The sequence below is a fragment of the Blautia sp. HCP3S3_B11 genome (genome assembly GCF_052064435.1).
Lineage (GTDB): Bacteria > Bacillota > Clostridia > Lachnospirales > Lachnospiraceae > Blautia_A.
On sequence record NZ_JBQHVP010000015.1, the window covers coordinates 1 to 115,343 of the forward strand.

A 115,343-nucleotide genomic window follows, 5' to 3' on the forward strand; every position below is an offset into this window, starting at 1 on the left:
TTTATTCAACCGTTCTTAAAAATGTAAAGAATTTTCGAGAATCGTATGTGTTTCACTGTTTAGTTATCAAGGTTGTCTGTCTTTCGACAGCCTGTTTACTTTATCACATCTCTTTTTCTTTGTCAAGAACTTTTTTCAAGTTTTTTCAAAGTTTTTCGAACTCTTCCGGATTTCGGAACTGTTCTTCTGAACTGTGATTGTCGGCTCTGTTCAAGCGACTTGATTACTTTAACATATTCATTTTAAGTTGTCAAGCACTTTTTTAATTTCTTTTTTTCTTTCAGAAATTATCTTAAATTGTCTCTTTTCAAAAAACAATTATTTCTGACAGCTCAACTAATATAACACCGAAAGCAGCCCCTGTCAACAGTTAATTTCATAATTTGACAAACTTTTTTATTTTCCCCTTTCCATTTATCTTATCTACCCACCTATTCCTTTTTCACCTATAAGAAAGTCAATCTATTAATGAGCAGCTTCCCACCGCCACTTTTCCACTACCAATAACCAGCCAAGCCCGCCAGGAATGATCTGACGGGCTTGGCGTACCTTAACTTTCACTTAATATACTTTTTAACTTCATACAACGACCCCAATATTTTCTCCGCCAACACTCTCATCTCCTCCGTCGGCTCCTTCAGATCTGGCACCATAATCGGATGCATCCCCGCCGCATGCGCCGCTCTGATTCCATTATAAGAATCCTCAATCACATAACAATTTTCAGCTTTAGAACCAAGTCTTCTACACGCCTCCAGAAAAATATCCGGCTCCGGTTTACTACGTTTCACCATATCTCCACCAATAATCTGATCAAAATATACAAGCAGCCCGCCCTCAGAAATCTGTCTGCGCACCGTCGCCTCCTGCGTTGAACTGGCAAGTCCAACCTTAAATCCATTCTCCTTAAGATACTTTAAAAGCTCCTCAACCCCCGGCTTCTTAGCCAGTCTGCCACCAGAAGCATGGCTAAAAAACACTTCTGCCATCTCCGCTTTATACTCATCATAAGAAAAATCCTGACCATAATGCTTCAGAAAAATCTCCTTGCTTACAACACTATTCGTACCCAGACACTCATGGCATGCTGCCTCAACATTCTCAATTCCATGACGTTCCGCTACCTCTTTCCACGAACGAAGCACAAGTGTTTCAGAGTCAAAAATCACTCCATCCATATCAAATATTACTGTATCAATTTTGCCCGTCATAACTCCTGACCCTTTCTCAATCATTCTTTCGCGCCTTGAAACTCCCTATATTCAAAACATGGAACTTTACGACACATTGGATAATGATTTATTTTCTCATAATATAACTGATCGCATCACGAATCTGCGACACATAAACCAGATTAATTCCATCTATCTTAGCAACCGAAGATTTACATACTTCCGGAAGCATCACTGTCTCAAACCCCAGTTTCTTAGCTTCCTGCACACGCTGCCCTGCCATACTGACAGCACGAATCTCTCCACTCAGACCAATTTCGCCAAATACCATCACATTATCCGGAATCACAATATCCTTTGCACTCGAAACGATTGCAAGGCAGATTCCCAGATCGATCGCCGGTTCTGTCATCTTCATTCCACCCGCAATATTTACATAAGCATCCGACGAAGCCAGATGAATTCCAACCTTTTTTTCAAGCACTGCCATAAGAAGATTCACTCTGTTAAAATCGGTTCCCACCGCAGTTCTTCGCGGAATTCCAAAATTACTCTGGCAAACAAGTGCCTGAATCTCCACTAAAATTGGACGAGTTCCTTCCATTGAACATGCCACAACAGAGCCTGAAGCATCCTCCGGTCTGCCATTCAACAAAAATTCTGATGGATTCTTCACTTCTTCCAGCCCTGTATTGCACATCTCAAACACACCAATTTCATTGGTAGAGCCAAAACGATTCTTAACAGCACGCAGAATACGATAAGAGGCATGACGATCCCCCTCGAAATACAACACGGTATCTACCATGTGTTCCAAAACTCTCGGTCCTGCCACGTTTCCCTCTTTCGTCACATGTCCAACAATAAAAATGGAGACACCCATTCCTTTCGCGATCTGCATCAGAATATTGGTAGATTCCCGCACCTGAGAAACACTTCCCGGCGCTGAACTTACATCTTCATGAAACATCGTCTGAATCGAGTCGATTACCACTACATCCGGTTTCTTACGCTCAATCACCTCACGGATTACTTCCAGGTTTGTCTCGCATAAAAGCTGCATTTTATCATTAAACTGTCCGATTCTGTTCGCCCTGAGTTTAATCTGTCTCAGAGATTCCTCCCCGGAAATATAGAGAACAGAAATCTGCTTTTCTGCAAGATTTCTGCATACCTGTAAAAGCAGTGTTGATTTACCAATTCCAGGATCTCCTCCCACTAAAACAAGGGAGCCGGGGACGATACCGCCGCCCAGCACCCTGTCAAGTTCACCAATCTGAGTTGTCTGCCGTTCATCTTCTGACAGGCTGATGTCTTTAAGGATCACCGGTTCCTGCCTTTTTTCTGATGATTTCGTTATGCCAGAAGATGAGGATTTCTTAGTGGAAACTGTCTCCTCCACAAAAGTATTCCATGCCTTACAGCCCGGACACTGCCCCATCCATTTCGCAGATTCATATCCGCATTCCTGACAAAAATATACAGTCTTTTTATTTTTTAGCATTTTACAATTTTTACTTCTACTCTTGCAGCATTTCCAAGTTCTACACTAAAGGAAAGTTTACCGCCAAGGTTTGTCTTCATCTTGCCAGTGCTTGCCTGCTCGATAAATACCTCATACTCTGTGTCCGGTTCCATCTCTACTGTGATCTGTGCATCTTCCGGTCCTTCTACATGGAAGTCCATCTGCGCTTCTCTCTGTGTAAGGTTAAACACTGCTGTTCCCGGAACTGATTCGTAAACGAACATTCCGTTTCTCTCGAGCTTGGTAATCTCCTTAAAAGTTTTTACTTTATACATATCGCCCTGATGCTGGTAATCTGATAATTTAGACTTCTGTGCAAGCTCATAATCACCAAAGCTGATTGCTCCATTCTCTTCTGTGCGGATTAATTCTTTTACTACTGCCATTTCCCTATGTCCTCCTAAGACTCTTTTGTTTGCCGTCCCCGCCGTTTTATTCACCGGCATTGATACAGTTTTCATCATCACTGTACCTTTCCCGACATTTTATGTGGTTATTATATAATAAATTCACCTTTTTGACCAGTGGCTCACTGGTTTTTTTATACTAATTTCACAATTCACAAGTATCGTACTATTTGGATTCTCACAGTTCCTTCACTTCAAACATAATCTCATTCTTATAAAGTTTCACCTGTACATGGTCTCCATGTTTAACTTTGCCTTCCAGAATCTCATTTGCAAGTGCATCCTCGATTCTGCTCTGGATTGCGCGGCGAAGTGGACGGGCACCGTATTTGTTGTCAGAACCTTTATCTGCAATAAAATCTTTCACTGCATTTGTTACAGAAAGCTGAATATCCATCTGCTCTGCGCATCGTTTCTCCAATGCCTTAAGAAGCAGAGTTACGATCTTACGGATATCTTCTTTATTTAATACATGGAATACCATGATATCATCAATTCGGTTGAGGAATTCTGGTTTGAAGATACGGCGTACTTCTTCCATTACACCGCCTTTCATCCGTTCATAGTCCTTCTTCTCATCATTATTTGACATGAATCCCAGACGTTTCGGCTCCATGATTGCCTGCGCACCTGCATTAGATGTCATGATAATAATCGTCTGTTTAAAGTCTACCTTTCTACCCTGTGCATCTGTGATATGACCATCATCCAATACCTGAAGAAGAATGTTAAATACATCCGGATGAGCTTTCTCAATTTCATCAAAAAGCAGTACACTATATGGATTTCTGCGGACTTTCTCGCTGAGCTGTCCACCCTCTTCATAGCCTACATATCCCGGAGGAGATCCAATCAGTTTGGAGACGCTGTGTTTCTCCATATATTCAGACATGTCAACCCTGATCATTGCCTGCTCACTGCCAAATACTGCCTCTGCAAGAGCTTTGGAAAGCTCTGTCTTACCAACACCTGTCGGTCCAAGAAAAAGGAATGAACCAATCGGACGGTTCGGATCTTTAAGTCCTACTCTTCCTCGCTTCACTGCCTGTGCAACAGCTTTTACTGCTTCATCTTGTCCAATCACTCGTTTATGAAGCTCTTTTTCAAGACGTGCAAGACGTTTGGTTTCTCCTTCTGTCAGACGCTGAAGCGGTATTTTCGTCCAGTCGGAAATAGTTTCTGCGACAGCAGCTTCATTTACGACCAGTTTTTTTCTCTTATTTCTGCGCTCTGTCTTAATACGGATTTTCTCCATCTCGGCTTCTACTTCGTTCTGGCGGATCTGCGCTTTTCTGGCACGTTCAATATCTGCCGTCTTAACTGCCTGCTCTTTTTCCTCGCGAAGCTCGTTAAGTTCCATTTCATATGCTTCCAGTTCTGGTGCTGACTGATAACCTGCAAGCTGGACCTTGGATGCTGACTCATCAATGATATCGATAGCCTTATCCGGAAGGAAACGGTCATTGATATATCTCTGAGACATTTTCACTGCTGCCTCAAGGGCCTCTTCTTCGATCTTCACTCCATGGTGTTTCTCATAATATGGGCGAAGTCCCTTAAGAATCTCTATTGTCTCTTCTGCAGATGGTTCTTCCACTGTTACCGGCTGAAATCTTCGTTCCAGTGCCGCATCTTTCTCAATATGTTTGCGGTATTCTTCAAGAGTCGTTGCTCCGATAAGCTGAATCTCACCTCTGGACAGAGATGGTTTCAGAATATTTGATGCATCCAGCGCACCCTCAGCTCCTCCAGCCCCGATAATGGTATGGATTTCATCAATAAACAGAAGAATCCCCTGATGTTCCTTCACTTCCTGAATCACATTCTTGATACGTTCCTCAAATTCACCTCTGTACTTGCTTCCCGCAACCATACCGGAAAGATCCAGAACAACAAGACGTTTATCTTTCACTGTATCAGGAACCATTCCCATGACAATACGCTGAGCAAGCCCTTCAACGATAGCTGTTTTACCAACTCCCGGCTCACCAACCAGACATGGATTGTTCTTAGTTCTTCTGCTCAGAATCTGGATAAGTCTGGTAATCTCTTTATCACGTCCTACTACTGGGTCAAGCTTTCCTTCTGCGGCAAGCTGTGTCAGATCGCGGCTGTATTGATCCAGAGTAGGGGTGCTTGTCATCTTTTTATTTCTTGCATTCTTTGCATACTGAAATTCCTCTGCAATCGTATCATTATCAAATCCCATCGCTGTCAGAATCGCAGCAAAAAGTTTCTGGATATTTACTCCCATTGTAAACAACAGTCTGGTAGCTACGCAGTCTGTCTCTTTCAGAAGTGCAAGCAACAGATGCTCTGTTCCGCAGACGCATTCCATGCTCTCTGCATCTTCCTGCGCCTGCTCAATGATTCTCTTTGATCTCGGGCTATACTGTGGATCCTTTTCTTCTACAACAGTATCTCCCTGTGCCGGAGCAATCAGTTGGCTGATCAGCTCCATAAGCTTTTCTTCTTCTACATTAAATTCCTGCAGTACTTTTCCCGCAGTACCCTCCGGTTCCTTTAAAAGACCTGCCAGAAGATGTTCTGTTCCGATATACCCGTGTCCACAAGACTTCGCTGTCGTCTTTGCCAGTTTAAGGGCATTCTCTGCCTGTCTGGTAAATTGTCTCTCCATGTCGTCTCCTATCTGTCTTTATTATAGTCATCAAAAATTTCGTCAATAAGCTGATGTACTTCCTCTCTGGTCACACTCTTACAGCATCCTTTCGCAAGAGCCACCATGAGATTCTGTTTCAGTTCTTCTAACGCTTTACGTTTATTTACATCAATGGAAATCACTGCACCACGTCTGCGGTCGATAGTTACAAATCCCTCCTGCCTTAACAGTGAATATGCCTTATTTACTGTGTGCATATTAATTCCTACTGTATCTGCAAGCTGCCTTACAGATGGTAAAGCATCACCTTCCTGCAGCCTTGACGTAGCAATTCCCATGATAATCTGATTAGTCAGCTGGATGTAAATGGCTTCATCACTGCTGAAATCTATTTCAATCATCATATGGTTTTTTCTCCTTTTTGTGTTACACATATCCTAGCACAAACCAACATTTTTTGCAATCATAAAAGGTGTACATCATGTATTCTATTTCACATGATATACACCTCTTTATATTTTGCCTTACTGTTTTCTAAATTTCTTCAGATACTCTGTCCAGATTATTTCAGTCCAATAATCTTGTTCAACTGTTCTTTATTCAGAATAAGGTTGAATCCTAATGGATTAACTGCATAAGCCATTGCCTTGTCAATCATCAGTTCCGGAAGTTTTGCAAATGGTACTTTTGCAATACGGAGTTTCTGACCTTTGGTAAATTTCTCGAGTTCCATGACATCAGTAAATACCGGCTGAAGAATGTCACCTTTTTTATTCTTCAGATATGGAATGTTGATCTTCTTCGGATCTTCCGGATCTACATTCATGGCAACCAGATATTCTGATTTTTTAAGGTTCACGATCAGCTCTTCCTCAAGTTCGCGGATATTTCCATGCTGGTCTTTCTCTACCGGGCGGCGAAGTTCCTGTACAAAATAAATACCGGAAAGTTCAAGTGTCGGATTGAGAAGTGGTCTCTTGGCCGGCTCAATTTTGCTCATATCAGCCTGTTTTGCAATATCAGGAAGATCAATCTCAATCTTATCTTCACCGTCTACCCATACAACAGTGTTAACACCAATGGCATAAAAAGTACCATATAATCTTGGATAATCTTTCTTGGAAAATCTCATTCCCATAAGAAGAATCTTATCTTCAATCATCTTTTTGCCGAATTCCTTGATTCCCTCTTCTGTGGAAAAAATCCATGCCTGGTCATTATAAGTCTCTTCGTCACATTTCACATATGGCAGTTTGGTAGCCTGTGAGTATGCAACAAATACTGTCTCTCTGTTCTGTAATTCCTTGATTGCTTCTTCTTTGCTGATTCCCATTATTTTATCCTCTCTGTCTCATTTCTTTTATGATCTTTTTCATTTCCTTATCAACACGATAAGACTCTGTGATCTTCTGTAGTGATTTCTTATATGTAAATTCATCCAGTTTGTGACCGTCCTGCAAGTATGTCAGCATCTCATCCGGAAATGCCGCAAAATATACAGATATTGCCCACGCCACTGCCATCTTTGCATAATATCCCTGCTGAGTGATACTCTCCAGACGTCTGATACTCTCTTTCAAATATTCACGCTTCACAAAATGTCCCAGAAGCATGACTGCCGCAAATCTTGCTTCGTATTCTTTATTCGAAGTAAAATACGTTTCAATAAAATCCCAGTATTCTGTCTGGTATTTATCTGCATCTTTTAATGTACTGCAAAAGCAATCGCATACTGCCCAGTTATTAATGTCCGGCACAAATTTTGCCACATATGTTAAGCGTTCTTTGCATTCCATCTTTGCATAAGCACTCACCAATCCGCGAAGCATCGTTTCTTCATACCACTGGTCATCCGCCTGTTCAAACCATTCCTGCCAGTCCATACCAGAAAGCTGCTTTGCAAATTTTCGCAACACCGGAAGTCTGATTCCCATAACATTATCCACACCCGGCAGAAGATTGCTGTGAAAATCCCGATAACCGGTATCTTCATTCTCCTGCAGAAACTGGCGCACCATATGTGTCGTCACCTGAATCTCTTTCTGACTTTTCCTGTTCATAATATTTCTCCCATTACTGTGCATATGCTGAACAGTAACTTTCTCCTTGCTGTTTCTGCTACGTTACAATTCATCTCAATCTGTAACTTTGCTTTACAGCACTTTTCTATTTTATAACAGATTGCATGAAAAGTAAAGGAAATCGCTCGTATTATTTATGCAAAATAATTTATGTGGATTCTATCGTTCTTTCAAAAAATATTACATCGAGATCATTTTGGACAGAAGAAGTATCTGCCAACCATAAAACAGGAGACAAGAATGGGACTTTTATCCCAGCCTTGTCTCCTGTTTATTTTTAAACATCAATATTTTTTATGCTTCATCAATTGCTTTTCCAATATCATGGCGCATATATTTATTTGCGAATGTAATCCACTCTGTAGCTTCATATGCATTCTTTCTTGCTTCTTTTAAATCTTTGCCTGTCGCAGTAATTCCCAGAACACGGCCACCATTAGTAACAATCTGACCGTCTTTCAGTTTGGTTCCTGCGTGGAAGCAGTAATATCCGTCTTTGCCTTTGAAATTTTCAAAGCCGTACATTGGGATACCTTTTTCATATTTCACAGGATATCCATCACTTGCAAGTACTACGCACACTGCTGCATTATCCTCGAACTGAAGGTCTACCTGGTCCAGTGTTCCATTTACGCAAGCTTCCATTACTTCAATGATATCATTCTTCATACGTGGCAGGACTACCTGTGCTTCCGGATCTCCGAAGCGTGCATTATATTCCAATACCTTCGGGCCATCTGCGGTAAGCATAAGACCAAAGAAAATGATTCCCTTAAATGGGCGCCCTTCTGCAGCCATTGCATCTACTGTCGGCTGATATACATATTTCCTGCAGAATTCATCTACTTCTTCTGTATAGAACGGACTTGGGGAGAAAGTTCCCATTCCGCCAGTATTCAATCCCTGATCACCGTCCTGAGCACGTTTGTGATCCTGTGCGGATGTCATTGTACGGATAGTTTTTCCATCTACAAATGATAACACAGAGACTTCACGTCCTGTCATAAATTCTTCAATGACCATAGTATTTCCGGCATTTCCGAATTTCTTATCTTCCATGATCTCTTTTACGCCGTCTTCTGCCTCTTTCAAATCCTTGCAGATCAGCACTCCCTTGCCGAGTGCAAGACCATCTGCTTTCAGAACAATTGGAAATCTGGCTTCCGTGCGGAGATATTCCAGTGCTTTCTCAGGATCATCAAAATTCTCATATGCTGCTGTCGGGATATTATATTTCTTCATTAAATCTTTCGAGAAAGCTTTAGATCCCTCAAGGATCGCAGCGTTCTTTCTTGGTCCGAATACTTTCAGACCGCGGGCCTCAAATACATCTACGACACCACCGACCAGCGGATCATCCATGCCAATGATCGTAAGATCGATTTCTTTTTCCTGTGCAAAATCAGCAAGTTTCTCAAATTCCATTGCACCGATATCTACACATTCTGCAAGCTCTGCGATTCCTGCATTTCCAGGTGCACAATAAATTTTATCTACTTTCGGGCTTTTTGAAACACTCCATGCAATCGCATGTTCTCTGCCGCCGCTGCCTACAATTAAGACTTTCATTTTATCTTGCCGCTCCTTTTTGTATCTACTCTTCCGTATCGTATTCTTCTATTTCCACTCTTCCATCCACAACCTTCACCTTGCCATTGGCAATGAGATTGATTGCCTTAGGAAGAATTTTCCACTCTGCTTTCTCCATGACACGTCTCTGGAGAACTTCCGGAGTGTCATCAGATTTAATCTTCACTGCTTTCTGAAGAATAATCGGACCGGTATCTGTGCCAGTATCAACGAAATGTACCGTAGCGCCTGTAACACGAACCCCTCTTGCTAACGCTTTCTCATGCACATGAAGTCCGTAATAACCAACTCCGCAGAAAGACGGAATCAGTGACGGATGGATATTAATGATCTTATTTGGATATGCTTCCACGATCATCGGCGGGATTGCTACGAGGAATCCCGCCAGAACGATAAGCTCTACGCCACTCTCTTTCAGCTTTTCCAGAAGTGCTTTGTGAAATTCTTCTCTGCTTTCATACTGTTTCGGAGAAATACATACGGCTTCTATGTTATGGTTCTTCGCTCTCTCCAGCGCATAAGCATTTGGGTTGTTGCTGATGACCAGAGATACTTCTGCATTTGTGATCTTTCCACTGTCAATGGCATCCAGGATGGCCTGCAGATTTGTGCCGCCTCCTGAAACCAGTACACCGACTTTTAACATAAAGCCACTCCTTTTTCACCTGCTTCGATACGTCCGACTACATATGGAGTATCGCCTGCTGCTTTGATTGCTTCCATTGTTTTATCAACATCTGCTGCATCTACGGCAAGAACCATTCCGAGTCCCATGTTGTAGGTGTTGTACATCATCTGTTCTTCAATGTTACCTTTCTCTGCAAGGAGTTTGAAGATCGGAAGCACCGGATAGCTGTTCTTCTCTACTACTGCACGTGTACCATCTTTGAGCATACGCGGAATGTTTTCATAGAAACCGCCACCTGTGATATGGCTGCATGCATGTACGCGGACACCTGCATTTTTGATGCTCTTTAATGCTTTTACATAGATTCTTGTCGGGGCAAGAAGAGCTTCACCAAGTGTTGTTCCAAGTTCATCATAGTAAGTATCAAGGGATTCTTTTGTCATATCAAATACTTTACGGACAAGTGAGAAACCGTTGCTGTGAACGCCAGTGGAAGCCATACCGATCAGGACATCTCCGGCTTTTAAATCTTCTCCTGTGATCATATCTTTCTTATCGCAGACACCTACTGCAAAACCAGCCAGGTCGTATTCATCTTCCGGCATTAATCCCGGATGTTCTGCTGTCTCACCACCGATGAGAGCTGCATCAGACTGCACACATCCTTCAGCCACACCGCCTACAATAGCTGCGATTTTCTCCGGATAGTTCTTTCCACATGCAATATAGTCAAGGAAGAATAATGGTTCTCCGCCTGCACATGCGATATCATTGACACACATGGCAACTGCATCAATTCCGATGGTATCATGTTTGTCCATGACCATCGCAAGTTTTACCTTTGTTCCACATCCGTCTGTACCGGATAAGAGTACCGGCTCTTCCATTTCTTTGATCTTAGCAAGGGAAAATGCTCCGGAAAATCCACCCAGACCTCCGAGCACTTCTTCGCGCATGGTTCTCTTTACATGTTCTTTCATCAGCTCTACTGATTTATATCCTGCTTCAATATCTACTCCAGCGGTCTTGTAATCCATAATTATCCTCCGTCTTCTACTCTCAATTTCAGATTATTTTCTATTACCGTTCACTTCGTGTGTAGTAATTATTTTTTAGTAATTTTTGCATCCGACTTCCTGTAATCTGGCGTCTTTTGCTTCTACCTGTTCTTTTAATTCCTGGCTGTAAGCTTTTAACTTTGCAAGAAGTTCTGCATCTGAAGTTGCAAGGATCTTAGCTGCCAGAAGTCCTGCGTTTACACCGCCGTTGATAGCTACTGTTGCAACCGGGATTCCTGATGGCATCTGTACGATGGAATAAAGGGAATCTCTTCCTCCAAGGGAAGTTGTGTGCATAGGAATTCCGATAACCGGCATCGGGAAGATTGCCGCGCACATTCCTGGCAGATGTGCTGCCATTCCGGCACCTGCGATAATTACTTTAAAGCCTTTTTCTTCTGCTGTTTTTGCGTATTCAAAAAAGACATCCGGTTCCCTGTGTGCGGAAATGATCTTCATCTCATAATCAATTCCCAGTTTCTCCAGAATGTCTGCTGCTTTGCTCATGATCGGCATATCTGAGTCGCTGCCCATCACAATTCCTACTTTTGCCATGATTATTCTCCTTTTCTTCTCAAGTATCCTCTGACAGATATGGTTATACCCGTCGGAGACTCACATTTTATTCTTATTGATAAAAAAAGTACGGTTAGAAAAGATTTTTTCAAAACCCTCTCTAACCGTAGATTCTACTAAGATTCCCTTTTTCTGTCAATAATATTGGAGCAAAGAAATATTTTGATGAACTAATAATTTTTTTATTGACTATTATTCATCCCCAAACGGTTCATTGAGTGCTTCTGTTCCCGGCAGTACAAACCTTCCGTCTTCGATGATTGCTGTCATTTCACCCTCATCATCAATAGTTCGGATACTTCCCAGTTCATCATACGGGATCGTGATATCTGTGTGGCATCCATAATAAGCAAGGCTGACATCATCTTTTCTCATCTCAGAAATCTCATTGTCTCTTGCAATGATTTCTTTTCCATCAGGATTATAAACCGGAGTATCCTCTTCCCAGCTGTAGCAGGTATCTCCTACCGCAAAATGCGGTCCCATCTTCTCTGCGATAAGAATCGGAAGTTTATCCGCGATGTCATATTTGTGTGCGGCCACATAAGCTGTCGTATTCGTTCCGATTGCAAATTCTCCCATTGCAATCTTCGGATGATGGAACAGGATGTTATCCTCGATATATTTGCGGTTCTCTTCCTCTGTCTCAAAATTGGAGCAGCTGTAATCAATAACCTGTCCGCAGTCAAATACCAGTTTCAAATCTCTGAACTGCAATCCATTCAGATACACCTTGGAAACATGCAGCATTCCACCGGTTCCTGCAAGCACAGGAGAAGTGAACACTTCACCTAACGGAATATTCACATCCGCCACGCAGTTTTCGAAATTTGTCTGTGTCTTCGGATCTGTCAAGGTATGAAGATGAATGAGCAGATCTGTCTCATTCTCTCCCTTTCCCTTGATTTCTACCCATTCACAGGTGTCAAGAGTGTCAATGATCGTCTGCTGGATCTTCTGATATTTTTTGTAATCCAGTGTATTGATTTTCACGATCTCACGGAAAATCTCAGGGAAATTTTCTCCGATTTCAGGCACCGGATATGCAATAATCGTAAAACTTCTCTCATCACCTTTGATATAGCGGTTTGTGATCTGGCTGGATTCATTATCCAGTTCCAGCTGCAGTTTCTGCTGTGTCTCTGTGAAAGTCCAGCTCTCCGGTTTGCTTACCGGTGAAAATGGAATTTCACCAAATGTCTCGATTACCGCCGGTCCACCATGTACCGCTGCCAGTTCCGCATATTCATCATAGGATGTCTGCATTGCGCGAAGTTTGCGTTTCACGAAATCAGAATCCATAAATAACGCACAGTCCTGTCTGTGGTCGTAATCAAACTGCGGGTTCGCAACTCCACCTGTAAATCCACTTCTGAACTGGTTACGTCTGTTTACTGCATGAAGCGCATGACGATAGATCACTGCTTTAAGTCCCATCTCTTCAAACTGACAGATAGCAGCTTTTACCATACGCTCAAACCCCAGATGATAGCGGATATTAACGGTCTTTTTCCTGGTAATATCTTTTCTTCCTGTAATAAAACCGATACGGTATCCTTCTGTATAGGTACGTGCCATATCATCAATTTCTTTCTGAGAAAGGGAATTCATAAACTCTGCTGTTTTCAGCTCATTCTCTGAAACATACTCACCTGGCTGATACAGATAGCTTAAATCATTCAGATCAGATTCCATGATTAATTTCACTATGAAGTTATTTTCAGGATCAATCGCTTCTCTGATACGCTCTTCTACCATATCCTGGCAATAATCATTTACATAAGAGACAAGAATCTCCTTCACCTGTTTCTCAGTAGGAATTTCCTCCTGCGCAAATGCGGAATAGATTTCCAGAAACAGTTCCAGTATAACCGTAAGATCCCATGCTTTCTTTTCAAAAGCATAGGCAATCCCACCATGAAGTTCTGTATACAGGAATGTAAATACCTTTCCGTATTCTCCCAGCATCTTCTGTGCATAGGCTGGATTTCCATAAGAATTCTCATAGTTCTGCGGCAGGATATCCTGGTATAATTCATGATTCTGCACTTTCAGTTCTACAAAGTTTTTTCCCTGCGTTCCATTATCCATTACAGTGATGATCTGCTGTAAAAACGCAGCTTCTTTTACAAAGAAATCACGATATGGCTCTTCCACGATTGTTTCCTGCGGTATCTGGGCAATTCTTTCTTTTGCCAGTTCATATCGTTCCATAACCCATTCGTCCAAATTATTCCCCTCCTTTTTGTCTTTCAGCCTGAAATTCCCATCAGGAAAATTCCAAGCCAGCTAATCATTATTATTCCATTTGCAATAGACCCAATCATGCTTGTGCGATGTGTCCTGTTTTCTTCCGAGAAACTCTTAAGCCCCATTGTGAATCCATATATGGACAGCAACATCGCACAAAGACTGACACCGCCTACAATGTATCCAAATTTTCCCTTCAAAAAAAAGGACAGCAAAACTGCAATCACAAATAAAAGCAGGGAAGCTGCCGCCAGACAGGTCGACAACTTACCCTTCTGCGCTTCCTTTTTCTTTGTAAATGCATATCTATATCTTTTTGCCATAAATCTTTCTCCTCAGGTGATCGCAGATAAAAAAAAGCAGATATCCCAGCGCTGCCCCCGCTGTATTAAGTATCATGTCATCTACATCGAAACATCCGACTTTGGTAATAAGCTGGATTACTTCCACTGTAACACTAAGTCCAAATCCTGCCAGTATAATCAGCCATCCGCTTCTCATTCTCTCCAAAATAACCGGCAGTATAAATCCAAAGGGCAGAAAGCCTATCACATTTCCAAAAAGATTTGTAAAGACCGCCAGAAATCCCAGCTGTTTTCTATACACCAAAAAACGTCGTATTTCAACAAACGGAATCAGATTATACCTGTATTCCCGTTCTTCCATTGCTACTCTTCCATATCCTTCTGAAAAGAAAAGGAAATAAATCAGTGCCAGAACATACAGGATAAACAGAACCGTTCCCAGTGTCCGTATGATATGCTTTGTTTCTTTCTTCAATGTTTTCTCCTGTTTCTGACTGAAAAACCACATAGTGCAATTTCCCGGTCTGATACAGACAGTTCGAAAAATTTCCCCATGTGGTTTATGCGGTCTTTTATATCAATATATCTGATTTCTTTTTCAGCAGTCTTGCACCGCTTACGATCATCATAATCCCCGTTACGATTCCTGTTGTCAGTACAATGATTCCGACTGCCAGACTGCATGCTCCTGTGGAAGACATGGTTTTATATATTTTTTCGTTCATAGTCATCCTCACCTTCATGTCAGGCCTGTATATCGCAGACCAAAGCACATTTATTCATTTATTTTGCACCGTACTGCTCATAATATGCATCAATCGCAGCTTTAAGAGTATCGTCAATGATTACTTTTCCTTTGTACTCTTTGTTGTAAAGATGTTCAATTACTTCCTGCATGGTAACAATCGCATTTGTCTCAAAGCCATAGAGGTCATGCACTTCATCAAGTGCGCACTTCACGCCGCCTTTTCCAACTTCCATACGGTCAAGAGAAACCATCAGACCAACGATTTCTACATTTGCCGCACCTTTTACCTTTGGTACTGTTTCTTCCATAGATTTACCGGATGTGGTTACATCCTCGATCATAACTACACGATCGCCATCTTTTAATTTACTTCCAAGGAAACTTCCCTTGTCTGCACCATGGTCTTTCTCTTCCTTGCGGTCTGAGCAATAACGAATTTCTTTTCCGTATAATTCGCTGAATGCGATAGCTGTTACAACACTTAACGGAATTCCCTTGTATGCCGGTCCGAAAAGTACGTCAAAATCATCGCCATATTTGTCGTGAATCGCATGTGCATAGTATTCGCCAAGTTTCTTTAACTGAGAACCTGTTACATATCCACCTGCATTCATGAAAAATGGAGACTTTCTTCCACTTTTAAGAGTAAATTCTCCAAATTTCAGTACTTCACTGTCTACCATAAATTCAATAAATTCCTGTTTATACTGTTCCATCTTATGTTCTGCCTCCTGTATTTATTGCAATTAATCTACTAATACCAAGGTTTTAAGTCCAAAATCAATTCGTATCTGCGCGATAAAGTTTTTTGAACTTAATAGTATTTTTATTTTACAATACCAACCATATCTTTGACAGAATCAAATCCATTCTTCTTCATATATGCTTCGATTCCGTCAATAACCTCCATCGTCACTGCAGGATTATGGAAATTCGCTGTACCAACAGATACCGCGCTTGCTCCTGCAAGAATAAATTCGATAGCATCCTCTGCGCAGGAAATTCCGCCCATACCGATGATTGGAATGTTTACTGCCTGGGCTACCTGATATACCATGCGGACTGCGATTGGCTTCACGATTGGTCCGGAAACACCGCCTGTCTTGTTTGCAAGTGCAAATGTTTTTCTGTTGATATCGATTTTCATACCTGTCAGAGTATTGATCAGGGATACCGCATCTGCTCCACCGGCTTCTGCTCCCTTTGCAATCTCTGTGATATCTGTAACATTCGGTGTCAGTTTCATGATCACCGGCTGTTTTGCAATCCTTTTAATCTGGGCTGTGAGTTCTTCTACATGATGTGCGTCCTGTCCAAATGCAAGGAAACCTGCATTTACGTTCGGACAAGAAATATTAATCTCCATCATATCGATTGGCTGGTCTGCCAGACGTTCTACCACTGCCAGATATTCTTCCGGTGCATGACCACATACATTGACAATGATCTTTGTATCATACTGCTTCAGAAACGGAATGTCTCTCTCACAAAAAAGGTCAATGCCAGGGTTCTGCAGACCGATAGCATTCATCATACCACCGTAAACTTCTGCTACACGCGGAGTAGGATTTCCTGCCCATGGAACATTGGCCACACCTTTGGTTGTTACTGCTCCGAGTTTATTAATATCTACATAATCAGCAAATTCTGCTCCTGAACCAAAAGTTCCGGATGCCACTGTTACCGGATTTTTCCACTCTATGCCGGCAATATTTACACTCATATCCATCAGATTTCCACCTCCGTAGAAAGAAATACCGGGCCATCCTTACAGATTCTCTTGTTATGCACATTGCTGTGTGCATCCTTCTCTTTGGACTTGCACACACAGGCAAGGCAGGCACCAATCCCGCATGCCATACGTTCTTCCAGAGAAATATAGCATTCAATTTCATTTTCTTCTGCGTACTGTTTGATCGCACGGAGCATCGGAGTAGGACCGCACGCATAGATAATATCTGCATTTAGACCATTTTCTCTGATAGCATCCATGACATTGCCTTTTGTTCCTACACTGCCATCCTCTGTAGCAATATAGAGTGTTCCTGCTGCCTCAAACTCTTCCCTGAGGAAAGTATGACAGTCGCGGTATCCTGCAACGATCTGTTTCTTCTCACATTTCATCTGCTTTGCCAGCTCCAGAATCGGAGGAACACCAATTCCACCGCCCATAAGGAATACATTCTTTCCCTGTGCTTTCTCTACCGGAAAACCATTTCCAAGCGGTCCGAGAACCGGAATCGTATCTCCGGCTTTCAGTTTTGAAAATCCGTCTGTGCCGGTTCCCGGTCCGGTTACTCTGTAAACAAGATGAAGTCTTTTATTTTCTTTATCAATCTCGCAAAGGCTGATCGGTCTCGGGAGAATTTTAGATTTGTCATTTGTATAAAGTGATACAAACTGACCTGGTTTCGCATCCACTGCGATCTTATCGGTCTGAATCCACATACTGTAAATACCTGCACCGATGCTCTCCTGGCTTACAATGGTACAGATTTCTCTTGTTTTCTCGCTCATTCTGCGCCTCCTAGCGGTTATTTAAAGCACTGCTGATGTCTTCAATCATATCTTTTACTGCCTGACGGGATGCATCTGCATAGTTTAATTCACCAAAGGAAGCATATTTCTCCTGTTTGTAAGCTGCGATAATTCCACGGGAAGAGTTAACGATCGCACCAAGTCCATCTTCATTGAAGAAGTGTACAAGATCTGCACCTTTGCCACCCTGTGCCCCATAGCCAGGTACCAGGATAAATGTTTTCGGCATGATCTTACGGAGTGTTTTTCCCATTTCAGGATAAGTTGCACCTACTACAGCACCTACATAGCTGTAGCCATTTCCCATATGTTCTTCGCCCCACTGGGCAACTTTCTCACCAACCCACTCATAAAGCGGACGGCCGTCAATGATTCTGTCCTGGAATTCTCCACTGGACGGATTGGATGTTTTTACAAGTACAAAGATACCTTTGTTCTCTTCTTTGCATACGTCGATAAATGGTTTCACACCGTCTGATCCAAGATATGGGTTTACAGTTGCGAAATCTTCGTCAAATCCTGCGATTTTGTTGCTTCCCACCTGAACTTTTCCAAGATGTCCTACTGCATATGCAGCGGATGTAGATCCAATATCACCACGTTTGATGTCGCCGATAATCACCAGACCTTTTTCCTTGCAGTAATCAACTGTTCTTTTGTATGCCATTAATCCAGGAATACCAAACTGCTCATACATGGCGATCTGTGGTTTTACAGCCGGAATCAGATCACTGACTGCGTCCACGATTCCTTTATTATACTGCCAGATTGCCTCTGCTGCGCCTTCTAATGTCTCACCCAGTTCAGAAAATGCTTTCTGCTGTATGTGCTGTGGAATATAGTTAAGCATTGGATCCAGTCCTACAACGATAGGAGCGTTTGTTTTCTGGATTTTTTCAATAAGTTTGTTGATCATGAGTCTTTCCTCCTGAATATTTATCTCTTGATTTTATGACGTCAGGATCAAAAAGTCTTTTGACCCTGATATCATTTTATACGTTCTGATACACAACTTTTCCATCGCAGATAGTGTAAAGAATCTTTCCTTTTACTTTCCATCCGTCAAATGGAGTGTTGCGTCCTTTGGAAGCAAATTCATTTTTATCTATTTTGTATTCATGGCCGATGTCTGCGATGACAATATCTGCAGGATGGCCTTTCTGGATGGTTCCCCTGTCACTTCCGAGAATCTGCGCCGGATTCCAGCTCATTTTCTCGATCAGCTGTGAAATTGTAAGAATACCGGTTTCTACCAGTGCGGTATAGGATAATGCAAAGCTTGTCTCAATTCCTACGATACCGAAAGCTGCATTTCGGATTGAGCCGGTCTTCTCAGGTACCGCATGTGGTGCATGGTCTGTACTGATTACTTTAAAAGAACCATCTTTCAGCCCCCTGATCAGTGCATCTACATCTTTTTTTGTGCGAAGAGGAGGGTTCATTTTGTAATTTGGATCGTCACATTTGATATCATCTGAAGTAAGAATAAAGTGATGTGGGCAAACCTCTGCTGTGATATTATCCAGACCTTCTTCCTTTACAATTTCCATCATTTTGGCAACGCCTTCTGTGGAGCAGTGACAGAGATGAAGCTTTGCACCTGTCTCTCTTGCCAGAAGAATGTCTCTTGCTGCGATCACATCCTCTACTGCATTGCAGATACCTGGTAATCCCAGTCTCTTTGCATTCTCATCATCATTCATGCAGCCATCTCCACGCAGGTCAATGTCCTCACAGTGTGCAAAAATCGGAACATTCAATTCCTTAGCTACTTCCATCGCTTCTTTGCAGAGTCTGGTATTCATAACTGACTTTCCATCCTCAGACAGCGCAGGAATTCCTGCTTTTACCATTCCTTCAATATCGGAAAGCTGTTCGCCTTCCTCTCCCTGTGTAATAGCCCCTGCCTGAAGCACATGAATGTCGGAAAGCTGTTCTGCTTTATTGTGTACATAATTTACACGGTCCGGATTATCAATAACCGGCGTTGTGTTTGGCATGGCAACAACAGTTGTCACTCCACCTCTCGCAGCAGCGCGGGAACCTGTCTCTATATCCTCCTTCTGTGTCTGTCCAGGATCTCTGAAATGAACATGAAGATCAATCAGACCTGGCATTACCAGACATCCTTTCGCGTCAATCACTCTGTCACTTTTATCCTTTACTGAAAGTTTCTCACCAATTTCAGTGATCACTCCGTCTTCCAGATAAACATCGCCTTTTTTATCAGTATCGGTGGCCGCATCTACGATACGCCCTCCCCGAATCAGAATACCCATACAATTCTCTCCCTTCGTTGTGGTCCAGTGTACAGACAAGTTGATTTCTTGAACAATCTTACGTCTAAATTTCTTATTTCTGCGTTGTCGTCGGTCGCCGTATCCACCGCTACACCTCTCTCCTCCGCCTTGAAATAAGAAAATTTATCCTGCAAGATTGTTTCAAGAATCAACTTGTCGGCACACTAGAGCGTGTTCACTGCCAGGTACTTTAGATACTTTCTATCATCTATGTTGATTACAAGGCAGTAACTTTCTGATATACATAATACACGAAACCGCTTATTTTATAAAGTCTTTTTTTGCTTCTATGCGGTCTTTTTTGCTTGACATTTCAAAATGCGGGAGATATAATCAATTCATATCTGGATTATTTAATGTATAGTCACTGGTTTTTAGAGATTATATACTGGTATATAATCTGTAAAATCTGGTGATTTTTTTATTGCCAGAAGCTATATAATTTTTTTATTTTTTATGGAGGTAACAACATGAACAAGGGAACTGTAAAATGGTTCAACGCAGAAAAAGGTTACGGATTTATCACTGGTGAAGACGGTGCAGACGTATTTGTACATTTCTCCGCTATCAATGGTGAAGGATTCAAATCCCTTGAAGAAGGCCAGGCTGTAACATACGACTTAACAGAAGGTGCTCGTGGAATGCAGGCTGCAAACGTTACAAAATTATAATTCATAATTTTCGATAACGTAAGAGGATTGAATTCCGCACTTTTAAATACGGATTAAACCTCAAAAAATCCCCGGATGATCCGGGGATTTTTTTTGCTTTTTTAATTATAAAAACTTGATCTTATTCAGCGTCTGTGCTGTCTGTAGAAGCAGAATCTGTACTTTCTGTCTCTGCGTCATCTGTGGATGCAGTACCGTCTGTTGATTCTTTATTATCAGCGGTTTCTTCTGCGTCTGTTTCTTCTGTATCTGTGGCAGTATCATCTGCAACTGTGTCTTCGCTGTCTGTGTCTTCAGAAGCAGTTGTATTTTCAGTATCAGCATCTGTGCTGTCTGCATCATCCGTTGTATCTGTTGTCATATTTGAAATGTAATTGTCAAGTGCAGTAGTATCCATTACTGTATTCTGAACCACATTCTCTTTGGCTCCTGTTACTTTGACATATGCAGAATATCCAATCCATGCAACGATCACAACACAAATAAATGCCCAGGCAAACATTTCCAGTCCAAAAAGCATTTTTTCTTTCTTGTCTGCTTTGCTATGCTGTCCTTTTCTGGCCTTATAAGCATCGACTTTCTTCTGGCTCATGATATATCTCCTTTGCATCTAATATTTCGTATTTTCTGATTATAGCACACTTTATTGCAAAAGAAAATAGGCAATCTATTATACAGCAACGATCACTCCGCCGTCATTTGCATACATCGAACTTACGCCTGCTGTGTCAAGAACTACGATCTTCGCAAGTTTCATTCTTTCCTCAAAAGCTTCTTTGAGGACCTGTGCTCTTGCAGGACAGTTGCAATGACTGATTGCCAACACTTTTTCAGCACTGTCCGGAGTTTTTGCAATCACCTGTTCCACCATTTTGATCATGGCACGGTTCATTCCTCTTGCCTGATCCAGCTGACAGATATTTCCATCATCTGTAGATCCCATAACCGGTTTGATCTTTAATGCACTTGCCACTAAAGCTTTCACCTTGCTGAGGCGTCCATTCTTTCTCAATGTATCAAGGTTCTCAAGTACAAAGAATGTATGCTGTCCTTCAATATAGTGTTCTACTGTTGATACCACCTCTTCAAAGCTCATTCCCGCTTCTTCACATTCCTGGATTTTCATTCCGATCAGGCTCTGTCCGATGGATGCGGAACGTGAATTAAATATATGGATTTTTTTATCCGGATGATCCTCCAGAAGAAGATTTCTGCCAAGCAATGCACTGTTATAAGATCCACTCAATTCAGAAGATAAAGTTACTGCATAAATATGCTCTGCCTCACAATCATACGCCCTCATATATCTCTCCGGTGACGGGCAGGCTGACTTCGGGCATTCCGGGCAGTCAGCCACTTTCTTAAGAAAAGCCGCCTGGTCAAACGCCTCATCATCTATGATCTGCTCAGCTCCCACCATCAAAGTCAGAGGGACTGATTCAAAATGTTCATCATCTTTCCATTCATCCAAAAGTTCTCCACAACTATCTATGACAATCTTATATCTCAATTATATCGTCCTCTTTTCCATTATATGTAGTATTCAATACCAGATATATATTATCATACTGATTTACATTTGAAAAGACTTTTTCATAAAAACGCTGTTCTTTTTTTCAAAAGTGATTTATAATAAAAAAACGCTCCATGCAAATTACAGGGAACGCTGTTGAATCCACGAAATAAGTATTATAAAAAATGTGTTGTAGAAAGAGGTGTTGTATGCTCGCTTTAAGAATTATTGATATAAAAGATTTTATGAATAAGCTCCTGATTGGTGAAGTATTTGATCATTTTTCCTTTATTGAATCATCTATTACAACTTTCAATACTTTCACTATCGACGGCAAACTTCAGCACGATTTCTTTGATACAGATACAAAATCTGCTCTTCTGGAAAAATCTGCCGAATATTCTCTGTGGCATGATGTAAAACCATTCTGTTTCTCTGTTATACGCGGCAAACGCACACCATTGAATTTCAAAATCGTATTTGAGCTTTCTCACGAACAGGTGCAGTCTTTGTTAAGAAATGAAAGTCTCCCTTCAGACATTCCCGTCCGCAATTTCTACCTGAATATCCAGTATAAAAATCAGGCACTTTTATGTACAACAGGTGTTTCCTACACTTCCTTCAGCCTGGACAAACGTCTGGAACATCTCTGGGATGATTCTCTGGTCACTTTTTTCTCCAGTCATCATATTTCCTGTGAGAAATTATAAGCGGCCTTATTATTTGTTATCTGTTCCTGCTTTAGCAGAACAATACAGATAATACACCAGAATATCTATAAACTCACTGTTAGTCGGTTTATCTGACATTGTACATCCTGCGATTTCCTGCAATGTATCTTTATGGTTCATCCAGCACAAATTTACCAATGTCCTGATATTATGTTCTACATTAGAAGGTGTTGATTTATATTTTCTCGCAATGATCGGATAAATATCTTTCGTCACCTTAACCGGACGTTCATGTATTCCCTGTGCCATCTCCACAGCATCTGCAACATAATAATATCCCTTATACTTTGACGTTGCGCCTAATTTTCTAATAATTCCATACACTTCAGCCATACTTCGTTCCTCCTAACAATCTCCATAGCCTGTATGATCACAGGTCTGGCATCTCTTTTATTTACACACATTTTTTCATAACGTAAATGGAAGATACAGTAATTGTCATTCGGATTTTCCGTTACCCAGTTACCATATACAAAGCATACGGCAACCGTTATACTTCTTATGGATTCGACATGTTATTAAAATATCAGCAATTTAATCATAAAAATTTATAAGACATTTGTCAATACCAATCGTCAAAAAAGTACTATATTTTGTTTTTTATTTAGGCAATCGGATATTCGCAATCCGCTTCCGCTACGTGGCTCTACACCGAATAACTGCTTCGCAGTTTATCAGGAGGGTCTTGTACCCCTCCTGATACAAGCAAGTCCCCACCCACTGCTTGTTGTTCGTTATGGGCGCTTAACTCACTATCTGACGGATTATTTTGTTATCATCAGCAGGATTTCATTGCTTCTCTGAACAAATTTTGTCATTTCCTCAGGTGAGAGCTGTTTATGGCTCATCATTGCAAGGTCGTACAGCTGCTCGCAGATTACAGACGCTTTATCAGATTCCTTATTCTCTGCCAGATATTTAACCAACGGATGATTTGCATTCAGAACCAGTATTTCCTGTCCGCCAAACATATTCGGATCCATTCCGTACATATTGTACATTTTCATCATATCCTGCATACGGCGGCTTTCTTCGGAAAGAGTCATCATTGCAGATACATTTTCATTCTTCAGATTCTCTACATGTACTTCCAGTTTATCCTTGTGAAGATTCTTACGGAAAAGTTCTGTCAGTGCTTTTACAGTTTCTTCGTCTGCTGTGCCTTCACCCTTCATTTCATCTGTAAGGTCAGCGTCGATTCTCTTGAACTGTACATCCTGATGTTTCTGTTCCAGACTGGAGATAAATGCGCTGTCGATGTTATGTTTCAGGATAACAGCATCCTTTCCTGCCTCTTTGAACATATTAATATACTGGCTCTGCTGAACCTCATCAGTTACATAGAAGATTACGGTCTTCTCAGGCTCTTTCTCCTGTGCATCTTTATTTTCTTCAGATGCAGTATCTTCTTTCTTCTCTTCTGTCTGATTTTCTGGTTCTTCTGTTTCTTTCTTGTTCTCTTCAATGCAATCTTTCAGTGTCAGATATTTGCCTTCAAGATTCTTAAAGAGTACATAATCTCCCATTTTCTCTGCAAATTTAGTATCTTTGATGCAGCCATATTTAATGAATGGGCTGATGTCATCCCAGTATTTTTCATAGGATTCACGGTCTGTTTTGCACATTCCTGTCAGTTTATCTGCTACCTTCTTGGAAATATACTCGGAAATCTTCTGTACAAATCCATCATTCTGCAGTGCACTTCTGGATACGTTCAGCGGCAGATCCGGGCAGTCAATTACACCTTTCAGCAGAAGAAGGAATTCCGGAATTACCTCTTTGATATTATCTGCGATAAATACCTGGTTGTTATACAGTTTGATTGTTCCTTCGATAGAATCATACTCTGTATTAATCTTCGGGAAGTACAGGATACCTTTTAAGTTAAACGGATAATCCATATTCAGATGAATCCAGAATAACGGCTCTTTGTAATCCATAAATACTTTACGGTAGAATTCCTTATAATCATCATCTGTACATTCATTCGGATGTTTCATCCAGAGAGGATTGATATCACTGATGGAAACCGGACGTTTATTGATCTTTACTTTATCCTTTGCAGGGGAAACTTCAACAACTTCCTTCTCACCATTCTCGTTTTCTTTCTCTTCTGTCTTAGCTTCTTCATGAATATGTTCAATAACTACATCGTCATCTCTTAATTCAGCTTCATCGATCGTCTCATATTCCTGCGGTGCGTTTGCCTTGGAAAGATAAATGTGAACCGGCATAAAGGAACAATATTTCTCCAGAATCTCACGCATACGATATTCGTTTGCAAATTCCAGACAATCTTCATTCAGGAATAATGTAATCTCTGTACCGATTGTATTCTTGTTGCCTTCCTGAATATCATACTCTGTACCACCATCACAGGACCAATGTACAGGCTGTGCACCTTCTGTATAAGAAAGTGTATCGATGTGTACTTCATCTGCTACCATAAATGCAGAATAGAAACCAAGTCCGAAATGACCGATCATCTGGTCATCTGTTGTTTTATCTTTGTATTTCTCAAGGAACTGGGTTGCACCTGAAAAAGCAATCTGAGTAATATATTTCTCAACTTCTTCAGCAGTCATACCGATACCATTATCGATAAATTTCAGCGTCTTTTCATCAGGGTTAACAATTACCTGAATTTCCGGTTTATATCCTTCCGGGAAATTATATTCTCCCATTACTTCCAGTTTTTTCAGTTTTGTAATCGCATCACATCCGTTGGATACCAGCTCTCTTACAAAAATATCATGATCGGAATATAACCATTTCTTAATAATCGGGAAAATATTTTCACTGTTGATTGATAAACTTCCATGTTTTACAGCCATGCTGTCCACACTCCTTTTTTTGTATTTACTGCAACTTTTTATCTGTAGTTGCTTCTCTGAGAGATATAGTAATACCATTTAATCCAAAAGTCAAGAAAAAATTAGCACTCATTCAAAATGAGTGCTAACAGTTTGTTTTATATTTAATTTTTCCTCTTTTTATAAACCACAACACCTGCGATACATCCTGCCGCAATCACCAGAATGATCACAAACGGCGCGATATTCGTTGTATCACCTGTCTTTACAGCAGATTTTGCAGTTGCTCCGTTTGGCTGTGGAGTTGGAGTTGCCGTTACTGTCTGTGCCTGAGTAATATTGAAGTTTACCTGTTTGGTATCCTGCTCTCCTGTATTTTCCCACTCTTTTCCGTTATACATCTGGCGGTCAAATACAACAGTCAGTGTATAAGTCCCTGCTTTTGTAATTCCAAATGCTGCCGTATACGGTGCACTGCTCCAGCTGTTTGTGTTGATTACTTTCCAGTTATATGGTACATAGCGGACATCTCCCTTTCCAGGACTCTCGTTATCCATACCTGCACCAACTGCAGTGAAAGTAATCTTGGACTGCGTTGTATATCCCTCAGAACTGATTCCTGTGATCTTATTATCTGCCGGATCTGCAATCTTCGCTTTGCGAACAGTCTTAACTGTAAATTTGACATTTACCTTTGCACTGACGTTCTGATCAGTATTAACGGCGATAGCTTCTGTATAAGAACCAGCCTTCAAACCTTCTTTTGGACGAATCTTAAATGTCGCGCTCTCACCCGGTGCAAGTTCTGTAGCAGAAAATTTACCAATTTTAAAGTTCTTAGCTGAAGGCGTATTTAAAGTAACATTTGTATTTCCTTCATTTGTCACAGTAACTTTCTGTGCTTTCGGTGCTTCGCCGTATCCGGCTTTTGTATTTCCAAAATCCAGTTCTGTCGGATCAACAGATAATTTGTAAATTTTTTCCACTTCAGAAACAGCAATCGAAGCATTTACTGTTGACAGCACTTCTTCCAGTCCATCAGCGTTTGTCTGCATAATCTGGATACTGTCCATATAGTCTCCGGCTGTCAGTCCTGTTACCGGAGTTACTGCAAATTCAGCGGTATCTCCCGGATTCAGTTCTGATGCAGAAAGTTCTCCGATATTAAAATATTCTCCCACCGGCTGTACCAGTGAAACTGTTGTATTTCCTGTATTTGTAAGTGTAACTGTTGTTGAATCAGGAGTATCATACCCCTCTTTCAAATCATCATAATTAACAGAGGCCGGATCTGCCTGAATCTCTGTAATCTGCTGTTGTGCTTCTTTTACTGAAATTTCAGCAGTCACCTGTGCGGTTACTTCTGAATCTTCATTGCTTCCAAATATCAGAGTATCGCTATAATCTCCCTTAGTCAGCCCTGTCTTTGGCTGTACCATGAACATAATGGATTCCCCTTTGGCAAGCTGTGTTCCTGATACAGCTTCACTTCCATCCTCATTCAGTACATTAAAGTATTCTGACTGTGGTATTCTCAGTGTAACAGCACTGTCGCCTGTGTTTGTTACTGTTACAGACAAAGTCTCATTTGCCTGTGTATAATTTTCCTCAACATCACTGAAATTCAATGTCCCGGTATTTATATCCAAAGACTGTGCTTCAAGAGATGCGTCTGTATTATCATCTGATGCCGGCGCTTCTGTATCATCTGATGTCTTTGAATCATCCGGTGTTTCAGCCGGTTCTGTGGTGTCAGCCGGTTCTTCTTTTGGATCTTCTACTGGTTTCAAATCCTCGTCATCTGCGTCAGATGATTCATCCTCAATCGTAATCTTTGCTTCAAAGGATACCTCTGTTCCCTCTTCTGTCTCATAAGTGATCACGTCATCGTAATCTCCGGCTTCCAGTTCTTCTCTTGGCTGTACCCATACGTTCACAGATTCGCCTGCCGCCAGTGGTTCTGTAATATCAGCAACCATAAAATGTTCCGGGCTGATTTCCTGGAAATTTAAGGTTTCACTTCCTATATTTGTGATCTGCACATACTGTGCCTCAACATCTTTGAGATTACTCTGCGCTGTTCCAAAATCACAAACCGGATCTTCACTGTCTTCTACAGATGCAACAGCCTCATAAGCTTCTTTGCTGTCTTTTCCCGCAGTGTCTTCTGCGTTTTCATCTGTTTTGTCAGTCTGCACATTTCCATTTTCATCTACCTGAAGCTGTTCTTCTGTATAGATTTTCATCTGAGAATCATCAGTTCCCTCTGTGCTGCCTGTCTCGTTATATGTCTGATCAGACGCATTTTCCCGTGAACCATCCGTCTGCTGTGCACTCTCATTATCGTAGTCAGTCTGTGTTTCATCCAACTGGCCTTCTGTTTCCTGCACTTCATCATTCTGTGAATTTTCTACATTCTGATTCGCATCTGTCTGTGTTTCATCAGTAGTCTGATTCTCAGAATCCTGATTGTTCTCTGTTTCATCTGTAGTCTCCGCCAGCTGTGCTTCCTCCGTTTCATCCGGATTCTGCTCTGCAAGGGCTTTCGCCTCGTCCTCTGTAGCCGCTACTTCTAATGTTTTGGCTGTCAGCGTTCCTGTTAGACCACTTCCGTCTATCGGTGTGATATCAAGTTCCAGTTTATATCCCAGATCCTCCTGAGTAATCGTATACGTTTTCTCAGTCCCTATCTGTGTTAATTCCTTCTCTCCTGTCTGTCTTGACCAGGAAAAAGTAAAATCTTCATCTGTCACTCCCTCCGGTGTGACCTTTGAGTAATCCGCGCTCACAGTTACCCCTACTGCTGCAAGCCCTTTAACCTTAAGCTTGCCACCAAGCTCTCCTGACGGAGCTGCCGCAAAAACCATGGATGGAATCAATGAAATAACCATCATCACAGTCATCACGATTGCAAGAAATCTCCTTCTCTCCATCTGTAGTCCTCCTTTTCATTTATAATAGAATTGTGATTTCATTACTGTTCATTGCATCTCCTCAATATATTTCGCAGGATATTTACAATGAGTGGCAATGACATTTTCTTCATTCTCTGCATAAAGCCATTATAACACTGTATTTTAAGAAAATGTAATCTGTATTTTTCTTCCTATAATATCAAAAAGAGCCACTGTAAACTTCATTACAGCAGCTCTAAATTACATTTTACACCTATGGGTACTTATCCTGCACCATTTACCAACAATAATTAACGTTCATACCATCATTTCCAAGACAGATACTGTTGTTTTATCCCTCTACGATCAGATATTTTCCATCTGACAGTGCAAAAACTTCGCTTGCTTCTTCCAACTCTTCATCTGACATTCCATCCACATCAGCTCCGACCTCTTCCAGATACTCTCTGACCTCTTCGATAGAATCTACTACCTGTGCCATGCAGTCCTCAAGAAAAGCTTCTGCTGCCTCATAAGATTCTGCCACCGGCTGTGGAAAAAGCTGCTCCTGATTTTCCAGAAAAGTATTGATACATTCTTCTGTAAACATTTTAAATTACCTCCTCAATTTCTCCCTTTGCCAAAATCAGCTTCTCAAGGATCGGTTCAACCCGTTCTGTCACATAGGACACTGCTGCCCGTACCCCCTCCTTAGAATGAGCCATGGCAAAGCCATATTTTACTGCCTTAAGCATCTCTATATCATTATATTCGTCTCCGAATGTCAGACATTCTTCCGGCGAAATATGATATCTCTTCTGATATTCTATAATTCCCTTTGCCTTATTAGTACCAAAAGGGATAAAATCAATCCATTCATTTCCCGACGTAACAACCACACAGTCTTTTCCAAATCTTCCGGTCCAGTATTTTACGGACTCTTCGGTAAGACCACCCGGCTCAAATACAGCCAGCTTCATAATCGGATCTGTCATTTCATCCAGACTTTTTACAAATCTGCACTCATTTTTTACTTCATATAACATATGATCATGGAATTTCTTTGTCTTCGGCATCAGATAATGGTAATCCTTTGCTGAACAGGTAAACTCTGCATCTTTCTTTTCCATGATTGCAGAAATGATCTCATTTGCAAGTTCCTTGTCAAAAGAATCCTGATACAGTACTTCCCCATGATCTACTGCCAAAGCACCATTTTCGGAAATATAAGAAATCTCTGACGCAACAGGTGCAAACAGTTTTCTCATATTCGGGTACTGTCTGCCACTGGCTGCAACAAATATAATTCCCATTTCCTGTAACTGTCTGATCAGTGGAAATATCTCTTCCGGCAAAGATTGTGCTTTATTTAAGAGCAAAGTTCCATCCAGGTCACTGGCAACTAACTTAATCATTTCCATGTTCCTCGCAAATCTTTACTAAGTCAGTCGGTGCTTCGGCAACTATATCTGCGCCATTTTCGTTGAGTTCCTCACGGTCACGGAATCCCCATAATGCACCAACTGTGAACATTCCTGCTGCTTTTCCTGTTTTCATATCTGTGCTGGTATCTCCTACATACATGCACTCTTCTGGTTTTACACCAAATTTCTCAGCAACCATCAGAGGACCGTCCGGAGCAGGTTTTCTGCGGATTGCATCACTCTGTCCGACCACCATGTCAAACTCTTCTCCGAAAAGCTGCGCGATAACTTTTACAGCTGCCGGATGCGGTTTGTTGGAGCAGACTGCCAACTTCATTCCATGTTTCTTCAGCTCTTTCAATGTCTCTGGCATTCCCTTATAAGGAACTACTTTATACATCGGATCTGCTGCAAACATTTCTCTGTAAAGTCTCTCTCCTTCCTCATAATGAGTAAGCTCCGGGTCCCCGGCATCTTTAAGTGCACGGCGGATCAGCATGCTTGCACCTTCTCCGCTGTAATATCTGAAATTATCCACTGGAAGTGTCTTTAAACCAAATTTTTCCATGATAACGTTTGTGACATATGCCATGGATTCCAGTGTATCAGCTAACGTTCCATCCAAATCAAATATACATGCCTTAATCATCTTTTGTCATCCTCTCAAGTCAATTCCTGATTTCTTCATTTCATAAAATAATCTGGCGGCCGGAAGCCCTACCACATTATTGTAGTCTCCATTAATTCCTTTTACATATATTCCGAAAAGCCCCTGAATTCCGTAGCTTCCCGCTTTATCCATAGGCTCTCCTGTCGCAACATATTCTCTGATTTCTCCATCTGAAACCGGATAAAATGTCACATCCGTACTCTCATAAAAGGTATGTTCCTGCCATTGTCCATTCTTTTTCTCCAATACAGAAACACCAGTGTATACCTGATGGGTGTTCCCCTGCAGTTTCTTCAGGGTATTTACTGCATCTTCCTGATCGTGTGGTTTTCCAAGAATCATATTCTGAAACACTACCACTGTATCAGAACCGATAATTACAGTTTCCTCTTCGGCATCCTCTACTGTCGCTTTAACAGAAACCGCCTTATCTCTTGCCAGCTGCGCAACTGCCTCTTTCGGGTCATCAGAAGTCCTATTCTCGTCTCCTGATGCAGGTATCACTTCAAATTTCACGCCTGCTCTCTCCAGCAGTTCTCTTCGTCTGGGTGAAGCAGATGCTAAGATAATTCTTCTCATATATAAACCTCTTCTGTTGCTGTTCGAACGCTTTTATTCTGTGAAGTGTTTTTATCAGCGCCCTCTTCTTTCGTGTCATAGTATACCTTGTATCTTTTTGCTATGCAACTGCTTTCAGAAAAAGTTTTGCTTTTCTTTTTATGCAAAACGTATTAAAATATGAATAACCTATCACTAATCTGTTTCATATTCGCAGAAATAGGAGAATATCAGAAAGGAGTTTATGATTATCATGGCTAAAATTAATAAATACTGGGGATTTGTTGCAGTCGGCGCTCTTACCGCAGCTGCTGCCGGTGTCGTTGCCGCTATTATCGCAAAGAAAGGATCCTGCAAAGAGGATTTTGAAGATGACTTTGATGATTTTGATCTGACAGACGAAGAAGAGAAAACTGAGGAAAAAGCTGACGAAGAAGCTGAAACTGCAGAAGATTTCCAGTCCTGGGAACATACAGGTGAGCAGGCAGAGAATGACAGTGCAGAAGACAAAGCTGACGAAGTAGCAGCTGAATCTGATTCAGAAAATTCAGAAGAAGCTCCTGAAGCAGCCACAGAAGTTGAAATCAAAGATGCTGACGAAGAGGAAGAAGATGCCGACGATCCAAAAGACTTCGAAGAAGCTATTGAGGCAGCAGCTGAATCTGAGGAATGAATCAACTTGTCGGCACACTAGCAGATATTTTTAATCATATGGAAATTTATATCACCAAAGCATTACAGCGTAATTATACTATATGTTGCAAACAGCCAGACGAATAATCGCCTGGCTGTTTCTTTATCTTTTATTACATTATGCTTTCGGCAGTTTAAATGAGCTCTTAAGAGATACGATACGGTTAAATACAGGTGCTCCCTCCTTAGAGTCATGGATATCTGCGCAGAAGAATCCTGTTCTTACGAACTGGAAGCTGTCATAGCCTTTTGCTTTCATCAGTGCAGGCTCTACATAAGCAGTAACTTTAGTCAGAGAATTCGGATTTACGTTCAGTGAACCGTCTTCCTTGTTGTATACACCTTTTTCCTCATCTACGATATTCTCATAGAGACGAACTTCTGCTTTGCCAGCCTGGCTTGCTTCTACCCAGTGAATTGTTCCTTTTACTTTTCTGCCATCCGGTGCGTTTCCACCCTTTGTTGCCGGATCATAAGTACAATGTACTACGCGTACTGTACCATCTTCGTCTGCTTCGTATCCTGTACATGTTACAAAATATGCATTCATAAGACGAACCTCTGTGCCAGGGAACATTCTCTTATATTTCTTAGGCGGATCTACCATGAAATCCTCTCTCTCAATATAAAGTTCTCTGCCAAATGGCATCTTACGTGTTCCAAGTTCTTCGTTCTCCATATTATTCGGAGCTTCCAGATACTCAATTTCACCTTCCGGATAGTTATCGATCACAAGTTTGATCGGATCAATGATTGCCATCAGACGCGGACGTTTCAGTTTCAGGTCCTCGCGGATACAGTACTCAAGCATTGCGTAATCAACAGAGCTGTTTGCCTTGGATACACCACAAAGTTCAACAAACATCTTGATAGATTCCGGTGTGAAGCCACGACGGCGCAGTGCTGCGATGGAAACCAGACGCGGATCATCCCATCCGTCTACGATTCCTTCTTCTACAAGTTTCTTGATATAACGTTTACCTGTGACAACATTTGTCAGGTAAAGTTTTGCAAATTCAATCTGTTTCGGAGGCTGCGGATATTCCAGTTCTTTTACAACCCAGTCATACAGTGGTCTGTGGTCCTCGAATTCCAGTGTACAGATGGAATGTGTGATTCCCTCGATTGCATCTTCGATCGGATGAGCGAAGTCATACATCGGATAGATGCACCATTTATCGCCTGTTCTGTGGTGTGTCATATGAGCAACACGATAAATAACCGGGTCACGCATATTCATGTTCGGAGATGCCATATCAATCTTAGCGCGGAGTACTTTCTCTCCGTCTGCATATTTACCCTCTTTCATCTCCTCGAAAAGCTGAAGATTCTCTTCAACAGTTCTATTTCTGTATGGGCTTTCTTTACCTGGCTCTGTAAGTGTTCCGCGGTATTCACGAATCTGATCTGCTGTCAGGTCGCATACGTATGCTTTTCCTTTCTGGATCAGCTTTACAGCAGCTTCATACATCTGGTCAAAATAGTCAGATGCAAAGAAAAGTCTGTCTTCCCAGTCAGCACCCAGCCATTTGATATCAGCTTTAATAGAATCTACAAATTCGCTTTTCTCTTTTGTCGGGTTTGTATCATCAAAGCGCATGTTGAATTTGCCGTTATACTCCTGAGCAAGGCCATAGTTTAAAAGAATAGATTTCGCATGACCGATATGAAGATATCCATTCGGTTCTGGCGGGAAACGTGTATGCACGGTGTCATAAACACCCTCTGCTAAATCTTTATCAATAATATTCTCAATAAAATTCTTGGAAACTGTTTCGTTCTCCATCTTTTTCCCTCCTGTTTTTCGTATTTTATACATATTTCATGTCACTGCATCATCTGCCCGTACCCACAAAACCAGTATATCCGTTATTTTCAGTTATAGTATAAGTACATTTTATTAACTATATTGATTTTCCTTCTATTAAGCACAAACGAATGAATTTATATTATCATTGGAAATTCCATCTGTCAACTGTTTCCACAATGGTGGCAAGCCTTATTTTATGCACTGTTGAGGCTGATAGTGGCGTGTGAACAGTAACGACTGCATTTATCTGGAATCTGCTACTTTTTTTGTATATTGCACTTTCATCTTGCATATGCTATAATGCCGGTAGGCAGAAAGAAATTACAAGTCCACGTGGACAAAAAGAATAAAGCCCCCGGTATTCCCAGTACCGAGGGCTTCTTCTTGTTTTTTAGTGTAGACAAGAAACTGCCAGGTTAGCGTTGTCCTACTTATTGCCGTCTATCCATTTATGATGTAGTGGCAAGCTACACCAGCCATCAAGGAGACAATAAAAGAAATTACAACATCCACGTAGATCATCTCCTCCCGTTGCCGGGTATCGGTTGGACAACACTGTAGTATATCATATCTCTTATATCTTTAGAAGTACAAAGAGTTCTTAAACGTTCATAAAATAATATTGAGTTTATTCGTGCATAAGAACTTGCAGAGGATAATGATTGTTCTTTCAGTCAATATATTAATCTGGTGTTAAGAGACTATATCAAGAATCCAGATCATACAAAATCATATGTATTTTGAAGATGTCTCATTGCAAACAACTCATCTCTAACATAACACAAAAAGCCCATAAACCCTCTTTATTTTGATAGCTTATGAGCTTCTATTTTTATTTTCAAGCATTAAAAAAAGCTGATGACGGGAATTGAACCCGTGACCCCTTCCTTACCAAGGAAGTGCTCTACCTCTGAGCCACATCAGCATCGTGTCAGATTTACCGCTCACATTTGGATATGTTACCAGAACTTAACCGTATTGTCAATCCCTATTTTTTAACTTTTTTATTTTTATAAAAATTACCTTCGGTTAAAATTCTGTATTTTTTTATTTACGGAGCTGTTCCAGTTGTTCTTTTATTTTGGTGCGGATTCTGCGGAGTGCGTTGTCTATGGATTTTGGTGTTTTTCCCATAAGTTCGGCAATCTCTCCGTAGCCGTTTCCTGCCAGATAGTATTCCAGTACCTGATTCTCCATCGGGCTTAATGTGGTGGTGATCTCTTGTTCCAGATTCTCAACGTTTTCCTGGTCGATGATGATCGATTCCGGATTTTCTACCCAGGTATCACCAAGATGTTCTTCGTTCTCTCCGTCCTGCTCACTGAGAGAGACATATGAGTTAAGCGGCTGATGTTTCTGCCTGTTAGAACTCTGGATTGCATTGTAAATCTGTCTGTCCACGCATATGCTCGCAAAAGTCTGAAATGTGGCATCTTTGTCCGGCTGGTAGTCGCGGACTGCCTTAAACAGTCCGATCATACCTTCCTGTATCAGATCATCATTCTCCCCGCCTATCAGAAACATAGTCCTTGCTTTCTTGCGGACCATGTTCTTGTATTTTTCCATAAGATAGTCGAGAATCTCTGACTCTCCGTTTTTAAAGCGAAAGATTAATTCTTCATCCTTGATTCCGTCATACTGTTTCATCAATTTAAACCTTCCGTTTTCCATAAATGTTGCTATTAACTGAAACAATTCTATTCTGCTGCACAACCAATACGCCATTTACACCAAAACAGATTAACCACATAACTCTCTAATAACTAATGTAAATATGGCACTTATTTCTTCTGCATTCTCTGACGTACGATCTCATAGCCGAGTACACCTGCTGCTACTGATGCATTCAGGGAATCAATATCCCCCTTCATCGGAATAGATGCTACAAAATCACATTTCTCGCGAATTAGTCTGCTTACTCCCTCACCTTCGTTACCGATCACAACTCCGATCGGACCTGTAAGATTCAGGTTATACATAGTTTCTCCGCCCATATCTGCGCATACAAACCACATTCCCTGCTCTTTCAGCTCATCAATGGTATGTCCCAGATTTGTCACTTTTGCAACAGGTGTATAGTTTAATGCACCTGCTGAAGTCTTGGCAACTGTAGAGGTCAGTCCTACTGCACGTCTCTTCGGAATGATCACGCCATGTGCTCCTGCCAGGTTTGCAGTACGAATAATTGCACCGAGATTATGAGGATCTTCAATATTATCCAGAATAAAGATAAATGGATCTTCCCCTTTTTCCTTTGCTTTTACAAGGATATCTTCTACGCTTGCATATTCATAAGCAGCTACCTGGGCGATCACGCCCTGATGTGCACCTGTCTCACTTAACTGATCCAGACGCTCTTTTGCCACATAATTGATAATCGTATCTTTTTTTCTTGCCTCTCTGGCAATAGTGCGGACTGGTCCATCCTGGCATCCATCCAGGATAAACAGCTTATCTACACATTTACCGGAACGAAAAGCTTCCAGGACTGCATTGCGTCCTTCTATCTGTTCACTCATATCTGATCCTCTCCGATTCCTGCACGAACCAGTTCTATGATTCTGCCGAAATCATCTTTTAAATATAAATATCCCATCAGAGCTTCAAATCCGGTTGCTCTGCGGTAATCTGCCATTGTTGCGTGCTTTGCCATTGTCGGGGAGTGCGCATTTCTGCCTCTTTTATAAACACTGTGCTCCTCTTGCGTAAGCATTGGTTCGATCACTTCCATCATAGAAGACTGTGTGCCTGCTTTAACCAGACTGCTTGCCTTTCTGTGCAGCTGATTTACCGGACAGTTTCCTTTTTTCACAAGAACCGTGCGGATCACCAATTCGTAAACACCGTCTCCGATATAAGCTAAAGTCAAGGGTGAGTAAGACCTCATATCATTATCTTTCAGATGAAATGCCTGATGAAGCATCCCTTTCAAACCGATAATGTCCATTCCACTACTCAAATCGCCTTTGCTTTCAGAATCTTTTTCAATAGCAACAGCTTTTATCTCATCAACTTTTGCCTCATCTGCTTCGTTTTCATTGACAGCAATATCACGCTTATCAAACTCATTTATTTCTGCCATACCGTTTAAGCTCGTTTCCATTTTACTCCCTCACGGGTATCTTTAAGGATAATTCCCTTAGCCAGAAGTTCATCTCTGATCTCATCTGCTCTCGCAAAGTTCTTTGCTTTTCTTGCTTCCTGGCGTTCTGCGATCAGATCTTCAATTTCTTTATCAAGAATTTCTTCTTTCTTCTCTGCTTTCAGACCAAGTACATCGCATAATTTTACCATTGTATCAAGCAGTGCTCCGGCGAATTCTGAGGAGCTTTCCTCGGATACATTTGTGTTGGCAAATTTAACCAGTTCAAAGATTGCAGCCAGTGCGTCCGCAGTGTTGAAGTCATCATCCATTGCTTCTTCGAATTTCTTAACAAACTCCTGAGACTGTGCAAGGAGTTCTTTCTCTGCATCTGTCGCAGCCTCTGTCTGTGCTGCTGCTTTTCTGTCTTTTAAGTTTGCAGCTGCATCTGTGATACGCTCTAACGCATTCTTTGCAGCTTCCATCAGATCTGCGCTGAAGTTCAGCGGGCTTCTGTAATGTGCATTCAGCATGAAGAAACGAAGTACCTGAAGATCATACTGCTCGCTGATCTCACGTACAGTACGGAAGTTTCCAAGAGACTTGGACATTTTTCTGTTATCAATGTTTAAGAATGCATTGTGCATCCAGTATTTTGCAAAAATCTTATCGTTGCAGCATTCACTCTGTGCAATTTCATTTTCATGATGTGGGAAGATCAGGTCCTCACCGCCTGCATGAATATCAATCTCATCTCCGAGATATTTCTTTGCCATAACAGAGCATTCAATATGCCAGCCAGGACGTCCGTCACACCATGGGGATGGCCAGGATGGCTCTCCCTCTTTTTTCGGTTTCCAGAGAACGAAATCTAGCGGATCTTCTTTCTGGTCTTCTCCTGATACCTGCAGAGAGCGGAAACCAGACTGCAGATCATCCAGATTTTTGTGAGAAAGTTTTCCGTATTCTTTGAATTTCTTAACTCTGAAATAAACAGTACCGTCTACTGCCGGATATGCATATCCTTTATCAACCAGAGTCTGGATCATGCTGATCATTCCATCGATTTCCTGTGTTGCCTGTGGATTTGTAGTAGCAGGTTTTACATTCATGCCATCCATATCTTTCCTGCACTCAGCAATATAACGTTCAGAAATCTCCTGAGCACTTACGCCTTCCTCGATTGCTTTCTTGATGATCTTATCATCTACGTCTGTAAAGTTAGAAACATAGTTTACTTCATATCCCTTGTACTCCATGTAACGGCGTACAGTATCGAAGATGATCATTGGACGGGCATTTCCGATATGGATCAGGTTGTAAACAGTCGGACCGCAGACATACATGCGAACCTTTCCCTCTTCAAGAGGTACAAATTCTTCTTTTCTGCGTGTCAGTGTATTAAAAAGTTTCATTCTCTATTCCTCCAGTTTTCCCTATGTTTTATCATTCTATAGAGTTTTTGTTACTGTTCACTCCGTAACACGCTTCGCGAAATAGTGGTGTGTGTACAGTAACGATTTTTTATAAAATCTTATAACAATTACTTTACTTCATTAAGAAGACAAATTGCCTGAGATGCAATTCCTTCTTCTCTTCCTGTAAATCCCAGCTTTTCTTCTGTAGTAGCCTTAATATTCAGCTGAGACTCATCAATTCCCATTGCTTTCGCCATATTTGCCCTCATCTGTGAAATATGAGGTGCCATTTTCGGTTTCTGCGCAATGATCGTTGCATCTATATTTCCAATCTCATAATGATATTCTTTCAATAGCTTCGTTACGTGTTCCAGCAGCAAAATACTGGAAATTCCTTTATATGCAGGATCTGTATCCGGAAAATGTTTTCCGATGTCACCCAGCGCAGCTGCTCCTAAAAGTGCATCCATCACCGCATGGATCAGCACATCGGCATCTGAATGTCCCAGAAGACCTTTCTCCCAGTCAATCTTTACTCCTCCAAGGATCAAATCTCTGTTTTCGGTTAGTCTGTGTACATCATATCCCATTCCAACGCGCATAATCATTCTCCTTTGATTTCCAGCATTTTGCTGAGTCTTAATAAGCTTAATCGTCTTCTTGTATAAGGTGCAAGTCTGAGACTTGGTAAAACAGCTGCTTCATCAAGTCCGATATCATAAACCGTCTTTGCACATCCAGCCTTTTCCAGCATGTGGAACATATCCTGTTCGCTCGGAAGCTCATCTATAATCTCCGCGATTCCACCCAGACAATTCTCCAGATGCTCCGGTGAAATGGATTTCAGAAGTTCCGGTTCATTTTCTTTCTTTATCTCTTCCAGAAATCCTTTACTTCCAAAGGTTTCTTCCAGAAGTTTCTCGTCTTCATTCTCATACAGTTTTGCGTGACATCGTCCCTGCGTAATAGCTGTGGCAATGCGCTTGTACTCCTCCAGTACAAGAAGTGTTGCTACAGAGACTTTCTCCCCATGAAGTGCATTCAGCGGGCCATTGATCACTTCCATATCCCACAGATGTGTCACCTGGTGCTCTGCACAGGATGCCGGTCTTGAATTCCCGATCATCTGCATCGCAAGCCCGGAAAGGATCAATGCATACATCAGCTGTTCACATTCATCTTCCTCGCCCTCTGCAATATCCTGTATGGAAGATCTGACCGTCTTTAAGGCTTTTTCTTCCAGTCTTACAGTTTCCCGGCAAAAATATTCTCCGGTAACCAGATTTGCGATTTTCCAGTCTGCAAGACAGATATATTTTCCCATCAGATCCGAAATTCCCGCATCTGTAAGACGCCGGGGAGCTTTTGAAAAAATATCTGTATCTGCATATACACAGATAGGCGCAATCAACGGCACTGTTTTCTTTATGCCGTCCAGGGTCATGGCAGCCACTGTTGTTACAAATCCATCTCCACTTGCTGCGGTAGGCACTGAAATGAAAGGTACTTTGTATTTGTGTGCAACATAGCGGCTGATATCATGAATCGTTCCTGCCCCTACTGCGAGGATCAGGTCAATATCTTCCTCCATGTTGTTCTCCACAATTCTTATCGCTTTCCGGTCAGCCAAAAGCCCCTCTGCGTCCAGAACTAATACCTGGCATCTGTCATAGATATCCTCCATGATTTCTTCTGTTGCCGCATAGGTATTGGTGTCGCAGATAACCAGCGGAGATATATATTCTTTCAGCATCCCCTCTGACATCTCTTCTTCAAGCTTCTCTACTGCTCCGGCTTCTATCAAAATCTCTTTCACTGCAATCTGGTGTTCCCTGCCGCAGCTGCAAGGTCGGGCAAAATCGTCCGCATCAACTCGCATTTAAATTCTTCCTCCTGACTTTATACAATTGTTTGTTTCAATCCACAGTCGGTAATTTCACAGAATATGACATACAATCACATAGATGACTGTGGCTTGTCACGTGTCAGTGGGGGATACCGATTCCTCTCTGCCCGCCACTGCTGTTAAGTTTCATCGTACATGACATAGTTCTATGGTATTATACATGATTTTCCAGTAAAAATCAATCATTCGCCGCACACAATGCCCTTAAAGATTCAGGTAATTGTAAACGATCTTTGAAATATTCTGGATATTTGTTACTGCTGTACCTTCCGGGCAGTTTTCGGACATGATACACAATATGTATGTTGTCTTTTCTCCGTAAATGATCGCAATATCGTGCTGGTTCTGATCTGTCTCTCCGGTTTTATTTGCTGATTTTATTCCGTCAGGAAGTCCTTCCGGGATTTTCCAGGTGTTTTCCTGATTCGACAGAAGATTAAGCATTTCCTCTGATGCTTCTTTGCTGACGCACTCTCCCTTGAAAATGCTCTCAAGCAGAGCTCCGCAGTCTTTTACAGAAGTCATATTTCTACCGCCAAGACTTTCCTGCGCGGAGGCTGCCGGGTGGAGTGTATGCTGTACACTTGTTTCTGTATATCCCTCTTTTTCCAGATATTTATTGATGTCCTCTGCACCTTTTTTGAAATCAAGTGCATCTGTCTGAAGTTTCACCAGTTCATTACAGGATTCGTTGTCGCTGACAGTGATCATATTCCACAACAGATCATTTAATTTCACATCTACGGTTTTCATATCCGTTGTATTTAATTTCTTCGCCTCATCCGTTCTTACCTGTTCCATATCCTGGTAAGTCTTTGCCATGACAAATGGCTTGATCAGGCTTGCAGAATATAACGGCGTATCGTTAATCAGAAACTCTTTATCCTCGTTGAGATCTTTGACATATACACTCCATGTTCCCTGATATCCTGACAGCAGATTTTCAAGCTGTGGTTTGAGGTTATCGATTCCCAGATCATCCAGATTTATGACTTTACCTGTGTCATCCACTATGAATCCGTCTGTTGTCACTGTATTCTCCTGTACCAAAGCTCCGTTCGCACCGCCGAAATAATAGCTTCCGTCGAAATTCATTTCATAGCAATCCATCTCAAGCGAATGGATTCCCGGCTCTGTTACCATTCTGCCATTTTCATCAAAGTAATAGTAGCCATTTAACGTGATTCCGTCTATTGCCAGATTATCTATATATCTCACCTGGGGGGTTGCCGATAATCGTCCAAGATTATTTACAAAATAGAAACCATCAAATTTCTCTGTTTCCTGCGTTGTCTGTGTATCAGTTGTCTCCTCAGAGGCTGTATTTCTAAATACTGTAACACTCTTCAAATGTTCCATATGCGGACTGCAGGCTTTAAATTTTCCGTCTGCATCATGGTAATAATATCCGTCAAATACCGTTCCATCAATTTCATAGTCCTGAAAATAATGAATCTCTGCCTGATTGCTTTTCGCTCCATTTACATCCAGACAGTAAAATCCGTCACTCTTCATGATATACTTATTACTTCCATCACCTATCGGCTGAATCTGTGCCTGTTCCGTAACAGAAGACATACTTTGCTGTGCAGCCAAAACAGTGCCAGGCAAAGTCGTTGTCATTACAACAGCCCCTGCCAGAGTTCCTGCCAGGATAAAAGTTTTCGTCGTTCGTTTGTTTTTTTTCATGTAAAACTCCTTTTACGGTTGCTTTCCATATCTTTTCGTAACTGTTCACTGCCATCGTCAGATAACAGCTGACAGAATTGTTACATCTCTTTCTTATAGTAAGCAAAGTATATATTGTTTTTTTCAGGATAGCAACATTTTTGTCTTTTTTCCAGTAACACCCTATGCCAGCATAGTTACTGTTTACTTCATTCTCAGTAATACCGTATGTCTCGGGATATTCTGGTTATATGCCTTGTCTGCTTAATGGAGATCATATTCTGACTCTGGTCAGGTTTTTTATTTATCCATACAAACCCTGTTCCAGAATTCTCCAAGCTGCTGTTCCACCGTATTCAGAGTACAGTTTCTGCGGTCAGCCCATTCTGCCGGGAAAAGATTACGATAGTTATGTTCAGCAAAGCGCTCATCCAGCAAAAGTATGATTCCTGTATCCTCCTGAGTTCTTATCACACGTCCTGCTGACTGCAGCACTTTATTCATTCCGGGATATCTGTATGCATAATCAAATCCATCTGCACCTTTTTTATCATAATACTGCCTGAGTATTTCCCGTTCTGTCCCAATCTGGGGCAAACCTGTTCCTACTATAACCGCCCCGATCAGTTTCTCCCCCATCAGATCAATACCTTCCGAAAAAATACCACCCATCACACAAAATCCAACCAGTGTCCCTTCTGATGTAGAAAATTCTTCGATAAATTCCTCTTTTTCCTGTTCATGCATCCCTGATCTCTGAGAGATGCATCGTACCCAGTCCACTGAAAACTCATTCTCATACACCTCCAACACATCTTCCATAAATTTATAAGAAGGAAAAAATACCATATAGTTTCCTTTTTTCGCCCATACTGTTCTTGCAATATATGACGCAATTTTATGATATTCTTCATAACCTCTTCTGGTATAGCGGCTGCTCACATCTCGTCCCGTAAGAATACATCGTTTTTCCTGCTTAAAAGGTGATGGCACATAAATGCCATAATCATCTTTTCTGGTGCTTAAAAGTGTACGGTAATAGTCCATAGGAAGAAGCGTCGCCGAAAAGAAAACCGCGCTCTTCCCCTTTTCCAGACATCTTCCGATACTCGCCGCAGGATTTACGCAGAAAAGCCGCAGTATTACTTTTCCCTGCGTTCCGATTTCTGTATAAATCACATAATTCTCATCCAACAGCTCATCTATATTCAGAAAATCTCTGACACAAAAATAAAAATCCAGGAGCTGTTCCGGAAGCTCTTTTCCGTGAAGTTCTTCCAGAAGCTTGTCCATCTCTCCCATCACCTGTAGCATACTCAGAGAAATCGGTCCGGGATTCTGTAAAATTTCATAATCTCCACAGTCTTTCTCCAACGCCAGCAACTGACGATTTACTTTTTTCAGCGCACGTACAAGTCCCTTACTGTAATCCGCGGCCAGCTTCTTTGCTTCCAGAACATCTGCTCTGTCCACAAAAGCACTGTACATTTCTCTGCCTCTGTCCACCAGATTATGGGCTTCATCAATCAGAAAAATATATCCTCCCGAGGTACCTTCGCCAAAAAATCTCTTCAGATACACATTTGGATCAAATACATAATTATAATCGCAGATTACCGCATCCACCCATATTGCGAGATCAAGACATAGTTCAAACGGACATACCTGCCATTTCTTTGCATATTCAAGAATCCTCTCTCTGTCATAGCAGTCCTGTGTCGTCCACAATTCATAGACTGCATCATTAATTCTGTCCAGATGTCCTCTCGCCCAGAGACAATTCTCCGGATTGCATTCTGTTTTGTCACAGAAACATAGTTTTTCCTTCGCAGTGATAGTGATCACTTTAAACTTCAATCCATGTTCCTTTAATATTAAAAACGCTTCTTCTGCCACTGTTCTGGTGATCGTCTTTGCTGTCAGGTAGAAAATGTTTTCTCCCAGTCCGGCACCGACTGCTCTTACCGCCGGAAAAATCGTGGACATGGTTTTCCCTACCCCCGTAGGCGCCTGTATAAAAATCTGCCGTTCTGCTGATATCGTATGATACACACTGGATACGATCTTTCGCTGACCTTCTCTGTATTCAAACGGAAACTCCAGCCCTTCCATGGATTCATTCCGCTCTTTTTTCCATGCCAGCTGATACGAAATCCATTTATGATATCTGTCCAGAAGTTCCTGATACCAGTCTTTAAGTTCCTCCAAAGTAAATTCTTCTCTGAAATACTTGAGTTCCTCTGTATCCAGATTTCCGTATGTCATCTGAACACCGATTTTCTCTAATTGCTGTTCTCTGGCATAGATCCAGGCATAGCACATGGCCTGGGCACGATGTACTTCCACTGGTTTCTCAAGCTGGCTGACATCTGCATAGACACCTTTGATCTCGTCAATGAAATATTGCTCATCCTCTGTGAATATCCCGTCAGCTCTGCCTTCTACCGCAATACTTACATCATCATATTCCGTCGTATATTTAAGCGAAACTTCTGCCCTGTAATGACTTCCCATCTGGCTTTGTATCTTCCTGTGAAGTCTGCTGCCTTTCAGCATCGCTTCTTTATCCGCAGAGCCTCTGCGGTTATCGAGGTCACCGCTTCTTAATATAAATTCCACCAGATTTCTGACCGAAATACGAACCACCGGCTTATCCATGTCTGCCCCCTATATCTTAAGAGTTACTGTTCACTCCATTCTTAATAATCTCTAAAATCTATTTTCATTCACCATTCAACTTATCGATTCATCAAATGCACGATCTTTTAAAGATAATACACGATTATAGCACATCTTCTCAACACATGAAACGAAAAAGCCGCCAGAAATCTTTATACAGATTCCTGACGGCCTGTTATTTTCTTTATCTTTTATCTATCTTAATCTTCCGATGTACTGACAAGCTGATTCCTGAAATAATCTTATTGATACATGAACCTTAGCTCCACGATTCTATATAATAGAAATTACATCTGAGTAAGTACAAAGATATCATAGATTGCTTTTACAGCAGTTTCAAAATCTCTGTTCTCCACACCGATAATGATATTCAGTTCACTGGAACCCTGGTCGATCATCTTCACATTTACATTTGCATGGGCAAGTGCTGAGAAGATTCTTCCTGCTGTACCTCTGGTGGATTTCATACCACGTCCTACAACAGCGATCAGTGCAAGGTCAGATTCCATTTCTACGAAATCCGGCTGTACTGCACGATGAATTCCGGCAATTACCTGCTGTTCCTTTTCTTCGAATTCATCCTGATGTACATATACAGTCATTGTATCGATTCCTGATGGAACATGCTCAAAGCTGATTCCCTGATCTTCGAATACCTGAAGTACCTTACGTCCGAAACCAACCTCACTGTTCATCATGGATTTCTCAATATTGATAGAACAGAATCCCTTCTTACCTGCAATACCTGTAATTGTAAATTTCGGCTTCTTGCATGTACTCTCAACAATAAAAGTACCCTTGTCTTCCGGTCTGTTTGTGTTTTTGATATTGATTGGAATTCCCTCTTTACGAACCGGGAAGATCGCATCTTCATGAAGAACAGTTGCACCCATATAAGAAAGCTCTCTGAGTTCTCTGTAGGTAATGCTCTCGATCACTTCCGGATTTTTAACAATACGTGGGTCTGTTACCAAGAAACCGGAAACATCTGTCCAGTTTTCATAAAGGTCTGCCTTGATAGCCTTTGCCACAAGAGAACCGGTCACATCAGAACCTCCTCTGGAGAAAGTTTTAACTTTTCCATCTTCACCAGCGCCATAAAATCCAGGGATAACGGCACGTTCACATTTTGCCAGCTTTTTGGACAGAAGTCTGTCTGTCTTCTCGGCGTCCAGATTTCCGTTCTTATCAAAACGGATCACATCTGCTGCATCAACAAATTCATAACCCAGATATGCTGCCATCACCTTACCATTGAGAAATTCTCCTCTTGATGCTGCATAATCTGTGCCTGCCTGTGCCTTGAAATCAGCTTCGATCTGAACAAATTCGTCTTCCAGAGAAAGATCAAGGTTCAGTCCGCGGATGATCTCATAATATCTTCCCTTGATTTCCTGCAGGATCGGTATGAAATCTTCCCCTTCAACTGCAGTATTATAACATTTATAAAGTAAATCTGTAACCTTTGTATCTCCGTCAAATCTCTTTCCGGGAGCGGACGGAACCACATAACGTCTGCTCTCATCACTTCTGATGATCTCCCCTACTTTCTGAAACTGTTCTGCATTTGCCAGAGAACTTCCTCCGAATTTAACAATTTTCTTCATTTTTCCTGCTCCTCATATGTCACTAAATATTTTCAGACCGATCTCCCATCAGTCTTTGTCACTCTACCAACATAAAGTCTGTTTAATATTGTATTGAATAAACGCCAATTTTGCAAGCCTTTCTTACAGAAATATCCGAAAATGGTTATTTTCCACAATCTGCCGAAGATTCCTGCTGTTTTTTTACAAATTCTGTCACATTATAAACACGAAGGATATCTCCATCCACCCGAAAATGAATATCCTTCTCTCCAAAAGGCATTCCGTAAGACCGTTCCGGATCATTCTGATAAGCAGGACGGGGATCATCTGCAAGAACTGCGATCAGAGCCTCTCTGCTTTCCCCTGGTATTCTTTCCAGAAGCTCCTGGGGAAATTCTACATTCAGATGATGATCTTTGGAATATTCGGTAAAACTTCCTGTTGCTTCCGGATGGCAGTCTGCATAAGGAATATACGGTTTAATATCGAAAATCGGTGTTCCATTCATCAGATCTGCACCTTCTATATAGAGTACAGGGCTGTCCGGCTCATCCAGAGCTGCTTTTTCAAGCTTCACGCAGGATAATCCTATGGAATTGGGACGAAAGGGAGATCTTGTGGCAAAAACTCCTTTTCTCACATTTCCCCCAAGTCTGGGCGGGCGGACAGTCGGTGACCACTTTGTCCTCTTTGCCTCCGAAAACTCCCAGATCAGCCAGATATGACTAAACTCCTCCAGGCCACGGCAGGCATCCACATTACGATATTCCGGCTCGAATACTATTCTCGCTTTAAGCGCCCCTACACGTCCACTCTGCCTGGGAATACCGAATTTGGTCGGGAAATCATTTTCTATATGTGCGATTGGAACCATTGTATTATTCTCCTTTTTACCTTTTGATAAAACAATAGCCCGGAAAAATAACTCTCCGGGCTATTATTGTTATTTCTTCTGTGCAAAATATTCTTTCGTAAGTGTAATGGCAGTTCCTGAAAGCAGAAATACACCAATTAAGTTGGGGATTGACATGAGACCGTTGAATGTCTCAGCAATGCTCCAGAGAAGCCCCAGATCTACAGTTGCGCCAAGGATTGCTACTAATGAATATGCGATCATAAATGGGCGGATAACTTTTGCAGAGAATAAGAATTCAATGCAGCGTGCTCCGTAAAGTCCCCATCCGATAATCGTTGAGAATGCAAAGCAGCACATGGCAACTGCCGTAAAGATGGAAACCCAGCCTCCGTATGTAGAAGTAAATCCGGAAATTGTAAGTTCTGCACCTGCCGCTGCACCGTAATTTACCGGCACGCCGCTTACAAGGATTACAAGTGCTGTCAGAGTACAGATCACGATCGTATCTGCAAATACCTCAAAAATACCAAACATACCCTGTTTTACAGGCTTGCTTGTATCCGCACAGGCATGAGCGATAGAGCCTGTACCAAGTCCGGCTTCATTGGAGAAAATACCTCTGGAAACACCCTTTTTCATACTGAGGAAAAAGCTTCCGATCACACCGCCTGTCACTGCTGACGGATTAAAGGCTCCATAAACAATATCACGGAAAACTGCCGGAACTCTTCCGATATTTAAGATTACAACACCCAATGCAAGTACAATATAAAACAATGCCATAAACGGCACCAGCTTCTCGGAAACACTTCCGATTCGCTTGATACCGCCCAGCAGTACCATACCAACCAGCAGCGTGATCACAATTCCAAGAATCAGATTCAGTCTGCCTATGGAAGACTCTGAGATCACATTGAAGTTAATAAGAGCTGTATCAATTGCTGTTGTAATGGTATTTACCTGAGTAGCATTACCTGTTCCAAATACAGTCAGTACACCGAATGCAGAATAAAGAACTGCAAGAAATCTCCAATTCTTTCCCAATCCGTTCTTAATATAATACATAGGTCCGCCTACATAATCTCCATGTCTGTTTCTCTCACGGAAATGAACTGCCAGGGTAACCTCTGTAAATTTCGTGCACATTCCAAGGAGCGCGGAAACCCACATCCAGAATACAGCTCCCGGACCACCGATAGCAATAGCTCCGGCAACACCGGCGATATTTCCAGTACCTACTGTACCTGCCAGTGCAGTACAGACTGCCTGGAAAGGTGTCATGGAACCGTCAGAGGCCTCTTTTTTCTTAAAAATTCTTCCTAGTGTGGTTTTAAGCGCATACGGGAATTTGCGGATCTGGACAAAACCAGTCCGCAGGCTCAGATAAAGCCCTACGCCGATAATACAGATCATAGCCGGGACACCCCAGATAAAATTATTTACGACGTTATTGATGGATTCAATTGTCTGAAGCATGTTAAACAAACCTTTCTTTCGTGTAATAGTAGTATTTTAGCACTTTTTTCGCCGTATGTACAGAAAAAATTCTATTAAGATAAAGCATTAAAGCACAATAAGTTAACAGCGCAAACAGATACGATCAGCCGCTCCACTGCTTGCCATACCCATATCACTACTTCACAGTTTGAGCAAAAGTCAAAATAACGTATAAATTTGTCATAATTTCAGTAGCATTTCCCCACCCAAACCTCTATTATTGTAGATAGAAAATCAAGGAAAACACCTGTGTATTTTCCAACAGTACTTAAACGCTTCAGTTATTACTTTAACATTTTTCAATCTAAGGAGGATATGACAAAATGATTCAGAAATATACTTACGGAACCCCGTTTGAAACCGATGCCATCGTAACTTCCATCCCGGCTTCTGAGGGAACTCCTGCATACGGAACTATCTCCACAGAGAACAGCTTCTCTTTTACTTATGACATGGATGACAACGATGTTGTCTATGGTCTGGGCGAATCAAACCGCGGAATCAACAAACGTGGATATGTTTATGAAAGCAACTGTTCCGACCAGCCAAACCATACAGAAGATAAAATCTCCCTCTATGGAGCACACAACTTCATCGTAATCTCCGGAAAGCAGACTTTCGGTCTCTTCGTTGATTATCCCGGAAAACTGAAGTTTGATATCGGTTACACACTCTCTTCCCAGTTAAAGATCACCTGCGAGGATGCAGACCTTTATCTGTATGTGATCGAGGGCGAAACTCCTTACGATATTGTAAAACAGTTCCGTAAAATCATCGGAAGAAGCTATATTCCGCCTAAATTCGCTTTTGGTTTCGGTCAGAGCCGCTGGGGATATACAACTGCTGACGACTTCAGAAAAGCAGCTGACGGATATCGTGAAAACAATATTCCGATTGATATGGTATACATGGATATCGATTACATGGAAGACTACAAAGATTTCACAGTCAATCAGGAAAACTTCCCTGACTTCGAAGCCTATGTCAATGAAATGAAAGAAAAAGGCATCCACCTTGTTCCAATCATCGATGCAGGTGTCAAGGTAGAGGCTGGCTATGATGTTTATGAAGAAGGCGTTGAGAAGAACTACTTCTGCAAACGTGAAGACGGCAGTGATTTCGTTTCCGCTGTATGGCCGGGCTGGACTCATTTCCCGGATGTCCTGAACGCAGATGCCAGAGCATGGTTCGGACAGAAATATGAACGTCTCATTTCCAAAGGAATCGACGGTTTCTGGAATGACATGAACGAGCCTGCAATGTTCTGCACACCGGAAGGCGTTGCTGAATTAAAAGAATACATCAAAGATAACTTCATGGACAAGGAAGAAGCACCTGGATTCGTTCTCAGTGCAAAGGTAGAAGGACTTGCAAATAATCCGGAAGATTACAAACGCTTCTATCACAATGTAAACGGTCAGAAAATCCGCCACGACAAAGTACATAACCTGTTTGGCTATAACATGACCCGTGCAGCAGGTGAAGCCTTTGAAAAAATCGCACCTGGCAAACGTTTCCTGATGTTCTCACGTTCCTCCTATGTGGGAATGCACAGATACGGCGGAATCTGGATGGGAGACAATAAATCCTGGTGGTCACACATCCTTCTGAACTTAAAGATGCTTCCATCCCTGAATATGTGCGGTTTCCTTTACACAGGTGCAGATCTGGGCGGATTCGGCGCAGATACCACACGTGACCTGGTACTTCGCTGGCTGGCACTGGGTGTATTCACACCTCTTATGAGAAACCACTCCGCTCTGGGAACCAGAGAACAGGAAGCTTACCAGTTTGAAAATATCGAAGACTTCCGTCATGTGATCGGTGTCAGATATCGCCTTGTTCCATATCTGTACAGTGAATACATGAAAGCTGCATTAAACGATGACATGATGTTCCGCCCATTGGCATTCGACTACACAGAGGATGCATTCGCAACTCAGGTAGAAGATCAGCTTCTTCTCGGAAACGAAATCATGATCGCACCTGTTTATACACAGAATGCAAAAGGCCGCTATGTATATCTGCCGGAAGAAATGATGTTCGTAAAATTCCTGCCGGATGGAACCATCTCTCAGGAAATCCTTGAAAAAGGACATCACTATGTAGAAGTTGCCCTGAATGAAGTTCCGCTGTTTATTCGCAAAGGAAAAGCAATCCCGGTTGCTGATGTTGCGCAGACAGTAAAAGACATTGATCCGGCTACTATCCGCATGATCGGATATGAGGGAGCTGAATATGAACGTTATGATGATGACGGAGTAAGTGCTCTGTAATTTAACCAAATCAATCAGATTTATCTGCCTCAATTGCAGGAATTACCAGACAGCAGTTAGAATTGAACGAGATGTCACCTCATAAAAAATAAAAAGAAACAGTCACATGCATCTGATGAATATTGAGATATTCACTCAAGTATGTGACTGTTTTCTTTTACATTGTTATTCTTTGTCTTTATTTGCCAAAACAATATAACGGTAAATTTCTGTAAACGGAATCTCTTTTTCTCTGCTCAACTGTGCGACGCTCTCATATTCTGGATAAAGCTGCTCTTTTCCATTCAAAGTGCATACCTTTGCCAGAACTTCTCCCCATGGAGTCGGAAGGGTTCTCGTTTCTCTGGGAAGAATCGTACGTTCCATTATGCTATAACGAATTCCAATCGTAGTAGTTTCTTCAAAAATAATATTCTGAAGCGTTTCCATATCTTCTTCCTTACAGATCACATTCAGAACCCATGCAGGTCTGTTCTTTTTCATAAAAACAGGCACATAATGCACATCTCTGGCACCGGCTTTCATCAGACGTTCCATCACAAATCCCAGAACTTCTCCACTGCAGTCATCAATGTTTGTCTCCATCTTGATAATCGTATCTTTGGTTTCCTGATTTTCAGCTTTCGGATTATTTCTGATTTCCGGGTTTTTGAATTCTTCTGTCTGAGCCTTTTCTTCATCTATTTCTGCGCTCTGTGAGATAATCATTGCCCTTAAGATCCCAGGACATTCATACTGGCGTTTACCTGCACCGATTCCAATCTTCTGGATTTCAAATGTTTCCGGAAGTTTATCCTTTGTTTTCACTGCTGCCACTATCGCTGCACCTGTAGGCGTTACAAGTTCACCTTCTACCTCTGTCATTTTCAGATATAAATGATTAGCACTTACTATATTTGCAACTGCCGGAACCGGGATTGGCAGGATGCCATGCTGACAACGGACAGTTCCACGTCCCTCGCAGAGAACAGGAACGATCACCTCTGTAACATCCAGATTATCCAGGCAGACTGCCACAGACACAATATCCACAATAGAGTCCACTGCTCCCACCTCATGAAAATGCACCTGATCCACAGGCACATTGTGTGCTTTACTCTCTGCCTCTGCAAGAATTTCAAATATACGCAATGCGATCTTCTTTGCATTCTCAGTCATTGCGCTATGCTCTATAATATAGGTAATTTCTTTTATTCCACGGTGTTCGTGATGGTGATGGTCTTGCGCTGTTCCTGTGCCATGGGCGTGATTGCACTCACGACCTTCATGATGATGTCCATGCAGATATTCCATATCATGGTCATGATTTTCATGCTCTTTATCCAGCACAACATCAAAATCACATGCATCTATTCCGGACTTTACAACTCTGCTGATCTTTGTCTCAAATCCTGATACCTTAAGACTCTTCAGCACCCTGTCCAGCACTGAGCGGTCAGCCCCCAGATCAAGAAGAGCCGCAACCGTCATATCACCACTTATCCCTGAATAACATTCCAGATATAATGTTTTTCCCATAATCAATTTCCTTTCTCATCTGCACCTGCAGCCAGACGGTTGATCTGAGTGGCCAGATAACCGGCACCGTAGCCGTTATCAATATTCACCACAGCAATCCCATTCGCACAGGAATTGATCATGGTAAGAAGTGCCGAAAGACCATGCATGCTTGCACCATAACCCACAGAAGTCGGTACTGCGATCACCGGTCTGCTCACCAGACCGCCCATCACACTGGCAAGAGCTCCCTCCATTCCCGCAACTGCAATTACACAGTTCGCACTCTGGATCGTCTCCAGTCTGGAGAATAAACGATGCATTCCGCTGACTCCCACATCATAAATCCGTTCAACATTTGTGCCAAAATATTCCGCTGTCTGTGCAGCTTCCTCAGCAACCGGAATATCTGCAGTTCCTGCTGAACACACGGCGATCTTACCAATACGCTTCTTATCTTTCTTTTCAACCTTTAAGATGCGTGAGATCGGATCATATTCCACTTCCGGAAACTTCTCTTTCACCAGTTCATACTGATGTTGGGAAGCTCTGGTTCCGAATACCTCACCGTCTTCTCTGTATAATCTTTCAAAAATATTCAGAAGATGTTCATCTGCCTTATTACTGCAGTAGATTACTTCTGCGAAACCGGTTCTTGCCTTGCGGCTTGTATCCAGCTTCGCATATCCCATTTCTTCATAACTTTCTTTCTTAAGGATTCTCTCTGCCTCTTTCACAGATACAGAACCACTTTTTACACTTTCAAGAATCTCCTGTAAGGTCATGAATCCCTCCTTTTAGAACACCACCTGCACCAGAAACATATAGACAGCCGTTCCCGCTATAATACTGAGCAGTGTATTTCTCTTCCATAAATGAAGATTTTGCTGTTATCATTCTTTTTCCTTATCAGCGCCCTTATTTCCACGCTGATCATAGTCATCCAGGAAATTATAATATTCTCCATCTTTATGATATCCCATAACAGTACGAAGATTAATATCCCGCACACTGTTAAAGATATTCGTCTCGATCACACTGCTTGTATTTCTAAACTGCGCAACCAGCTCTTTCATCTCATCACGCTTGGAACCACGTCCACCCCCACAGCTTACACAATTCTCGGTGAAACGGCATGCACACTGAATGAAGTGCAGCCCATTGGTATCTCTCCATGCCTTGATCGCAGATTCCTTGATCAGATACATAGGACGGATCAATTCCATTCCCTCAAAGTTCTGACTGTGCAGCTTCGGCATCATAGTCTCCACCTTACCACTGTACAGCATACCCATAAGGATCGTCTCGATCACATCATCAAAATGATGTCCCAGCGCAATCTTATTACATCCCAGCTCCTTGGCATGAGAATACAGATAACCACGTCTCATTCTCGCACAAAGATAACAGGGATTATTCTCAATTTCTGCCACTGTATCAAAAATATCACTCTCAAAAACCGTAAGAGGAATTCCCAGAAGCTCTGCATTATCCTGAATAATCTTCCAGTTATCTGCATTATAGCCCGGATTCATTACCAGAAACACCAGTTCAAAATGAATTTTCCCATGACGCTTCAGCTCCTGAAGCAGCTTCGCCATCAGCATAGAGTCCTTACCACCTGAAATACAGACAGCAATCTTATCCCCCTCCTGAATCAGCTGATACTCATTCAAAGCCTTGGTAAACGGTCTCCAGACTGTCTTTCTGAAAGTCTTGATAATACTGTGCTCAATCTCTTTCGTCTTCAGTTCCTTCTGCTCCTTAGCATCATTCTCCATAAAACGACTCAGAGAAAGTCTCAGATACGCACGATATCCGCCCTCAATATTCACAGCCTCATACCCTGCATCACTCAGCTTCTCCACACAGTCCCGGCTCCTGTCCCCCGTATGACAAAGGACATACACAGTTTTATCTTTATCAACAGTTTCCATCTTCTCATCAAACTCATCCAGCGGAATATTCACCGCCCCAGGAAAAGACCCCCTGCTATACTGATCCGCCGGCCGCACATCCACGATCGTAATCTCAGAAGCATCAATCTTCTCCAACTCTTCCACACTAATTGTATTCATATATAACCTGCCTTTATCTCTTAAAAATCAATCGCCTACATCTGATGAATCACCCTATATTTCCGCCCAATTCACCAGCCCTTATTATACTTTGAACCCCCATGATAGTCAACATATTCCCTCTCTGTTGACCCTTTTCTCATCATCCCACTTCTCCGAATAGCAGCCAACTTTCACTTCTATTCCATCTCCATCCCTCTCCCCACCTCAACACCCCGCAAAAATTTTGTGTGTGCACACAAAATTTTAAGACCTACATTTTTCTGCGCGTCCCTTGCCCCCAAACAAAAAAAGATGTGCACCATACCATCTCTGATACAATACACATCCACATAAACATTTTTTATCTCCTGCACTCCGCAGTCAAGTCCTTAACAACCTCTCCCGCAATAATCAATCCCACCACAGACGGCACAAACGCCACACTGCCGGGAATATCCCTGCGCTCCGTACACTTATGCTTCGCCCCTGGAGGACAAATACAGTGCGACCTGCAACTGATTGCCATATCCTCAATCGGTCTGATCGGCTGCTCCTCAGAATAAACAACCTTCAGCTTCTTCACACCACGCTTCTTCAACTCTCTGCGCATAACTTTCGCCAGTGGACACACCTTCGTCTTATAAATATCCGCCACACGAAACGCACTCGCATCCAGCTTATTTCCTGCCCCCATACTACTGATGATCGGCGTCCCGGACTCTTTTGCACGCATAATCAGCTCAATCTTTGCAGTCACCGTATCCACAGCATCTACCACATAATCATACTCGCTGAAATCAAAATCAGAAGCATTCTCCGGCAAATAAAAGCACTGATGGATACGAACATCCGCTTTCGGATTGATTTCCAGAATCCTGTCTCGCATTACCTCAGTCTTATACTGGCCTACCGTTTTTCTGGTAGCAATGATCTGTCTGTTAAGATTAGTCAGGCATACTTTGTCATCATCAATCAGGTCAAAAGAACCTACGCCGCTTCTCACCAGCGCTTCACATACATATCCTCCAACCCCTCCGATTCCAAATACTGCCACACGGGAGTTCTCCAGTTTATTCATTGCTTCTTTTCCCAGAAGAAGCTCTGTTCTTGAAAATTGATTGAGCATATTTCCTCCATTCATTTTTTTCTTCTGTCTGGATGCTGTCATTAATCAGAACAACATCCTTATTTTACCTTCTGCAGTTACTTACACTGCCACTTTATATATCTGATCATCATCTCCGGATTGAACCGCAGATTCTGTATCATTCTTTTCCATTTCCTCTCTCATTCGTCCAACCCTGTTACCTGTAATATAGGCCGCTCTGCACGCCAGGATCAAAAAAACGATCAGCAGAAACCAAATCCAGATTCTTCTTTTGTTTTTTATAATCAACCGTTTCATAATTATACGCCATTTTCCTCTTAAAAATTAGTGCAGGAGGATTTCTCCTCCTGTCAGATAACTCTGTATATTACAGTTCTCTCTGTAACCTTATCGCTTCGAAAAAGCAAGATATGCTGCTCCGATCAGACCGGAGTCCTCATTTAATGTGGATTTTCTCACTTTAATAAATGGTCTCTGTGCCTCATAAACTTTACTCTTCACAAGTTCTTCCACTTCTTCTACGAAACCATTTATCTTAATCGCCACTGAACCACCCAGAATTACAATATCCGGGTCAACAAGATTATAAATCGCCGCGATGAAATTGGCAAGATGAACTTTTGCATCTTCCATAATTTTCTTAGCTGTTTCATTTCCGGCAAGTGCCAGATCATTGACTTCACCTGCATGTTTTACATCCAGTCCTGCTTTTCTGGCTCTTACTGTAATGGCAGTTCCACTGCTGATTGCCTCGATTCCACCTGGAAGAATGGTTCCGTGAGACGGGCCATCCTGCATCATGATCGTATTCTCTACTTCATTCGCCCATCCATGAGCTCCCTGAAAAATTTTCTTATCAATCACAAAGCCAGATCCGATTCCTGTAGAAATCGTCAGGAACTGGACAAATCTGTAATCCTTCCCTTCTCCCGCCACAGCTTCAGCAAGAGCTGCCAGATTTCCGTCATTATTCAGATATACCGGAATATGGATCATATCTCTCAGTTTCTGTGCTACCGGTAAATGATACCAGTCACCTCTGATATTCGGAGGTGTGATAATTTTCTCATTTACCAGATCAAGCGGTCCAGGGCAGGACATTCCTGCTCCCACGATCTCGCAGTCATATCCTTTGATCACATCTGCAATCTTTCCCAGTGTTTCTTCCGGATCTTCCGGGTTTGTAGGAAACTGCTGCCTGTCAGTAATCTCCAGATTCTCATTAACAAGTGCAACTCTTGTATTCGTTCCGCCGATATCAATTGCTACTGCATATCTCATAATAAATCCCACAACTGTATTCTTTCCCTGCAAATACAGTCTTCCCTTTCTTTATATAGTGTTTTGCTGTTACTGTTGTTCCTCTCGCTTCGCATAAAGTCAAACAGATAAAATCATCCGCTTCGCTACTTGCTCATGACCAGATATCTGCTCCGCAGTTTGATTAAATTACGAAGCATATTACCGAGAATGGAATAAACTGCAGCTAATTATTTCAGTCTTATTTTTAACGTCTTAATTTCATATGGCTTAATGCAGAAAGAAACTGTATGATCCGCATAAGATACCTGCTGTTCATCTTCTTCCAGAAGATTACACTCAACCACATCTGCAATTTTTTCCCCACAGGTAAGAACCACATTCGCTCTTTTATTATAGCATTCATACAGACGAACGATCAGTTCCTCTCCGATTTCTGCCTTTTTAACCGTTTCAATTATTACATTATCCTGATCAACCTTGATCAGAGAATATTCTGTGGCAAGTTTTCCGCCCTTGTTTTCCTTAACAACCGCTGTCATCGGATTATTCAGCTCATATGCCTGAGCAACCGTATTGGCATCTGTCCAGTTTTCTGCATGCGGATAAATTGAATAGGTAAATTCATGATGTTCTTTATCTGCTTCAGGATTCGGATGGATCGCAGATTTCAGCATGGAAAGTCCAACCTCACTTCCACGCACACTTACTCCAAACTTACAGTCATTCAGGAAGCTTACTCCATATCCGCCTTCACTTACATCCATCCACTTATGATGGCAGACTTCAAATTTAGCAAAATCCCATGACGTATTTGCATGTGTCGGGCGTTTTACGTTGCCGTACTGAATGTCAAATGTTGCTTCATTGGCATGCACATCTACAGGGAAATAATCTTTAACAAAAATCTGGTGTTCTTTCCAGTCAATACTGTTCTTGATATCAATTCTCGGAATATCATGATATAGATAAATTTCCTGAACGATCACAGAATCCAGATATTTTCTCTCAATCCTCACGCATGCTCTTACCGGTCCGTTCTCTGTTACTTTTATGGAGGAAACATCATCAATTTCCCAGGATTTCTCCGTATAATAATTATTTACATCCCAGGCATCATAATTATGCGGGCGGTCCTCATAACTGATGATCACATTACCTGCTTTACCTTCTTTAAGGATCTGTCTCTTCGCTGATTTATCATAAATCTTCGCAAACTGACCTTTTTCGTTATAATCAATTGCAAACCAGTCATTCTCCATATGTTTTACAGAAACATCCATGGACGCTTCTTCTGCAGACTCTTCTCCATCTTCCAGAACATAAGTTTTATATCCCTTTGATGGCACTCCCACTGCTGTAAAAATATAAACGTCTCCTGTCTTCTGGACCGCAACCTGAGTTCCATGATCTCTTAGTACCGGGTTCTTAATCTCTTCAGGGCAGGCAAAGGAAACAATTCCCGGAACCTCGCCGCTGTTCGGATTAAACACGACCACCGCATGTAAAGGTGCATCTACATTCTTTACAAGGCTTCCAAGGGAAGCAGCTTTCAATTCTTTATTTTCCTCAAAAATCTTCTCATATTCTGCTTTGGAGTCATCATATACCTCTTTAATGGAAGATCCTGGCAGAATATCATGGAACTGATTTCTTAGGATCACTTCCCATGCATCATAAAGAGCATCTTTCGGGTATGTATTTCCTGTCAGCAGTTCATCCATTGCCGCATAAGTTTCTTCATCCTGATAAGCAAGCTCTGCTTTACGGTTATACTTCTTATTTCTCGCCATAGAAGTATAGGTTCCTCTGTGATATTCCAGATATAATTCTCCGACCCATGACGGAAGATATTTACTGCCCTTTGTTTCTTTGTCCAGTCTCTCAAAGAACTCAAGCGCTGTGGACATTTTGGTTCTCGGGCATCCCGGTATTCCCTGGCTCATACGCCTCTGATTTTCCAGTTCTTCTTTCGACGGGCCACCGCCACCGTCACCAAATCCGAAGCTGCAGAGAACCTCATCATTCAAGTCTTTCTGACTGTAACGGGCCCATCCGCCCTTCATCTGACTTGGATTCAGGTAACCATTATAAGTTGTAAAATGCTCTGTTTCTGTGCCGCCTTCTACAGCAGCTTTATTATAATCTCTGGTAGGAATAAAATGGGTCAGCACTCTGCTGCCGTCAATTCCTTCCCATTCAAACGTATCATAAGGCATTTTGTTTAATTCATTCCAGCTGATCTTTGTTGTCATAAAATACGGGATTCCGCATTTCTGCATGATCTGAGGCAGGGCAGCTGAATATCCGAATACATCCGGAAGCCAGAGGATCTTGTTGTCCGTTCCGAATTCCTCTTTGAAGAATTTCTTTCCATGCATAAACTGACGCACCAGAGCCTCTCCTGATGCCAGATTGCAGTCCGCTTCCACAAACATACCGCCCTCTGTTTCCCAGCGGCCTTCTTTTACGCGCTCCTTGATCTGCTCATAAACCTGAGGTGCATTCTTCTTTACAAATTTGTAAAGCTGTGGCTGGCTAGACATGAAAATATATTCCGGATATTGTTTCATCAGATTCAGCACAGTGGAAAAACTTCTTACAGCTTTATCTTCTGTTACCCTTAATGTCCATAGCCATGCGCAGTCAATATGTGTATGACCTACACAACAGATCACTGGCCCCTGTTCTTTATCACAATGTTTCTCATAAAACTCTTTTGTAATAAATTCCTGTGCTTTCTCAAGGCTCTTGTAATATTCCGGTGAACCTTCTTTTCTCATATCCAGAAGATTCAGGGAATCATTTAACGCCTGAATAATCGTAATATACGCTCTGTCCTCTGTATTTAACAGACGTGCAGTTTCATATGGCACAGAGAGGTCATAGAAATACTTCTCTGTTTTTCTGTCCAGAACCTTTAATCTGGAATCCAGCTTCAATCTGAAATTCTGATCTCCGGTAAAAGCAGAGAGAATAATTCTGTACTGCATTCCCGCTTTTGCCTGCTCTGCAAGAATGATTTCTCTGTGGTTAATGTCAAGTCCTTGTACAAGAGTGCCGTTTACATAGATTGTAAACTGCGGATTAGTCGCATCCCATTCCCCTTCTTTTCCTGTCCGAAGTTCGTACACAACACATTTTCCATCAAACTCTTCCGGAACCGTTACGAAAGTTTCAAACCAGTAATATTCTCTGTGTCCACCCCACACTTCCGTATTTGTAAATTCTTCCCAGCCAGAAGTATCAAGATCTGCTATATTCTCAAATCTCTTATCCGTTTTGATCATACGGTACTTCTGAATTGGCATACTCTCAGGATAAATCTGCTCTTTTATGTATTCCAGCATTTTACTAATACGCTCTTTAATGAGAACCATTTTTTGCCTCCCAGTCATTCTCCATCAGAAAACAATATTTTTCTGATAAAAGAGAATATTTATCGTCAATATCCTCCAATATACTTATGTTGTGTCAAGTGTATCACAGAAAAAAGAATCCCGCAATGCGGGATTCTTTCAGAAATACTGTGGTATTATTCAGATTTGTTTGACAATTATATTACGCCGCCTGTGAACGTTGCTGGGTGAAATTCACAAATCGGAAATGTTTATCCATCTGGTCACCGATCAGGCCGATCACTTTCCCCATGGTAAATGCTGCCAGCACGGTTCCTATTCCAAGCCCGCTGATATGTCCCAGGATCATTCCTGTCATACAGGCAGTAATTGTCAGGCAGATTACATCGAAAGAAACCTTAATCTTGGAATATTTCACCTTGATGATCTCTGACAACTCACGTGGAAACAGGTCCGTCGGAATGATCGGCAGTCCGCATCTGTTGGAAAGTGCGATTCCTATGCAGATCAGCAGATAACTGATGACAAAGTATAAGATTCTGAGCGGAATTGTCTTTGGCAGGACATTAATCCATGCCTCATTGACATCAAGTAGTTCGCTGAATGCAAATCCTACAAGGAAACTGCACAGATAAACCGGTACGAATTTCTTTCTCAGTATCATCAAGCTTAAGATCAGAAGTGCCTGGAAAATATAAGTCCATGTTCCCAGTGTGATCACCGGAAATACTTTCTCAAATGCATAAGGTACACTGGATATGGCAGATATTCCGGAACCTGAATACAGCATCAGGATAACTGCAAGGCTGTTGATCATAACTGCGGATCACCAATGCCAGCTCCCCTCTGAAAATATGTCTGGAATCTTCTTCTCCGTTTATTTTCATAATAATTTTCTCTCCTCATTACGCACAAAAACAAGGGGCCGCTGTCGAAAAGTTGACGGCAGACCCTTGTATGTGTCTTTAAAAATTTATGCTGTTTGTTCTGCTAATATGATGTCAGGGGCAAAAGGTACCTTGTCCCTGACCTTGTATCTTAATATTATTCTACGATGCAGACACGGATCATGTTTGTTCTTCCCGGAATACCAAGCGGTACACCACCTGCGAATACAACCGTATCACCAACTTTTACAAGTTTATGCTTCTGTGCTGCTTCGATTGCTCTCAGGCAAAGGATTTCAGAGCTGTATTCTTCTTTGATGAGCATCGGATAAACGCCCCAGGACAGGTTCAGCTGACGCAGAACTCTCTCAGAGCTTGTGCATGCACCGATCAGACATCCTGGTCTGTGTTTGGACATCATGTGTGCGGTACTTCCGGATTTTGTCACTGCAAGGATTGCACGAGCCTTCAGGTCGATTGCTGTCAGGCAGGTTGCATGTGCGATCGCATTTGTGATGTCCGGGTTTTCATTTCTGTCTGTTTTCTTAAAGATTGTATTGTAGTCAATATTCTGTTCCATATGCTCTGCGATACGGCTCATCATCTGAAGTGCCTGTACCGGATATTTACCAGCTGCTGTTTCTCCGGAAAGCATAGTCGCACTTGTTCCCTGGAAGATCGCATTGGCAACGTCTGTAGCCTCTGCACGGGTTGGTCTCGGATGAGAGATCATGGAGTCAAGCATCTGTGTTGCAGTGATGACAGGTTTGCCTGCTGTATAAACTTTCTGGATGATCTTCTGCTGGATAACAGGTACATATTCCGGTGGAATCTCAACACCCATGTCACCTCTGGCGATCATAATACCGTCTGCTGCTTCGATGATCTCATCAATATTGTCAACACCCTGCTGGTTCTCAATCTTGGCAATGATCTGGATTTCTTCACCGCCGTTTTCTTTCAGGATTTTTCTTACTTCACGGATATCATCAGCAGTACGTGTAAAAGATGCTGCAACAAAGTCAAATCCTTCCTGAATACCGAAAAGAAGGTCATCATGGTCTTTCTTGCTGATAAATGGCATCTTCAGGTTTGCACCCGGAACATTGACACCTTTTTTATCACCAACTACACCTGCGTTGATAACTTTACATACGATATCTTTTCCTGCGATATCCTGAACTTCCAGATCTACAAGTCCGTCATCAACCAGAATGTGTCCGCCTGGTTTTACATCCTTATAAAGTTCTTTATAAGTAATGCTTACGTGCTCGTTAGTTCCTTCGATATCTTTATTTGTAAATGTAAAAATCTGTCCTTCTTCCAGAGAAACCTTACCATCCTTGAAGCATCCAAGTCTGATCTCCGGTCCCTTTGTATCAAGAAGTGCTGCAACAGGTCTGTCATATTTCTTGCGAAGTTCTCTCAGCTTCTGGATACGTCCTCTCTGTTCATCGTGAGGTCCATGTGAAAAGTTGAAACGTGCTACGTCCATTCCCTCTCTCACAAGCTGTTCCATAACATCGCCTTTATCAGTAGACGGTCCCATTGTACAGATAATTTTGGTTTTTCTCATTTAATTCTTTCCCTCCAACTGTTGATTGTATCTATTATCCCTGTCAATATTGTGTAAAAATTACTTTTCTCTTATCTTCCGGAAAAAAACCGTTAAAAAGAGTTTGCAAACCTGCCAGTTTTTTGTTTCTGTCAGCAGATTTCTTAACAGTTTCTATAGTAATGAAAAGCATTAAGTCAAATAAAAATTACCATTATTGAGAGTATCTGTCAATATCGAATTTCGGTTTATTTTTGTAAGTATTTGACAAAAAAATAACATACTTTTATTGCAAATGTTACATATAATTTCGTCGATCCGGCAGTTGGAAGATTTCCTGTTCAATCAATAAAAATATTTCTTTTTTGCTATTAAATGCCTGAATCAGAATTCAAAATCCGCATAGTCTTCCGGCAGGAATCTATGGTAAATGATATGGCATCCTTCATCTTTAAAACAATAATAGTAAGGATCTGATCCATCGTCAAAGCGAATCATCACATCAAATTCGCCATTATCCATCGGTTCCGTAACGATCTTATCTGAATAAGAATGAAACAGTTCTTTAATCTCATCCATCGTACATCCATGTCTGCCAACCAGCTCGATCAATGCCTTGATAAATTCATTATCTTTCATATTATTATGCACATATTCTGAAGCTTTATCCGAAACAGTAAAACAGAAACGGTCTCCTCTGTGAGAAACTACAACTTCTCCGAATTTCTCTTTTATATAGGAAGGAAAATCTTTTAAAATCTCCATCATGCCTGCAGCATCTGCCTCACTTCCAAAGAAATGATTCAGGGAACTGAGCGGATAATAAAGACTGATCTTCTCTTTCATATATCCAAGCTTCGCCTGTTCCTCTTTGATCACATCGATCAGACTGGTTTCTAATCTATTATAATTCATGTTTTAATCCTCCTGAAAATCCCTTTTTTTGCTCTTTTCTGGTTAATATTTTATCAGACATTGCCCGAAAATCAATGGATTTCTTTCTCAATTGTATACCCATCAAAACAATTCCAATGTTTTCTTTTTCGTACAAAAATAAAGCCTGCTCAATACTGTCCATTTTTTCTCCCCGGAAAATGGCTCTGGCCAAAACATCACGTGGATATTTTCAATTAAAAAACAGAGCCTTATTTGATCTGATTAGAATATAGTAAAAGATTCCTGCAAAATTTCCACTATATCAAAACAGCGTTCCAGATATTATTTATATCCAAAACGCTGCTATCATTTACATTATTTCAATATGTACTTAATCCCAGTTCTTACGCCCATAACGCAATGTCACATCATGAATCTCTTTCTGGAGTTTCTTTGTAAGATCTCTCTTCTTGATTCTCCACTTCCAGTTCGTGCCTACTGTAGACGGTTTGTTCATTCGGAATCTGTTATCCAGTCCCATGTAATCCTGCATTGGGATTACGCAGACACGTGCTGCGCTTCGCATGATCAGACTGATAAAGCATTTATACAGTTCTTCTTCCGGTGTTGCATGATCACACAGATAATCTCTTGCAAGTTTTCTCTCTGCTGCTGTGATGCTCTTCCACCATCCCACGATCGTTTCATTGTCATGAGTTCCTGTATATGCCACGCAGTTCTCTGGATAATTGTGCGGCAGATAATCACTGGCACATCCGGAATCTCTGGAGTCAAACGCAAATTCCAGAACTTTCATTCCCGGGAATCCACTCTCATAAACCAGATGACGTACAGAATCTGTCATGTATCCTAAGTCCTCTGCGATAACCTGTTTCCATCCAAGCGCCTGCTCGATCTTACGGAACAGATCAATTCCGGGACCTTTTTCCCAGTGTCCGCCTCTTGCATCTTTATCTCCGTATGGAATTGAGAAATATTCATCAAATCCACGGAAATGATCGATTCTTACAACATCATACAGTCTGAAGCAGTAACTCATTCTGGAAATCCACCACTGATATCCGGTATCTCTGTGATAATCCCAGCGATACAGCGGATTCCCCCATAACTGACCAGTTGCTGAGAATCCATCCGGCGGGCATCCTGCCACTGCCAGTGGTACATTGTCCTGATCCAGCTGGAACAGCTCCGGATGCGCCCATGCATCCGCACTGTCCATGGCAACATAAATCGGAATGTCTCCGATGATCTGAATTCCCTTTGAGTTTGCATAAGATTTCAGCTTCATCCACTGCTCGTAGAACTTAAACTGCATGTACTGCTGGAACTCAATATCAAAATATAATTCCTCGCGGTAATAATCCATAGCATTATTCCAGCGGAGTCTGATATCCTCTGCCCATTTTGTCCACTCTACACCTTCAAAGCGATCTTTTACTGCCATAAACAGAGCATAATCAGAAAGCCACCAGCTGTTCTCTGCTACGAATTTCTGATAATCAGGATTCTTGCTGATGTCACTGTTCTCATATGCTTTTCTCAGAAGCGGATAACGGCCTTTGTAAATCTTCTCATAATCTACATCGTCGATCTTCTTTCCCCAATTTACTTTCTCGCAGTCTTTCTTATCCAGAACGCCCTCTTCTACCAGTGCATCCAGATCAATAAAATACGGATTTCCTGCAAATGTAGAGAATGACTGATACGGAGAATCTCCATAACTTGTCGGTCCCAGTGGTAAAATCTGCCAATAGGTCTGTCCTGCTTCCTTTAACCAGTCTACAAATTCATATGCACTCTTGGAAAAACATCCGATTCCATAGTCTGATGGCAGACTGCTGATCGGCAGTAAAATTCCGGCTGCTCTTTTTCCCATAATTCTTATCTCCTTCGTGATCTTTCACTTTTGCCACTTATACTTTATTCTGAAACGCTTGTCGGGTTCCATATAAGCAGCTTTTATATACCTTATGCGCAATTGTTTTTTTTATTATATCTATTTTTTGTGCAAATTGCAATATAACTTTCGCATTATTCATTTTTTCGTGAAAATCACTAATCAGCAATCAGTTCTTTCCGACATGTTTCATATTAAATGTCAATAATTTTCCAATCAAATCTTTTTTAACATTTGGGAATCTCTTACTCATCTTCCATCCATATCAAAAAGTTATATTTATAATGCAATATTGCTATTTTACGTTTCGTTTCTGATATGATAGGATGTGCTCGGTTAAAAAAAATAACAAAGTAACACTCCAACTTATCTGTTGAGAAACACTTGTCATTAACCAACTTATGAAAGCTTCTTCGACAGATATCTTCGACATCTTAAGTTATACACATCAAAGACAAAGAAAGAGGTAAGAAAATGGAAGACAACAAATTATGTCTCGAAAAGCAGCCTTTAAACCAGGAAATGCTTGACAAAATCGATGCTTACTGGCGTGCAGCTAACTATCTGTCTGCCGGACAGCTCTATCTTCTCGACAATCCGCTTCTGAGAGAGCCATTAACTATGGATCAGATCAAGAAAAAAATTGTTGGTCACTGGGGAACTGTACCGGGACAGAACTTCGTTTATGCACACTGCAACCGTGTCATCAAACGTTATGACCTTGATATGATCCTGCTTTCCGGTCCTGGACATGGCGGAAACTTCATGATCGCCAACACCTATCTGGAAGGTTCCTACAGCGAAGTTTATCCTAACATCAGCCAGGATGAGGAAGGTATGAAGAAAATGTTCAAACAGTTCTCCTTCCCATGCGGAGTCCCAAGCCACTGCGCACCGGAGACACCTGGTTCCATTAATGAAGGTGGCGAGCTTGGTTACTCCATCGCTCATGCTTTCGGAGCTGTATTTGATAACCCGGATCTGATTGCAACTACTGTTGTAGGTGATGGTGAAGCTGAGACTGGTCCTCTGGCGACATCCTGGCAGTCCAACAAATTCCTGAACCCGATCACAGACGGTGCTGTACTTCCTATTCTTCACTTAAATGGATATAAGATCAGCAACCCGACTATCTTCTCTCGTCTTTCTCATGAAGAACTTGAATGCTTCTTCAAGGGCTGTGGCTGGAAACCATATTTCGTTGAAGGTGACGACCCAATGACAATGCACAAGAAGATGGCTGAAACAATGGACACAGTAATCGAAGAAATCAAAGCAATCCAGAAGAACGCCCGTGAGAACAATGATCCGGAACGTCCGGTATGGCCAATGATCATCCTCCGTACTCCTAAAGGATGGACAGGTCCTAAGGTTGTTGACGGACTTCAGATTGAAGGTTCCTTCCGTGCTCATCAGGTTCCGATCTCCATGGAGAAACCAGAACATCTTGAACTTCTGAAAGAATGGCTGGAAAGCTATCGTCCGCAGGAACTGTTCGATGAAAACGGACGTCTGATCCCTGAACTGGCTGAACTGGCACCTAAGGGAAATGCACGTCTTGGTGCCAACCCACATGCAAATGGCGGACTTCTTCTGAAAGACCTTCGTCTCCCGGATTTCCGTGATTACGGTATTGAAGTACAGCCTGGCAAAACAAAAGCTCAGGATATGATCGAACTTGGCGGATACATCCGCGACATCTTCAAACTGAATGAAGAAAACAAGAACTTCCGTATCTTTGGACCAGATGAAAGCATGTCCAACCGTCTGTACAAAGTATTTGAATATCAGAAACGTGACTGGAACGCAGAAATGCTTGATACTGACGACTGCCTCGCAAGAGACGGACGTATCATGGACAGTATGCTCAGCGAGCATATGTGTGAAGGATGGCTGGAAGGTTACCTGTTAACAGGTCGTCACGGCTTCTTCGCAAGCTATGAAGCATTCATCCGTATCGTTGACTCCATGGCAGCTCAGCATGCAAAATGGCTGAAAGTCTGCAACCAGCTTTCCTGGAGACAGCCGATCGCATCCCTGAACTTCATCCTGACATCCAACGTATGGCAGCAGGACCACAACGGATTTACACATCAGGATCCTGGATTCCTGGATCACATCGCTAATAAGAAAGCAGACGTGGTACGTATGTACTTACCACCAGACGCTAACTGCTTACTCTCCTGCTTCGATCACTGCATCAAGAGTAAGAACTATGTAAATGCGATCGTAGCTTCCAAACATCCAAGTTGCCAGTGGCTGACTATGGAGCAGGCTGTTAAGCACTGCACACAGGGTATCGGTATCTGGGAGTGGGCAAGCAATGACCGTGGTGAAGAACCAGACGTTGTTATGGCTTGCTGCGGTGATACACCTACACTTGAGATCATGGCTGCAGTTACTATCCTTCGTGATGAAATGCCAGAACTTAAGATCCGTGTTGTTAACGTTGTCGACCTGTTCAAACTGGAATCTGACCACAAACATCCACACGGCTTAAGTGACGCAGAATATGATGCAATCTTCACAAAAGATAAACCTGTCATCTTTGCATTCCATGGATATCCAACACTGATCCATGAGCTTACTTATGAGCGTCACAACCACAATATCTCTGTTCACGGATATCAGGAAGAAGGTACTATTACTACACCATTCGATATGCGTGTACAGAACCAGATCGACCGTTTCAATCTTGTAAAGGATGCCATCATGCATCTTCCACAGCTTGGAAACAAAGGTTCCTTCTTAATCCAGAAGATGAATGACAAGCTTGTTGAGCACAAACAGTATATTGCTGAATATGGACAGGATCTGGAAGAGATTCGAAACTGGGAGTGGCATAAATAAATCCGTCTAACAGATGATAAATTCCTTATAAATATAATAAGTCATCAGGATTCACATCATGTGGATTTCCTGATGACTTTTCTATTTCAGCGGTTCTGTTCTTTCCGTTCTGCCAAAAACTTCTGGAATGCTTTAGATGCAATACTTTGAGGATATTCTGTATCATGGATCAGAATAATGCTTCTCTCCGGAAGTGTTTCATTTACATCTATCTCAAAAACCTTTCCGGATTCCAGATCATCTCCGGCAAATTCTCCTGGCAGGAATCCGATTCCCATATTATACCGTACTGCCGGGAGAATCATATCTGTAGTCGCCAGCTCTACATCCGGCGAAAACTGCAGTCCATTTTTTGAAAAATACTCATTCAAAAATCTCCTGCTGATTGCCTCGGAAGTCAGGCTGATCCATGGATAGGCTGAAAGTTCCTCCAACGAAGTCTTCCTCCCCTTCAGCTCCGCAAAACGACTGCCTCCGATCAGAATTTCCCTATACTTTCGCACTACTTTCATTTTCAGTGGCTCTGCTAACTGTAAAGAAGCAGATACAACTGCAAGATCTACTTTACCCTCTTTTAAGGCATTTACAGAATCTGTAGTGCTGTTATTAAGAATTTTAAAATGCACATTCGGGTATTGAATATTAAAGTCTCTGACTGCCTCGAACAAATAACAGTGCAATGCTGTCTCTGTTGCACTGATATAAATGGTCCCGTTCTCAAGGCTGATCAGATTATTAAGATTATCCTCGGCTTTGAAAAACTGAGCACAGCCTGCTGCTACATACTGATAGAAAATCTTTCCCTCAGGAGTCAGTTTCATGCCACTTTTGCTTCTGGTAAACAGTCTGCACCCTAATATATTTTCCAGATTATGTATCGTCCTGGTCACAGCCGGCTGGCTGGTCTTTAATACTGATGCTGCCTTTGTCAGATTCTCATATTTTGACACATAATAAAAAACTTTATAATATTCAAAATTTGCGTTCATTCTGTTCTCCGTCTTTCATTGTCTTATGTACAGTAACATATTTTACGCGCCTATTCTATCACAATTCTTTTTTCTGTACAATCTGATATGCCCAGAGTGTGTATTACTGTTTACTTCGTTATTACTATTCTCAAAAATAATCTCGTTTTCTTCATTGCGTTTTTTCGCACAATACAATATAATAAATTCAGAATTTATTTATGCAAAAAGACGAAAGGATGTACATATGAAACACCAAAAAGACTGGTATAAAGATCTGGTGATCTACCAGATTTACCCAAGAAGTTTTAAAGATGGCAACAATGATGGAATCGGTGATCTGAAGGGAATGATTGAGAAGCTGGATTATCTGAAGGAGCTTGGCATCAATGCAGTATGGATGTCTCCTGTCTATGCTTCTCCGAATGTGGATAACGGTTACGATATTTCTGATTACTTCGCGATCATGGAAGAATTCGGAACTATGGAAGACTGGGATGCTTTCCGCGATGGTGCACATGAACGAGGCATCGCCATCATCATGGATCTGGTCCTGAACCATTCTTCAGATAAACATAAATGGTTCCTAGAATCAAAGAAATCCCGCAATAATCCTTACAGTGATTACTATATCTGGCGTGATCCTGCACCGGACGGAGGCACACCCAACTGCTGGATGTCCGTATTTGGCGGAAGCGCCTGGGAATATGTTCCGGAACGTGGACAATACTATCTCCATTTCTTTGCCAAAGAACAGCCGGATCTGAACTGGGATAATCCAGAAACTAAAGAGAAAATTTTTGATATTATCCGTTTCTGGAATGAGAAAGGTGTTGACGGATATCGCATTGATGCCATCAGTTATCTTGACAAAGGACTGGACGGACGTGCAGATATGAATGAACCCATTGGTACTGTAGCGTGTGTAAATCTGGAGGGAACCCACCGCTACATCCGTGAAATGGTTGCAGAAACAATGACTCCCGACAATCTGATGAGTGTAGGAGAAGTTAATATCAACAATGAACAGGATGCCATCAACTATTCCAGCGCAGCAAGCAAAGAATTTAACATGGCCATTCCATTTGTCCCTCCGATTGTTGAAATCCAGACATGGTCACCAGAGAAAATGAAACGTGATCTTAAGAAAGATTATGAAATCCTGAAAAAAGACGGATGGTGGGCAAGATTTTTAAGTAATCACGACAAACCGCGTCAGGTTTCCCTTTACGGAAATGACAGAGAATTCTGGTCAGAATCTGCAAAAATGCTGGCATGTTATCTGCACACACTTCCCGGTACCCCCTTTGTTTTCCAGGGCGAAGAATTGGGAATGACCAATGTTGCCTTCCCATCTATCGATGATTACGATGATATCGATACCCGCAATTACTATAAAACCATGATCGAACAGGGAACTTCTCCTGAAGAAGCACTGGCAGAATCCAGAAGTATCAGCCGTGATAATGCAAGAACTCCTATGCAGTGGAACGACAGTCCAAACGGCGGATTTTCTGAGCATACTCCATGGCTTGGTGTCAATCCGAACTATAAGCTCATTAACGCAGAAAGCCAGATGAATGATGACTCTTCCGTTTTCAGATTCTACCAGAATCTTATCGCACTACGCAAAAAACACCCGATAATGGCTCATGGAGATTTCAAACTCTGCTGTCCGGAAGAGGGACCGATTATTGCCTACACCAGAAGCTGGCAGAACGAGACATGGCTGGCAGTGCATAATTTCTCTGCATCCATGCAGAAATTCCATTATGGCGCTGAAGATATTGAATTACCGTGCAACACTCCCGTAATTATTTCCAATTACGGAGAAAATGAAGTTGAATACGGAATTGGAACACTTGTACTCAAACCTTACGAAACTGTTGTGTTCCAGTTACATTAAGCAACTTCATCAATACAGACAGTAAAAAGCAGAACCATTGGACAACTATCCCTCAATGGTTCTGCTGCTTCTACAGCACATCATCCTCTACACCTTCTAGTCAAACGGATATTCGCAATCCGCTTTACTACTTGCTCATAACCAAGTCAGCTTTCTTAACTCCCGTCAAAGAGATTTCTATTTTATCTGTATTTGTCTTCCGGAATATAATAAACTTCCTTTCCTGCCTTTCTGAGATTATCTGCAATCTTATCCAAATTAATTCCTGTAAATCTTGGTATTGCTGCTTCCAACAGGTAAAGCGGTCTCTTTTGTGGAAATTTTTGTTCTATTTCCTTTGAAATCTGAATAATGTTTCCCTGACTTAGAACATAGTCAGTAAATCTTGTGTTCCATACATTTTTCAGGTTATTGATTGGCAAACGTTTCAGAGAGCTGGTGCAGCCGCCCGGGGTAAATAGTAAGATATCACATTCTTTATGTGCAAGATTCCTGATTTCCTGTATAAAATAGGGTTCTTGAATTTCAGATGGTTTGACTGCATGCATATTTCTGTTTGTATTTATTTTTTTACATAACGATTCCTCTGATTCCATACTTTCCAAACTATGAGACTTCTTTTCATTTAACTCATCAATTTCAATATTCCATCTGTCAAAAATCATTTTCAATTCTTCTAATGGTGTAGCCAGTCTTTTTACAAGTGGTCCTCTGTACAGAATTTCCACTGGTACTTTACATTGAATTTTCTTTTTTTCTCTTTGAAAATCCCACATTGTCAGAACTTCCATACAGGAAGAATATATAATCACTCCTCTAATTCCTTCTGTATTTGCTGCCAGTTCTACTGCCTCCCATATTTTCTTTCCCTGTTTTCCCAGACTGTACTCTACAGAAGATATTTGACAAAGAAATAAACGATCCAATGAATTGATTCTTGCCGCTGAATCATACAGGCCTATCAGACATGCAGGAGTACCGGCTGCTACAAGTGCGATTCCCGGGACTTTCAGAATTTTTTCCGGTAGCGTTTCCATTGAACAGGTATCCTCATCCAATGTTCTCTCAATTTCAAAACCTCTCATAATTTATCCAATTTCCTGCTCAGTTCCATACCAAATTTTTCTATCTCATCTACATTTAATGGAATGGGAAGTACTTCCTGTGCTTTATTTTGTGATCTGCTTACGCTTCTCTCATCTGTCCTGCAAATATCTTCTGAAAGTCTGCAAAACGCTTTCCAATTTTCACTGTCTGGAGCTGACATATTTTGAGTATAAATCTCTTTTCTGAAATCAGCCAGCTTCAGTTCTTTACTTTCTCTGACAATTGCTGCCATTCTTCCTTTGACCCGGTTTGTAAACTCCTCTGCTATACATTCTTCTTCCTGCTCGCGAATATGATTAAATACAAAGCCTCCCAGCAGATTCCTTTCATCTGAATAGTTCACAACACCCTTTAATATATTATTCGCAGCATATAAAGACATAAAATCCGCAGAAGATACAATATAAACTCTATCTACATATCTCTGTCTCATTGGCACGGAAAATCCGCCACATACCACATCTCCCAGAACATCATAAATAACTACGTCCCAGTCTTCCTCAAATACTCCCAGGCGTTCCAGTTCTTTCATAGCAGTAATAATTCCCATACCGGCACATCCATTTCCCGCTTCCGGACCACCGGATTCCACACACCAGACACCAGATTCTGATCTATGCACCAGATCCTCTCTCTTCGGACAATCATTTTCTTCAAGTACCTCAAGAACTGTTTTTATCCGTTCTTTACACAAAAGTCTGGTAGAATCTGCCTTAGGATCACATCCTATATGCAGAACCTTTTTCCCCTGCATAGCCAGTAATGCAGATACATTAGAAGCAATTGTTGATTTTCCAATCCCACCTTTACCGTAAAAAGCAACTCTTCTGATTTTCATTGTTCCGCTACCACACAAACCTTTCTTCCAACTTCCGGAATATATACAATTCGGGTTTTTACCTGATAAAGTTCCTCGAGTTTCTTTTCTGTAATAATTTCTTCTGTCTTTCCTACTTTCAATGTTCCATCCCTGCCAAGAATAGCTGTTTTTCCGCCTATCATCATTGCATGATCTGGCATATGGGTTGTCATAATAACCGTATAGTCTTTCTTAGAAAGATTTTTTATCTTATGGACCATACGAAGCTGATTTCCATAATCAAGATGATTGGTCGGTTCATCAAACATAATAATCTCCGGCTGCTGTGCAATAGCACGTCCGATCAGTGCCTGCTGTCGTTCTCCGCCGCTGATCTGTGTATATGCTTTATCAGCAAGCTTTTCAATTCCCAGTTCCCGTATAACTTCATCCACGATCGCATAGTCATTTTCCGATGGCTTTTCCAGCATTCCCAGATGCGGAGCCCTTCCCATTACTATAAAATCTCTCACTGAATAGTCATATACCGGAGCATGGTTCTGCGGTACATAACCAATCAGCTGTGCAGCTTTTTTCAGACTCATATCATGAATAGAGGCTCCATTTACCAGAATCTTTCCGGAATAAGGTTCCAAAATATTTGCCAGACAATTTAAAAGCGTTGATTTTCCTGCACCATTGGCGCCAAGAATTGTGAGAATTTCTCCCTTTTCCATCTGGAGATTTACATTATAAAAAATAGGTTTCGTATTTTTACTATATCGAAATGATAAATCCTGTACATCTAATATCATGATAATTTCATCCTTTGTCTGGCAAGTATAATAATATAAAATGGTGCACCAATAATTCCGGTCAGAATACTCAGCGGAAGTTCTACACTTGTCAAAGCTCTTGCCAGAGTATCAATGACTACCATAAAAATAGCTCCCATTAAAATACTGGCGGGAATCACTTTCGTATTATCCGGACCCGTAAGCATTCGTGCAAAATGCGGAATCACAAGTCCGATCCATCCAATCGTTCCACTGATACATACTGCAGATGCCGTCAATAATGTCGCACAGATTATAATAAAGTTTCGAACAACTGTAACTGAAACGCCCAATGTCTTTGCTTCTCTGTCTCCCAGTGAAAGAATATTAATCCTCCATCTGAGAAGAAAAATAATCACTGATGCTGCAACAATCACCGGTCCTACAGTAAACAAATCTTTTGGCAATACCTTTGTCAGACTGCCCAGCTGCCAATAAGTAATAGACTGCAGTTCTGTCTCCGGATCTGCAACATATTTGATGATTCCCATTACAGAATCCATGATCCCTTTGACAATGATTCCTGACAATACCAGCATCGTCATATTCGTATTCTTTATCAGGCGTGGAATAAATAAAGTAAGTCCAACTGCCAAAATCCCCGCCACAAATGCCATTGCCTGCACACCAAATGAATTTAAATGTAACAAAATTGCCACTGATGCACCTACACATGCACCAGAAGAAACACCCAGGAGATCCGGCGCAACCAGCGGATTCTTAAATACTCCCTGATAAGCAGCTCCTGATAAGGATAATGCACTGCCAACTAACACTGCTCCTATAATACGCGGAAGGCGTAGTGTAAATACTACGCCTTCTGCCGTGTTGCTCCATGTCTTTGTCACATTTACAAATCGGGATGCAAGTATCTTGGTCACTTCCGGAACAGAAACGCTGTATTGTCCTGCACACAACGCAATGACAAATGTAGCTGCCAACAGTATGATCAGTCCGGTAATCAGTATTCCATACTCTGCTTTTTTATGTTTTTTGTTATCCTTCAATGTAATTGTCTCTTTTCTGTTTATTTATTTAAATCCAGTCTCAAAAGGCTGTCCAACTGCTCATCACTGAGCTCATATCCATAATAATCTTTATAGAAATCGCTGATTTCTGTTCTGATATCATAATCAGAAAAGATTTCCGGCTGTACAATGGATGCTGTCCATTTCATATAAAGTGGTTTTTCAAATGCATTTGGCGGAGCCCAGCGGTATAATCCACATGGAACTTTATAAACCTTATGATTTTTAACAGCACTCACGTTACTCCAATCCTGTCCTTCCAGTTTGTTCTCATAGAAATCTTCCGGAGTTACATCATCGAAATTACTGATAAAAATAATCTCCGGATCATATTCTAGGATTGTTTCCATTGAAGGTTCTGTAATGTCTTCAGGAAGTGTGAAATTCTGTCCACCTTCAAGTGTTGTAATATAAGTATTAATCCCACCTGTATAACAGGTCATCTCATGTACATTCTGAAAATGAAGAACTCTTGGCATTTCATCCTCTGATAAAGCAGCAACCTCATCTGCCTTGCTGTTGAAATAATCCATAGTTTCATCATACCAGTCTGTTGCCTGTTTTGCACGATCCTCGCAGTTTAATGCATCTCCCAGCATAGTAACCAGATTTTTCAGGCCGTCCATATCTTTTGCAGAAGACACAAGTACACATGGAATTCCCAATGCCTTTAACTGCGCTGCCTGGTCAGTCTCTGAATCCCAGTTCAGTACTAAATCCACATCTGCATCTGCAAGAGCTTCTACATTTACTGAAAAGTCATCATTTACCATTGTAGTATCTACATCTTCCAGTTCCGGAGCCAGATCTTTCAAAATAGACATTTCCCATCCTGAATATGCTGCCGGTGGAATAGATACCATATTCTCTGCATTTCCTTGTAATGCATAAACCATATTTGGCAGAACCATTGCTGGAACTGCAATTCTCTTCGGATGTGCAGGCACTTCTACTTCTGCTCCGGTGGCGTCTACAACTGTTCTGGTTTCCTCCTCTCCAGATGTTTTGTCAGCTGCAAATACGCTGATTCCTGTAAGTGAGGAAACAGCTACTGCTGTCGACAGTAACATGGCAAGAAACTTTGATCTTTTTTTCATTCCTTATCTCCTTATCTGTAAAATAAAAAAGCACCCTTTTCATCACAAAAAAGGGCGCAAAAAACTTATCCGCAGCTCACCCTTTTTAATGACTCGTTAAATCGGGGTTCCGGCAAAATATCCAAGTATCCTGGCTTGACTTCTTCACATTCATATACTTCCCGGAAATCCCAGTGTATTTTTATGAATGCTCCATCCTACAGTGGCGGCACCGCTCCGGCATTTGACCGGATTCCATAAAATATTCTGCTTTAATTGTCTGTTCTACTATATCATGCAGATTAATCGATTACAAGAAACATTTCTTACTTTAATTTAATATAATTTCTATTGCCAGCAATCAATTTTTCTGATAGCATAATTCACAGAAAGGAAGTTTTTATCTATGACATTGCAAAATCTGAAATATATGCTGGAAATTTCCAACAGTCATTCATTTTCTAAAGCAGCAAAAAATCTCTTTGTTTCTCAGTCTACACTTTCTGCTGCTGTAAAAGAGCTGGAATCTGATCTGGGTATTACTATTTTTAAACGGACAAATCGTGGCGTTTCCCTTACCTACGATGGAGAAGACTTTATTAAATATGCCAAAGAAATTGTAGAACAGTCTCAGTATCTTGAGCAACGCTACCATGCAAGGAAATCGCTGCCTATGCGTTTTTCAGTATCCTGTCAGCATCTTCCATCTGCAGTGCGGGCCTTTACCAGCTTTTTAGCAGAAATTAACTCTCCAACCTATGATATTGCAATCCGCGAATGCGATACTAATTCAGTTATCCATGACGTAGCAGGAAGAAAAAGTGAACTGGGAGTTGTAGCAATACACGAACCTCATATGCGCAGCATGCAGACTTTATTTTCTTCTTATGATATTGAATTTCATGAAATCAAAAGTGTCAAAAATTATGTGTTTCTCCGTTTTGGTCATCCACTGGCTTCTCTTCCTGTCCTTTCTATAAAGGATCTGGAAAAATATCCTTTCGTTACTTACGACCAGGAATTGGAAACTTCCCATTTCTCAGAAGAACCGCTGTTTTACAAGCTTTTAAATAAAAATGTCCATGTCAGTGACCGCTGCACAAAGATTGCTCTTGTTCGAAAAACAGACTGTTTCAGTATTGGTCCGGATCTTCCTAACAGTAACGCAGATGCATTTCATAAGGGGATGGGAAATATTATCGCAAAGTCTCTGGAAAATGATATCGGACTGCTTCATATTGGTTACCTGACTATTGCTCAAATACCTTTAAGTAGTCTTGGTCAGTTATACCTGGAATATCTCTCAAAGGATATTGATACTCTGGAAATTCTTGGCACATCCATGGAAGATCATTAAAAATATTCTCCTCTTTGTACGAAATGGAATAATCTTATATAAATCAAGCCTTCAAAAACATGATTCCAGAGTATACCTCTTGTCAGAACGCTCATTTAAAATATGAAAATATGTCAAATAAATGTGTGGAATATAGTAATCAAGTAATATAGAGTGCAAAAATCTAGGATTATGGATACTTTTCACATCTTCATTTGTAAAATAAGTTAATGCTTTCACTAAATTCTTTTCATAATAATCCGAATATTCATAACCTGTTACTGGTGGTTGCAGTAAGGCTGACAAAACATCTCTGCAATCAACAATTCCTTTTTCAATTCTTCGAGCATATGACTCACCTTTTATTCCCCGAATAAGAATCATTAAAACATCCTTCCTATTATTGGTTATCTCTGCAAGTTTCGATTTCACAAAACTATTATACCCTTTTTCTCTTTCCCTGTCACCATACTTTTCCACAATCAGAACCTGTCAAATTATCACAACAAAACTTAAACCGTCAAAACAAAAGAGGTCTGTGAAGCCTATCTTGATTCCAAAAAGCTTCAACCCATCGCTGCTGATGCTGTAGAGAAAGCTTGTAAAGTAGAAACAGATTGCCACTGGTATTAGCCGAAACGCACGCTAAGCCGGCTACAAAGTTCTCTTTGAAAATGCAAAAGAACTGGTCGATCAGCTGTATGAGGATATGCAGAATGGGTGTCTGAAAGAAACCCTGAAACGGATCAATAAGATCCCGCTTTTGATAATTGATGAACTGTCATATTTAAAAATGGCTAAAGAAAGAGAGAGCCTTTTCTTTCAGATCATTCGCCAAAGATATGAAAAAAGCTCCCTCATTATCACCACAAACCTGCCCATTGGCAGATGGGATGAACTATTTACCGGCAAGCTGGCCGCTACAGCAATCCTTGATCACCTGGTCCATCATTGCCATGTCATAAGAGTATAACGGGTGACAGCTATCATGTCAAAGGTCCAAAAACTGGGTATTACAGGGGTAGTCACAGGAAAGAAATACACCACTGTCCGCACCATATATTCCTATGAATTACAAAATTCACATTTCACTTTTCTGGATTCTATAATGATTCTATGTGAATCTTTCATAATCACTACTCCGGTTTCATTTCATTTAAATACTTATTTGCTATAGGAACAAGTTCCTTCATTGAATGGACCGTTTCTCCTCCATTTTGAACTTTTATCTCAAATTTCGTGTCTTTTCCAAAACTCATCATATGTCTGAGATTAATGGTAACGTCTTTAATCCTGCCTATTTCCAATATCCATTTTGCACAATTATCACCACAGGTCGAGGCATTGAAAATCCGATCCGTTTCATTTAAAATCAGCAACAATGTTTTCACTCCTCCTGACAATCTTTCAGGGGGAATCTGTCCCAACATCGGACTATTAATGCATTCACCACTCAATACTTCTGAATCATCAATATCTTTAATCATCTTTTTCGCCAGTTCTGCATCAAGCCATTCTGGTTCATAACTATTTTTAAAATAAATACTTGTATTATAAATACTGTTTTTCACATCTCCATAAATAATGTTCAGCATTTATAAGATCCTCCTCTCAAAATACAATTTTTTATCACCTCATAACACATCTATTTCCATGTTATATAATCTTTCCAGACAAATGATCAATCTCATGTTGGCAGATCTGCGCAGTCCATCCCGACAATTTCTGGCGCTGTTTTTTCCAGTTAAAGTCATAATACTCTACTTCTATTTCCTGGTATCTGTTCGTCTTACGAACACCATCCAAGGACAGACAGCCTTCTTCCGTCTCATACATATCATGCTTTGAAACAATCACCGGGTTAAACATAACAACATCTATAAATCCCATATTCACAATGATGATATTCTTCCTTACACCAATCATATTTGCAGCCATACCAACGCACCGTTCCCGGTTCGCCTGCAGTGTGTCCTGCAGATCCTTCCCAATCTGGATATTTGCTTTTGTGGCTGGCTTGGATGGCTGGCCTAAAAAGAAAATGTCTCTTACAATTTGCTTTACCATTTATTTTCTCCTGTATTTAATTTCTAATTCTTATTTATCCTGACCGGAAATCTTTCTCATCGGCTCAAGATTAATTTTACAGCATCAATCAAGTCCTCACTAAATCCTTTAATACCAACTCAAGTATAACATAGATATAACCCCTGTAGTGCATAAACTCGAAATATTCTCGTTCACTGGCAAATAAAATGTATTTGCCTTCTACGTATCCCATGTATCCGTTGCTTGTGTTATAACCTTTCATCTGCCAGTCCCCCTTGATTTCTTTTTCTAATGCTATCAGTTTACACCAAATGGCTGTACAAAAATCCCGACAACCAAAAGACTAAACTTCCTGGATTATTTTTGCATTTAACAGCTGAAGATAGAGAATAGCAAGGACAGGAAGTGGTTACCCACCTTCCGGACATTTGTCTCAAAACAGGAATCCTACTGGAATACTTGCAGATAGATAAGGAAAGCAGCTTATCTTCCTTTGTCACAGTAAGTCCTGTGTCATAAAGCTGATAAGCTGCCATTTTGTTCTGCAGGTATTCTATTTGTTCTCATTCAACCTTTTCTTTAACTCAAAGATATTCTCCTCAATCCGCTGTATTATAGCCTTAAAATCATCATCTGATTTCCCCGTTGGATCATCAAGTCCCCAGTTATCATCAAATGCTCTTCCAATAAAAGGACATCCCACATTACAGCCCATTGATATTGCGATATCAACATCTGGGATATCAGCAATCAGCTTACTATACTGACCATTTGCTTCCATGTCTATTCCATAAATCTCTTTCATGACACGAACGGCATCCTGATTAATCTGAGGCTTTGTCTCTGTTCCGGCCGAATAGCTTTCAAATATATCTGATGCCAGATGTTTTCCCAATGCCTCTGCTATCTGACTACGGCATGAATTATGAACACAGATAAATGCGACTTTTTTCTTATTCATGAAATGGGCACCTCTCCTTAATACATTGATTGTTCTTATCAGAATGAATACACTTTATAACAGGCTTTTCCATTTGTATATTGAAATTCTCTGCCACATAGTCAATCGCTGAGATTATGGCCATATAAGAATCTCTTTTACAACATCTTGGTCCACCAATGCTCCCGATTGCATCAAGTGCCTTGGAAGTCATTTTATTAGCCAGACCCCAAGGTTCATTTTTAAGTGGAGTCGCTCCTGAGATTATTGATATAAACATTCCTGTACTAATTCCAGCACCACAAGCACCCCAGAATCCACATACGCCACCCGGAACAGCTTTTCCTCGATTCATCATTTCAAGCAGAGCTTCCGGCAAATCAATCTCACCACCTGCATTTTTATATGCAGCAAGGAGCGCTGAACCAACCATAACATGATGCTCTGGTCCATGCATATGACAGAATGGCTGTTCCATCATTTTTCTTATAATTTCTATCGGATTCTTAGATATTTCACTAAGACATATGTCTATAATTACATCCATTCCTTTTGTATGGCATTCATTACATACATAATGGCCCTGCTCACATCGGGTTTTGCTTAATTCCTTTTTATGGCATAACACACACTCCATCATTTCATCTTTTTCAAGATATACAAGTGGAGCTTTACATATAATACATTCTTCTTTCATTTCCATTTCCTACCTTCCCAAAGCTTCAATAAATGAACTTACCTCTCTTATTACTTTTTTATTCAGAGAATAATGATGCCACTTACCTTCCTTACGATCATTTACAAGCTCACAGTCGACCAATATTTTCATGTGATGTGATAAAGTAGGCTGCGTGATATTGAATTTATCCAGAATCTTACATCCACATTTTTCTCCGTCTGACAGCATCTGAACAATCTCCAGCCTATTTGTATCCGATAATGCTTTACATATCAGTATCATATCTCTTGTTTCCATTTTTGCCACCTCGCATAGACGTTTGTCTATGTGTTAATTTATCATACGCATAGATACTTGTCAATGTATATTTATTGAATAAGAGTTATATAGCATTCTTTCCCCATTTTATCTCTCGCTTTTGATTTCTTTTTCTAATGTTATCAGTTTACACCAAATGGCTGTACAAAAATTCCAACAACCATTACTGTTCAGGAATTAGCTGAACTAAAAAACCAATGGTGCAGACTGATAACAGTCAAAACCATTGGTTTTCTTTATCCAAATATATTCTCTGTTTCTTCTACAATTTTTATTTTACTTTTTCCAACTTGTTATTTGCATCAAAGCAGACCTTGTCCCCTTCATTGATGTTACATTCATAGAGCATGGCATCCTCTGCTTTTATCCTTATTTCTTCTCCTGAAGAATTCATAAGCGTCACTATTGCCATGACTGGCATGCCTTTCGGTCGTTCCTCACAACCGAAGTCCAGGTCTTCCTCAATTCGTTTTACTGTGTATATCATAGCTATTCCTCCGAAAATAATATTAGAAATCAGTTCTCCATGTTCCTTCGAATTTTCTCTATCAAAGTGACATCTGCCGGTAGCCAGGCAACGCTGTCCAGTTGATCCTTCGTAAGCCATTTTGCGGCTTCCGCTTCTTTCAGTTCCAGATGACCGGCTGTGATCTCTGCCCAGAAGCAATCCATGGAAAGGTGAAAGGTGGGATAATCATACTCTATAGTGTCAATCAAATCCCCTACCTTAATTTCTGTATCCAGTTCTTCCATGATTTCTCGCTTTAATGCTTCCTGAGGTGTTTCTCCTGCTTCAATTTTTCCTCCTGGAAACTCCCAGCCGCCTTTCAGCTCACCGTAACCACGAGCCGTTGCAAAAATTTTATTCTTTTCTTTCATATTGTCACAGATAACTGCTGCAACTACTTTTATAGTCTTCATCTGTTTCGTACCTCAAATCATTTATGCTGTAATATTTGACTGTAAATACCGTAATAAATCTTCTCTCACTGGATGCTGCATTTTCATCGTTACTTTCGTGATCGGCTGCATACGTCCACGATTATCTTCTTTCCGGGCATTTCTGGCTTCCACCAATCCCATTGTCACTTTCTTATCAAAAACTTTTTCAAAAGATTTTTTAGCCTGCTTCGCAAGTGTCACACGATGAACCAGAAACAACACTCTTTTGAAGCCAAGCTCACGCATAGCAAGTGCGGATGCATATATCTTTCCTGTTCCCGAATTTGTCAAGAGAGTACGCACATCTTTTTATTTCTAATCACATAGAATTACAAAGCAATGCTCTTGTTTGCCTTTGGAAGCATATTCGCAGGAATCGAATTATGCAGCTTCCATACGAAACTGACAGGTCTCTCTCCTTCATGCTTCACATAATCTGCATTTCCTAAAAAAGTATATGGTGCTGTATATGAACCAAGCCTTTTAAATTCACGAACAAATAATGATATGATATCACCTGTATTCTTGTGATTAATATATCTCTGTATTTTTGCACTCGCTTGCCTATCCTGACTTTGGCTTTGCCAATGAAAGAGCTTATCGTTAATTGCATAATCCTCATACATAGTAGATGGAGAGAAATCCTTCTCTGATTTGTTCAGATTAATAAAAAAGATATCTGTTTTTTTGTCTTCAAAACGTTTTACACCCTCTCTGAATTCCGGTGATTCTGTCTCTGTAAATAATCCAAATGCAGCCATAATCTGATTTGTGTTATAACGGCAGTGTAAATCCAGAGGACAAAGATAAGAGTATTCATTTCTCCCAGCAACAAAACTGATATGCTTACGATTGTATTTCAAAATCTGCAGAACTTCATCTCTTACAAAAGTTTCCTTTAGGACTGACTCAATTCCTTCATCGATACTTTGGAAACCGCATTTAGCCGGATTCTTTTTATAAAATGTGTAATAAAGCATATTTCGCATAATGCGTTCTTCTTCGCTATTTGCAACTTTATTACCGTCAATATATCTAATCCAATAATCCAGTAGTCTGGCTGAGTTCACATGGAAAAATCCGGTCATCATACTGTAAATTTTATCATCTACATCTCTGTCATCTTCAATAATGCCGGCCCACTTTTTTAAGCGGAACAAAGATCTGGCACCTGTATTCTGATAGAAATCATACAGAGACATATTATATTCCAGCAAAAAGTTTTCCAGATTAAGCGGTAATCCGGTATCTTCTTCAAAGGTTCTCACCATTTCAATCAGTGCTCTTTTGTTATTATCTGTCTGCTTCAGGTTCTCCAGAATATATTCTTTTGCATACTTTTCAAGTTCGATATAGCAACCTCTTGGCAGATTGCTGAATCCATCCTCCACCTGTTTGCGAATGGATTTTCGGCCTTTCCCTACAATTGCCTCAAATTTCATTGCAAAATTATACTTTTTGTTTGCCTGTCCAATAAAATCAAGAACCGTAAGGCAATCTTTCCCTGGACTTAAACGTAACCCTCGTCCTAGCTGCTGTAAAAATACAGTCGCACTTTCTGTTGGCCTCAAGAATAAGACGGTGTCTATAGCCGGTATATCCACGCCCTCATTATACAAATCCACAACGAAAATAAAGTTTATCTTTCCACTTAACAAATCTGTTTTTGCATCATTTCGAATATCGTCTGCACTTTTCGAAGATAATGCAATGGACGGGATTCCTTTATCATTAAAATATTTCGCCATGTAATTTGCGTGAGCAACACTGACACAAAATCCAAGACCCTTCACAGACGAAATATCTGTCACATATTTTTTTACACTGTTTAAAATCAAAGCGCAACGTCTTGTATCTGCCGTATATACTTTTTCCAGCTCTGACACATCATATTTACCACGCGTCCATTTGAAATTCCTATAATCTGTGTCATCTGTTACACCAAAATACTGAAAAGAACTTAACAGATTTCGATCAATCGCTTCACCCAACAGTAATTTTGATGCAATACGTCCATCAAAATACTTCAGGATATCCTTACCATCCATTCGGTCAGGAGTAGCAGTCAATCCTAATAGAATCTTCGGCTCATAGTATGCCAGTAATTCCTGATAAGAATCAGCTGCTGCATGGTGGAATTCATCCACTATGATAAAGTCATAATAGTCCTTGCTTGTCCACTGAGAAAGCTTTGCAGAATTGAATGACTGGATACTGATAAACAGATGCTCAATATCCGTTGGTTTATAACCATCTACGTACAACTCACCAAAATTAAAGTCATTCAAAACTTCCTGGAATTTCTGAATGCTCTGTTCGAGAATCTCCTTTCTGTGAGCCACAAATAACAAGCGTGCTCTTGGGTTCTTCTCCTTAAAAGCTTTATAATCAAATGCCGCAATAATTGTTTTTCCAACACCTGTCGCTGCAGAAACCAGATTACGATAATGTCCGTATACTTCTCGTTCTGCAGCAAGATTATCCAAAATTTCCTGCTGATATGCATATGGTCGAATCGAAACTTGAAGACTACGTTTTGACTTTCTATCAAATGTAGCCCTCGTTAATTCTTTTTTCAGCTTTTCATGACAGTCTGGGTTTTCAGGGTCAAAGGTTTCAAAAGAGGCATCATTCCAGTAGCTCTCAAAGGAAACCGAAAACTTTTTCACAATATCAAATGACTCTTTCTCAGTCACCTTCACATTCCACTCCAATCCCCCAGTCAAAGCTGGATTTGAAAGATTTGATGAGCCAATATATGCAGTTGAAAATCCAGTGTCTCTTTTAAACAAATAAGATTTTGCATGCATACGTGCATGATTCGTTTCATAATTAATCTTCACTTCCGTATTTGGAAGCTCTGCAAGAGCAACAATCGCTTTATAATCTGTAGCCTGTGTATAAGTCGTTGCAATCACACGTAAACGAACACCCTCTCGTTTCGTGAATGCAGTCAATTCCACAAGAAGTGGACGTATTGCACTCCACTTAATAAATGAAACCAAAAGATCAATAGAATCAGAGGACAAGATTTCTTTCTTCAATTCCGAAAGCATACTTGGCTCATTTTTAGATCCTGTAAACAAGGCATTCTCTACAATTGACGTTTCCGGATGCACAACTTTAATTGTATTAATACTTCTTGCTGAATTCATTTTTTCATATAATGAGGTCAATACTTCTCCTTTTTCAAGAATGATATTATCCTCAAATTCAGGTTCATTCGTATGCTCTGCTATTTCCTGAACGATTTCATTACATAAGCGAATTTGTGCCAGTAACGATTCATTTTCTTTAGATGACGGGAAACTGTCTCTTAAGTATTGCAAAGCCTGATTTATGACATATGATATGTATATGGTAAGAATACGTCTTGCATCCTCTCCATCAAGCTTTTCTAATTCTATATCATATTTTTCACGATCAAGCTGCTGCAGTTCTTTATTTATTCTCGTATTAACAATCTGTTCGTATATCCCATTTTTTAACATTAAACCCATCTCCCTATTATGTATCATTCCTATTTACAACAATGTAAGTCAGAATATACTGTTATTATTAATTATACTACACAGACTCATAATTCGGTGGGAAAACTTTCCGGAAGCAATTCTTCGAAATACATATAATTATAAGGAAAATTCATAATGCTTTCTTCCACTCTTCTGTTCGTGGCTCTGCTGTTTTCTTGTTCCTACTTCAATCTGCTTTGCAGCAAGTGCTTGTAATACACTTGTCATAAATAAGATTCTGGAATTTCAGCTTGTTCTAACAATTTTTCGCTTTGATAGGCATTCTTCGTAAATCCAATATGTTAAATAAAAACGCCAGTAGAATACTCCACTGACGCCTTACAAATACTATTGTTTTTTCTTATTATGTATTAATAACTTTACTTATGATTCCCAATAGCATTTGAATCATTCTCTCAAATGACTCCTTAAATTTTTGTATTCTACCCTATCACACTGGCACCAAATGGCATGAAAGAAAGTCTTGCCATCTTGAAAAACTGCTTTCCAAACGGAATTCCAACTATCGTAATACACCATATACAACCAACTATCAGATTTCCAAGCGCCATTTCCCAGCCAAAAAATACAATCCATATGAGATTTACCAAGAATGAAAACATACCATTTCCATACACGATTTCTTTTCCAAACGGCCAGAATGCCAAAGTTGCAAATTTAAAGCATTGCAGGCCTACCGGAATTCCAATAATTGTAATACACCATATGCATCCTGCAAAAACCCATGCCAGTCCACCCAGCAATCCTCCAAATATAAACCAAAGGATATTACCTATAGTTCTCATGATAACACATCCCCCTTAAAGTCCTCTGAACATCTGATCAACATGATTTCTACGATTTCTCAACCAGCTTTACGGCAGAATCTCAAGCCAGTATCCATCTGGATCTACAATGAAATAGATTCCCATCGCTTCATTTTCGAAGCAAATGCACCCCATCTCTTCGTGCTTCTTGTGCGCTGCCTCATAATCCTCTGCCTTAAATGCCAGGTGGAATTCGCATTCACCCAGATTATACGGCTGTGGATGATCTTTAAGCCAGGTAAGTTCCAACTCAAAATCACTTACATCGTTGCTCAGATACACAATAATAAAATCATCTGTAGTCTTTCTTCTCACTTCGTGCAGATCAAGGGCCTCGTTGTAAAATTTAATAGATCGGTCCAGGTCTGATACATTGTAGTTTTCGTGAATCATCTTAAATTTCATAGTTCTTCTCCTTTTGTATATTCTGTGTTTCTAATACGTGACTTATATTGCGGATATTCAGTAATAAACCGCTTAATTACATTGGCATCATTCCAGTAATGCATTGGAAAAATGACATTGCAATCTACATTTTTAAGGAAATACAGGATCCCGTCGGCATAGTGATCTCCCTGTCTCGGATCTAAGGGAACAAATGTAGCGTCAAAATGCATACCCTTAATTTTCCTGATCTCCGCACGATATGCTGAAGTAAGTCTCTGGTTGTCAGCTTTCGGCTCACCATCCCAATACCAGTCGTTTAAGTCACCGGCATGATAAATAGTACCTTCCTTTGTTTTGACAATAAATGCGACACCACTATCGTTAGACAGCAATGTATCGACTCTGGTATCATGATCCAGATTATAAGTTTGATCATGATAAACATATGTGATCTTCATATCCGATAAATGATTTCTTTTTCGTATATCATTCGCCAAGACTGCCTGATAAGTCATCCCCATATCATCAAGAAGCCCAAAGATTTGTGGGTTAAAATGATCCTCATGGAAGTGGCTGCAAAAAACAATTACTTCTTTTTCCTTGTCAAGGTGCGGTAATTCACCCTCGTAATAATCAAAAATATAGTAACAGTCTCTAGTCTCAACTAAAAATCCACTATGATTAATGTAAGTAATTTTCATGATATCTCCTGTATAAATCGCTGGTACGGGATAGCAAAATCCTATACCGGCTTTATTTCCGTTCATCTGCACATTTTTTAGTAATGATATTCTATCCCAAAACTGAGGCATTGTATATATAAATTTTACGTCAATGGAATTATTCTTTTATCTTAGCAAGCAAACCTTTAGTGGTTACTCCCTGTTAGATGTCAAATCTCCACCCACAATCACCATGATAAATCATTTGTTTTGTCATACCACCGTCAATGCAGATGTTTTCACCTGTGATAAAGCCTGCTTTTTCAGAGCAAAGAAACAGTACCATATTGGCAATATCCATGGGATTTCCCACACGATGAACCGGCTGCTGCACTGCATCTGCTCCTGTATATTCGGTAAAGTCAGTATCTATCCATCCCGGAGAGATTGAATTGACTCGTACTCTTCCTGCAAGGCTGACTGCCAACGCATGAGTTAATGCTGAAATTCCGCCTTTTGCTGCGGTGTAACTTTCTGTTTGAGGCTGACTCATGCGGTCACGGGAAGATGAAATATTGACAATGGCAGCTCCTTCAGAAAAATATGGCTGAAATAGTTTGGTCAGATAAAATGGTGCTGCAACACCTACTTTTAATGCATAATTGAATTCTTCATAAGAGCAGTTGTCAATTCCTTTCATCAACGGTAATGCGTTATTGATAAGATAATCCACATGACCATATTCGGTAATCACCTTTTGAGCAAATTTCTCTAATGTATCCTGCTGTGCAAGATCACCGGTAAAGTAAACTCCGAGTTGCTTATCAATGCTGCAGATAAGAGCCCCCTGCTTCTGAAATTCCTCTGCAATAGTCTTTCCAATGCCCTGCGCGCCTCCCGTCACAATCACTACTTTATTTTTGAACTCCATATAAAATTCTCCCCCAAAAACTGCTTTCTATTTCTGCTGCCACAACATTGTGTATTCTTTTTCACCAGTAGCACCATCGAATCCTTCGCATTGGATATCGAACCCTTCTCTTTGGTAAAAAGAGAGAGCTCTGGTATTTTTCTGATATACATTTAATCGTAATCTAACTTTTTTATTCTTGATATAATCTAATAAAAGTTTACCTATACCAGATGACTGCATTTCATCAGAAACAAAAATACCTTCAATATATTCGTTACTTAGTCCTACAAATCCCTGAATCATTTTATTATCTTCATACACATAGACTTCCGCTTGCAACAACATTTCCTTCACTAATTCATAATTACTTGTCCAGTATTGCTCAGGAATAAAATAATGTGCTTTCAGATTGGTCTTTAGCCATATGTCAGCAACTCTATTAATATTTATATTCTTCATCTTTCTGATCATAACAAACGTTCTCCATCCACTCCCGATTTCAGGGCATCATTTTTAATACTGATTTAACCGTACTTTTTGATCTCCGTCCATCCTTTATACCCAGGCGATAAAAAACAATGGTGCAGACTGATAACAGTCAAAGCCATTAGTTTTCTTTATCCAAATATATTCTCTGGTTCTTCTATAATTTCTATTTTACTTTTTCCAACTTGTTATTCACATCAAAGCAAACCTTGTCCCCTTCATTGATGTTGCATTCATAGAGCATGGCATCCTCTGCTTTTATCCTTATTTCTTCTCCTGAAGAATTCATAAGCGTCACTATTGCCATGACTGGCATGCCTTTCGGTCGCTCTTCACAACCGAAGTCCAGGTCTTCCTCAATTATCTTCAACCCAATACTTCACTATCAGTAATCCATATATCGTCCTCGCACAAAGGCCTCCCTCATCAGTCAATCAGATCATTCTGAAATCTGGACAGATGTTCATACGGTAAAATCAGACGACCTCTGTATAACCCGCACCCGTCGTTAATCAAACTATTACTTACTGCTGCAAACATATTCACATCCAACTGTGTGAGATCCAGGTTTAACAGGCGCATTCCTCTTTCGTAGGCTTCGTCGAAACAGACGCTCTCTCCCTGCGGGATTGCGTCTCTTCTTGCGCGTTCGCTTTCCTGTTTCTTTTCATATCCCAGATGGTTTGCCGTGCCGATTTCTGCCACATCATCCATATCTTTTGTCCGGATCTGCACTTCAAGGAAAGAGCGGGAGCTGTTATCATAAAATGTGATATGTAAGGACTGGTAGTCGGACTCTTTTTTCTCTGAAATATAGTCTCTGTAATATGGTTTCGCGACGTCATCCAGTAACGGGGAATGGCTTAACTTTACTCCGTTCGCCGGTTCTGCGGTGAAGCCTCTTTCTTCAAGAAATCCCGGAAGTTTATTTGCAATATCATACAAATATTTCAATTCTTCTGTACCTCTGTCCTGTCCCGGCGCCAGGTGGCATTTCGGCAGGGAGATCACGATACGATAAGCAATCAGGTCCCGAAAGCAGCTTAAACGGTTCTTCAGCTCTGCAATTGGAGGATAAGTTCCGTGTTTGCTGTAATAGTCATAAATATACTCTACTATATACCCGTTAAATTTCTCCTCAGCACGAATCAATGATTTAATTCTTCCTTTTACTGTGAATGCCAGAAATGGATACTCTTTTGTCATATATTTATAAAACTCTCTGATTTTCTGTGACTGGGCTGTGAGGAAATCGTTATGTTCCAGTAATTCCTTGATCTGGATCAGGAAGTTACAGTGGATCAGATCAATTTCATTATGATTTTTCTTTGCATCTTTTCGCAGATCTTCTATATAATTCTGCAATATTTTTAATACGGTATCTCCGGAATATAAGTAATCATTTAATGTTATCATATGTATTCACCCTACCTTCCTGTTCACAATGTTATTTCTGTAAATTTTATTTTTCTTCTATTTTAACACGGTTTATCAAGTTGAAATATCAACTTATTATCTCCATTGATACAAAAACAGACGGTTTTTACACCGCCTGTTTTCTATCATTTCCGTTATTTTCCTTAACATCACCCAATCGGCTCGAAATCCACTGCGCCATGTTTGCACAGTGGGCAGATGTAATCTTCCGGAAGTTCGTCGCCTTCGTAGATATATCCGCAGACTTTACATACAAAGCCTTTCTTGCCTTCTGTCTCTGGTTTTGGTTTTACGTTCTTCTGATAGTAAGTATAGCTCATTGTCTCCTGATCACTGACTACTCTGGCCTCTGTTACGCTGCAGATGAACATTCCATGTGTTCCAAGATCTACATACTGTTCTACTTTCAAGGACATAAATGCGTTAATGTATTTATCAAGAAATACCAGACCGTTGTCAGAACGGTTTACTTTCTGTCCGGCAAATTTATCCGCACTTCTTCCACTCTGGAATCCAAACTGCTCAAATACTGAAAATGGTGCTTCTACAGAGAGACAGTTTACATTCAGCACACCTGTCTGTTTGATGACATGATGGGAATAATTCGTCTTATTGATGTTAACTGCAACCCTGAAAGGTGAATCTGTCAGCTGGGTAACAGTATTTACGATCAGCCCGTTATCTTTCTTTCCATCATTAGATGTCACCACATATAATCCATATCCAATACGGAATAACGCAGTCATATCATTCTTATTTGCCAGTTCGTCATTCTTTGCAATATATTCCTGGCAGAGTTCAGAAGCCATTGCCTCCATCTGATCTCTGTTTTCCTGATTTACCGCAGACATAATCTTCACTGTAGTATCCAGCCAGTTAATCTTTTTGCATTCGGAAAGCATACCTTTCATTACTTTTGCAGCCAAAGGTGCCCAGGAACCGTTTTCAATCAGACCTACTGTGCGGTTCTGGAAATTATGCTCTACCAGACGTGTGATAAAGTCATTCATAAACGGATAGATTCCAGCATTATAGGTAGTTGTTGCAAGCACCAGTTTACTGTAGCGGAAAGCATCGCTGAGTGCCTGGGACATATCATCTCTTGCAAGGTCATAGACAACCACTTTCGGGCAGCCTTTACTTTTTAATTTCTGGACAAACTGATTAACTGCATCTTTCGTATGTCCATATACAGAAGTATAGGCAACTACGATTCCTTCTTCCTCAGGTATGTAGGAAGACCATGTATCATAAAGTCCGATATAATGTCCCAGATTCTCAGTCAGTACAGGACCGTGTAATGGACAGACTACCTGAATATCCAGAGTTGATGCCACTTTCAGAAGTCTCTGTACCTGTGCTCCATATTTACCAACGATACCGATAAAATATCTTCTCGCTTCGTCATCCCAGTCTTCTTCTACATCCAGCGCACCGAATTTACCAAATCCATCTGCGGAAAACAGAACTTTATCAGTACTGTCATAGGTTACCATTACTTCCGGCCAGTGTACCATCGGCGCAAATACAAAGGTAAGGTTATGGTTTCCAAGGCTGAGTGTAGAACCATTCTCTACTTCCAGCTTCTGACCTTCCAGATCTAACCCGAAGAAATTCTTGATCATCACAAATGTTTTCGCATTGGCAACTACTGTTGTGCCAGGATATGCTTCCAGGAAATTTGCTACATTTGCAGCGTGATCCGGTTCCATGTGCTGAACGATCAGATAATCCGGTTTACGTCCATCCAGTACCTGCTCCAGATTGTCCAGCCATTCATGTTTAAAATTAGCATCTACAGTATCCATAACTGCCACTTTTTCATCGAGAATCACATAGGAATTGTATGCCATTCCATTCGGTACTGCATACTGTCCTTCGAATAAATCTACCTGATGGTCATTAACACCTACATACTTGATCGTATCTGTAATCTTCATCGTACGCCCTCACTTTTTTATAATATATTTTGCTCTGTAAATCTTTATAATATCCATTTCTTTGTTTCTAGTTTTATTCTATACTATTTTGATCCAATTTTCAAGTACAAATTGGTAAATTTTTTCAAAAAAAACAGTAAAGCCGCTATTTTACCGGCTTTACTGTCTCGATATATATCTAGTACAGCGAATATTAAGTAACTGCTATTTTTTGATTAACTGTCCAATGCTCTGTAAATTTTTGAAGAAAGCGCTCTGATTCCACTTATTCCATTACTTTCATAAGTCTGTGAGAAAATACATACAACATATGTAGTCTTTTTTCCATAGACAATCGCCACGTCATTCTGGCAGCTGTCATTTTCTCCTGTTTTATTTGCACATTTCACTCCCGCCGGAAGTCCTGCCGGGATTTTCCATCTTCTGGTCTGTCTCAATAACAGATTCAGCATTTCCTTTGAATATTTTGCTGATACGCATTCACCTTTATAAATTTTTTCCAGAATCAGTCCTGCGTCTTTTGCTGAAGCCATATTAGACTGTCCATCCCATGTAAAAGAAGAACTGGAAGGATGAAGACTGCTGTGACATCCTGTCCTTGTACATCCAACTTTTCTCAGATATTTATTAATCACACTACATCCATCAGTAAAGCTTCTGTATGAACTGTTTCTTCTTACCAGTTCATTATATGACTCGTTATCACTAACTGTAATCATATCATTCAACAGGCTGTTGACATTCCCATCTTTTTTGATTCTTCCATTTCTTATACTGTCATAAGTTGCTGCCATTGTAAACAGCTTGATTACGCTTGCCGGTTTCATGGATTTATCATTGATAGAGATAATATCATCCGTTTTCAAATCCTTAACATAAACAGACCATTCTCCACTATATCCCTGAATCATTGCTTCCAGCTGTTTCTTCAGACTGCTTAATGACATCTCTTCTTTTTTACATTTGTGTCCGTCACAGTCCACATAGTATCCATCCGGTGTCTGCATATTTTTCGCGATCTGTCCATTTTCTTTGAGATAATATCCACTGACCCATCTGTTTGTGTACATTTTTCCGGTTTTTGAAAAATAATATTTCTTGTTTCCCACCTGTGTCCAGCCAGGTTTATTGAACCATAATCTTCCATTTGCTTCACCAAAATAATAGGTTCCTTTAAAACGTACTTCGCCGATTTTTGTATCCAAAGAGTGGAATATCCTTCTGGTATCCATAACACCTTTTGAATTAAAAGCATAATATCCTGTCACTAATTCTTTTCCCTTTGGGATTTTCAGATATACTACTTTAGAGGACAGTATCTGCTTATCTTTTTCTTCTTCTCCTGTCGTAATACTCCATATACTTCTGTTTTTTTCCAATGTTGCGCTTTCAGTTCCGTTTACTTTTATGGAAATTTTGCTTTTTGTCGCGGCCTGGACCTGTACCGATATCAACAAAAAACAAATTGCCATAAGCAAACCGATAAAAATCTGTTTCTTCTTTTGTGCCGTTTTTTTCATGTTTCTTCACTCTTCTCCTTCTTCAGTCATACTCAAAGTGACTCCTGGACACTCCGTGCAAAATTTCTGAATTTCTTCTAAAAATCTCTGCCCGTATTTTTTCAATTTATTTGCTCCCACTCCTGAAACGTTCAACATCTCTTCTTCATCAGAAGGCTTTTTCACACACATATCAATTAATGTTTTATCACTGAAAATAATATACGGTGGCATGGATTCCTCTTTTGCAATTTCCAATCGCAATTTTCGCAGTACTTCAAACAAATCGTAGCCTGCAGAAGTAAGTGCATCTGTGCTTCGTTTTCGTACTGGTTTCTGTACTTTTTTCTTTTTATCTGGTTCTTTTTCTTCATATGTACGCATAATCACGCGGGTATTTTCATCTTTCAGCGGAGTAATATCGCCAAGTTTCAATACACTGTATTTCTCCTGTGTCTGATACAGATAACCCCTTTCTGTCATCTGGCTGATCAGTGTCCTGAGTTCTGCTTCGCTATGCCCGCTCAAAGCACCATAAGATTTATATTGATCCGTTCTAAGTTCCCGTAATCTGGCTCTTTTAGCCCCCATCAATGTTCCGAGAACTATTGTCAATCCATAGCGTCCCCTGGTCTCTGCGACACAATTAACCACCCACTTTGCCTCTGCTGTCATGTCCACTTCGTGATACTCTCTGTGACAATTTCCACAGTTATCGCAAGGGCCAGAAGTCTTTTCTCCGAAATATTTCAGAATATAATTTCTCAGACATCCGGTTGTCTTGCAATACCCTTCCATCGTCTGAAGCCGGCGTATATCCCTCTGTCTGATCAGACACTCATCTTCCTCATCTACATCAGAAAAATCTTTATTATCCAGGAGCATTCTGTCAATCATGACATCCTGCAATGAAAAAAGCAGAATACACTGCGAATTCTCTCCGTCACGGCCTGCACGGCCTGCTTCCTGGTAATAATTCTCCATGCTCTGAGGCATATTGTAATGAATCACATAACGCACATTAGATTTGTCAATTCCCATTCCGAAAGCATTCGTCGCAATGATAACAGGGGTTCTGTCATAAATAAAATCATCCTGATTCTTCTTCCTGGTTTCATTGGTAAGCCCAGCATGATATCTGGTGACAGGAACTCCTCTTTTAAAAAGCATTTCAAACAGATTGTCCACATTTTTTCTTGTAGCGCAATAGATGATTCCACTTTCTGTTGGATGTTTCTCTATGTACTCCATGATGAATCCGTCTTTTCTGCGGATGTTTTCAACACTGTAATATAAATTCTTTCTATCAAATCCTGTGATCACCACTTCAGGATCTGCGAGGCTCAGTGTGCAGAGAATATCATTCTTTACTTCTTCTGTCGCTGTTGCGGTAAAAGCACTGACGATAGGTCGTTTGGGAAGATTTTTTACGAACTCAACGATTTTCAGATAGCTGGGCCGGAAGTCCTGCCCCCACTGAGAAATACAATGTGCTTCATCCACCGTCACCATGGAAATCTCTACATTTCTGGCAAACTCCAGAAATTCATAGTTCTCCAGGCGCTCCGGAGCCACATAGATAATTTTATATCTTCCACCAGCTGCAAGATACAAAGCTTTACTAATCTGGTTTTCTGTAAGCGAAGAATTGATAAATGCCGCATGAATTCCTGCATCGTTTAGCGCCTTTACCTGATCCTGCATCAATGAGATCAGCGGTGAAATCACAAGCGTGATGCCCGGAAGCATCAGTGCCGGAATCTGATAACAGACGGATTTACCTGCTCCTGTTGGCATAATTGCAAGGACATCTCTGTTCGCCAGGATGGCCTCTACAATTTTCTCCTGCCCTTCTCTGAATGTGGCATATCCAAAATAAGTTTTTAGTGTTTCAAGTGCTTTCACTTTTTTGTCACCTTCCATTCAGTTAATTGTTTTTTATAACGTGTATGACATATCATGCCATTCCTCACCGCCCCACACAGATGCGGAAATTCCCAGATCTTTAAATCCCATCTTTCTGTACATATCTACTTTCTCTTCCAGACAGGTAAGGAAAACAGTCTTTCTACCTTTTTTCTTTTCTCTGTTCAGGTATTGAAACATCAGCTCCCTGGCAAGTCCCTGACCTCGGTGCTGTGGCAGAACATCCAGTCCTAGGAGCATGATATTCTTTCCTTCCGGGTCATTTAATGTACTGTCTGTAAAAAATTCATCCCGAAAAGTATCTTCATCTGTAGCAAGACCATTCAGAAATCCTGCCACTTCTTTGGTTTTCTTATCCACAGCCACCAGAAAAAGATCCGGTATCTGTAAAACACGTTCTTTCATATCTTTTTCTGAGCATGCTTCATTTGGCGGAAAACAGATCTGCTCAATCCTGACCACCTGATCTGTCTCCTCTGGTCTGATATTACGGAATTCATACTTTTCCATAATTGTTTCGTTGATACATTCCTTCATTTTTCTACTCCATAATTTGATTTTCCTCTGTACTGACATGTTACTGTGCAGTTCATTTTATTATACTGTAGCTGTTGCAATTTCTCAATGCGTATTTAAGATATGTGGAAATTATTTGGTTACTGTTCACTCGCCCAGTAACACGCTTTGCGATTCACAGGATTTATGCAACTCATGATTCTTCATTATCGAAATCAAAAAACAGAGCATAAACTAATATGCTCCATTTTTATACGTCTATCCTATATTCTATTTTTTATTTTTGCATCTCTTACCTGTTTACAGATAGTCTGCTTCATCTTCTCAATATCCAAAGGTTTTGCCAGATGTGCATTCATTCCAACAGCAATACACTTTTCTGCATCCTCCTGAAAAGCATTTGCTGTCATCCTCCACTTCATTCATCCGTTCAACAACATCTGTTCCATCTTCCACGGAGTCTACTATTATTCCGATTTCTTCCAACAGAGCTATGGCGATTTCACGGTTCAGTTCATTATCCTCCACAAGAAGAACCTTTTTACCAGAATAACGATTCTCTCTTTCTGTTTGCTGCGTTGTTTCCTCTTTTATGTCCATAGGCTTCGTCAGAACTTTCCTTAATTCTGACATGAAGATAGGTTTTTCCACAAATGCGGTAACTCCGACTTCTTTTGCTTCCGGAATACGAATCTTACCAATATCATGAAGGGAAGAAGCAGTTGTAATCAAAGCAATATCTGCCTCTGTCAAAGGATAAGCATCTGTTAATTTTACCAGTTGTCTCAGCATCATCTCCGTTGCTGTTTTAATATTCATCATAAAATACACCATATAACAAGGAGAATGATTCCTACAAATTTCGATCTTACGCTTTCTTAATCGGATGTCTAATTACAGTTTTCCATTTCTCTGAGGCAGCCTTTCTTGCATCAGACATATAAATCTCGTGGTGCAATCTATCTTTGTTAATATCATGATACCAGGGTCAAAAGGTCAAAAAGCTGTTCGTGCTTGCACGATAAAGCTTTTGAACTTGGGACCCGCCAAATATGAGGAAGTAGCGATTTACGCAGTAAATCAGCGGATTCCGAATATTTGAAGGGTGCAGTGTGCCAGTGGCACACGTTTTGCACCGACCGTAGTGAAACGGAGATGCGGGAACAGCACCGCAGGTCGCACGATACAGGCAGATGTAATCGCCTGTGCTGTCTGTGCGATTTTTTTGAGAAGACACTTTAGACAACGCTAAATCAGGATTATTTATTTCTTCACTATAGTACCTAAGCCTAACTGGATATGTCAGCTTATCTGCATAATGATTCGTATACGGACTTGGACAATTCAATCTAAACTCTCGTACCTTTTTTACTCGATCCACTACATGCGGGCAGCTTTTTAAATCTGCAGGCTTCTATAGTCGTAATCCTTTAATATCTTTAATACGTGATAAGATCGTATTGCAGCTGCAGCTGATAACGCCAGGAAGTGTATCAATGACTGTGTGCAGGAAGTGTTCCATTTCATCACTTGATGAAGCAACGGCATGTACATGCAGCTTGTCTCTTCCTGTGACACGGTAAATCTGCGTGACGGTATCATTATTATGTAATATATCTGTCACCTGCGACAGATGGTCTGGTTTTGTCTCGATTTCAAAATAGCATGAAACAGCACCGCTGATCTTTTGAGGGTTTATTATAGTTGTATATTCTTCAATTATGCCTTTTTTCTCCAGAGCCTGAATCCGGGCTTTTACTGCCACTCTGGAAATACCGGTTTCTTTACCGATATCAGAGTAAGAAATACGTGCATTTTCTATAAGCAACTGAATGATCTTCTGATCCAGTTCATCTAAACCGTTCAGGTACATAAGTATCCCTCCTGTAAAATAATATCCTCCGGATAGTAATTTTTCTTAAATATCATATCATTTATGTTGCTGAAAGTAAACGCTGGCTTGACTTAGCAGCTGTAACTGCATATAATTATTTCGTAACGTAATTTAAAACTTGCATTTTGAATACATGGAAATAAATTCCGGTGAAGATAAGAATAAGTGAAATTATAAAGGCTGTGGAGGAATATGATAATGTCAAAAGATGAATATTTGATCACAGATACGCCTCTTAAAGCGTTGACTGTTTTTGCAATGCCAATGATTTTGGGCAGTTTTTTTCAGCAAATATACAATATGGCTGACTCTATCATCGTCGGCCAATTTGTTGGCTCCTCTGCACTTGCAGCTGTCGGGGCCTGCGCAGCGCTAACCAATGTTTTCATTTGTGTGGCACTGGGGGCAGGTGTCGGTGCCGGTGTACTCGTGAGCCGCTATTTCGGTGCTAGGGAGTATGGAAAAATGAAAACCATCGTGTCAACGTCCTTGTTTAGTTTTTTAATTCTAAGCATAGTCCTTGGTGTTTTTGGCTTTTGCTTTTCCCACTCGATGATGAGGGTATTACAAACCCCTGGCGATATACTGAATGATGCAGTGTTATATCTGCGGGTCTATTTTGTGGGCTTTCCGTTTCTGTTTATGTATAACATTCTTTCCAACATGTTCACTTCCATTGGTGAATCAAAAATCCCACTGGGACTCTTGATATTCTCGTCAATCTTAAATATTTTTATGGATCTTTGGATGGTGGCCGGACTTGGTCTCGGTGTGTTTGGTGCAGCCCTTGCAACTCTTATAGCACAGGGGATTTCTGCGGTGTTTTCACTTTTTCTTTTCCTTAGCCGGATGCGTCGATATAAAAGTCGCTTTGATTGGTTTGACAGGCAGGAGTTATATTCCATGCTTCAAATTGCTGTACCTTCGGTTCTTCAGCAGTCTACAGTGTCCATCGGTATGATGATCGTACAGGCTGTTGTAAATCCTTTCGGTACACAGGCACTTGCGGGGTATGCGGCGACGATGCGGGTAGAGAATGTTTTTTCATTGATTTTTGTATCCATTGGCAATGCGGTTTCCCCATATGTTTCCCAGAATCTTGGTGCAAAGAAAATTGAACGGATCAAAAAAGGATATCACGCTGCACTGGTGTTAGATGTATGTTTTGCAGTTCTTGCTTTTATAGTCATTGAAACATTGCATAGTCAGATTTCCTCGCTATTCCTTGGTAAAGATGGAACTGCCCTGGCTTATCAGGTATCCGAGGGTTATATGAGATGGCTCGGTTACTTCTTCATCTTTATGGGAATCAAAATGGCAACCGATGGGGTTCTTCGTGGTCTTGGAATCATGCGCCCGTTCCTTATTGCAAATATAGTGAATCTGGCGATCCGTCTGTCGGTTGCTTTGATTTGTGCACCGCGTTTTGGCATTGTATTTGTCTGGCTTGCTGTACCAGCAGGTTGGTTTGCAAACTTTTTAATATCCTATGTGGCTCTTCGGAGATCATGGCCGACTGATAAAGAGGTGCAATCCCGATAGCTTAAAGCCGATCAGGAATCACTACTCCCAATCGGCATCTTTTTCTTACTCCTCTTCATTTTTACATTCAATCTCTGTTCCGTTCACTGCTATAAAATCCTCATGATGTAATCGGTTGTTTTTCCGTCCAGGAATTCCTGATACAGCCGAACCACAATTGGCTCCTGTGTCCTGTTGATTACCAGCTTCCCCGTTTCATCCGTATCGCAGCCAAGAAAACGCTTTGTACTCATTTTGTGCTACCTGTCTCAAACCTTCTGCGGATTCCCTATGTGCAGTTCTCTGAAATGGATCAGCTCTCGTCCTGTGCTAGTGAGGAAAGAATGGTAACCGTACCGAATAATGTGCAGATAATTTCATCCTGCCAGGAGAGAAGTTCCACCTCATCGTTTTCCTTGTCCTCGGCTGTGTCTGCAACAATTCTGCTTCTCGCAGAAGGAGTAAGTCCGAACTGCTCACAAAATTTATTCATAATCTTACCGTTGTATTTGATAAAGCCCATAGCCGCAAAAGGGAACGCACCTAAGATACACACCCAACTGAGCGTTTCCGTTCCAAACCGTGGACGGAGAAGAAAATACAAACCCACCGCCACACCACAGGCAAGGACGGAAAAAATGAATTGTCTGAGGGGCAGTCCAAAAAACATACTCTTCGTATAATTACGGATTTCCTTATTTATCTTGACTTCCAATCATAGCACCTCCTTTTGAGTACAAAAAAATCGCCACCTACTGTAAAGTGACGATTTGTGTATTTGATATTCTGTTTTAACGGATAAGCCAACTGTAATCTTTACGGCAGTCAAGAATATAATCCACATAAACCTTATCATCTTGGATTTGATAAAGAACGAGATACCACTTTGCAACAAACATCTTATGATATTTATTCGTCGGTATATACGCTTCTTCAAAAAACGGAAAACGCTGCGGCATACGTTCTAAAGAACGCATTGCTTCCATAAGCTCTTTCTTTTTCGCTTTGGCAGTATCTTTATTAACCTGTGCCATAAAGCGAATATGTGTTCCCAACATACGCTTTGCCCTGTCGGAAACAATAACTTTATATTTTTTATCTGACATAGGCTTATACCTCTGCGATTACGTCGTCAAGGTAAGCATCGAGCTCATTAAGAGTACAGCCGTTTCTTCCTGCTATTCTGTCTTCTTCGACAGCAAGCAGTTCTTCTCTTAGCTTCAGCATTTTTTCCCGACGGTTATAAGTTTCAATATCCATAACAACCAAATCTCCTTCACCATTCTTTGTAAGGAATATCGGCTCTGCCGTTTTACGACACATATCTGCAATCTCGTTGTAGTTCTGACGGATTGCTGCTGATGGACGAATATTCATATTTGCACCTCCTTAAAACAGTTGGGATAGTAATATTCTAACCATATTATATTCATTTCATACAACAAAGTCAACAGATATAGAAAAATTTATATTTACAAGCCCATCATTTCTCATACAACACGGTCTGCCATTTTGACAGCACCGTAATAAACAATCCGCCTATCAGCGTGACCGCCCATAGCGGGATACTCTCAAAAAATCCGCAGTCTTCAACGGCTGTCACGAAATCAAACATATCTTTTCCTCTCAATTGCTTTCTTTCCATAACATCCTGTGTTCTGTTCAGCTACATACTTTGCTTCAATTTCATCCTTCTCTCTCTTATATCTGATAGGTCGGTGATCTTCTGATAAAATTTTCTTTCACTCGCACGGATCTCACGGATGCGCTCTAACTGCTCATCGAAATACTTTTCTGTCAGATACGTTCCGCGTTTTAGCCGCTCATCATCCATCACCCAGCCCTTGATGGTGTAATCCTTTGCGATCTGGTTTACCCATTTACGAAACTGTACGGCACGCTCGGAATTTACCTTGAAACCTACGGCAATGATCATCTCCAGGGAGTAGTGATTTGTGCTGTAGCTTTTTCCATCTGCGGCAGTTATCCGAAATTTTCGGATAACTGCATCCTCCTGCAACTCACTATCACTAAATATTTTTTTGACATGATAGTTTATGGTCCGAACATCCACATCATACAAGGTGGCCATCATCTTCTGCGTCAGCCATATATTCTCATCCTCGTAGCGCATCTCTATGCTGTCCTGCTGAGCACCCACAGAGGCAACATAGGTCAGGTATTCCGCTGCGCTTGAGCGGATGGTGATTTCATCCTTTTTCTTTGCCAAATAGAATGCCTCCCTTCTTCATATCACTAGATCCAGCCATTCTTTTTAAATTTCTCGATTTGAGCTAATTCTTTCTCAGAAGGTTCGCCCATCTTACCCTCGCTGATCGGAATGTTTAAATATTCGTTATTCCATCTGTTCATGATTTTGACAACCTCATCAGATACGCGAATATCACGTTTCGTGATGGATTCCAGATTCCAATCCATTACATCAGAAGTTCCCATTGCCTTAGTAATTACAATTTTGGAAGCTGTATACTCTTTTTTCTTCTTGCCAAAATATCCATTACCAGCGACAATGTTCAGCTTCTTTTCAAATGGGAGCTTGTTACCTATATGCTCAATTTTTTCTTTGATGATTGCGTCTGGCTCATCCGGAAAATAATTCGTCTGCCACTTTTGTGGAAAGATATGCTCTATCTCCCACTTAGCCGGAAGCAGATCATCCTGATGTTCATACGCAAGCGTCTTCAGAAGCATACGCACTGCATTACGATTCGGATTCTGGATATATGGCTCCAGCTGTGTCATATCGACAGTCTTAAACTCAAACGTACCACGGTGCAGACTGTATGGCATATAAATTTGGGTAGGTTTTAAAGTGCCAGAACTTATGACATCTAATCCACAGCCTAAACCCTACCACAATTTTCCGGCCATCCACATTTTCTCCGTTCAAGCTAAAAAGTAGATATGTTCCCATACAAGAAAACCGAGCTTTTTCAGAAGTCTGGCTTCAAATCCAAATCTCCGAAAAATTCCCGGAAATACGCCGCTTTCTGGCACTTGATTTTATTTTCTTGACATCAATACTACCGTCTCACAGAACATATTTTATCGCAAGGCTTTTAAAAATGGAATAGATTTTACCAAACGACAGTTTTCAAAAAACTTATCTGTCAAAAATTAATTTCTCCCACGGTTCATATCCTGCCATGTAGCCGAATTCTTCCTCATTTCTGAATCCTTCAAGAAGTTTTTCTTTTACACCATCTAATATAGCTTCATCAATATCTCTGAACTTCATATGCTTATATAAACCGGACTTTCTAAAATCATACATAGTACCCACATTATCAAGAAGATGTTTTACCACCTTATATGTTCCCTCTACATCTTTCCCTGCACATACAATATCAAGCATTGGCGAATACTCATTATATTTTCCCATTTCCAATGTATGTGCAACTGCCTGTACCTTCCCTGACAAAAATCTCGCATAATCGATATCATTTTCCCGCAATGCCAGTCCCGCCATTGTGGAAAGAACAAAATTAAGTGTACTAAAGCCGGAAAAAATAATATTTTCATATTTTTCATATGCTTCTTTGATTTTTCCCTGCTTCTGGAGTAATCTTCCCTGATAATAACTTTTCATAGGATCGTATTCTGAAAAATAGTCCAGATATTTTTCTGCCTTGGTGTAATCCTTCTTACGTAAATAAAATCCAAATAAGGAATCTGCTGCATGATGCTGTATCTCTTCATTCTCATCATGTAGTGCCAGCTCATACCATGCGTTAATCTGCTTATCATATTTTTCCTGATTCGTGCATTTATCCGTTATTCTTCTTGCATCAAGCATTACCGCAGTCTGCCAGATAAGCATGTTACAATTCGGATATTCCTTTATAAGTCTCAATGCCCATTCATAAGTCTTTTCATAGCCTTCTTCTGAAAACATCCTGTCCATCTTCCTGATAATTTCTTCGATTTCAGTATCTGAAAGTTTTTCATGAAAAGAAAGTAATGTATCAAGTGAAATATCAAGCAGTCTTGCAATTGGTGCCAGCAGTTCAATATCCGGCTTGGAATTACTATTCTCCCATTTGTTTACAGCCGGTGTCGTCACGCCTAATCTGTTTGCCATCTCCTCCTGCGTCATACCAGCTTCTTTTCTATATTTTTTTATAACAACGCCTATATCCATTTGCTTCATCTCCTAAAAAATTCAAAAGCTTTTGTATACTCAGCATATCAGATTCATATAGATTGCTCAATTGAACAGTGTTTAATTTCTATTCAATTTAATTAACCAGTAGGAAATGTTGCATGATTAATCTGCTGTTTTGGCTGCCTTGATACTTCTTAGGTTGACGGCTAGATACGCATTAGAGATGTCTCCATCCAAATGCTGTTCTAGCAAGGGATTTTTCCCTTGAACCCATCATTTATGATATATGGTGGCGCTTTTCGCCCCCAAATAGTGAAAGTGGGGGCACTTTCTGCCCCCACTCAGGAAATGTTGCTAAAATACTGTTTAGATTTATCATACATACAAAATGGAAGTTATCTATTTCTCCTCTTCGTTAAGACCTAGTTCATTACATATTACTTGCTATCCCTGATACCTTATTCTTTCTACCAGCGTTTCCTTTTTCAGATTACTGCTTAAAACGCAGGAAAGTACAATCTGCAACAGACCGACCAAAAAAATCATAATAAAAATTGGTACGATTGGAACATGATAGATATTCATTCCAAATATTCCATTATGTTTTGCATAGGAAAAAAGTGCATAGCCGAGCGGCAGACCAATGATCAAAGCTACGCATATGGTACCAACCGTAAACATCATTCCCTGTAACTGCAGACATAAATTTAATTGTTTATTTGTCATACCCATAGCCTGTAATACACCATATTCCTGCTTTTTTGTCGTAATATTCATGATTATGGTGTTTGCCATATTCATAAAACCGATGAGTCCTACAACCGCCATAAACAGATAACAGCCAAGCTTCATCATGCGAGCTGTGAATTCTGTAGATTGTAACTGTGCATGATAGGTATCCATTTTTATATGCGAAGTATTAGAAATCAAAGTATTCAGACTCTGTTCCACAGATGCAACATCTTTTTTATCACAGTCCACCCACAGATAGCCATAGGCTGTTCCCCTCGGATTCATGGAACGGTATACACCTTCCGGAATGACAAGATAAGTGTCCGCGCTTACAAAGGATCTGTTGCTTTCAATCTCTCCGCAAGACTGAAATTTTCGAGTGAAATCAGTTCACTCTTCTTTCATTTTTTTCCACTCTTCACGCGTGATAGCATAGGCATAAGAAATAATATTTTTAGGGTCAGGATATTCCTTTACCTTTTGCATTCCATTCGCTATAGCAGTAGAATAAGAGCCTATATTTGTATATTTCATGTAAGAATAAATTGTGTCGTATTGCGTATTAAGAAATACCCAATCTCGTACTGCTCCGGCAGCTTCTTTAGCAAATCCTTTTCTCCAATATTTTTTATGAATATGGTAGCCTATTTCCGGAAGCATTTCTCCATCAATATCCTGTATAGTAATTCCACAATCTCCGATAAACTCACCCGTTTCCTTCAATACAACTGCCCAAAGTCCAAAACCATACTTTTTATAATTATCCAAATTCCAAATAATCCAATTCCTTGTTTTATCTTCATCGAATGGTGCTGGATAATGTTGCATAGTTTCTATATCAGATACTATCTCAAAAAGTGCATCAAAATCATCCTCAACATATTTTCTTAAAATGAGTCTATCTGTCTCAAGTATCATTTTTATTCCTCCGTAAAATTCAAAGTTTCTGTTCCCTATAAAAAATAATTTTTCGGGATTTACCAAATCCACAATATTTATTCCTGTCGAAAGACCAAAAAATAGTGTTATCACAAATACATATCTGTTCCAATTCTTTTGTCGGTTCTCCAATTTTCTCCGCAATGATTTCAGCGGTAGCAGGAGACATCACAAAAATTAGATTATCGTATATATCTTTGTCAGATGTTCCCCACCAATCGGGAGCCTTGCTTAATATATCTTCTAACTTTTCCTGCAAAATAACAAAAACCGGAATATCCAAGCCAAATCTTTTCTGTATCATATCATCATTTCCTCCCTCCATATTTTTTCATTAATGCTTTATATCTGTTGGTGTCGCATTTATCACAATAATCATTCCGTCATATAATTCTGCTGGGACATCATTGATTCTATAGCTATTTGGTAAGATCTTATTCAAAAAGCTATAACCCTCTCCGAGTGATCCCATCAGCATATTTTTATTGATAATTTCCTTGATTTTTTCTGATTTCTGCAGTTTATCAAAATCAAGATACGTCATATCCATCCCAAGGGCATACGCTGTATTTGCCAAAGGATCAGCAGAATAAAATTTTCGCGTAATTCTTTTTCCATTTTTTCCAGGCAAATTGCATTCTGTTTTGTAAAAATCTGTGCCAATGACAAAATAATCATTACCATATTTTTCAAACAGTTCTTCACCCATGAATGTAGTATATGTACTCTTCTTTGCCACATGTCCGTTATGCCCCGAAATCATAAGCATAGATTCGTTTGCTTTCTGAACATGCTCATAAATCCAGTCGATGTTTTCAGCCATATAATGATCCCTTATTTTTGCATAATCTACATTTGACGCATTACTAAGCTCCTGATTTTGCAGATAACATCTCGCTGCCTGCGCATACATTTCCATCCCTGGTATATTCTTTAAAGTTTCCGCAGCATCTTCCATATCGGTATACTGCATCTTAAGTTCTGAAAATGCTTCATCTACACATTTTTGATCCAAGTCGGAGTTTTGCATATCAAACCCATAAAAGCTTAACATCTCTTCCGGTTTTGCCTGTTTATTATAATCTGCCATATAGCGAATCAATGCCCTCATTTCATCCGTCTGGTAAATATGAAAAGCAAGTGCTTCCACTGCATCATCTTCCGTATTTTTCCCCTCACCGTGTATATATTGATTTACCAATAAGCATCCACCATAATCTGCTTCTAAGGCAAAGGCCTTACAGTTATATTCCTCTACCATTTTTCTAAACATATCAAGCTTTAATTCCTGAAATTCTTTATTTCCGTGGGTCGCCTCTCCAAGAGCAAATATCTTTACATTTTCCGGTATCGCAATATCATCGATTTCCTCTGCAACTTTCAGAAATTCTTCATTATTTACCTGTGTTCCGGAGTTCATGCCCCCATAAGATATATATCTTATGAATGCCATGATTGCAGCTCCAAATAGAAACGCCACGATTATCTTTCCAATATATCGCTTTTTTGCATGATCTTTTTTCATCCGTCAACCAACTCCTCTCATCTTTTCACGCTTATAATTTCGAAAAATCTGACACCTGATATCACACACGGCTCAATATGTGTATGTTCAGGATATGTGGTATTTACATTTTCAAAACTAACAATTTCCACTCCGCCCCGTCCTCGTCTATCCAGGTATCCGTACCGTTATAGGTAAAACGGCGTTCAATGCGATCCATATAGGTTCCGTCCGCTAATTTATATACCGTTGTCGTGTCGCCGCGGAGATTCACAAGCTCTACCACATCCGCTCCCGGATAACCCGACTCAGCTTCATCGTCTCCACCCTTTCCTGTTTCGCCCTCGCCCTGCAACCAGCAAAGCAAGAGCCCCTTATATTCTGTGTACAGAAAAGTCCCGTCATCCGTTTTCTCAGCTGTAAGCTCCATTTTCATGGAGCTTTGGTCAAAGTCATTGGTCATGTCGGAGGAGAGAATATCGCCACTCAGCGAATATGTACCGGTTCCGCCGTCCGCTCCGATATACCATGAGATATGGCCATTGCTTGTGATCTCCATGCTGCTGCCGAACTCCATAGCGCCGGGGATCGCCTCCATAGCGGTGGCATTGTCTTTTTCATCTTCCACCAGATGCCACGGGCCAACCAGATCGTCCGCTGTCACGGCATCCGGATTATTATGCTCCTGCACCGGTGGCGCGATGGAAACGGAGGTGTCCGTCGTTTCCCTGGTAGGAGCCTCAGCGGGAAGGATTTCTTCTTCCACAGTGGAATTCGACGGCTCCGGTGTCTCCGCCGGTTCCGTACTCGCAGGCACTTTTTCCACATCAACGTGGATCCTGCCCTTTGCATTCTGCCCCGCAACGACGATTGCGTAGGGACCGTCCACAGGAGCCTCCACGGTAAATTCCTTCACGGTTCCGTCCCCCTGATAGAGCGATGTTCCGTCCGGTGACGTAATCTTCATCTCCAGCGACCCTTTCACCGTCTCGAATAAAATTTTGAGCGTATCACCCTGCTTCAGTTCCAGGGTGTGGGTGTCCGTGCCGTTCATGATTTTGACATCCAAGTGGTATGAATCCGCGTTCTTTGCGCTGCTTCCGTCAAAGGCGGAGCTAGACGCGCACCCGGCCAGAGATAGCAGGAGAGCACAGACGGTCATAACAATAACGAAAAATTTTTGCTGTTTCATAATGGTTTCCTTTCAGGGTTCAGATTTGGTTTGATTGAACATGATCAAGTTGCTATTTCTTATCCATATTCATCCGAATCACATTAAAAAGGTTTGACAGCAATATGCACGCCAATGCGATTGCCAATGGTGTCGTGGTCTCATTTCTGTCAAAAATGCTGACGCGCAGAAAGATCACACCCGCTGCGATCAAACCTAAACTTGCTATGATGAAAAGTTTATTCAATATTTTTTTCATTTCATTTTCTCCTCTTTCAAAAAATCTTACTCATGACTGCTTAGCGCATGTCCCGGTTCATCAGATCAAAGTCAATGTACTGCCCGTTCAGCTTAAAGAAGGCCGGGAAGGTACACAGCTTGCGGAAGCCGAACTTCTCATAGAGCCGGATGGCGCGGAGATTGTCGCTTCGGACCTCCAGATTGATCTGCTCAAAGCCGTTTTCCACAGCAAACGCAAGAACGGCTTCCATGAGCGCGGAGGCGGCCCCGTAGCCCCAATAGGCTTTTCGCACGCTGATCCCGAACTCGCCCCGATGGCTCATGCGCCTCGGCTTGCGGTTCAAACTGGCATCTCCGATGATTTGACCGTCCGCCCAGGCAAGATACTGCACATTGTCCTTTGAAGCGACCTGCGCGGCCAGATACTGCGTTTCCGCCTCTACATCCAGCGGTACGCCCTCCGGGCCGAAGCTGAGATTGTCCGTCTCTCCGCCGACGCATTTCAAATAGTCCAGCAGGGCGGCGGCGTCCTCCGGCCGCGCCTGCGTAATCATAAACGGTGCATTTTTCTCCATACTCACTTATATACCTCCAGGTTTGATCCGATATTTCGTTTCTATATATCCGCTTCTCCGGTAAAAACGCTTTGCGCTTTCTCCTCGATTTGGGAAAGGGCAGCCAAAACCTTTTTTATATTCTCCTCTCTTGGGAGAATGGTATGAATGTTTACCTCCGGATGCTCCGCAGCGAACGCTTTCAGGAAGTCCAACAGGTTGTCCTTCGTTTTCATGTAATCCTCGATGATCACGCTGTCGCTGAATCCGAGCTGTTTCAGCAGGATCGCGGAAACCACGCCGGTTCTGTCTTTTCCCGCGCCGCAAAAGTACAGCACATTGCTTTCCGCCTTCACAATGGCACAAATGATCCGCTCCATCTGTCCATCTATCATCTTGACATAAGCATCGGCAACAGAATCCGGAGATTCTGGTACGGCTCCGCCCCCGGTAACAGGCAGATGATAGTAGGTAAACCCGCTTTCCGTCTCCAGTCTGCACGGCTTTTCTGCATATTCAGTCTTATCTCGCAGGTCAATGATTGTAGTAACGCCATTTTTTCGCAGCCAGCTGACTTCTTCATCCGAAAGGCACCCCGGATAATCGCTTCTGATATACCGCAAGGTTCCCGTGGGCAGCGCTCTCGTATTCCTCGTTGATTTCAGCAAAGAACCCATACGGCTGCCCTCCAATCCTCCTTTTGGCAAAAATTCATTGGTATCCTCCTCACAATTTTTTTACGCACATACCGACCAGCAGTCCGACGAGCATCCCCATAGACAGGGTGACGCCGATGTACTCCGGGAAAATGGTGCCAACGGCGGCCCCGAAGCACATCCCCAGGCTCATCCCCATGGCCTCATAGCCGTTTTTCTTTTCCTGCTTCTTTTTCTTTTCTGCCAGTCCGGCGAAGAACACAGCCAAGCGATCCCGGCCACCACCAGCGGCAGCGCCGCCATCATAAAGTCACGCATAAATTTTCACTCCCTTTTTCTTTTAAGACACCACTGCGCAAAGACCGCCTGACGGCTTTGTGAGGTGTTGCCTTTACTCTACAACAAAATCTGTCCAATCAATATGGTTATACACCATCCTTTATCGCCGCCCAAGATAGCGGAATGTATGCCGCTTGTATTCCCGGTACGCCGCGCCGAATGTTTCCTCCAGATACCGTTCCTCCTGCAAAATTTGTAAATGCAGCATCACAATGGCAAACACCGTAAGCGGCACGGTCAGCAAGTTACAGTACATCAGCATCACACCGATATACATGAGGTCAAAGCCGAGAAAGGCCGGATTGCGGCTGAACCGATAGATGCCGGATGTGACCAGCTCTGTGCGATCCTGATCCGGGATGCCCGCCCTCCAGCTATCCTTCATACTGAGAACGGAAAGGAGAAAGATCAGATCACCGATCATCCCGGTGCCAAAGCCGGTAAAGCGAGCGTTTGCCGCAAGGCAGCTCCAGCCTAACGCTATGGACACAAGCTGTGCAATCACAACGCCCAGCGTGGCCATGCTCATCAGTAGTTCCACTGTGTGAATGGACTTTTCTTTCCGCTGTCCGATTTGCCGCGTCCGGATGCCGCGGCGCTTCTGCGCCAGCATCTTGGCAAAATATATGCCGTAAAACACTGCCAGCACAAAAAGGGCAAGCAGGGAATAAGGGAGAAGTTCTTCCATCGGATATTTCATTATGCAACTCCTCAAATGAATCTTGTTTTAGCCATGAGCAAAGCGCAAGGCAACCTGTTACTTTTTTTGATTCTTCCTTGTGCAGGCCACTCGGATAAACGGTACAAGCAGCAGAAGACATACCAGAACAGAGCCGCTCAGCTGCCCGTAGGACATCCACACATTTGATTCCGGCGGGCAGGGATAGATCGCCGCCACAACCACCCGGAAAATCCAAAGGGCCAGCAAAAAGCCGTAGAGATAGAACGCCTCCGGGTTTCCTGCAAACACCTTTTTGCCCCACAGGATCACGGTAAGGCTCAGCCCAGACAGCAAAAAAGGAAAAGCACAGGTTTACATAATTGATGGGAACCACCAATGTCTCATAGGGGATATAGGAAGCCCAGCCAAACATCCACGGCACGGTAAAGTGCCACAGCCCCACCAGCAGGCTGATCGCAGTTCCCGCATAGTACATGACCTGATACTTTTTCATCGGTTTTCACCTGCCTTTCATAGCCGGTTCCCTTTTGCGAGCAGTTATTCGGAACAGATAGAGGAAATAGACCAGCAAGACGATAAACTGTACCGCACCCAGAAATATCTCAAACTGAGCGGAAGCCTCCCCGCTGATGAAGGAACAGAAGTCATGCAGAGCGTGGAGCAGTACGCAGGGGAGAAGACTGCCGCTTTCAGCGAAAATCAGGGCAAATACCATCCCGTAGACCAGAGCGAAGCAGATCTGGAGAACTGTTTCCCCCAATTCTGCACCGCCAGCTATGTTCAGGAGATGGCTGAACCCGAATAGAACAGATGAGATTATCATTGCCTTTCCCACGCCGCGCTCCAACCACAGGCCGCAGATGATGCCCCGAAAGAAGATTTCCTCCGCCATACCGATTCCAAGCGTCAAAAACAAGTTTGCTAAAATCAATGCCGCACCACCGTTAAAGTTTATTCCCGCCGTAAAAGGGGAAAGGGCAATGAGCAAAAGCGGCGAAAAATAGAGCATTCTCTTCGCTGCCCCTTTTTCCGCACTGCGAAATCCCAGCTTTAAGATTCCTTTGTATCGGATGATGGAATTCGCCAATGTGATAATCACAAGCCCCCAGATTACAGCACCCCTGATCAGCGCGGAGGGAATGCCCTCTATTCCCGTGATCACCACGATTGCTCCTTGCGCGAAAAAGAACAACAGCAGCACAAGCATTGCCCCGGCGGTTTTCAGTACGATTCTGTCTTTCCGTTTCATTTTCATTTTGAGCCTCCTGTCCCATTCCCCGGCAATGTGCCAAAAGAAGTTCTGTCAATGCGATCTGTCTTCCACAAAATCGGAAACCGCTTCTTTGATTTCCTCTGCGTGTCCTGTCAGCAAATGCCCGCCACTTTCAAAGGAAATGAACGTGCAATTTGGGAATCTTGCTACCGCCCTCTCCGTTTCGATGTAGCTTGCCAGCTTATCGTCCTTTGCGTGGAAAATCAGCGTGGGGACCTGTAAATCCTCAATCGGATACTCCCCAAAGTCCCTCGCCCTCACCCGAATCGACATAGGTTATTTCGCCGTAGCTTAATGCCGCCGTCTGGGCATTGTAAGCGGCAAGACGATTTTTACTTTCCCTCACCGCCGCACCGCATCGTATCCCCTGGACAATGAAATACATTGCCAGGGCAAGGAATACTCCCCCCGCTATGTAACTCCACATTCGCTTACACCTTCTCTTTTCAGTCACTGATTTCGTAAAATCAAACCTCCAGACACTTCGCCCGCTGAGCCAGCTGTTCGATCAGCCGGTTTACGATTTCCGGCTGGTCGGTGTTGGAGTTGTGTCCGGCGTCTTTGATCCATTCCAGCGGTATGCCAGAATTTTTATGCCACGCCTTGTTGTATCGAACACAAGATCCCGCCTTGTCCTGTTCGCCGCAGATGAGCAGGGCGGGGCATTTGATTTCATAGGGCAAATCCCGCTCCACAGCCTCGGCAAGGATTCGGAAGCCGTGACCGGCAATCTTTGCGTAGCGCTCCTGGTCGCCGTCATACACCAGCATCAGGTCCCGCATCAGGTTCCTTCCGTATTCCGACAGGGCGACGCCCTTTGTCCCGGACTTTAAGAGGGCCTTCCACGGATAGTAGCGATAGACTGGCTCCATTCGTTTCAGCAGCCAAAGCTCCGGCTCTGTCATATGCTTTCGTTGCAGCGGCGCGGAGTCGATGGACACAAAGCCCTTCAGCTTTTCGGGGTAAGTTTGCGCATACGCCTGTCCCACATAGCCGCCCATAGACTGCCCCACGATAACGGGTTTTGTGATCCCCTCCTGCTCCAGAATTCCGTCCAGCCACCTTGCCTTGTCCATCAAATCGAAGGCAAAGGCAAAGGGCCAGGAGGCGGCGTGGCCGGGGGCGTCCCACACAAGGACATTGTATTTCCCCTCAAAATACACGATTTGTTTCTCAAACAACCGGTGATCCGCCGTCAGACCGGGCAGAAACACCAACGTTATTGCGTCCGGTGAAATCAGATTCACCCAATAATGGATTTTGCCCAATGGTGTCGAATATGTTTTCTCGTTCATACTTCCTCACTCTCCCTTTTTGCACCAATCCTTTTCTCCCAAACGATCATTTTCATATACTCCTTCCTTGCCCATCGGGGCGCATTTATCATTTTATTCTGTACCTGCTTATATCGTAAGTCATTGTCGTGTAAACGAGAATTTATCTTACCCTTGCCATATAGTAATCCAATTGGTTCATCAAACTCCAGAATTGTTCTGCTTCATCCACGGATAGTGTTCTATACTCCATTTTCATATCCTCGCAAATTTTGATTCTCCGGTGAGCCACTCGTCTCTTGAAATTGCAAACACACCGGCTTTTCATTGCCCTCATCCGAAAACGCATCGACATCCCAATTTTTCTATCCATAAGCCGCTTTCCGCCCTCATGCACTTTCACTCCTCAGAGCCGTATTTTTCAAACCGGCACTGCTCTATTACCTCGTCCCCGAGCAGCGTGATGGCCTTTTGGGGGCAGCGGCTGATACAGCGGTAACACATGGTACACCGGTCTTCCGCGGTGGCTTTCCCGTCTCGCAGGGAGAGATTTTTCGTGGGGCATAAAGAGACGCACAGCCCGCAGCCCACGCATTTTTCGCTGATTTTCAGCTTGTCTGTGTATCCCGCCGTCTTGCCGTAAAACCACAGCCGCTGTCCAAAAAGTCCCTTCAGGTGGGAAAAGAAGGACAGCCCGTCCTGGGGGTAGTTTCCTTGCTTGATCTGCCGTGCGGCAGCTTCTATCTTTTGGTCGGCCTGACGGACGATCTCCCGGTTTTCCTCTGGCGTTTTCTTCAGCAGTTTGCTGTCGCAGACGGAATCCGGCATTTTGATCTGCAAACCGCCGAGTATTGTCGCCCCGCGTTTTCTTAAAATTCGAGCCGTACATCCTGTTCCATCACCGCTGAAAAGCCCCATCGTATTGACGCAAAAGACCTTTTTCCCATTCCATAGAGAAGAATGATTTTTAATAAAATCACGCACTATGATAGGGGCATTGGAAAACTGCGTCGGGTAGCCCAGCACAATGATGTCATGCTTTGTCAATATTTGAATCATCTCTGTATGTTCTAACGGAAAACTCTGAGCAGACGCGTCCAACAGTTTGACTAACTTTTCGACACAATGTTTTGTATTTCCAGTTCCGCTAAAATAGATTCCAATCATGAACGCATCTCCTTCCTTAAATGGGAAATTGCTTTTTTACAGTGCGGTTACCCAAAAACATACTGCTGAAATTGCATAAAGTGGTGTCATAATAAACGTTTCCTTTCTACTCCACAGCTTATTCACAATCATTTTTCCTTTGATTTTGACAATCTATTTCTTCTGTTTTCCATCATTTTCTGACTGTTTTCGATTTTCGTTTTTCTTTTTTCTTTTAGCTTTTCCTTTGCCTTAAAAATGGCTTCAATTAACATCCGATTTGCTATCTGTCCCATATTGTCACCTCCCGTACAAAACATCAAAGCTATTTCTCCAATCTCATCCGACAAACAGAAAGCCCTGTTCTTTCTCTATCCCAGCACCGCCACAATCAGGGCGCACAGCAAGCAGGGAACGAGACCAAGCGCCATGCCGATCACCGAGCGCACTACATGATACTTCTTCTGGTGATACGCCTTGTCCATGTGCTCCGTTCCCGGCAAACGGATGCGCTTGACGTTGGCAAACAGCACCCAGTCCAGGAAAAAGCAGTCGTACCAGTCCACCAGCAGCCATAGACCGTATGCGTACAGGAAGCCGGTCTTGAAATCCGTCGCTCCTGCCGCAAGCGCCAATGCCGTCAGAATGGATAAAGCCAGCAACACTGCAAAGCCCTTTTTCAAGAACACCGGGGCACTGAGCACCTCGGTGGGAATGCGCTCATGGGTTTCAAAATATTTCTCCTGAATGTCCTTGGGGTAATCGTGGATCCACCAAACCGGATTTTTGCACAGCGGGATCATGATCATGCAGGTGAACAGGATCAGCGCCCCAACACATTCCATTCCATAAATCGTCCAATTCACTGTTTTGTACCTCCTATAATGCGTTCCAATATAACAATGCAATATATCTTTTCATTTTCTCTGCACAATGCCTATATTTGCTTTTACACATTCCGTAATTTTCTGTCATTCATCTGTTCACTGGTGATGGTTTGTACGATCAACTTATTTCATCCCATAAATTTCAACAAAATGTGACAGATGCACACCTATCTGCGTCCACATTTCGTCCGTCCTGTCAGGCTCCCGGTCTGCAATCTCTATCATCACTGTTACCGGTGCTACGATTTCCAGAGCAAGCAGATTGGCATCAAACCTGCGAATCAAATTCTTTTCCATCATTTTTTCTAACATCAGAGCATACATTTCCTGATTTCCGGTCAGCTGGTGCTTTGATGTAAGTGCCGCAATCTTTTCATTTCTATACTGCTCCTTTGTACAA

General features: G+C 41.4%; 114 protein-coding genes, 1 tRNA gene, 7 pseudogenes and 1 riboswitch (1 of these 123 running past the window's edge). Of the genes and pseudogenes, 9 read left to right on the forward strand and 113 right to left on the reverse strand.

Going from position 1 to position 115,343, the window contains the following annotated elements:
- Positions 1 to 557: 557 nt before the first annotated feature.
- The 20 genes from ACTNC0_RS12540 to ACTNC0_RS12635 form a co-directional block, all read right to left on the reverse strand.
- Positions 558 to 1,235: an HAD family hydrolase gene (locus tag ACTNC0_RS12540; RefSeq protein ID WP_441087640.1), complete on the reverse strand. Its 678-nt coding sequence runs from the start codon at positions 1,233 to 1,235 to the stop codon at positions 558 to 560.
- Positions 1,236 to 1,299: 64 nt separating this feature from the next.
- A complete protein-coding gene (gene radA / locus ACTNC0_RS12545; RefSeq protein ID WP_441087641.1) occupies positions 1,300 to 2,676 on the reverse strand; it encodes a DNA repair protein RadA in 1,377 nt (458 codons plus the stop codon).
- The gene (locus ACTNC0_RS12550; RefSeq protein ID WP_441087642.1) at positions 2,670 to 3,083 is read right to left on the reverse strand and encodes an endosialidase; all 414 of its coding nucleotides are present in this window, start codon (positions 3,081 to 3,083) and stop codon (positions 2,670 to 2,672) included. The genes radA and ACTNC0_RS12550 overlap by 7 nt, the downstream gene beginning before the upstream one ends.
- A 199-nt stretch (positions 3,084 to 3,282) precedes the next feature.
- Positions 3,283 to 5,742: an ATP-dependent Clp protease ATP-binding subunit gene (locus ACTNC0_RS12555; RefSeq protein ID WP_441087643.1), complete on the reverse strand. Its 2,460-nt coding sequence runs from the start codon at positions 5,740 to 5,742 to the stop codon at positions 3,283 to 3,285.
- Positions 5,743 to 5,750: 8 nt separating this feature from the next.
- Complete coding sequence (locus ACTNC0_RS12560) at positions 5,751 to 6,128, reverse strand: GntR family transcriptional regulator (RefSeq protein WP_118247298.1); 378 nt, start codon at positions 6,126 to 6,128, stop codon at positions 5,751 to 5,753.
- Between the two features lie 158 nt (positions 6,129 to 6,286).
- Positions 6,287 to 7,057: an SseB family protein gene (locus tag ACTNC0_RS12565; RefSeq protein WP_117676473.1), complete on the reverse strand. Its 771-nt coding sequence runs from the start codon at positions 7,055 to 7,057 to the stop codon at positions 6,287 to 6,289.
- Positions 7,058 to 7,061: 4 nt separating this feature from the next.
- The gene (locus ACTNC0_RS12570; RefSeq protein WP_441087644.1) at positions 7,062 to 7,784 is read right to left on the reverse strand and encodes a DNA alkylation repair protein; all 723 of its coding nucleotides are present in this window, start codon (positions 7,782 to 7,784) and stop codon (positions 7,062 to 7,064) included.
- Positions 7,785 to 8,099: 315 nt separating this feature from the next.
- Entirely contained in the window at positions 8,100 to 9,374 is a 1,275-nt protein-coding gene (purD, locus tag ACTNC0_RS12575) for a phosphoribosylamine--glycine ligase (protein WP_026648357.1), read from the reverse strand.
- A 25-nt stretch (positions 9,375 to 9,399) separates the two neighbouring features.
- On the reverse strand, positions 9,400 to 10,041 hold the full coding sequence (gene purN, locus ACTNC0_RS12580; protein ID WP_441087645.1) for a phosphoribosylglycinamide formyltransferase: 642 nt from the start codon (positions 10,039 to 10,041) through the stop codon (positions 9,400 to 9,402).
- Positions 10,035 to 11,060: a phosphoribosylformylglycinamidine cyclo-ligase gene (purM, locus tag ACTNC0_RS12585; RefSeq protein ID WP_441087646.1), complete on the reverse strand. Its 1,026-nt coding sequence runs from the start codon at positions 11,058 to 11,060 to the stop codon at positions 10,035 to 10,037. Before purM ends, purN begins: the two co-directional genes overlap by 7 nt.
- Before the next feature lie 75 nt (positions 11,061 to 11,135).
- Positions 11,136 to 11,636 (reverse strand): 5-(carboxyamino)imidazole ribonucleotide mutase, encoded by a 501-nt coding sequence (gene purE, locus ACTNC0_RS12590; protein ID WP_118610029.1) that lies wholly within the window; start codon positions 11,634 to 11,636, stop codon positions 11,136 to 11,138.
- 213 nt (positions 11,637 to 11,849) lie between these two features.
- Positions 11,850 to 13,871 carry an aminopeptidase gene (locus ACTNC0_RS12595; RefSeq protein ID WP_441087721.1) on the reverse strand — a complete coding sequence of 674 codons (2,022 nt, stop codon included), beginning with the start codon at positions 13,869 to 13,871 and terminating at the stop codon, positions 11,850 to 11,852.
- A 38-nt stretch (positions 13,872 to 13,909) separates the two neighbouring features.
- Complete coding sequence (locus ACTNC0_RS12600) at positions 13,910 to 14,230, reverse strand: DUF6142 family protein (protein ID WP_441087647.1); 321 nt, start codon at positions 14,228 to 14,230, stop codon at positions 13,910 to 13,912.
- Entirely contained in the window at positions 14,214 to 14,687 is a 474-nt protein-coding gene (locus tag ACTNC0_RS12605; protein ID WP_441087649.1) for a VanZ family protein, read from the reverse strand. Before ACTNC0_RS12605 ends, ACTNC0_RS12600 begins: the two co-directional genes overlap by 17 nt.
- Positions 14,688 to 14,784: 97 nt before the next feature.
- On the reverse strand, positions 14,785 to 14,937 hold the full coding sequence (locus tag ACTNC0_RS12610; RefSeq protein ID WP_178761025.1) for a hypothetical protein: 153 nt from the start codon (positions 14,935 to 14,937) through the stop codon (positions 14,785 to 14,787).
- 58 nt (positions 14,938 to 14,995) lie between these two features.
- Positions 14,996 to 15,676, reverse strand: coding sequence for an orotate phosphoribosyltransferase (pyrE, locus tag ACTNC0_RS12615; protein ID WP_117676479.1), 681 nt, complete (start codon positions 15,674 to 15,676; stop codon positions 14,996 to 14,998).
- Between the two features lie 110 nt (positions 15,677 to 15,786).
- Positions 15,787 to 16,689 carry a dihydroorotate dehydrogenase gene (locus ACTNC0_RS12620; protein ID WP_117676480.1) on the reverse strand — a complete coding sequence of 301 codons (903 nt, stop codon included), beginning with the start codon at positions 16,687 to 16,689 and terminating at the stop codon, positions 15,787 to 15,789.
- Entirely contained in the window at positions 16,689 to 17,477 is a 789-nt protein-coding gene (locus tag ACTNC0_RS12625; RefSeq protein WP_441087650.1) for a dihydroorotate dehydrogenase electron transfer subunit, read from the reverse strand. The genes ACTNC0_RS12620 and ACTNC0_RS12625 overlap by 1 nt, the downstream gene beginning before the upstream one ends.
- Positions 17,478 to 17,487: 10 nt before the next feature.
- Positions 17,488 to 18,414, reverse strand: a complete 927-nt coding sequence (pyrF, locus tag ACTNC0_RS12630; protein WP_117676482.1) for an orotidine-5'-phosphate decarboxylase — start codon at positions 18,412 to 18,414, stop codon at positions 17,488 to 17,490.
- A gap of 76 nt (positions 18,415 to 18,490) precedes the next feature.
- A complete protein-coding gene (locus ACTNC0_RS12635) occupies positions 18,491 to 19,777 on the reverse strand; it encodes a dihydroorotase (RefSeq protein ID WP_441087651.1) in 1,287 nt (428 codons plus the stop codon).
- 491 nt (positions 19,778 to 20,268) lie between these two features.
- Here ACTNC0_RS12635 and ACTNC0_RS12640 point away from each other — a divergent pair, with 491 nt between their 5' ends.
- The gene (locus ACTNC0_RS12640) at positions 20,269 to 20,469 is read left to right on the forward strand and encodes a cold-shock protein (protein ID WP_008705499.1); all 201 of its coding nucleotides are present in this window, start codon (positions 20,269 to 20,271) and stop codon (positions 20,467 to 20,469) included.
- Between the two features lie 121 nt (positions 20,470 to 20,590).
- Here the strand turns inward: ACTNC0_RS12640 and ACTNC0_RS12645 are convergent, their stop codons facing one another.
- Positions 20,591 to 21,061 carry a hypothetical protein gene (locus ACTNC0_RS12645; RefSeq protein ID WP_441087652.1) on the reverse strand — a complete coding sequence of 157 codons (471 nt, stop codon included), beginning with the start codon at positions 21,059 to 21,061 and terminating at the stop codon, positions 20,591 to 20,593.
- A gap of 78 nt (positions 21,062 to 21,139) precedes the next feature.
- Positions 21,140 to 21,979: a DegV family protein gene (locus tag ACTNC0_RS12650; protein WP_441087653.1), complete on the reverse strand. Its 840-nt coding sequence runs from the start codon at positions 21,977 to 21,979 to the stop codon at positions 21,140 to 21,142.
- A gap of 212 nt (positions 21,980 to 22,191) precedes the next feature.
- On the opposite strand from ACTNC0_RS12650, the gene ACTNC0_RS12655 reads away from it, so the two are divergent.
- Positions 22,192 to 22,692, forward strand: a complete 501-nt coding sequence (locus tag ACTNC0_RS12655) for a DUF5721 family protein (RefSeq protein WP_117844709.1) — start codon at positions 22,192 to 22,194, stop codon at positions 22,690 to 22,692.
- 9 nt (positions 22,693 to 22,701) lie between these two features.
- On the opposite strand, the gene ACTNC0_RS12660 is transcribed toward ACTNC0_RS12655, so the two are convergent.
- The 7 genes from ACTNC0_RS12660 to ACTNC0_RS12690 form a co-directional block, all read right to left on the reverse strand.
- Positions 22,702 to 23,046 (reverse strand): sporulation initiation factor Spo0A C-terminal domain-containing protein, encoded by a 345-nt coding sequence (locus ACTNC0_RS12660; RefSeq protein WP_441087655.1) that lies wholly within the window; start codon positions 23,044 to 23,046, stop codon positions 22,702 to 22,704.
- Between the two features lie 431 nt (positions 23,047 to 23,477).
- The gene (gene htpG / locus ACTNC0_RS12665; protein ID WP_441087657.1) at positions 23,478 to 25,547 is read right to left on the reverse strand and encodes a molecular chaperone HtpG; all 2,070 of its coding nucleotides are present in this window, start codon (positions 25,545 to 25,547) and stop codon (positions 23,478 to 23,480) included.
- A 143-nt stretch (positions 25,548 to 25,690) separates the two neighbouring features.
- Complete coding sequence (locus ACTNC0_RS12670; protein WP_441087658.1) at positions 25,691 to 28,459, reverse strand: Ig-like domain-containing protein; 2,769 nt, start codon at positions 28,457 to 28,459, stop codon at positions 25,691 to 25,693.
- 313 nt (positions 28,460 to 28,772) lie between these two features.
- Positions 28,773 to 29,030 (reverse strand): glyoxalase, encoded by a 258-nt coding sequence (locus ACTNC0_RS12675; RefSeq protein WP_441087659.1) that lies wholly within the window; start codon positions 29,028 to 29,030, stop codon positions 28,773 to 28,775.
- A 1-nt stretch (position 29,031) separates the two neighbouring features.
- Positions 29,032 to 29,835, reverse strand: coding sequence for an HAD family hydrolase (locus ACTNC0_RS12680; protein WP_441087660.1), 804 nt, complete (start codon positions 29,833 to 29,835; stop codon positions 29,032 to 29,034).
- On the reverse strand, positions 29,828 to 30,493 hold the full coding sequence (locus tag ACTNC0_RS12685; RefSeq protein WP_441087662.1) for an HAD family hydrolase: 666 nt from the start codon (positions 30,491 to 30,493) through the stop codon (positions 29,828 to 29,830). The genes ACTNC0_RS12680 and ACTNC0_RS12685 overlap by 8 nt, the downstream gene beginning before the upstream one ends.
- Before the next feature lie 6 nt (positions 30,494 to 30,499).
- Positions 30,500 to 31,093: a Maf family protein gene (locus ACTNC0_RS12690; RefSeq protein WP_441087663.1), complete on the reverse strand. Its 594-nt coding sequence runs from the start codon at positions 31,091 to 31,093 to the stop codon at positions 30,500 to 30,502.
- 232 nt (positions 31,094 to 31,325) lie between these two features.
- Here ACTNC0_RS12690 and ACTNC0_RS12695 point away from each other — a divergent pair, with 232 nt between their 5' ends.
- Positions 31,326 to 31,745, forward strand: coding sequence for a hypothetical protein (locus tag ACTNC0_RS12695; RefSeq protein WP_441087664.1), 420 nt, complete (start codon positions 31,326 to 31,328; stop codon positions 31,743 to 31,745).
- A 138-nt stretch (positions 31,746 to 31,883) separates the two neighbouring features.
- Here the strand turns inward: ACTNC0_RS12695 and ACTNC0_RS12700 are convergent, their stop codons facing one another.
- The 13 genes from ACTNC0_RS12700 to ACTNC0_RS12760 form a co-directional block, all read right to left on the reverse strand.
- Positions 31,884 to 33,551 (reverse strand): glutamine--tRNA ligase/YqeY domain fusion protein, encoded by a 1,668-nt coding sequence (locus tag ACTNC0_RS12700; RefSeq protein WP_441087665.1) that lies wholly within the window; start codon positions 33,549 to 33,551, stop codon positions 31,884 to 31,886.
- Between the two features lie 877 nt (positions 33,552 to 34,428).
- Positions 34,429 to 34,500, reverse strand: a tRNA-Thr gene (locus ACTNC0_RS12705).
- 122 nt (positions 34,501 to 34,622) lie between these two features.
- A complete protein-coding gene (sigH, locus tag ACTNC0_RS12710; RefSeq protein WP_441087666.1) occupies positions 34,623 to 35,222 on the reverse strand; it encodes an RNA polymerase sporulation sigma factor SigH in 600 nt (199 codons plus the stop codon).
- 134 nt (positions 35,223 to 35,356) lie between these two features.
- Complete coding sequence (gene rlmB / locus ACTNC0_RS12715) at positions 35,357 to 36,094, reverse strand: 23S rRNA (guanosine(2251)-2'-O)-methyltransferase RlmB (RefSeq protein ID WP_441087667.1); 738 nt, start codon at positions 36,092 to 36,094, stop codon at positions 35,357 to 35,359.
- On the reverse strand, positions 36,091 to 36,522 hold the full coding sequence (locus ACTNC0_RS12720; protein ID WP_441087722.1) for a Mini-ribonuclease 3: 432 nt from the start codon (positions 36,520 to 36,522) through the stop codon (positions 36,091 to 36,093). The genes rlmB and ACTNC0_RS12720 overlap by 4 nt, the downstream gene beginning before the upstream one ends.
- A 140-nt stretch (positions 36,523 to 36,662) precedes the next feature.
- A complete protein-coding gene (gene cysS / locus ACTNC0_RS12725; protein WP_441087668.1) occupies positions 36,663 to 38,072 on the reverse strand; it encodes a cysteine--tRNA ligase in 1,410 nt (469 codons plus the stop codon).
- Between the two features lie 128 nt (positions 38,073 to 38,200).
- Entirely contained in the window at positions 38,201 to 38,677 is a 477-nt protein-coding gene (gene ispF, locus ACTNC0_RS12730; RefSeq protein ID WP_441087669.1) for a 2-C-methyl-D-erythritol 2,4-cyclodiphosphate synthase, read from the reverse strand.
- A gap of 2 nt (positions 38,678 to 38,679) precedes the next feature.
- A complete protein-coding gene (locus tag ACTNC0_RS12735) occupies positions 38,680 to 39,954 on the reverse strand; it encodes a sn-glycerol-1-phosphate dehydrogenase (RefSeq protein ID WP_441087670.1) in 1,275 nt (424 codons plus the stop codon).
- Positions 39,955 to 40,185: 231 nt separating this feature from the next.
- Positions 40,186 to 41,670, reverse strand: a complete 1,485-nt coding sequence (locus ACTNC0_RS12740) for a serine hydrolase (RefSeq protein WP_441087671.1) — start codon at positions 41,668 to 41,670, stop codon at positions 40,186 to 40,188.
- A gap of 279 nt (positions 41,671 to 41,949) precedes the next feature.
- Positions 41,950 to 44,307, reverse strand: a complete 2,358-nt coding sequence (locus tag ACTNC0_RS12745; protein ID WP_441087672.1) for an ATP-dependent DNA helicase — start codon at positions 44,305 to 44,307, stop codon at positions 41,950 to 41,952.
- 308 nt (positions 44,308 to 44,615) lie between these two features.
- Complete coding sequence (locus ACTNC0_RS12750; protein WP_118137075.1) at positions 44,616 to 45,935, reverse strand: aspartate kinase; 1,320 nt, start codon at positions 45,933 to 45,935, stop codon at positions 44,616 to 44,618.
- A 145-nt stretch (positions 45,936 to 46,080) separates the two neighbouring features.
- Positions 46,081 to 46,791, reverse strand: coding sequence for a tRNA (N6-threonylcarbamoyladenosine(37)-N6)-methyltransferase TrmO (tsaA, locus tag ACTNC0_RS12755; RefSeq protein ID WP_441087673.1), 711 nt, complete (start codon positions 46,789 to 46,791; stop codon positions 46,081 to 46,083).
- Positions 46,792 to 46,860: 69 nt separating this feature from the next.
- Complete coding sequence (locus ACTNC0_RS12760; protein WP_441087675.1) at positions 46,861 to 48,249, reverse strand: alanine/glycine:cation symporter family protein; 1,389 nt, start codon at positions 48,247 to 48,249, stop codon at positions 46,861 to 46,863.
- A 344-nt stretch (positions 48,250 to 48,593) separates the two neighbouring features.
- Here ACTNC0_RS12760 and ACTNC0_RS12765 point away from each other — a divergent pair, with 344 nt between their 5' ends.
- Positions 48,594 to 50,546, forward strand: a complete 1,953-nt coding sequence (locus ACTNC0_RS12765) for a glycoside hydrolase family 31 protein (protein ID WP_441087676.1) — start codon at positions 48,594 to 48,596, stop codon at positions 50,544 to 50,546.
- Positions 50,547 to 50,711: 165 nt separating this feature from the next.
- Here ACTNC0_RS12765 and larC read toward each other — a convergent pair whose 3' ends face one another.
- The 13 genes and pseudogenes from larC to malQ form a co-directional block, all read right to left on the reverse strand.
- Positions 50,712 to 52,064: a nickel pincer cofactor biosynthesis protein LarC gene (larC, locus tag ACTNC0_RS12770; protein ID WP_441087677.1), complete on the reverse strand. Its 1,353-nt coding sequence runs from the start codon at positions 52,062 to 52,064 to the stop codon at positions 50,712 to 50,714.
- 2 nt (positions 52,065 to 52,066) lie between these two features.
- Positions 52,067 to 52,828: a nickel pincer cofactor biosynthesis protein LarB gene (larB, locus tag ACTNC0_RS12775; protein ID WP_441087678.1), complete on the reverse strand. Its 762-nt coding sequence runs from the start codon at positions 52,826 to 52,828 to the stop codon at positions 52,067 to 52,069.
- Between the two features lie 12 nt (positions 52,829 to 52,840).
- Positions 52,841 to 52,924: pseudogene (locus ACTNC0_RS12780) on the reverse strand (AzlD domain-containing protein); the annotation flags it as partial.
- A gap of 12 nt (positions 52,925 to 52,936) precedes the next feature.
- On the reverse strand, positions 52,937 to 54,121 hold the full coding sequence (locus ACTNC0_RS12785; protein ID WP_441087679.1) for an ATP-binding protein: 1,185 nt from the start codon (positions 54,119 to 54,121) through the stop codon (positions 52,937 to 52,939).
- Between the two features lie 343 nt (positions 54,122 to 54,464).
- Positions 54,465 to 55,229 carry a tRNA threonylcarbamoyladenosine dehydratase gene (locus ACTNC0_RS12790; protein WP_441087723.1) on the reverse strand — a complete coding sequence of 255 codons (765 nt, stop codon included), beginning with the start codon at positions 55,227 to 55,229 and terminating at the stop codon, positions 54,465 to 54,467.
- 81 nt (positions 55,230 to 55,310) lie between these two features.
- Positions 55,311 to 55,508, reverse strand: a complete 198-nt coding sequence (locus tag ACTNC0_RS12795) for a hypothetical protein (RefSeq protein WP_291807647.1) — start codon at positions 55,506 to 55,508, stop codon at positions 55,311 to 55,313.
- A 90-nt stretch (positions 55,509 to 55,598) separates the two neighbouring features.
- A complete protein-coding gene (locus ACTNC0_RS12800; RefSeq protein WP_441087680.1) occupies positions 55,599 to 56,525 on the reverse strand; it encodes an ROK family protein in 927 nt (308 codons plus the stop codon).
- A gap of 176 nt (positions 56,526 to 56,701) precedes the next feature.
- A complete protein-coding gene (locus ACTNC0_RS12805; protein WP_291817880.1) occupies positions 56,702 to 59,851 on the reverse strand; it encodes an alpha-mannosidase in 3,150 nt (1,049 codons plus the stop codon).
- Positions 59,852 to 60,032: 181 nt separating this feature from the next.
- Positions 60,033 to 60,717 (reverse strand): annotated as a pseudogene (locus ACTNC0_RS12810) (DUF6198 family protein).
- 157 nt (positions 60,718 to 60,874) lie between these two features.
- Positions 60,875 to 62,293, reverse strand: coding sequence for a pyruvate kinase (gene pyk, locus ACTNC0_RS12815; protein ID WP_291805771.1), 1,419 nt, complete (start codon positions 62,291 to 62,293; stop codon positions 60,875 to 60,877).
- Positions 62,294 to 62,656: 363 nt separating this feature from the next.
- Positions 62,657 to 63,187 (reverse strand): DUF3877 family protein, encoded by a 531-nt coding sequence (locus tag ACTNC0_RS12820; RefSeq protein WP_441087681.1) that lies wholly within the window; start codon positions 63,185 to 63,187, stop codon positions 62,657 to 62,659.
- The gene (locus ACTNC0_RS12825) at positions 63,177 to 63,350 is read right to left on the reverse strand and encodes a hypothetical protein (protein WP_291805777.1); all 174 of its coding nucleotides are present in this window, start codon (positions 63,348 to 63,350) and stop codon (positions 63,177 to 63,179) included. The genes ACTNC0_RS12820 and ACTNC0_RS12825 overlap by 11 nt, the downstream gene beginning before the upstream one ends.
- 189 nt (positions 63,351 to 63,539) lie before the next feature.
- A complete protein-coding gene (malQ, locus tag ACTNC0_RS12830; RefSeq protein ID WP_291817888.1) occupies positions 63,540 to 65,045 on the reverse strand; it encodes a 4-alpha-glucanotransferase in 1,506 nt (501 codons plus the stop codon).
- A gap of 495 nt (positions 65,046 to 65,540) precedes the next feature.
- Between malQ and ACTNC0_RS12835 the strand changes: the two genes are divergently transcribed.
- Positions 65,541 to 67,916 carry a phosphoketolase family protein gene (locus tag ACTNC0_RS12835; protein ID WP_441087682.1) on the forward strand — a complete coding sequence of 792 codons (2,376 nt, stop codon included), beginning with the start codon at positions 65,541 to 65,543 and terminating at the stop codon, positions 67,914 to 67,916.
- An 86-nt stretch (positions 67,917 to 68,002) separates the two neighbouring features.
- Here the strand turns inward: ACTNC0_RS12835 and ACTNC0_RS12840 are convergent, their stop codons facing one another.
- Positions 68,003 to 68,905 carry a LysR family transcriptional regulator gene (locus ACTNC0_RS12840; RefSeq protein ID WP_008706826.1) on the reverse strand — a complete coding sequence of 301 codons (903 nt, stop codon included), beginning with the start codon at positions 68,903 to 68,905 and terminating at the stop codon, positions 68,003 to 68,005.
- Positions 68,906 to 69,131: 226 nt separating this feature from the next.
- Here ACTNC0_RS12840 and ACTNC0_RS12845 point away from each other — a divergent pair, with 226 nt between their 5' ends.
- The gene (locus ACTNC0_RS12845) at positions 69,132 to 70,790 is read left to right on the forward strand and encodes a glycoside hydrolase family 13 protein (RefSeq protein ID WP_441087683.1); all 1,659 of its coding nucleotides are present in this window, start codon (positions 69,132 to 69,134) and stop codon (positions 70,788 to 70,790) included.
- Between the two features lie 182 nt (positions 70,791 to 70,972).
- Here ACTNC0_RS12845 and ACTNC0_RS12850 read toward each other — a convergent pair whose 3' ends face one another.
- Genes ACTNC0_RS12850 through ACTNC0_RS12870 form a run of 5 tightly spaced genes read right to left on the reverse strand, consistent with a single transcriptional unit; the run spans position 70,973 to position 75,657 of the window.
- On the reverse strand, positions 70,973 to 71,875 hold the full coding sequence (locus ACTNC0_RS12850) for a hypothetical protein (RefSeq protein ID WP_118341562.1): 903 nt from the start codon (positions 71,873 to 71,875) through the stop codon (positions 70,973 to 70,975).
- Positions 71,872 to 72,735, reverse strand: coding sequence for a nitrogenase iron protein NifH (locus tag ACTNC0_RS12855; protein ID WP_441087684.1), 864 nt, complete (start codon positions 72,733 to 72,735; stop codon positions 71,872 to 71,874). The genes ACTNC0_RS12850 and ACTNC0_RS12855 overlap by 4 nt, the downstream gene beginning before the upstream one ends.
- A complete protein-coding gene (locus tag ACTNC0_RS12860; RefSeq protein ID WP_441087685.1) occupies positions 72,732 to 73,511 on the reverse strand; it encodes an ABC transporter ATP-binding protein in 780 nt (259 codons plus the stop codon). The genes ACTNC0_RS12855 and ACTNC0_RS12860 overlap by 4 nt, the downstream gene beginning before the upstream one ends.
- A complete protein-coding gene (locus tag ACTNC0_RS12865; protein WP_062808016.1) occupies positions 73,508 to 74,539 on the reverse strand; it encodes a FecCD family ABC transporter permease in 1,032 nt (343 codons plus the stop codon). The genes ACTNC0_RS12860 and ACTNC0_RS12865 overlap by 4 nt, the downstream gene beginning before the upstream one ends.
- Positions 74,540 to 74,559: 20 nt before the next feature.
- Positions 74,560 to 75,657 (reverse strand): ABC transporter substrate-binding protein, encoded by a 1,098-nt coding sequence (locus ACTNC0_RS12870; RefSeq protein WP_441087686.1) that lies wholly within the window; start codon positions 75,655 to 75,657, stop codon positions 74,560 to 74,562.
- Positions 75,658 to 75,782: 125 nt separating this feature from the next.
- Positions 75,783 to 75,893, reverse strand: a riboswitch (cobalamin riboswitch).
- A 149-nt stretch (positions 75,894 to 76,042) separates the two neighbouring features.
- On the opposite strand from ACTNC0_RS12870, the gene ACTNC0_RS12875 reads away from it, so the two are divergent.
- On the forward strand, positions 76,043 to 76,993 hold the full coding sequence (locus tag ACTNC0_RS12875; protein WP_062808018.1) for a LysR family transcriptional regulator: 951 nt from the start codon (positions 76,043 to 76,045) through the stop codon (positions 76,991 to 76,993).
- A gap of 51 nt (positions 76,994 to 77,044) precedes the next feature.
- On the opposite strand, the gene ACTNC0_RS12880 is transcribed toward ACTNC0_RS12875, so the two are convergent.
- The gene (locus ACTNC0_RS12880) at positions 77,045 to 77,452 is read right to left on the reverse strand and encodes a hypothetical protein (RefSeq protein ID WP_441087688.1); all 408 of its coding nucleotides are present in this window, start codon (positions 77,450 to 77,452) and stop codon (positions 77,045 to 77,047) included.
- Positions 77,453 to 77,633: 181 nt separating this feature from the next.
- Between ACTNC0_RS12880 and ACTNC0_RS12885 the strand changes: the two are divergent.
- A pseudogene (locus ACTNC0_RS12885) lies at positions 77,634 to 77,945 on the forward strand (ATP-binding protein); the annotation flags it as partial.
- Between the two features lie 163 nt (positions 77,946 to 78,108).
- Here the strand turns inward: ACTNC0_RS12885 and ACTNC0_RS12890 are convergent.
- From ACTNC0_RS12890 to ACTNC0_RS13010, 25 genes and pseudogenes are all read right to left on the reverse strand, one after another.
- On the reverse strand, positions 78,109 to 78,567 hold the full coding sequence (locus tag ACTNC0_RS12890; protein ID WP_441087689.1) for a DUF4869 domain-containing protein: 459 nt from the start codon (positions 78,565 to 78,567) through the stop codon (positions 78,109 to 78,111).
- 61 nt (positions 78,568 to 78,628) lie between these two features.
- Positions 78,629 to 79,039: a peptide deformylase gene (locus tag ACTNC0_RS12895; RefSeq protein ID WP_441087690.1), complete on the reverse strand. Its 411-nt coding sequence runs from the start codon at positions 79,037 to 79,039 to the stop codon at positions 78,629 to 78,631.
- 88 nt (positions 79,040 to 79,127) lie between these two features.
- Entirely contained in the window at positions 79,128 to 79,283 is a 156-nt protein-coding gene (locus tag ACTNC0_RS12900) for a hypothetical protein (RefSeq protein WP_441087725.1), read from the reverse strand.
- Between the two features lie 291 nt (positions 79,284 to 79,574).
- On the reverse strand, positions 79,575 to 79,982 hold the full coding sequence (locus ACTNC0_RS12905) for an arsenate reductase ArsC (RefSeq protein ID WP_441036604.1): 408 nt from the start codon (positions 79,980 to 79,982) through the stop codon (positions 79,575 to 79,577).
- On the reverse strand, positions 79,975 to 80,664 hold the full coding sequence (locus tag ACTNC0_RS12910) for a DUF5714 domain-containing protein (protein ID WP_441044412.1): 690 nt from the start codon (positions 80,662 to 80,664) through the stop codon (positions 79,975 to 79,977). The genes ACTNC0_RS12905 and ACTNC0_RS12910 overlap by 8 nt, the downstream gene beginning before the upstream one ends.
- Positions 80,665 to 80,667: 3 nt before the next feature.
- The gene (locus ACTNC0_RS12915; RefSeq protein ID WP_441044413.1) at positions 80,668 to 80,937 is read right to left on the reverse strand and encodes an ArsR/SmtB family transcription factor; all 270 of its coding nucleotides are present in this window, start codon (positions 80,935 to 80,937) and stop codon (positions 80,668 to 80,670) included.
- A gap of 292 nt (positions 80,938 to 81,229) precedes the next feature.
- Positions 81,230 to 81,445 carry a hypothetical protein gene (locus ACTNC0_RS12920; protein WP_441036606.1) on the reverse strand — a complete coding sequence of 72 codons (216 nt, stop codon included), beginning with the start codon at positions 81,443 to 81,445 and terminating at the stop codon, positions 81,230 to 81,232.
- A gap of 29 nt (positions 81,446 to 81,474) precedes the next feature.
- A complete protein-coding gene (locus ACTNC0_RS12925; RefSeq protein WP_441087691.1) occupies positions 81,475 to 81,879 on the reverse strand; it encodes a (deoxy)nucleoside triphosphate pyrophosphohydrolase in 405 nt (134 codons plus the stop codon).
- A gap of 21 nt (positions 81,880 to 81,900) precedes the next feature.
- Complete coding sequence (locus ACTNC0_RS12930) at positions 81,901 to 82,203, reverse strand: DEAD/DEAH box helicase family protein (protein WP_441087692.1); 303 nt, start codon at positions 82,201 to 82,203, stop codon at positions 81,901 to 81,903.
- 26 nt (positions 82,204 to 82,229) lie between these two features.
- The gene (locus ACTNC0_RS12935) at positions 82,230 to 85,391 is read right to left on the reverse strand and encodes a DUF3427 domain-containing protein (protein ID WP_441087693.1); all 3,162 of its coding nucleotides are present in this window, start codon (positions 85,389 to 85,391) and stop codon (positions 82,230 to 82,232) included.
- 464 nt (positions 85,392 to 85,855) lie between these two features.
- Positions 85,856 to 86,218 (reverse strand): YccF domain-containing protein, encoded by a 363-nt coding sequence (locus ACTNC0_RS12940; RefSeq protein ID WP_008704887.1) that lies wholly within the window; start codon positions 86,216 to 86,218, stop codon positions 85,856 to 85,858.
- Between the two features lie 69 nt (positions 86,219 to 86,287).
- Positions 86,288 to 86,644, reverse strand: a complete 357-nt coding sequence (locus ACTNC0_RS12945) for a VOC family protein (RefSeq protein WP_020993711.1) — start codon at positions 86,642 to 86,644, stop codon at positions 86,288 to 86,290.
- Positions 86,641 to 87,327, reverse strand: coding sequence for an MBL fold metallo-hydrolase (locus ACTNC0_RS12950; RefSeq protein WP_441087694.1), 687 nt, complete (start codon positions 87,325 to 87,327; stop codon positions 86,641 to 86,643). Before ACTNC0_RS12950 ends, ACTNC0_RS12945 begins: the two co-directional genes overlap by 4 nt.
- Before the next feature lie 184 nt (positions 87,328 to 87,511).
- Positions 87,512 to 88,219: an SDR family oxidoreductase gene (locus ACTNC0_RS12955; RefSeq protein WP_441087695.1), complete on the reverse strand. Its 708-nt coding sequence runs from the start codon at positions 88,217 to 88,219 to the stop codon at positions 87,512 to 87,514.
- Between the two features lie 27 nt (positions 88,220 to 88,246).
- Positions 88,247 to 88,672, reverse strand: a complete 426-nt coding sequence (locus ACTNC0_RS12960) for a GNAT family N-acetyltransferase (protein ID WP_441087696.1) — start codon at positions 88,670 to 88,672, stop codon at positions 88,247 to 88,249.
- Between the two features lie 181 nt (positions 88,673 to 88,853).
- Positions 88,854 to 89,057, reverse strand: coding sequence for a hypothetical protein (locus ACTNC0_RS12965; RefSeq protein WP_441087697.1), 204 nt, complete (start codon positions 89,055 to 89,057; stop codon positions 88,854 to 88,856).
- A 56-nt stretch (positions 89,058 to 89,113) separates the two neighbouring features.
- Positions 89,114 to 90,103, reverse strand: coding sequence for a guanosine polyphosphate pyrophosphohydrolase (locus tag ACTNC0_RS12970; protein WP_118517026.1), 990 nt, complete (start codon positions 90,101 to 90,103; stop codon positions 89,114 to 89,116).
- A 170-nt stretch (positions 90,104 to 90,273) separates the two neighbouring features.
- The gene (locus ACTNC0_RS12975) at positions 90,274 to 92,064 is read right to left on the reverse strand and encodes a flavin reductase (protein ID WP_441087699.1); all 1,791 of its coding nucleotides are present in this window, start codon (positions 92,062 to 92,064) and stop codon (positions 90,274 to 90,276) included.
- Between the two features lie 215 nt (positions 92,065 to 92,279).
- Positions 92,280 to 93,443 carry a serine hydrolase gene (locus ACTNC0_RS12980; RefSeq protein ID WP_441087701.1) on the reverse strand — a complete coding sequence of 388 codons (1,164 nt, stop codon included), beginning with the start codon at positions 93,441 to 93,443 and terminating at the stop codon, positions 92,280 to 92,282.
- Between the two features lie 10 nt (positions 93,444 to 93,453).
- Entirely contained in the window at positions 93,454 to 93,594 is a 141-nt protein-coding gene (locus tag ACTNC0_RS12985) for a hypothetical protein (RefSeq protein WP_441087702.1), read from the reverse strand.
- Positions 93,591 to 95,468, reverse strand: coding sequence for a DNA helicase RecQ (recQ, locus tag ACTNC0_RS12990; RefSeq protein WP_441087703.1), 1,878 nt, complete (start codon positions 95,466 to 95,468; stop codon positions 93,591 to 93,593). The genes ACTNC0_RS12985 and recQ overlap by 4 nt, the downstream gene beginning before the upstream one ends.
- Before the next feature lie 33 nt (positions 95,469 to 95,501).
- On the reverse strand, positions 95,502 to 96,026 hold the full coding sequence (locus tag ACTNC0_RS12995; RefSeq protein ID WP_441087704.1) for a GNAT family N-acetyltransferase: 525 nt from the start codon (positions 96,024 to 96,026) through the stop codon (positions 95,502 to 95,504).
- A gap of 657 nt (positions 96,027 to 96,683) precedes the next feature.
- Positions 96,684 to 96,827, reverse strand: a pseudogene (locus ACTNC0_RS13000) (two-component system response regulator); the annotation flags it as partial.
- A gap of 46 nt (positions 96,828 to 96,873) precedes the next feature.
- Positions 96,874 to 96,975: pseudogene (locus tag ACTNC0_RS13005) on the reverse strand (GyrI-like domain-containing protein); the annotation flags it as partial.
- Positions 96,976 to 97,419: 444 nt separating this feature from the next.
- A complete protein-coding gene (locus tag ACTNC0_RS13010; RefSeq protein ID WP_117677391.1) occupies positions 97,420 to 97,878 on the reverse strand; it encodes an Lrp/AsnC family transcriptional regulator in 459 nt (152 codons plus the stop codon).
- Between the two features lie 219 nt (positions 97,879 to 98,097).
- Between ACTNC0_RS13010 and ACTNC0_RS13015 the strand changes: the two genes are divergently transcribed.
- Complete coding sequence (locus tag ACTNC0_RS13015; protein WP_441087705.1) at positions 98,098 to 99,441, forward strand: MATE family efflux transporter; 1,344 nt, start codon at positions 98,098 to 98,100, stop codon at positions 99,439 to 99,441.
- Between the two features lie 89 nt (positions 99,442 to 99,530).
- On the opposite strand, the gene ACTNC0_RS13020 is transcribed toward ACTNC0_RS13015, so the two are convergent.
- From ACTNC0_RS13020 to ACTNC0_RS13145, 26 genes and pseudogenes are all read right to left on the reverse strand, one after another.
- A complete protein-coding gene (locus ACTNC0_RS13020) occupies positions 99,531 to 99,674 on the reverse strand; it encodes a hypothetical protein (protein ID WP_441087706.1) in 144 nt (47 codons plus the stop codon).
- Positions 99,675 to 99,733: 59 nt separating this feature from the next.
- Positions 99,734 to 100,135, reverse strand: coding sequence for a PrgI family mobile element protein (locus ACTNC0_RS13025; protein ID WP_441087707.1), 402 nt, complete (start codon positions 100,133 to 100,135; stop codon positions 99,734 to 99,736).
- A gap of 76 nt (positions 100,136 to 100,211) precedes the next feature.
- The gene (locus tag ACTNC0_RS13030) at positions 100,212 to 100,526 is read right to left on the reverse strand and encodes a type II toxin-antitoxin system RelE/ParE family toxin (protein ID WP_441087708.1); all 315 of its coding nucleotides are present in this window, start codon (positions 100,524 to 100,526) and stop codon (positions 100,212 to 100,214) included.
- A 4-nt stretch (positions 100,527 to 100,530) separates the two neighbouring features.
- A complete protein-coding gene (locus ACTNC0_RS13035; protein ID WP_441087709.1) occupies positions 100,531 to 100,797 on the reverse strand; it encodes a type II toxin-antitoxin system Phd/YefM family antitoxin in 267 nt (88 codons plus the stop codon).
- Positions 100,798 to 100,903: 106 nt separating this feature from the next.
- Entirely contained in the window at positions 100,904 to 101,065 is a 162-nt protein-coding gene (locus ACTNC0_RS13040; protein ID WP_441087726.1) for a hypothetical protein, read from the reverse strand.
- Between the two features lie 66 nt (positions 101,066 to 101,131).
- Positions 101,132 to 101,650, reverse strand: a pseudogene (locus tag ACTNC0_RS13045) (virulence RhuM family protein); the annotation flags it as partial.
- Positions 101,651 to 101,676: 26 nt separating this feature from the next.
- The gene (locus tag ACTNC0_RS13050) at positions 101,677 to 102,183 is read right to left on the reverse strand and encodes an HNH endonuclease family protein (protein ID WP_441087710.1); all 507 of its coding nucleotides are present in this window, start codon (positions 102,181 to 102,183) and stop codon (positions 101,677 to 101,679) included.
- Between the two features lie 361 nt (positions 102,184 to 102,544).
- Positions 102,545 to 103,582: a helix-turn-helix domain-containing protein gene (locus tag ACTNC0_RS13055; protein ID WP_441087711.1), complete on the reverse strand. Its 1,038-nt coding sequence runs from the start codon at positions 103,580 to 103,582 to the stop codon at positions 102,545 to 102,547.
- A 408-nt stretch (positions 103,583 to 103,990) separates the two neighbouring features.
- Positions 103,991 to 104,617 (reverse strand): annotated as a pseudogene (locus ACTNC0_RS13060) (ABC transporter permease); the annotation flags it as partial.
- A gap of 51 nt (positions 104,618 to 104,668) precedes the next feature.
- The gene (locus ACTNC0_RS13065) at positions 104,669 to 105,196 is read right to left on the reverse strand and encodes a GNAT family N-acetyltransferase (RefSeq protein ID WP_441035254.1); all 528 of its coding nucleotides are present in this window, start codon (positions 105,194 to 105,196) and stop codon (positions 104,669 to 104,671) included.
- Between the two features lie 19 nt (positions 105,197 to 105,215).
- Positions 105,216 to 105,521 (reverse strand): DUF1697 domain-containing protein, encoded by a 306-nt coding sequence (locus tag ACTNC0_RS13070; RefSeq protein WP_441040516.1) that lies wholly within the window; start codon positions 105,519 to 105,521, stop codon positions 105,216 to 105,218.
- Positions 105,522 to 105,551: 30 nt separating this feature from the next.
- Complete coding sequence (locus ACTNC0_RS13075; RefSeq protein WP_441087712.1) at positions 105,552 to 106,742, reverse strand: erythromycin esterase family protein; 1,191 nt, start codon at positions 106,740 to 106,742, stop codon at positions 105,552 to 105,554.
- A 103-nt stretch (positions 106,743 to 106,845) separates the two neighbouring features.
- Positions 106,846 to 107,913, reverse strand: a complete 1,068-nt coding sequence (locus ACTNC0_RS13080; RefSeq protein WP_441087713.1) for a hypothetical protein — start codon at positions 107,911 to 107,913, stop codon at positions 106,846 to 106,848.
- Positions 107,914 to 107,965: 52 nt separating this feature from the next.
- A complete protein-coding gene (locus ACTNC0_RS13085; protein WP_441087714.1) occupies positions 107,966 to 108,151 on the reverse strand; it encodes a hypothetical protein in 186 nt (61 codons plus the stop codon).
- Positions 108,152 to 108,191: 40 nt separating this feature from the next.
- On the reverse strand, positions 108,192 to 108,707 hold the full coding sequence (locus ACTNC0_RS13090; protein WP_427819996.1) for a GNAT family N-acetyltransferase: 516 nt from the start codon (positions 108,705 to 108,707) through the stop codon (positions 108,192 to 108,194).
- A 41-nt stretch (positions 108,708 to 108,748) separates the two neighbouring features.
- On the reverse strand, positions 108,749 to 109,393 hold the full coding sequence (locus ACTNC0_RS13095; RefSeq protein WP_441087715.1) for a tyrosine-protein phosphatase: 645 nt from the start codon (positions 109,391 to 109,393) through the stop codon (positions 108,749 to 108,751).
- 19 nt (positions 109,394 to 109,412) lie between these two features.
- A complete protein-coding gene (locus ACTNC0_RS13100; RefSeq protein WP_441018190.1) occupies positions 109,413 to 109,610 on the reverse strand; it encodes a hypothetical protein in 198 nt (65 codons plus the stop codon).
- Between the two features lie 171 nt (positions 109,611 to 109,781).
- A complete protein-coding gene (locus ACTNC0_RS13105; protein WP_154431779.1) occupies positions 109,782 to 110,381 on the reverse strand; it encodes a methyltransferase family protein in 600 nt (199 codons plus the stop codon).
- A gap of 481 nt (positions 110,382 to 110,862) precedes the next feature.
- Positions 110,863 to 111,618: a lysostaphin resistance A-like protein gene (locus ACTNC0_RS13110; RefSeq protein WP_441029870.1), complete on the reverse strand. Its 756-nt coding sequence runs from the start codon at positions 111,616 to 111,618 to the stop codon at positions 110,863 to 110,865.
- A gap of 48 nt (positions 111,619 to 111,666) precedes the next feature.
- Positions 111,667 to 111,909, reverse strand: coding sequence for an alpha/beta fold hydrolase (locus ACTNC0_RS13115; RefSeq protein ID WP_441087716.1), 243 nt, complete (start codon positions 111,907 to 111,909; stop codon positions 111,667 to 111,669).
- A complete protein-coding gene (locus ACTNC0_RS13120; protein ID WP_441087717.1) occupies positions 111,863 to 112,063 on the reverse strand; it encodes a hypothetical protein in 201 nt (66 codons plus the stop codon). The genes ACTNC0_RS13115 and ACTNC0_RS13120 overlap by 47 nt, the downstream gene beginning before the upstream one ends.
- Before the next feature lie 40 nt (positions 112,064 to 112,103).
- Positions 112,104 to 112,931, reverse strand: a complete 828-nt coding sequence (locus tag ACTNC0_RS13125) for an alpha/beta fold hydrolase (RefSeq protein ID WP_441087718.1) — start codon at positions 112,929 to 112,931, stop codon at positions 112,104 to 112,106.
- Positions 112,932 to 113,309: 378 nt separating this feature from the next.
- The gene (locus ACTNC0_RS13130; protein ID WP_427806836.1) at positions 113,310 to 114,077 is read right to left on the reverse strand and encodes an EFR1 family ferrodoxin; all 768 of its coding nucleotides are present in this window, start codon (positions 114,075 to 114,077) and stop codon (positions 113,310 to 113,312) included.
- Between the two features lie 128 nt (positions 114,078 to 114,205).
- Positions 114,206 to 114,352 carry a hypothetical protein gene (locus ACTNC0_RS13135; protein WP_441033182.1) on the reverse strand — a complete coding sequence of 49 codons (147 nt, stop codon included), beginning with the start codon at positions 114,350 to 114,352 and terminating at the stop codon, positions 114,206 to 114,208.
- Between the two features lie 75 nt (positions 114,353 to 114,427).
- Positions 114,428 to 114,922 (reverse strand): hypothetical protein, encoded by a 495-nt coding sequence (locus ACTNC0_RS13140; protein WP_441038265.1) that lies wholly within the window; start codon positions 114,920 to 114,922, stop codon positions 114,428 to 114,430.
- Positions 114,923 to 115,066: 144 nt separating this feature from the next.
- On the reverse strand, positions 115,067 to 115,343 hold the 3' end of the coding sequence (locus ACTNC0_RS13145; RefSeq protein WP_441061853.1) for a TetR/AcrR family transcriptional regulator. 320 nt of this gene lie beyond the right edge of the window; 277 of the gene's 597 nt are visible here — the last part of the coding sequence; its start codon lies off the right edge, out of view; its stop codon occupies positions 115,067 to 115,069.

Bases quoted from the DNA above. Each gene is read 5' to 3' on its own strand.
- ACTNC0_RS12540 (WP_441087640.1), bottom strand. From the start codon at position 1,235: ATGATTGAGAAAGGGTCAGGAGTTATGACGGGCAAAATTGATACAGTA.
- radA (WP_441087641.1), bottom strand. From the start codon at position 2,676: ATGCTAAAAAATAAAAAGACTGTATATTTTTGTCAGGAATGCGGATAT.
- ACTNC0_RS12550 (WP_441087642.1), bottom strand. From the start codon at position 3,083: ATGGCAGTAGTAAAAGAATTAATCCGCACAGAAGAGAATGGAGCAATC.
- ACTNC0_RS12555 (WP_441087643.1), bottom strand. From the start codon at position 5,742: ATGGAGAGACAATTTACCAGACAGGCAGAGAATGCCCTTAAACTGGCA.
- ACTNC0_RS12560 (WP_118247298.1), bottom strand. From the start codon at position 6,128: ATGATGATTGAAATAGATTTCAGCAGTGATGAAGCCATTTACATCCAG.
- ACTNC0_RS12565 (WP_117676473.1), bottom strand. From the start codon at position 7,057: ATGGGAATCAGCAAAGAAGAAGCAATCAAGGAATTACAGAACAGAGAG.
- ACTNC0_RS12570 (WP_441087644.1), bottom strand. From the start codon at position 7,784: ATGAACAGGAAAAGTCAGAAAGAGATTCAGGTGACGACACATATGGTG.
- purD (WP_026648357.1), bottom strand. From the start codon at position 9,374: ATGAAAGTCTTAATTGTAGGCAGCGGCGGCAGAGAACATGCGATTGCA.
- purN (WP_441087645.1), bottom strand. From the start codon at position 10,041: ATGTTAAAAGTCGGTGTACTGGTTTCAGGAGGCGGCACAAATCTGCAG.
- purM (WP_441087646.1), bottom strand. From the start codon at position 11,060: ATGGATTACAAGACCGCTGGAGTAGATATTGAAGCAGGATATAAATCA.
- purE (WP_118610029.1), bottom strand. From the start codon at position 11,636: ATGGCAAAAGTAGGAATTGTGATGGGCAGCGACTCAGATATGCCGATC.
- ACTNC0_RS12595 (WP_441087721.1), bottom strand. From the start codon at position 13,871: ATGGAACGATATGAACTGGCAAAAGAAAGAATTGCCCAGATACCGCAG.
- ACTNC0_RS12600 (WP_441087647.1), bottom strand. From the start codon at position 14,230: ATGGCAAAAAGATATAGATATGCATTTACAAAGAAAAAGGAAGCGCAG.
- ACTNC0_RS12610 (WP_178761025.1), bottom strand. From the start codon at position 14,937: ATGAACGAAAAAATATATAAAACCATGTCTTCCACAGGAGCATGCAGT.
- pyrE (WP_117676479.1), bottom strand. From the start codon at position 15,676: ATGGAACAGTATAAACAGGAATTTATTGAATTTATGGTAGACAGTGAA.
- ACTNC0_RS12620 (WP_117676480.1), bottom strand. From the start codon at position 16,689: ATGGATATGAGTGTAAATATTGCCGGCATAGAGTGGAAAAATCCGGTA.
- ACTNC0_RS12625 (WP_441087650.1), bottom strand. From the start codon at position 17,477: ATGAGCGAGAAAACAAGAGAAATCTGTACCATTGTAAGCCAGGAGAGC.
- pyrF (WP_117676482.1), bottom strand. From the start codon at position 18,414: ATGATCAACAAACTTATTGAAAAAATCCAGAAAACAAACGCTCCTATC.
- ACTNC0_RS12635 (WP_441087651.1), bottom strand. From the start codon at position 19,777: ATGGGTATTCTGATTCGGGGAGGGCGTATCGTAGATGCGGCCACCGAT.
- ACTNC0_RS12640 (WP_008705499.1), top strand. From the start codon at position 20,269: ATGAACAAGGGAACTGTAAAATGGTTCAACGCAGAAAAAGGTTACGGA.
- ACTNC0_RS12645 (WP_441087652.1), bottom strand. From the start codon at position 21,061: ATGAGCCAGAAGAAAGTCGATGCTTATAAGGCCAGAAAAGGACAGCAT.
- ACTNC0_RS12655 (WP_117844709.1), top strand. From the start codon at position 22,192: ATGCTCGCTTTAAGAATTATTGATATAAAAGATTTTATGAATAAGCTC.
- ACTNC0_RS12660 (WP_441087655.1), bottom strand. From the start codon at position 23,046: ATGGCTGAAGTGTATGGAATTATTAGAAAATTAGGCGCAACGTCAAAG.
- htpG (WP_441087657.1), bottom strand. From the start codon at position 25,547: ATGGCTGTAAAACATGGAAGTTTATCAATCAACAGTGAAAATATTTTC.
- ACTNC0_RS12670 (WP_441087658.1), bottom strand. From the start codon at position 28,459: ATGGAGAGAAGGAGATTTCTTGCAATCGTGATGACTGTGATGATGGTT.
- ACTNC0_RS12675 (WP_441087659.1), bottom strand. From the start codon at position 29,030: ATGTTTACAGAAGAATGTATCAATACTTTTCTGGAAAATCAGGAGCAG.
- ACTNC0_RS12680 (WP_441087660.1), bottom strand. From the start codon at position 29,835: ATGATTAAGTTAGTTGCCAGTGACCTGGATGGAACTTTGCTCTTAAAT.
- ACTNC0_RS12685 (WP_441087662.1), bottom strand. From the start codon at position 30,493: ATGATTAAGGCATGTATATTTGATTTGGATGGAACGTTAGCTGATACA.
- ACTNC0_RS12690 (WP_441087663.1), bottom strand. From the start codon at position 31,093: ATGAGAAGAATTATCTTAGCATCTGCTTCACCCAGACGAAGAGAACTG.
- ACTNC0_RS12695 (WP_441087664.1), top strand. From the start codon at position 31,326: ATGGCTAAAATTAATAAATACTGGGGATTTGTTGCAGTCGGCGCTCTT.
- ACTNC0_RS12700 (WP_441087665.1), bottom strand. From the start codon at position 33,551: ATGGAGAACGAAACAGTTTCCAAGAATTTTATTGAGAATATTATTGAT.
- sigH (WP_441087666.1), bottom strand. From the start codon at position 35,222: ATGAAACAGTATGACGGAATCAAGGATGAAGAATTAATCTTTCGCTTT.
- rlmB (WP_441087667.1), bottom strand. From the start codon at position 36,094: ATGAGTGAACAGATAGAAGGACGCAATGCAGTCCTGGAAGCTTTTCGT.
- ACTNC0_RS12720 (WP_441087722.1), bottom strand. From the start codon at position 36,522: ATGGACATTATCGGTTTGAAAGGGATGCTTCATCAGGCATTTCATCTG.
- cysS (WP_441087668.1), bottom strand. From the start codon at position 38,072: ATGAAACTTTTTAATACACTGACACGCAGAAAAGAAGAATTTGTACCT.
- ispF (WP_441087669.1), bottom strand. From the start codon at position 38,677: ATGCGCGTTGGAATGGGATATGATGTACACAGACTAACCGAAAACAGA.
- ACTNC0_RS12735 (WP_441087670.1), bottom strand. From the start codon at position 39,954: ATGCGAGTTGATGCGGACGATTTTGCCCGACCTTGCAGCTGCGGCAGG.
- ACTNC0_RS12740 (WP_441087671.1), bottom strand. From the start codon at position 41,670: ATGAAAAAAAACAAACGAACGACGAAAACTTTTATCCTGGCAGGAACT.
- ACTNC0_RS12745 (WP_441087672.1), bottom strand. From the start codon at position 44,307: ATGGATAAGCCGGTGGTTCGTATTTCGGTCAGAAATCTGGTGGAATTT.
- ACTNC0_RS12750 (WP_118137075.1), bottom strand. From the start codon at position 45,935: ATGAAGAAAATTGTTAAATTCGGAGGAAGTTCTCTGGCAAATGCAGAA.
- tsaA (WP_441087673.1), bottom strand. From the start codon at position 46,791: ATGGTTCCAATCGCACATATAGAAAATGATTTCCCGACCAAATTCGGT.
- ACTNC0_RS12760 (WP_441087675.1), bottom strand. From the start codon at position 48,249: ATGCTTCAGACAATTGAATCCATCAATAACGTCGTAAATAATTTTATC.
- ACTNC0_RS12765 (WP_441087676.1), top strand. From the start codon at position 48,594: ATGATTCAGAAATATACTTACGGAACCCCGTTTGAAACCGATGCCATC.
- larC (WP_441087677.1), bottom strand. From the start codon at position 52,064: ATGGGAAAAACATTATATCTGGAATGTTATTCAGGGATAAGTGGTGAT.
- larB (WP_441087678.1), bottom strand. From the start codon at position 52,828: ATGACCTTACAGGAGATTCTTGAAAGTGTAAAAAGTGGTTCTGTATCT.
- ACTNC0_RS12785 (WP_441087679.1), bottom strand. From the start codon at position 54,121: ATGAATACAATTAGTGTGGAAGAGTTGGAGAAGATTGATGCTTCTGAG.
- ACTNC0_RS12790 (WP_441087723.1), bottom strand. From the start codon at position 55,229: ATGCTCAATCAATTTTCAAGAACAGAGCTTCTTCTGGGAAAAGAAGCA.
- ACTNC0_RS12795 (WP_291807647.1), bottom strand. From the start codon at position 55,508: ATGAAACGGTTGATTATAAAAAACAAAAGAAGAATCTGGATTTGGTTT.
- ACTNC0_RS12805 (WP_291817880.1), bottom strand. From the start codon at position 59,851: ATGGTTCTCATTAAAGAGCGTATTAGTAAAATGCTGGAATACATAAAA.
- pyk (WP_291805771.1), bottom strand. From the start codon at position 62,293: ATGAGAAAAACCAAAATTATCTGTACAATGGGACCGTCTACTGATAAA.
- ACTNC0_RS12820 (WP_441087681.1), bottom strand. From the start codon at position 63,187: ATGAATTATAATAGATTAGAAACCAGTCTGATCGATGTGATCAAAGAG.
- ACTNC0_RS12825 (WP_291805777.1), bottom strand. From the start codon at position 63,350: ATGGACAGTATTGAGCAGGCTTTATTTTTGTACGAAAAAGAAAACATT.
- malQ (WP_291817888.1), bottom strand. From the start codon at position 65,045: ATGGGAAAAAGAGCAGCCGGAATTTTACTGCCGATCAGCAGTCTGCCA.
- ACTNC0_RS12835 (WP_441087682.1), top strand. From the start codon at position 65,541: ATGGAAGACAACAAATTATGTCTCGAAAAGCAGCCTTTAAACCAGGAA.
- ACTNC0_RS12840 (WP_008706826.1), bottom strand. From the start codon at position 68,905: ATGAACGCAAATTTTGAATATTATAAAGTTTTTTATTATGTGTCAAAA.
- ACTNC0_RS12845 (WP_441087683.1), top strand. From the start codon at position 69,132: ATGAAACACCAAAAAGACTGGTATAAAGATCTGGTGATCTACCAGATT.
- ACTNC0_RS12850 (WP_118341562.1), bottom strand. From the start codon at position 71,875: ATGAGAGGTTTTGAAATTGAGAGAACATTGGATGAGGATACCTGTTCA.
- ACTNC0_RS12855 (WP_441087684.1), bottom strand. From the start codon at position 72,735: ATGAAAATCAGAAGAGTTGCTTTTTACGGTAAAGGTGGGATTGGAAAA.
- ACTNC0_RS12860 (WP_441087685.1), bottom strand. From the start codon at position 73,511: ATGATATTAGATGTACAGGATTTATCATTTCGATATAGTAAAAATACG.
- ACTNC0_RS12870 (WP_441087686.1), bottom strand. From the start codon at position 75,657: ATGAAAAAAAGATCAAAGTTTCTTGCCATGTTACTGTCGACAGCAGTA.
- ACTNC0_RS12875 (WP_062808018.1), top strand. From the start codon at position 76,043: ATGACATTGCAAAATCTGAAATATATGCTGGAAATTTCCAACAGTCAT.
- ACTNC0_RS12890 (WP_441087689.1), bottom strand. From the start codon at position 78,567: ATGCTGAACATTATTTATGGAGATGTGAAAAACAGTATTTATAATACA.
- ACTNC0_RS12895 (WP_441087690.1), bottom strand. From the start codon at position 79,039: ATGGTAAAGCAAATTGTAAGAGACATTTTCTTTTTAGGCCAGCCATCC.
- ACTNC0_RS12900 (WP_441087725.1), bottom strand. From the start codon at position 79,283: ATGAAAGGTTATAACACAAGCAACGGATACATGGGATACGTAGAAGGC.
- ACTNC0_RS12905 (WP_441036604.1), bottom strand. From the start codon at position 79,982: ATGAATAAGAAAAAAGTCGCATTTATCTGTGTTCATAATTCATGCCGT.
- ACTNC0_RS12910 (WP_441044412.1), bottom strand. From the start codon at position 80,664: ATGGAAATGAAAGAAGAATGTATTATATGTAAAGCTCCACTTGTATAT.
- ACTNC0_RS12915 (WP_441044413.1), bottom strand. From the start codon at position 80,937: ATGGAAACAAGAGATATGATACTGATATGTAAAGCATTATCGGATACA.
- ACTNC0_RS12920 (WP_441036606.1), bottom strand. From the start codon at position 81,445: ATGATATACACAGTAAAACGAATTGAGGAAGACCTGGACTTCGGTTGT.
- ACTNC0_RS12925 (WP_441087691.1), bottom strand. From the start codon at position 81,879: ATGAAGACTATAAAAGTAGTTGCAGCAGTTATCTGTGACAATATGAAA.
- ACTNC0_RS12935 (WP_441087693.1), bottom strand. From the start codon at position 85,391: ATGTTAAAAAATGGGATATACGAACAGATTGTTAATACGAGAATAAAT.
- ACTNC0_RS12940 (WP_008704887.1), bottom strand. From the start codon at position 86,218: ATGAGAACTATAGGTAATATCCTTTGGTTTATATTTGGAGGATTGCTG.
- ACTNC0_RS12945 (WP_020993711.1), bottom strand. From the start codon at position 86,644: ATGAAATTTAAGATGATTCACGAAAACTACAATGTATCAGACCTGGAC.
- ACTNC0_RS12950 (WP_441087694.1), bottom strand. From the start codon at position 87,327: ATGAAAATTACTTACATTAATCATAGTGGATTTTTAGTTGAGACTAGA.
- ACTNC0_RS12955 (WP_441087695.1), bottom strand. From the start codon at position 88,219: ATGGAGTTCAAAAATAAAGTAGTGATTGTGACGGGAGGCGCGCAGGGC.
- ACTNC0_RS12960 (WP_441087696.1), bottom strand. From the start codon at position 88,672: ATGATCAGAAAGATGAAGAATATAAATATTAATAGAGTTGCTGACATA.
- ACTNC0_RS12970 (WP_118517026.1), bottom strand. From the start codon at position 90,103: ATGATAACATTAAATGATTACTTATATTCCGGAGATACCGTATTAAAA.
- ACTNC0_RS12975 (WP_441087699.1), bottom strand. From the start codon at position 92,064: ATGAAGATTACAGATACGATCAAGTATGTAGGTGTTAATGACCATCAG.
- ACTNC0_RS12995 (WP_441087704.1), bottom strand. From the start codon at position 96,026: ATGAAGGAATGTATCAACGAAACAATTATGGAAAAGTATGAATTCCGT.
- ACTNC0_RS13010 (WP_117677391.1), bottom strand. From the start codon at position 97,878: ATGTACCTGAACGGTTTAGATGAACTGGATCAGAAGATCATTCAGTTG.
- ACTNC0_RS13015 (WP_441087705.1), top strand. From the start codon at position 98,098: ATGTCAAAAGATGAATATTTGATCACAGATACGCCTCTTAAAGCGTTG.
- ACTNC0_RS13020 (WP_441087706.1), bottom strand. From the start codon at position 99,674: ATGAGTACAAAGCGTTTTCTTGGCTGCGATACGGATGAAACGGGGAAG.
- ACTNC0_RS13030 (WP_441087708.1), bottom strand. From the start codon at position 100,526: ATGTCAGATAAAAAATATAAAGTTATTGTTTCCGACAGGGCAAAGCGT.
- ACTNC0_RS13035 (WP_441087709.1), bottom strand. From the start codon at position 100,797: ATGAATATTCGTCCATCAGCAGCAATCCGTCAGAACTACAACGAGATT.
- ACTNC0_RS13040 (WP_441087726.1), bottom strand. From the start codon at position 101,065: ATGGAAAGAAAGCAATTGAGAGGAAAAGATATGTTTGATTTCGTGACA.
- ACTNC0_RS13050 (WP_441087710.1), bottom strand. From the start codon at position 102,183: ATGACACAGCTGGAGCCATATATCCAGAATCCGAATCGTAATGCAGTG.
- ACTNC0_RS13055 (WP_441087711.1), bottom strand. From the start codon at position 103,582: ATGGATATAGGCGTTGTTATAAAAAAATATAGAAAAGAAGCTGGTATG.
- ACTNC0_RS13065 (WP_441035254.1), bottom strand. From the start codon at position 105,196: ATGATACTTGAGACAGATAGACTCATTTTAAGAAAATATGTTGAGGAT.
- ACTNC0_RS13070 (WP_441040516.1), bottom strand. From the start codon at position 105,521: ATGATACAGAAAAGATTTGGCTTGGATATTCCGGTTTTTGTTATTTTG.
- ACTNC0_RS13075 (WP_441087712.1), bottom strand. From the start codon at position 106,742: ATGAAAAAAGATCATGCAAAAAAGCGATATATTGGAAAGATAATCGTG.
- ACTNC0_RS13080 (WP_441087713.1), bottom strand. From the start codon at position 107,913: ATGAAACAGCAAAAATTTTTCGTTATTGTTATGACCGTCTGTGCTCTC.
- ACTNC0_RS13085 (WP_441087714.1), bottom strand. From the start codon at position 108,151: ATGAAAAAAATATTGAATAAACTTTTCATCATAGCAAGTTTAGGTTTG.
- ACTNC0_RS13090 (WP_427819996.1), bottom strand. From the start codon at position 108,707: ATGGAGAAAAATGCACCGTTTATGATTACGCAGGCGCGGCCGGAGGAC.
- ACTNC0_RS13105 (WP_154431779.1), bottom strand. From the start codon at position 110,381: ATGAAATATCCGATGGAAGAACTTCTCCCTTATTCCCTGCTTGCCCTT.
- ACTNC0_RS13110 (WP_441029870.1), bottom strand. From the start codon at position 111,618: ATGAAAATGAAACGGAAAGACAGAATCGTACTGAAAACCGCCGGGGCA.
- ACTNC0_RS13115 (WP_441087716.1), bottom strand. From the start codon at position 111,909: ATGTCGATTCGGGTGAGGGCGAGGGACTTTGGGGAGTATCCGATTGAG.
- ACTNC0_RS13120 (WP_441087717.1), bottom strand. From the start codon at position 112,063: ATGTGGAGTTACATAGCGGGGGGAGTATTCCTTGCCCTGGCAATGTAT.
- ACTNC0_RS13125 (WP_441087718.1), bottom strand. From the start codon at position 112,931: ATGAACGAGAAAACATATTCGACACCATTGGGCAAAATCCATTATTGG.
- ACTNC0_RS13130 (WP_427806836.1), bottom strand. From the start codon at position 114,077: ATGATTGGAATCTATTTTAGCGGAACTGGAAATACAAAACATTGTGTC.
- ACTNC0_RS13135 (WP_441033182.1), bottom strand. From the start codon at position 114,352: ATGGGACAGATAGCAAATCGGATGTTAATTGAAGCCATTTTTAAGGCA.